Origin of the sequence: Peiella sedimenti (assembly GCF_030504955.1) — a bacterium.
Taxonomy (GTDB): domain Bacteria; phylum Pseudomonadota; class Alphaproteobacteria; order Caulobacterales; family Caulobacteraceae; genus Brevundimonas; species Brevundimonas sedimenti.
In genome coordinates this window covers 162,887-271,723 of sequence record NZ_JAUKTR010000004.1, presented here as the reverse complement: position 1 = coordinate 271,723, position 108,837 = coordinate 162,887, and the positions used below count along the sequence as shown (strand labels likewise).

Below are 108,837 nucleotides of genomic sequence, written 5' to 3'. Positions count from 1 at the left end.
CGTGGTCTCCACCACCGCCACCCCGTTCAGATAGGGCGGCTCATCCGGATCAGGCCAGGCGGCCGAGCGCCACCAGGACGAACAGGCGATCACATCCAGTCCCTCGGGCCGGAGACGCGCCATCGCCGCCGCCAGCAGGGCCTCCGTTGAGGCCCAGACCCCTTTCAAGTTCGAGCCGAGGGCGATAACCACGGCGCGGTCCAGGGCCTCCTGCCCTCCCTCCAGCGCGATCGGACACCGCCGCTCCATGACCTTCTATCCCAACGAGCGTCTGGCCCTCTTCATCGATGGGGCCAATCTTTATTCCGCCGCCAAGTCCCTGAACTTCGATCTCGACTTCAAGGCCCTGCTGGACGAGTTCCGCCGCAAGGGCGTGCTGGTCCGGGCGTACTACTATACCGCGGTCACCGAGAACGACGACTATTCGCCGCTCCGGCCGCTCGTGGACTGGCTGGACTACAACGGCTTCCACATGGTCACCAAGCCGGCCAAGCGGTTCACGGGCCACGACGGCGTCCAGCGAATCAAGGGCAACATGGATGTGGACCTAACGGTGGACATGCTCGAGATCGCCGACCGCATCGACCACGCCGTGCTGTTCTCCGGCGACGGCGACTTCCGCCGCCTGGTCGAAGCCGTGCAGCGAAGGGGCGTGCGCGTCACGGTCATTTCCTCGCTCAAGACCCAGCCGCCCCAGATCGCCGACGAGCTGCGCCGCCAGGCCGACAACTTCGTGGAACTGGCCGATCTGATGTCCGTCTTCGGCCGCCCCAAGGCGCCGCGCGGCGAATGAGCGCCGCCGCCTATCCGCCCGAGGCGCCGGCGGACTGTCCCCTGTGCCCGCGCCTGGTCGCCTATCGCGAAGAGAACCGGCGGAAGGAGCCCACCTGGTTCAACGGCGCCGTCGCCTCGTTCGGCGATGAGAACGCGCGCCTGCTGATCGTGGGCCTCGCCCCCGGCCGCACCGGCGCCAACCGCACCGCCCGGCCCTTCACCGGCGACGGGGCCGGCGTGATCCTCTACGAGACCCTGATCGCCCTGGGCCTGGCCGAGGGACGGTATCAGGCTCGCCCCGACGACGGCCTGACCTTGATCGACTGTATGATCACCAACGCCGTGCGCTGCGCCCCGCCGGGCAACAAGCCCCTGCCGGTGGAAGAGCGCACCTGCCGCCCCTTCCTCATGTCGCGCTTGGCCGCCCTGCCCCGTCTGCGCAGCATCGTCACCCTGGGCGATATTTCACGCAAGAACGTGCTGGCGGCCTTGGGCGCCAGGGCCTCGGCCATGGCGGCGGGTCATGGGGTAGAGGCTGACATCGGCCCCTACCGCCTGTTCAACAGCTATCACTGCTCCCGGCTGAACACGAACACGGGCCGCCTGACGCCTGAGATGTTCATGGACGTCCTGCGCCGCGCCCGGGATCACGCGCGCAGCTAGTCTCCGCTCTCCCAGGCTTCGGGAGGGCCGTACCAGCAGGGCCTGCATAGCGGCCGGTCTCGCTCGTCCACCCCAGTCCAGGTCGCCCTATTCTGGATCTGACGGCCGGTTCCGGCGGTCGTCCCGTCATCCGGACGGATCAGACGATTCAGACGGTATTTTTCGAGTCCGGATGGGTGGCGTTCCGGCGCCACACTTCATCGGCGGCCGCGCCGATCTCGGAACCCGACTCGCGCCGCCTCGTTCCAGCAGCGCAGGGGCTGCAGGAGTTCAGGATCATGCGTACACGAGAGCACGTCTTTTCACAGAAGGAGCGCCGCCTTTACAAGCGCGCGGTCGTCGGCGCCGTCATGCTGACGCTGACCATCACCCTGGCCAAGGCCTTCGTGCTGACGCCGCCGGTTTCGGTGGCGGAATGGGCCCCGATTGAAGGCGTGGCCGCGGCCCAGCCGCTCAACTAGCCGCGGTCTCGCAGCAGCCGGGCCTTGTCGCGCTTCCAGTCGCGCTCGGCCGTGGCCTCGCGCTTGTCGTGGACCTTTTTGCCTTTCGCCAGCGCGACTTCCAGCTTGGCCCTGCCTTTTTCGTTGAAGTAGAGCTTGACCGGAATCAGGGTGCGCCCTTCCCGCTCGACCGCGCCGATCAGCTTGTCGATCTGCTTGCGGTGCAGCAGCAGCTTTCGCGGCCGGCGCGGCTCGTGATTGAAGCGGTTGGCCTTGCCGTAGGGCGGGATGTCCGCATTGATCAGGACAATCTCGCGCCCCTCCACCGCCGCGTAGGATTCGGCGATGTTGGCCTTGCCTTCGCGCAGGGACTTCACCTCGGTGCCGGTCAGGGCCAAGCCCGCCTCGAGCGAGTCTTCGAGGAAGTAGTCGAAGCGAGCGCGCCGGTTCTCGGCGATCAACTTGCGGGCCGGCTCGGCCATGTCAGATCACGCCGGCGGCGCGCATGGCGGCGTCCACCTGCGGGCGCGCAGGCAGCGCACACTCCGCGATCGGCATGCGGCAGTCTTCAAGGCACAGGCCCAGCCTGGAGAGGGCGTACTTGGTCGGCGCGGGCGAGCTGTCGGCGAACAGGGCCTTATGCAGGCGGATCAGCCGGTCCTGCCACGCCAGGGCCGAGGGGTAATCCCCGTCGACCGCCGCCTGATAGAGCGCCGCCATGGCCTGGGGCGCAACGTTGGAGGTGACCGAGATCACGCCGTGGCCGCCATGCGCCAGATAGCCGAGGAAGGTGGGGTCGTCCCCCGACAGCAGGCTGAAGCCCTCAGGGACTTCGTTCCTCATCAGGCTGAGCCGAGCCAGGTCAGACGTGGCGTCCTTCAGGCCCGCGCAGTTGGGGTGCTTGGCCGCGCGCAGCACCGTCTCGTTGCTCAGGTCCACGCCGGTGCGCGAGGGCACGTTGTAGAGAACGATCGGCAGGTCGACCGCATCGCACACGGCCTCGAAGTGGCGCGCCATGCCCTCCTGACTGGGTCGGTTGTAATAGGGCGTCACGACCAGGGCGCCGTCCGCGCCCACCGTCTTGGCGTGGCGGGCCAGTTCAATGGCCTTGTCGGTGGACGAGCTGCCGGCGCCGGCGATGACGCGCACGCGTCCCGCCGCGACTTCGATGCACAGCTCGACCACCCGCTTGTGTTCGTCTGGAGTCAGGGTCGCGCTCTCGCCGGTGGTGCCCATCGGCACCAGACCTTGAACCCCGCCCTCGATCTGGCGTTCGACCAGGGCGCGGAATGCGGCCTCGTCCACTTTTCCGTCACGAAATGGTGTGACCAAGGCGGTGAAGACGCCCTTGAACAGGGGTTGGATCATGGGTGAAACGAAGCTCGTGTGATTTGTCGCGAACCTAGGCGTCAGGGCCTTCCGCCGCAACGGGCCCGGCGCTGACTTGCTGAAGGGAAGAAGGATATCTTTGTGCTGATTGGACCGCTGCTGATCCTCGCCCTGGCCGTGCAACTCCAGCCGGGCGTCGCCCCCGTGGCGACCACGGCGTCCGCCCAGGTCCCCTATCAGCCGCGCATCCTCTCCCAGCAGGACGCCTCGCTCTTCGCCCAGGGCCTGGCCCAGGCCCGCGCCGGCGACGTGATCGGCACCGAAGAGGTCATGTCCCGCATCGGCGATCCGACGGCGCGGCTGATCGTCAAATGGGCGCTGATCGACGTGGCGGGCGATCACATGAGCTTTTCCTCGCTTCAGGCGGACCGCGACGCCCTGCGCAACTGGCCCCGCGCCGAAAGCCGCATCCGCGCTCAGGAGCGCACGCTCGAAACCTCCGGCCTGCCGCCCCAGCAGATCATCGCCTGGTTCGGCGACGAAGAACCCCAGACCGTCTGGGGCGCCATCGCCCTGGCCCAGGCTCTGGACGCGGCCGGACGCGGCGATCAGGCGCGGGTCTTCGCCCGCCAGTGGTGGCGCGAACGGGTCTTCGACCTCAACGAACAGGAGCGGTTCCTGGCGCGCTTCGGCGGCTGGCTGACCCGCGACGACCACGAGCGGCGGCTCGACACCCTGCTCTATGACGCTCAGGGGCCCGCCATGCGGGCCATGCTGCCGCTGGTGTCCGACGAGTGGCGCGCCCTCGCCGAGGCGCGCGTCGCCCTGCGGAACGGCTCAGGTTCCGGCTATGTGGCGGGGTCGCTGGCGGATCATCCGGGCCTGGCGGTGGAGCGGGCCCGCCGCGCCCGCCTGAACGGCCGCGAGAGCGAGGGCTTCGCCGAGCTGGGACGCTTCCCGCCCGCGCCCCAGGACCGCGCGGGGCAAAACCTGCTGTGGACCGAGCGGCGCAACTATTTCATCGACGCGCTGCAAGCCGGCAACGGCCGCGCCGCCTATGAGGCCATGGCAGGTCACGGCTTCACCTCGGGCGAGCGCGCCGTGGACGCCGAGTTCTTCGCCGGCTGGGCGGCCCTTCGCAAGCTCAACGACCCCGTGCGCGCGGCCCAGCATTTCGACGCCCTGCGCCGGATGAGCTCGACCCCCATCACCCAGGGTCGCGCCTATTACTGGCTGGGCCGCGCCGCCGACGCCGCAGGTAATCGCGATCAGGCCCTCGCCTACTGGCGCGAGGGCGGTCAGCATATCCATTCCTTCTATGGTCAGCTGGCGGCCCAGGCCGCGGGCGTGCAGCAAATCCGCCTGCCATCCGAACCCGAGATCAGCGCCCAGGATCAGGCGCGCTTCGAAGCCTATCCACTGGTGCGCGCGGCGCGCCTCCTGGCCGAGGCGGACGAGCGGCCCCTGATGCGCGTGTTCGTCATGGAGCTGGACGGACAACTGGAGCGCCCGGCCGATCTGGCGCTCCTCGTTGATCTGTCTCGCGACTACGGCGATCAGGACCTGTCCCTGCATGTGGGCCGCACGGCGGGCCAGAAGGGCGTCGTCCTGCCCGAGCGCGCCTATCCGATCCGCAGCTACCCCACCCATCCCATGGACGCCGACGAGGCCTTCGTCCTGGCCATCACGCGCCAGGAAAGCGCCTTCGATCCGCGCGCCCGCTCCAGCGCCGATGCGCGCGGCATGATGCAGCTGCTGCCCTCGACGGCGCGGGGCGTGGCCGGTCGCATGGGAGTGCCCTGGTCCGAAAGCCGGCTTTGGGACGCCGACTACAACATGCAGCTGGGCGCCTATCACCTGGGTGAAATGCTCCAGGCGCAGAACGGCTCGTATCTGCTGACCGCCGTGGCCTACAACGCAGGCCCGGCCCGCCCGCCGCAATGGATCCCCTACTGCGGCGACCCGCGTGACCCGAACGTCGATGCGCTCGACTTCATCGAGTGCGTGCCCTTTACCGAGACCCGGAACTACATGATGCGGGTCATGGAGAACCGGCAGGTCTATCAGGCCCGACTGAATGGCGGGACCGCGCGCCTGTCGCTGCTGGAAGACATCGAACGCGGCTCGTTCGGACCCAGGCCCTACGACTCTTTGAGATAACACACCTTTTCGACGGCCCTCGGATTGTGCAGAGTGCGCAACCAGAGGGTTCATCAGGGGGTGTTGCGTGCTTGAGGTGCGGCTACTGGGGCCTGCGCCCGGACCGCCGGAGCGTCAGGGCGCGGCGATGCGCGCCTTCACCCTTGGCCAGGCGGCGACGGTCGCGCTTTTCGTCGGGGGCGCGATCACTCTCGGCGTCGCCGATTTCGACCTGCTGACCACCGTGATCCACCGCACGCTGTGGTGGGGATTTCTGATCGGCTGCCTGTGGCGTCTGGCCTGCCTGGCGCTCTCCGCCTCGTCCCGGCATCCCGAGCCGCCGCCCGCCTCTCGGCTTCCGTTCTATTCGCTGCTGGTGGCGGTTCGGCACGAGGCGGCCATGGCGGCCCAGCTGATCGATCACCTCAGGGCCATCGACTATCCCCCAGACCGAATTGAGGCGCTGATCCTGGTCGAGGCCGATGATCCCGAGACCATGGAGGCCATGCTTCGCGCCGGCCCGCCTCCCTGGATGCAGGTGCGGATCGTGCCGCCGGGCGCGCCGCGCACCAAGCCTCGCGCCCTGAACCACGGCCTGGGCTGGTGCCGGGGCGAGCTGGTCGTGGTCTACGACGCCGAAGATCGGCCCGACCCCTTACAGCTGAGGGAGGCTGCCGCCCGCTTCGCCGCCTCGGACCAGCGGCTCGCCTGCCTCCAGGCTCCCTTGCGAATCCGTCCCTCGGCCGGCCTCGTGGGGCGCCAGTTCCGGGCCGAGTACGCCGCCCTATTCGAGTCCGCCTTACCCGCTCTCGCCAGGCTGCGCATGCCGCTGCCGCTGGGCGGCACCAGCAACCACTTCCGGCGCGAGGCGCTTGAGGCGGTGCGGGGCTGGGATCCCTACAACGTCACGGAAGACGCGGACATGGCGTTCCGCCTCTACGCCCACGGCTACCGCATAGGGATGATCAGCCGCCCGACCTGGGAGTCGCCGCCCGAGGATCTGTCAGCCTGGCTGCCGCAGCGGGCGCGCTGGCTCAAGGGCTTCGTCCAGACCTTAGGAGTCCATACGCGTGAACCGTCGCGCCTGGGCGTCCGGGGCATGACCGCCCTCCTGCTGACGCTGGGCCAGACCACCGCCACGGCGCTGGCCTACGCGCTCGCCCTGGCCTGGGCTGCGGCGGCGCTTCTGACCTCGCTTCTTGCGGGCGTCGTCCCGATGATACCGCCCACGGACCTGGCGCTTCTTGTCTTCGGCTACGTCACCGCCATTACGATCAGCGTCACCGCCTGTCGCCGCATCGGCGTCGCCTATGACCTTCGAGACGCTCTGCTGGCGCCGGCCTATTGGTGCCTGATGACGGTGGCGATGGTCCACGCCCTGTGGCAGCTGGGGCGCAAGCCCTTTCATTGGGACAAGACCGAGCATCGGCCTGACCTGCCGCCTTCAGTGGACGGCGTAGGCCTCCGCCGGCTCGACGAAAGCGGAGCGGCCGCTTACCTCGGCGTAGACCATGCATAGGTCTTCGAAGACGCGGTTCCACGAGTAGTGGGTCGCCGCCCGCTCGCGCGCGGCTTCGCCCAGCCCCTTCAGGTCGCGTTCGAACAGGTCCGAGATCGCCCGGGCGTAGACCCTAGCCTCCGGAGCCGACGCCAGTTGCCCGACGCTCTCATCGACGGTTTCGGCCACCCCTCCGGCGTTCACCCCGACCACCGGCACGCCGCAGGCCATGGCCTCGAGCACCACAAGGCCGAAGGGTTCCTTTTCGTTGGCGTGGACGAAGGCGTCGCAGCTGGCGATCACTCGCGCCACCGCCGAAGCGTCCTGCTGGAAGGGCAGGCAGATCACGCGGTCCTCGTCCTCGAAGCCCTCGCCCGCGCCCACCAGGATCAGCCTATAGGGCGCGCCGAGGCGCTGCACCGCCTCGACCATCACATCGACGTTCTTTTCCTTCGCCGGACGGCCGGCGAAGACCAGCAGGCGCTCCTCGTCGCCGAGCCGAAGCTCGCGCCGCAGTCCCTCTGGATCCGCCTTTGCCGGATGGAAGGTGTCCACGTCCACGCCTAGCGGCCGATGAACGATCCGGCTCACCCCGGATTCGGACAGGCGCCCGGCGATGTAGCGGCTGGGGGCCACGACCATGTCAAAACGGTTGAAGATCTCGGCCCACTTCTTCTGGATGGGCTTCCTGGCCCATTCGCCCCAGTGCAGCGCCGCCAGCTGGGCCGGATCCGAGTGACAGAAGCCGACGACCGGCGCCCCCACCGTCTGACCCGCCTCGATCGCCGCGACGCCGGGGCCGTAAGGGTCGCCCGCCTCGATGACCGAGGGTTTCAGCGAGGCCAGCCAGGCGGCCCACTTGTCTCGGTTCATGGGCCAGCGATAGCCGGCGCAGAACGGCAGCTTGGCCGCCGCGACGGTCAACAGCCCCGCCTCGCGGGCCTGTGACTTCGGCCCAGGCACCACCAGGGTGTGGCGCACTCCGGGCCGGTGGGCGTCCAGCCATGCCCGTTTGGCGTGGAGGTAGCGCTTCACCCCGCCGCTGACCGGGGCGTACTGCATGGTGGTGTCGACCAGGCGCGGCCGCGGATCGTCGAAACTGCGATCCAGGTTCCGCAGCGTATCGGCGATCCGCGTCTCCAGACGCGGCGCCCAGCGGAACTCGCGGTCTTCCATCGCCATCGTCGGCCTCCAGCTGTTGTACTCAGGCCCGAGAACGCATGAGGCGGCCTTGAGGATGCGCCACGTCACTCAAAGCTTGGCCTTACGCCGAATTTCGGCGCGAATATGGCCAAGCCATCCGCGGGGTCAGTCTGTCCCCAGGTCCCTTCCCCGGCGCGCCAGAGCCTCGCGCAGAAGAATCTCGATTTGGGCGTTGACGCTGCGCAGATCAGCGGCGGCCGATTTCTCGACCGCCGCCAGGACAGCGGGATTGATCCGCAACAGGAAGGGCTTTTTCTCTGGCTTTGCGGCCATGGGATCAGCCGTACAGCGTGCCCGTGTTCACGACCGGCTGAGCTTCGCGGTCGGCGCACAGCACCACCAGCAGGTTGGAGACCATGGCCGCCTTGCGATCCTCGTCCAGGTCAACGACGCCACGCTCCCCCAAATCGGTCAGGGCGCTCTCGACCATCCCCACCGCGCCTTTCACGATCAGTCGGCGGGCGGCCAGCACGGCCTCGGCCTGCTGTCGCTTCAGCATGGCGCTGGCGATTTCCGAAGCATAGGCCAGGTGCGCCAGACGCGCTTCGTCGACGACGATACCCGCCACCGCGACCCGGGTGTTCAGCTCCTCGCGCAGGCGCTCGGCCACCAGTTCGGCGTCGGCTCGCAGGGTGGGCTCCTCATCCTCGCCGTGGTCGTAAGCGTAGTGCGAGGCGATGTCCCGCAGACCCGTATCGATCTGAATATTCACGAACTCCGCATAGTCATCCACGTCGAACAGGGCCTGGGCCGTGTCGCGCACCCGCCAGACGACGTTGGCGGCGATCTCGATCGGATTGCCGCGCTTGTCGTTCACCTTCAGCTTGTCGCTGGTGACGTTGCGAACCCGCACCGACACCTTCTTGCGCATGATCCACGGGGCCACCCAGCGCAGACCGGTGGTCCGGTCCGTGCCGCGATACTCGCCGAAGAAGGTCAGGGCCGCCGCCTGGTTCGGCTGCAGGGCGTACAGCCCCATCATCAGGAACGCACCCACAGACGCGCAGAGAATGCCGCCCAGGATGGAGAGGCCGGTTTCCTGAGCGAACAACGGAACTGACCCGATCAGCAGCGCCAGCGACAGAAGCAACATCAACAGGCCGCTTGCCGTGCGGGCGGCGCGTTCATTGGTAGCGGTGATCTCGGGCATGGCCCCCTCCAGGTGCGATTGCGCGACGATATCACCATGAAAGCAGGCGGCGCAATATGGAGGCCTTTGGGCCGCGGGCCGATCAGTGCTATGCCGCGACGGCGGGTTTGGCCTTGCATTCGCCTCAAATTCGCGAAAGTTGGGGCAGGCTCGGCGCGCTTCGCGTGCTTCCGAGCGCCGTCGTTTGACTGTGACTGAGATCGTAGGGGATTCCTGATGCGTAAACTGCTCGCGGCGGCTGTCGCCCTGGCTCCCCTTGCGATCGCTTCCGGCGCCGCCGCCGAGGTCGTCATCTCGAACGCCCGCACGACGCCCATCACGACAGGGAATGCGACGGGATCGGGCGCCGACAGCGTCCGTATCGCCAATGGCGGCTCCATCACCCTGACGTCCGGCACGGCCGTAACCGTGAACTCGAACAACAATTTCACCATCGACTCGGGCGGGACGATCACTTTCGAGAATTCAGGCGACGGCTCGACGGCGGTCCTGGTCAACGGCGGCGTCACGGCGGACATCACGTTGGGCGGCTCCATCCGCCTGACCGACACCCAGGGCTCGAACACCGATACGGACAACGATGGCGATCTGGACGGGGCCTTCGCCACCGGCACGGGACGCTTCGGCCTGCGCGTCACCGGACCGGATCCCCTGACCGGCGACATCTCCCTCGCCCGAAACAGTTCGATCATTCTCGAGGGCAACAGTTCCGCAGGCGTTTCCGTCGAGACGGGCCTGGTCGGCGACTTCAGCAGCCGGGCCACCATCTCGGTCCTGGGCAACGACAACTTCGGCATCCATCTGCTCGGACCCGTCAGCGGGAATGTGACCATCGGAGGCGCGGTCGCCGCGACCGGTCCGGGGTCCACCAGCGTCTCGATCGAGGGCGACATCGGCGGTTCGGCCGTTGTCGACGGCGTCCTGACCACGACCGGCTTCCGCTATTCGACGCGGCCTAGCCAGACCTTCATCGAGCGCCTCGACGGCGATGACCTCGGCCTCGGCGGCCCGGCCCTGCGCATCGCCGGCGATATCGCGGGCGGGCTTCTGCTCGACCGCGCCCAGCCCAACCTCGATCCCGACGAGGACGACGAGGACAACGACGGCATCACCGATAGCTCCGAGACCACCGCGGTCATCACCAGCTACGGGCCGGCCGCAGCCGTCCTGATCGGATCGGACAGCCGCGCCATCACCCTGGGTGAGGTTGGAACGGGCGATCGCGCCTACGCCTTCATCAACCGGGGCTCCATCGCCGGCCACGGCGTATTCGACGGCTTCACCGGCATAGGCGTGCAGATCGGCGACGGGCAGGCGGTCACCCTCATGGGCGGCCTGCGCAACGAGGGCGAAATCGTCGGCGACGGCTTCCGGGCTTCGACCACCGCTATCCTGATCAATAGCGGCGCGACCGTTCCGGCGATCGTCAACACCGGCACGATCCTCAGCGAATCGTATTTCGACGGCGCCGCCTTCTCCGCCACCGGCATCCACATCGCCGCCGGCGCGGGCGTCACCAGCTTCGCCAACACCGGCGTCCTCGACGCCAACCGCCTGGGCGAGGACGGCGACGCCCGCGCCTTCGTCGACGAGGCGGGGACGGTCACCTCCATCACCAACTCGGGCAAGATCCGCGCGACCATCTTCCCGACCGACGACAGCGACGACGACGACGACGCTGACATCGATCCCGGCAACGAGGAGATCACCGGTCAGGCGATCGCCCTGGACCTGCGCGCCAACACGACGGGCGTCTCCATCGTACAGACCGGCGTTAACGACGGCGACGACGGCGACGATGACGTGGCCGACCCCGACGGCGACAGCGACGGCGTCGATGACGCGGACGAGCCAGTCATTCAGGGCGACATCCTGTTCGGCTCAGGCGACGACACGCTGGACGTCCAGAACGGCTTCGTGACGGGAGCCATGGCCTTCGGAGACGGTCAGGACCAGCTGCTCATCTCGGGCGGCTCGGTCGTGCGCGGCGCCGTGACCGACACGGACGGCCTGCTCGACATCAATCTGACCTCGGGCACGCTCGAGGCGCGCCAGGCCACCACGACGACCATCTCCAGCCTCAACGTGGGCAGCGGCGGCTCGCTGCTGGTCAGCATCGACGCGGCCAACAACATCGTCGGCGGGTTCAACGTCACCGGGGCGGCCAACTTCGCCACGGGCGCCGCGGTCGGGGTGCGGTTCACCTCCCTGCTCCAGGACCCGACGCGTTTCGTCATCGTTCAGGCGGGAACACTGACGGCCGGCGCTCTGGACGACGACCTGATCAGCACCAATTCACCCTACCTGTTCGTCACCCAGGCGGGCACCGACGTCGGGGCCGGCCAGGTCTATGTGGACGTCCGCCGCCGCACGGCCGCGGAAGCAGGTTTGAACGGCGCCGAGACGTCCGCGCTTGATGCGGTCTACAACGCGCTCGGGTCTGACAGCGCGCTGCGCAACTATTTCCTGGACCAGACGACCCGCGAGAATTTCATCAACGCCTTCGAGCAGATGCTGCCTGACCATTCGGGCGGCCCGCTGATGTCGCTGGCCGCGGGCGTGGACTCGGTCACCCGGGCCCTGGCCGGTCGCGGCTATCCGGCTCAGCCGGGGCAGACCAGCGCCTGGCTGCAGGAGATCAACTTCTACGCCGACAAGGACAAGGACCAGGCCTACGGCTTCCGCTCCGAGGGCTTCGGCTTCGCCGGCGGCATCGAGCGCGGCACGGCCATGGGCGCGGTGGGCGTCTCGGTCGCCTTCACCTCCTCTGATCTGGAAGATCCCGAGGCCGAGGCTGAGGAACAGCTCAGCGCCAGCCTGCTGGAGCTGGGCCTCTACTGGCGCGCCCAGGGTCAGCGGTGGACCACCTGGGCCCGCGTGGCCGGCGGCTACGCCAGCTTCGACAGCACCCGCCAGTTCGTCGTCACCGGCATCAACCGCCGCACCGAATCCAGCTGGAACGGCTACACCCTGGCCGCGGCCGGCGGAGCGTCCTACGAGCACACCTTCGGTCGCTACTCGATCCGGCCCGAGCTCATGGTCGAGTACTTCATGCTCAGCGAGGACTCCCACGAAGAGTCCGGCGGCGGCGCGGGCTTCGACCTGGGCATCGACAGCCGTGACGGCCATGTGCTGTCGTCCACCGCGGCGGTCAGCTTCGGCGCGGCCTTCGGCCAGAACCGCTGGTTCCGCCCCGAGGTTCGCCTGGGCTGGAAGCAGAACATCTCGGTCGAGGCCGGCGAGACCACCGCCCGCTTCCTGTCGGGCGGCGCGCCCTTCCTCCTGACGCCCGACACCTTCGAAGGCGGCGGCCCGCTGATCGGTTTCCGCCTGAACGTCGGCAACGAGATGAGCTTCCTGTCGCTGGAAGGCGACGCCGAGATGATCGACGACTACATCCGGTACAACGTGCTGCTGCGCGCGACCTTCCGGTTCTAAGGCGCGGCCTTGACCACACAGTCAAAAGGCCGCTGGATCACTCCGGCGGCCTTTTTTCATTGGGCGTTCTCGCAGACCTCAAACGCCCAGCTTGGCCTTGAGGATGTCGTTGACCGCCGCCGGGTTGGCCTTGCCGCCCGTGGCCTTCATCACCTGACCCACGAACCAGCCGATCGCCTGGGGCTTGTCCTTGACCGCCTCGGCCTTATCGGGATTGGCGGCGATGATCTCGTCCACGGCCTTTTCGATGGCTCCGGTGTCGGTGACCTGCTTCAGGCCACGCGCCTCCACCACCTGGGCCGGTGAGCCCTCGCCGTTCCAGACGTGCTCGAAGACCTCCTTGGCGATCTTGGACGAGATGACGTTCGTCTCGATCAGCTCGACCAGCTCGGCCACGTAGGCCGCCGGCAGCGGATTGTCCGCGAACTCGGTGTCCGAAGCCGCCAGCCTGGCCGACACCTCGTTCGTGACCCAGTTGGCCGTCAGCTTGGCGTCACGTCCCCCATTTCCACTTCCCTGGGCCGCGGCTTCGAAATAGTCCGCCTTGGCCTGGTCCGAGATCAGCACGCCGGCATCGTACTGCGACAGGCCGTACTGGCTCATGAAGCGGCGGCGCTTGTCGTCCGGCAGCTCGGGCAGGCTCTGGCGGATCTCCTCGATCCAGGCCTCCTCCAGCTTCAGCGGCAACAGGTCCGGGTCCGGGAAATAGCGGTAGTCCTGCGCCTCTTCCTTGGAGCGCATTGACCGGGTCTCGCCCTTGGTCGGGTCGAACAGGCGCGTCTCCTGGTCGATCTTGCCGCCGTCCTCGAGAATCTCGATCTGGCGGCGCGCCTCATAGGCGATGGCCTGGCTGATGAAGCGGAACGAGTTGACGTTCTTGATCTCGCAGCGCGTGCCGAAGGGCTCGCCGGGCCGGCGCACCGAGACGTTCACGTCGGCGCGCAGGTTGCCCTTCTCCATGTCGCCGTCGCAGGTGCCCAGATAGATCAGGATGGTGCGCAGCTTCTTGAGGTACGCCACCGCCTCGTCGGCCGAACGCATGTCGGGCTTGGAGACGATCTCCATCAGCGCCGTGCCGGCCCGGTTCAGGTCGACATAGCTCTCGCTTGGCGACAGGTCGTGGATCAGCTTGCCGGCGTCCTGCTCCAGGTGCAGCCGCTCGATGCGCACGGTGAAGAACGAGCCGTCCTCGGCCTCAACCTCCACTTCGCCCTCACCCACGATGGGATGGTAGAGCTGGCTGATCTGGTAGCCGGTCGGCAGGTCCGGATAGAAATAGTTCTTCCGGTCAAAGCGGCTGTAGGCGTTGATCTGGGCGCGCAGACCCAGGCCCGTTCGCACCGCCTGCTCGACGCAATAGCGGTTCAAGACCGGCAGCATGCCGGGGAAGCCTGCATCCACCAGGCTGACCTGCTCGTTGGGTCCGGCGCCGAAGCCCACGGCCGCGCCTGAGAACAGCTTGGACTTCGACGCCACCTGGGCGTGGACCTCCAGGCCCAGCACGATTTCCCAGGGGCCGGTGCGGCCCTCAATGAACTTCTTCGGAGCGGCGGCGACGACATCTAGGCTCATGCGCTTCCCATAGCCTTTGCCCGCGCCTCAGCAAAGCCGGTGCTGGACGTCCGTCGCCAGTCTGCCAAGGTGCCCGCCATCGCCTGATCGGAGATTCACACCATGACGCGCACCGCCCTCGCCTCCGCCGCCCTGGCCGCTCTGTTGCTGGCGGCATCGCCCGGCGAGACCTGGGCGCAAGCGCGCGGTGGTCAGGGCGCGCCTCAGGCCCAGGCGGCCTCGATCCAGCCCCGGACCGTCACCTTCGCCGCCACCCTGCCGCAGCCCGGCGGCGTTCTGGTGCTGCCCCTGGGCGCGGCGGATCAGCTGGACGCACGGGCCGCCGGCCTCGACCCCGCCACCCGCGCCGGCATCGAGCGCGCCCTCGCCTCGGCCCGCTTCACCTATGCGGCCCGCCAGACGCTCAGCCTGCGTGGCCTGGGCGACTGGGATCGCATTCTCGTGGTGGGCACGGGTCCGGCGGCCAGCGGCTCCGCGCTCCAGTGGAGCGGCGCTGTGGCGGGCCGCGCCCTGGTGGACGAGACGGGGCCCCTCACCGTCCTGGCGGAGGGCCTCGCGCCCGACGCCGCCTCGGCCTTCGTCACCGGCATGGGGATCGGCCACTACCGGTCCGACCTCTACCGGACCAGCCGGGAACCCGTCCTCGCTAGCGGCGGCGTCACCGTGGTCGCCAGCGAACACGAGGCGGCCCGCTCTGCCTTCCAGGGCCGGGGCGAAAGCCTGATCCGCGCCATGACTTGGGTGCGCGACATCTCCAACGAGCCGGCCAACATCATCTATCCCGAGAGCTTCGTCGCCCGCGCGCGCCAGGCCTTCGCAGGCGTGTCGGGCGTCACGATCGAGGTGCTGGACGCCCCGACCATGGAGCGCCTGGGCATGGGCGCCCTGACCGCCGTGGGCCGCGGCTCGGCCCGTCCGCCGCGTCTCCTGGTCATCCGCTATCGCGGCGAGGGCGCGCCTGAAGGCGGGCCAGTGGTCCTGGCCGGCAAGGGCATCACCTTCGACAGCGGCGGCATCACCATCAAGCCGGGGGAGAACATGGGCAACATGAAGATGGACATGTCCGGCGCGGCCTCGGTCACCGGCGCGGTGCTGGCCCTGGCCACCTCGCGCGCGCCGGTGGATGTCGTCGCCGTCTCCGCCCTGGCCGAGAACATGCCCGACGGAAACGCCATGCGCCCCGGCGACGTGCTGACGGCCATGAACGGCAAGACCATCGAGGTCATCTCCACCGACGCCGAAGGACGCCTCGTGCTGGCCGACGCCCTGACCTGGGCCGAACGCAACCTGAACCCCGCCGCCGTCGTCGATGTGGCCACCCTCACCGGCTCGGTCCGCACGGCCCTTGGTGACGACTACGCCGGCCTTTTCACCCGCCACGACGCCCTGGCCGACCAGCTCACCGCCGCCGGCGACGTTACGGGCGAACGCCTGTGGCGCCTGCCGCTGGACCCCGGCTATGCGGAGGACACCCGCTCCAGCATCGCCGACCTGATGGCCTCGAACCCCGGGGTCGGGGGCGGCGCGGGCGTCGGCGCCCATTTCATCGGCGAATTCATCAGCCGCGACATTCCCTGGGCCCACCTGGACATCGCCAACATGGCCTATGGGGGCGCCAATGACTGGAAGCCGGCCGGCTCGGCGGGCTTCGCCGTGCGTCTGCTGGAGCAGTTCGTACGCGACTGGCGGCCGATCCCGCGTGGGGCTGGGAACTAGGCGGCGCGCCTCGCCTCCAGCACCTTCAGCACGGCCTCGGCCGCGGCTTCGGAAGGGTCCGGACCGCCGCGCCCCATCAGGTCCAGCGCCTGGACTTGCGCCTCGGCCTGCGCCTGGGCGGCGGCGGGATCGTCGAGCAGGCGGCCGACGGCCGCCGCCAGCTTCCCCGCCGTGGCCTCGTTCTGGATCAGCTCCGGCGCGATCATGCGGTCGGCGGCGATGTTGAACAGAGTGATGTACCTGGCCGTCACCAGCCGCTTCATCAGGGCGTAGCTCAGCCCCCCCAGCCGATAGGCGATGACCATGGGCGTCCCCGCCAGGGCCAGCTCGATCGACACCGTCCCGGAACAGGCCAGAGCCGCCGTCGCCGCCTTCATGGCCGCCATCTTGTCGGCCTCGTCGCGGATCAGGATCGGCTGGACCGGCCAGGACTTGAGCCCCTCGGCCACCGCCTCGGCCACGCTCTCAGCCACCGGCATCACGACCGCCAGGTCCGGCCGCTCGGCCTTCAGCCGCCCCACCGTCGCGCCGAACACGTCCATCAGGCGGCTGATCTCGGACGGCCGGCTGCCCGGCAGCACGATCAGCAGGCCCTGGTCCGCCCCCAGGCCATGGGCGCGCCGGAACGCCGCCGCATCCACATCCGAGAAATCCAGGTGCAGGGCCTGGGATCCCACCACCGTCGTCGGCAGGCCCGCCGCCTCGAACCAGGGCCGGTCCATGGCGTGCAGCGCCAGCAGGTGATCCACCGCCCCCGCCAGGGTCCTGGCCCGGCCGGGTCGCGAGGCCCAGACCTGCGGGCCCACATACTTGATCAGCGGAATGTCCGGCGCCTCGGCGCGGATCGCCTTGGCCACGCGAATGGTGAAGCCCCAGCTGTCGATCAGCACCACCGCGTCCGGCCGCTCGGCCCGGGCCAGGGCGGCGGCCTCCTTCACGCGGCGCTTCACCCGGCCATAGGCCATCAGTCCCTCGACCCAGCCCAGAATCGACAGCTCGGTGATGTCGAAGGGGCTGTTCACGCCCTCCTCGGCCATACGCGCCCCGCCGACGCCCACCAGGGTCAGTCGCGGGCCCAGCCGCGCCTTCAGCGCCCTGGCCAGCCCGGCGCCCAGCGCGTCGCCCGACGTCTCCGCCGCCACCAGCATGATCTTCAGCCCGGCGATGGCGCTTCTCCCCATACAAACAGGCCCAGCCTGTCGGCGGCCGCCCGCACGGCGTCCGCATCCACCACGATCAGCCCGCCGGCCTCTCCCGCGACCCCCGCCAGGCCCGCCTCTGCGGCCAGCTCGACCGTGCGCACCCCGATGACCGGCAGGTCCACTCGGCGCTCCTGGATGGGCTTGGGCGCCTTGGCCAGCGCGCCCTTCCGCGCCCCCGCCTGGCCGCGCAGAGCCTGGGGCAGGCCCGCCACCCGCCGCAGCATGGCGTCGGTGCCTTCCTGCGCCTCTACCGCCAGCACCAGGCCCTCCGCCACCACCGCGCCCTGCCCGATGTCCAGCGCCCCGGTCGCGCGCGCCACATCCAGCGCCTTCGTCACGTCCTCGAGCTGCGCCTTGTCGGGGATCACGCCCCCAAGGGCGCCGGGCTCAAGCACCCGACCCAGCAAGGCGTCCGGCCCGACCACCTCGAACCCTGCGTCCTCGAACACCTTCAGCATGGCCCGCAGCAGGGCGTCGTCGCCCTGACGCCCGGCCGCGATCAGGCCCGGCAGGACGCTCATGCCCTTGAGGTCAGGGACCAGGCTGGCGAAGTCCGGACGGCTGACATTGCCGCAGAAGCAGACCTGGCGACATCCGGCCTTCTGAAGCGCGGCGATGCACTTGCCGAACTCGGCCAGCCCCACCTCGACGCCGGCGTCCGCCCGCAAATCCGGCTCGGTGAACCCTTTCAGGGCCACGATGAACACCGGCCGTCCTGCGGCCTCGCAGGCGCGCAGCACCGCACCCGGCAGATCGCCGCCGCCGCTGACCAGTCCCAGCCGACCCGGCTCGCTCATGGGCGGCAAAGGGGTCGCGACCCGCCGTCGCGGATGAATGTGATGATCTCTCGGGCCTCATCGAGGTCGGCGTACTCCGCCTCGGCCCGGGCCAGCCGATCCTCGAACAGTCCCTCGCCGTGGAACAGCGCATCGAACAGCTTCAGCATGCGGCGGATCCTGGCCTTGTCAAAGCCGCGCCGCTTCAGCCCCACCATGTTCAGCCCTTCCAGCCGCGCATGGTTGCCCCAGGCCGAACCGAAGGGGATGACATCGCGTGTGGCGACGGCCCCGCCGCCCAGGATCGCGCCCTTGCCGACCCGGCACCACTGGTGGACCGCCGACTGGCCGCCCAGAAAGGCGCCGTCGCCCACCTGGACATGGCCGCCGATCACCGCGTTGTTGGCGAAGGTGACGCCGTCGCCCACCATGCAGTCATGGGCGATATGAGCGCCGACCATGAACAGGCAGCCCTCGCCAACCCTTGTCAGGCCGCCGCCCTGAACCGTGCCGCGGTGCAGGGTCGCGTGTTCGCGGATGATGTTGCGGGCGCCGATGACCAGCCGCGTCGGCTCACCCTTGTAACCGCCATGCTGCGGCGCGCCCCCCAGGACGGCGAAGGGGTGCACGACCGTGCCTTCGCCGATGTCCGTATGGCTGTGCACCACGACGCTGGACGCCAGCTCGACCCCGGCGGCCAGGCGGGCGCCGGCCTCGACGCGGCACCAGGGGCCGACGACGGCCCCATCCCCGATCTCCGCGCCCGGATCGACAAGGGCGGTGGGGTGGATGGTCACGGTCAGGCGCCTTCTTCGACCGTCACGGCCATGGCCATGAATTCGGCTTCGGCCGCCAGCTTTCCGTCGATGAAGGTTTCGCCCCGGAACTTGTAGGCGTCGCCCCGCGCGCGCGTGACCTCGACCTTCATGCGCAGCTGGTCGCCCGGCCTGGCGGGCCTGCGGAACCGCACCCCGTCGATCGACATGAACATGATCACCTTGTTCGACACGTCCACATCCAGCGACTTGGACATGAGCAGGGCGCCGGTCTGGGCCATGGCCTCGACGATCAGAACGCCGGGCATGACCGGATCAATCGGGAAGTGGCCCGGGAAGAACGGCTCGTTGAAGCTGACGTTCTTGATGCCCGTGATGGAGGTCCGGGCGATGAAGTCCTCGGCCCGGTCGACCAGCAGGAAAGGGTAACGGTGCGGAATGCGCCGCATCACCTCGGCGTAATCGATGGCCGTGCCCGCGCTTCCCTCGTCACTCGCCATGATCGTCGCCACCCTTCTTCTTTCCTGCGGCCTGTTTGGCCAACCAGGCCGTCTCACGCAAGAACTGGCGCACCGGACGGGCCGGATAGCCGGACCAGACCTCACCGGCCGGCACGCTTCTCAGCACCGCCGCCGCGGCCGCGATCTGGGCGCCGTCGCCGACGGTCATGTGATCCACGACGCCGGCGCGGCCGCCGAAGGCCGCCCTGTCCCCCACCACCACCGAACCCGACAGACCCGTATGCGCCGCGATCAGGCAGTGGCGGCCGATCCGCACGTTGTGGGCGATCTGGCACAGGTTATCGATCTTGGTCCCCTCGCCGACCACGGTGTCCTCAAAAGCGCCGCGGTCGATGCAGGTGTTGGCCCCCACGGACACGTCGTCCTGCAGGATGACCCGGCCCAGCTGTGGCATGGCGACGGTTCCGTTGCGCCCGGCGGCGACGCCGAAGCCCGCTTCGCCGATCACCGCCCCCGCGCCGATGGTGACCCGATCGCCGATCAGGGCGAAGCCCACCACGGCGCCCGCGCCGATGCGGCCATCGCGGCCGATGCAGACGCCCGGCCCCACCACGGCGTTGGGCTCCAGCACCGTGCCTCGGCCGATCCGCGCGCCGGGACCGACCACGGCGCCCGGGGACAGCACCACGCCGTCTTCCAGCTGGGCCGTTCCGTGCACGGGCTCGGTCCCGTCGAATAGACGCCCGGGATGCAGCGCCGCCGCCGTCAGGGCCCAGGCCACGGCGGGTTCAGGCGTGATCAGGGGGATCGCGCCTTCGCGGATCGCGCCCGCGTCGCCCTCGCGCACGAAGACATAGGACGCCTGGCTGCGGGCCAGCCGGTCGCGATACCGACGATCCGACAGAAAGGCGGCGTCGCCCGGTCCCGCACGGTCGAGCGTCGCGGCGCCAGAAACGGAAACGGCCGCCCCTTCCGGGACGGCCGCTCCTGTCAGCTTCGCCAGGGAGGGGCCATCCAGCGCCGCGCGCCTCTGGAAGAAGCGCGGATCCGGCGCCGCGTCTGGCCTGGCCCCCATCGTAGGCGGATTAGGACTGCGCCGGTTGCTGCTGCTGCGGCAGCGGCATGCGGTCGAAGGTCACGGTCGGCAGCGTGGTGTTCAGCTGCTGGATGACCTGGGGCGTCACGTCCATGGCCGGGTTGGCCGCCAGGATGCCGGACGCGTCCAGCAGAAGGCTGCAGCCGCGCGCCTGATAGACCTGGGTCAGGATCGGGTTGACGGTCTGGGCGATGCGCAGCCGCTGCGACTGCTCGGTGTACTGCAGTTCAGCCAGTCGGGTCTGGCGCAGGGTCTCGAAGGTCTGGGCGCGCTGGCCCAGGGCCTGGCGGCGCTGGTTGAACTGGTCGGCCGGCAGGCTGGCCTGCTGGCTCTGCAGGGTGCGCAGCTCGGTGTCGATGGCGTTGGCCTCGGGCTGCAGCTCGGCTTCCACCTGCTGCATCAGCTGCTGCAGGCGCGTATTGACCGCCTGGCCGGCGGTGGAGGTCTGCATCAGGGCCGGGCCGTTGTAGATGCACACGCCGGTGATGGCCGGGCCGTGGTTCAGCGGCGCTTGGGCGGGCTGCTGCTGAGCGGAGACCGTCCCAGCGGCGGCCAGGGCGGCCGCCGAGGCGGCGATCAGGAAAAGCTTGTTCATCTGGTGTTTCCTAGAAGGGCGTGGTGCTCGAGAACCGGAAGGTTTCCGTGCGGTCGTAGTCTTCCTTCGCCAGGATCTGGCTGAAGTCGAAGCGGATGGGACCCATGGGCGAACGCCAGGAGACGCTCAGGCCCGCGGCGGCCCGCAGGCCCAGATTGTCCACGATGTTCGGGTCGGGCATGCCGTTCGACAGCAGCTTGTAGCGGTCGTCCAGCAGGCCGGCGGTGCCGACGTCGAGGAACAGGGACGTTCTCACTCCATATTCTTCCGGCAGACCGTTGGGCACGGTCAGCTCGGTGGTCAGCTGAGAATAGAAGTTGGCGCCCAGGGAGTCTCGCGTCAGAAGGTCACGCGGTCCCATGCCCGCGGTCTCGAAGCCGCGGAAGTTGCTGCCGCCGCGGAAGAAGCGGTCGTTGATCCGCACGGGATCGCCGCTCCAGCCCGCCACATAGCCCAGCGAGCCTTCCACGCTGAGCACGAAGTTCTCGGTGAAGCCGTGATAGAAGTTGGCCTCGATCTCGGTGCGGATCGAATGGACGTCGCCGCCCAGGCCGGCGAAGTCCTGGCGCAGGGCGCCTGACCAGCCGCGCGTCGGCCGCACCGGGTTGTTCGTGGCGTTGAAGGCCAGCGTGTAGCCCGGCGCCGAGGTGATGACGCTGCCCAGCTGCTCGCACAGCGCCTGCGAGCCCAGGCCGCTGGCGTCGCAGTAGCCATCCGGAACCGTCACCTCGTCCTGCCGCAGCGAATAGCGCGTCGACAGGGTCGAGATGCCGTTCAGCGGCCAGCTGAGGCGGACCGCACCACCGGTGGACTGCCAGTTGAACGAAGAAAAGTCCGAATAATCATACCGGTAGTGGTACAAATCAAAGCCGGCCCTCAAGTCGCGGCCCAGGAACTTCGGCTCGGTGAAGCGGAAATCGATCTGCTGGCGCAGCGATCCGTAGGACACGCGCGCCACCAGGTTCTGACCCCGGCCGCGGAAGTTGCGCTCGGTCACGCTGACGTCGATGACGAACGATTCCAGCGAGCTGAAGCCGGCGCCGAAGGACAGTTCGCCCGTCGGCTGCTCCTGGACCTGGACCTGGACGACCGTGCGGTCCGGCGCCGAGCCCGGCACGTTCTCGATGCTCGACTCGGCGAAGAAGCCCAGTCCCTGAAGGTTCAGTTCGGAACGGTTGACCAGCACCTGGTTGAAGGCGTCGCCCTCGGCCAGCATGATTTCGCGCCGGATCACGGGGTCCAGGGTGCGGGTGTTGCCGACGATGTCGATCCGCTCGACATAGACGCGCTGGCCCTCGCTGACATGGAACACCACGTCGATCGTGTTGTTCTCGCGGTTCGGCGTGTACTCCGGCCGCACGTCCACGAAGGCGTAGCCCGCCGACCCGGCCGCGAAGGTCAGGGAGTCCACCGCCTCTTCGATGCGGTCGACCTGATAGAGGTCGCCTTCACGGATCGGCAGCAGCGCCTGAAGGAACTCGGGATTCAGGCGCTCGTTCGCGGTCTCGACCGTGACGCGGCCGAAGTTGAACTGAGCGCCCTCGTCCACCGTCATGGTGACGGCGAAGTCCTCACGGTCGGGGGACAGCTCGGCCACCGCCGAGACGATGCGGAAGTCGAAATAGCCGTTGTTGCGATAGTGCTTGGTGATCTGCTCGCGGTCGTATTCGAGGCGATCCGGGTCGTAGACGTCGTTGGACGAGAACAGCCGCCACAGCCGCGAGGTCTTGGTGACCATGATGTCGCGCAGGTCGCGGTCCGAGAAGGCTTCGTTGCCCAGGATGTTGATGCTGCGGATGCCGGTGGCGACGCCTTCATCGATCTCGAACACCAGGTCGACGCGGTTCTGCGACAGCTGCACGATCTTGGGCGTGATGGTCGCCGTGATGCGGCCCGAGCGGCGGTACAGCTCGACCAGGCGCTGCACGTCCTGGAGAACCCGGGCGCGCGTGTAGACGCCGCGAGGCCGAATCTGCACTTCCTCGCGCAGCTTCTCCTCGGTGATGGCCTCATTGCCCTCGAAGGTCACTTGGTTGATGACCGGATTCTCCACCACCTCGACGACCAGGTCGGCGCCCTCGGCGAAGATCTGCACGTCCGAGAACAGGTCCGTGCGGTAGAGCGTACGAAGCGCCACATCCAGGGTCGCCGGATCCACCGTGTCGCCCGGCTGGATCGGCAGGTACGAGGCGATCGTCTGGGTATCGATGCGCTGATTGCCCCGCACCACGACCCGAGCCACCGTCACCGTGGGGCTGGGCGGTGCCTGGGGCGCGGCTTCGGCCTGGGGCTGGGGTTCAGCCTCGGCCGCCGGGGCGGGGGCTTCCTGGGCCAGGGCGCCCGATGCCAGACCGGCGGCGATGACGAGCGCGCCCAGGCTGGCGCCCACGCGGCTCACGGCGGCGCGGTTCGACCCAAGGCGGGGAAAGGACAAAGGCATGGAGCGGACCATTGGGGCGTCAGACACCGATTCTTACGAGATGGACCCGCCCAGCGAGCGGAACAGGCTGAACTTCTGTACGTCGTTCCAGGTGGCGAACAATATCAAACCGACCAGCAACACAAGACCGACGCGGTATCCTAGCTCCTGAATCCGCGCGTCGAGGGGACGCCGGGCAACAGCTTCGTAGGCATAGAACACCAGTCTCCCCCCGTCGAGGATCGGCACAGGCAGCAGATTAAGGAAGCCAACTCCGACAGAAAGAAGGCCGGTCAGCAACAAAAGCGAAGCCGTGACGCGCCAGACCCCGTCCCCGAGGTTCTCGGCGCCGGTCGCCGCGCCGGACGCCACCGTGCCCGAGGCGCGGGCGATGCCCAGCGGGCCGCTCAGCTGGTCGCCCGACTCGCGGCCCGTCACCACTCGCCGAAGATAGGTCAGCGTGGTGTCCAGGACGGTCGCCGTCATGCGAACCCCCTCGCCCAAGGCCGTGACGGGATTCAGCGCGCGGCGCTCGATCGTCTCGGGCGTGGGGTTGAAGGCGATCCCCAGCACCCCTTGGGTCACGGGCTGGCCGTCGATCTCCAGGGTGCGCGCACGCGGCGTGGCCGTCAGCTCAAGCGTCTGGCCCGCGCGCTCCACGTCGAAGCGGATGGGCTCGCCGGCCCGGAACTGCACCATCTGGGCCACGTCGGACCAGTCGTCGATGGCGCGGCCGTTGGCGCGAGTGATCAGGTCGCCGGGCCGGAACCCGGCCTCCGCCGCCGCGCCGCCGGCGGAGACCTCTCCCACCACGGGCTTGATCCGCACGACCTCTCCGGCCGCCATGGCCAGGCTGGCGAAGATCAGCACCGCCAGCACGAAGTTCGCGAAGGGCCCTGCGAAAACGATCAGCGCCCTCTGCCAGACGGGTTTGAAGTCGAAATAGGCCCGCTCCGCGCCCGCCCCCTCGGCAGCGACGATCTGTTGGCGCGCAGCATCCAGGGTCTTGGCGTCGGGCGCCCCGTCCAGGTCGCCGGCAAACTTCACATAGCCGCCCAGCGGCAGCCAGCCGATGCGCCATTCCACGCCGCGCTTGTCGCGATGGCTGATGAGAGCCCGCCCGAAGCCCAGCGAAAAGCGCTCTGTCTTCACCCCGAACAGTCGGCCGGCCCAGTAGTGTCCCAGTTCGTGAAAGGTGATGACGATCGACAGCACCACGATGAACGAGGCGATCGCCAGGAGAGTGCTTGTCAGCGCGTCGAGCATGGTCTCATTCGTCTCCGCCCCGATCAGGCGGCGTTCGCCCGACGTTCAATTACATCCTGCGCGCCCCGCCGGGCCCGCCGGTCGGCGGCCATGACGCCTTCCAGAACGCCGTTCCCCGCTCCTTGATGGGACTGGCCGTGGCCCATCCCCTCAAGAACCTCCTCCACGACGGCGGCAATATCCGAAAAGCCGATGCGCCGGTCAAGAAAAGCCCGAACCGCCGCCTCATTGGCGCCGTTCAGCACCGCAGGCGCCTCGCCGCCCGCGGCCAGCGCCTCGCGCGCCAGCCGAAGGGCCGGAAAGCGCGTCAGGTCCGGCGCCTCGAAGGTCAGCGGCCCGCAGGTCGTCAGGTCGAGGGCGGGCGCCGGCCAGGCCGTCCGGTCCGGCCAGGCCAAGGCGACGGCGATGGGCGTGCGCATGTCGGGCGGGCCCAGCTGAGCCAGGCTGGAGCCGTCGGCGTAGCGGACCAGGCTGTGGATCACCGACTGAGGGTGGATGACCACGTCCAGCTGATCGGGCCTCAGTCCGAACAGATAGGCGGCCTCGATCGTCTCCAGCCCCTTGTTCATCAGGGTGGCGCTGTCCACCGAGATCTTGGCGCCCATGCTCCAGTTCGGGTGGGCGACCGCCTCTTGCGGCGTAGCCCGGGCGATCCGCGCGGCGCTCCAGTCGCGGAACGGCCCGCCCGAGGCCGTGAGGGTCACGCAGGCCACCTGGGCTGCATTCCGCACCTCGAAGACCTGCAGGATGGCCGAGTGTTCCGAATCCACCGGCAGCACCCTGCCGCCATGTTCCTCGGCCCGATGCATCAGGGCCGGTCCGCAGCAGACCAGGCTCTCCTTGTTGGCAAGGGCGATCACGGCCCCCGTCCCCGCCGCGGCCCAGGTCGGCGGCAGGCCGGCGGCGCCGACGATAGCCGACATGACCCAGTCCACGGGGCGCAGGGCGGCCTCGACGAGGGCCGCCTCGCCAGCCGCCGCCTCCACGCCTGTACCGGCCAGTCCCTCGCGCAGCCGAGGCAGGGTCCCCTCGTCCGCCGTCACCGCCAGCGCCGGGCGCCAGCGGCGCGCCTGCTCGATCAGCCGATCGACGTTGCGGCCGGCAGCCAGCACTTCGATAGCGCCGCCGAAGCCCGCCTTTTCAAGCAGGTCCAGCGTCGAACAGCCGATGGAGCCGGTCGAACCCAGAATGGAAATGCGCTCAGGCAGCCGCATCTAAAGCGCGCCTCCTGCCAGGACGCGCGCGCCCGCCACTACCACTGCAGCGAACAGCAGGCCGTCCACCCGGTCCAGAAGCCCCCCGTGCCCCGGAATGATGTCGCCGGAATCCTTCACGCCGTAACGGCGCTTCAGGGCGGATTCGAATAGGTCGCCGCTCATGGTGGCCAGCGCGCCCGCCAGGCCCACCAGCGCGGCCCAGAGCACCGGCAGGCCCGTGATCCGCCACTCGGGCCCCGCCATGGCGAAGCTCAGCGTGACCAGGGCGGCGACCGCCGACCCGGCGACCAGTCCCGCGATGAAGCCAGCCCAGGTCTTGTTGGGCGACAGGCGCGGCGCCAGTTTCGCGCCCCCGATGGCGCTGCCGGCCAGATAGGCTGCGATGTCCGCGCCCCAGGTGATCGCGAACAACAGGATCGTCCATCGGCCGCCCTCATCCTGAAGCCTCAGCCAGACCATCAGCACGATGGGGACGGCAAGGTAGAGCACGCCGAACCACGCGCGCCCGGCCCAGCCGCCGCCGGTCCGCGCCACGACGGCCAGGATAAGGGCGCCGATCGCGCACACGGCCCAGGCCAACGGCAGCTCGTCCGCATAGGCGCCGATGCAGCCCGCGACGATCGTCACGGTGAGCAGGAAGGTCAGCGGCCCCTTGCGCCTGGACTGGCTCATCTGGGTCCATTCGAAGGCCAGGAAAGCCGTCGAGACCGCGATCATAAGCATGAAGGGCAGACCGCCCAGATACAGGGCCGCGATGGCGGCGGGCGCCAGCACCGCCGTAGAGGCTGCTCTAAGACCGATACCCTGCAGCTTCACGCGCCCGACGCCTCCGCCAGCGGCCGGGCCAGGGCGCCGAACCGCCGGTCGCGCAGGCGATACTCCTCGATGGCCGCCGCCAGCGCCCGGGGGCCGTAATCGGGCCACAGGATGTCCTGGAACACCAACTCGGCGTAGGCCGCCTCCCACAACAGGAAGTTCGACAGCCGCCGCTCGCCCGAGGTGCGCACGACCATGTCCAGGGGCGGCGCCTCGCCGGTGGACAGCAGCGCGCCGAACCTCTCTTCGGTCAGGGCTTCGGGTTCCACCGTCCCGGCCTTGACCTGCTCGGCGAAGCGGCGCGCCGCCCGCACGATGTCGGACCGGCCGCCATAGTTGAACGCCACCTGCAGAAGGAAACGGTCGTTGTGGGCCGTGCGGCTCTCGGCGCGCTCGACGATGCCGCGGATGTCCGGGGACAGGTCCTCGCGGGCGCCAAGGATGCGCAGGCGCACCCCGCCCTTGCGCAGGCGCTCCAGATCCGCCTCCACATAGGCCTTCACCAGGCCCATCAGCTCCGAGACCTCCTCGGCGGGCCGGCGCCAGTTCTCGGTCGAGAAGCCGAACACGGTCAGGCACTCGACGCCCAGGTCGCCCGCGCCTTGCACCGTGCGTTTAAGGGCCTCGACGCCCGCCTTGTGACCGGCTGTGCGCGGCAGGCCGCGCGCCTTGGCCCAGCGGCCGTTGCCGTCCATGATCAGGGCGACGTGGCGCGGCCCGCCGTCGCGGGCGGTTAGGTCACTCTCAGCCGTGGGGGCCGACGCCATACTCAGGGATCCTCATGCAGGTCAGACCTGCATGATCTCCTGTTCCTTGACCTTCAAGGCCTCGTCGATGCGCTTGATAGCCGCGTCCGTCTCCTTCTGGACGTCGCCCTCCAGGCGCTTCTGCTCGTCCTGGCTGATCTCGCCGTCCTTTTCCGCCTTCTTCAGGTCGTCATTGGCGTCGCGCCGCACGTTGCGCACGGCGATGCGCTGCTGCTCGGCGTACTTGCCGGCCAGCTTGACCAGATCCTTGCGCCGCTCCTCGGTGAGGGGCGGGATCGGGATGCGCAGGGTCTGACCGTCGACGACAGGGTTCAGGCCCAGGCCCGCGGCGCGGATGGCCTTCTCGACCGAGACCACCATGCCCCGATCCCAGACGCTGACGCTGATCATGCGCGCCTCGGGCACGCTGATGGCCGCCACCGTGTTCAGCGGCGCGGTGGCGCCATAGGCCTCGACCATCACCGGTTCGAGCAGGCCTGCCGAGGCGCGGCCCGTCCGCAGGCCCGCGAACTCCTCCTTCAGCGCCGTGACCGCCTTGTCCATGCGGGCGGCGTAGGATTTGATGTCTGGCTTGGCCATGATCGTATCTCCGGACTTGGTTCTCTTTAGGCCAGTTCTTCTTAGACTTGCCCGCTGATGACCGTGAAGGGGCCTTCGCCGTTCAGAACGCGCCGCAGCGAGCCTTCGCCGCGGATCGAGAAGACCACGATGGGAATGCCCGCGTCCCGCATCATGGCGATGGCCGAGGCGTCCATGACCCGCAGGTCCTTGGCCAGCACGTCCTGATAGGTCAGCCGTTCATAGCGCGTGGCGCTGGCGTCCTTCTTCGGATCGGCGGTGTAAACCCCGTCCACGCTGGTGCCCTTCAGCAGGGCGTCGCAGCCCATCTCGGCGGCGCGCAGGGCGGCGCCGGAATCCGTCGTGAAGAAGGGCGCGCCCACCCCGGCGGCGAAAATCACCACACGGCCCTTCTCCAGGTGCCGCAGGGCGCGACGCCGGATGTAGGGCTCGGCCACGGCGTTCATGGTCAGGGCGCTCTGCACCCGCGTCTGTACGCCGATCTTCTCCAGCGCCGCCTGCATGGCCAGGGCGTTCATCACGGTCGCCAGCATGCCCATGTGGTCGGCTGTGGCCCGGTCCATGTCGCCGGCCGCCTTCGACAGCCCCCGGAAGATGTTGCCCCCGCCGATGACCAGGCACATCTGCACGCCGCTCTCGACGGCGCGCTTGATGGCCGCGGCCACGGTGTCCACCGTCTTCATGTCGATGCCGTAGCCCTGTTCGCCCATCAGCACTTCGCCGGACACCTTCAGCAGGATGCGGCGGTATTTCGTCGGGTCGGCGGGCGGTTCAGCGGGCATGGCTTGGGGCCTGTCTCGGGAAGGGTAATGACTGGCGCCGGAATCGGCGGGCCACCATAGACGAAGGGCGCGGCGGCCGTCCAAGCCGCCGCGCCCCTGATCGGCGCAATTTATCCGTAATCGGTTTAGCCGCCGGTCATCGAGGCGACTTCCGAAGCGAAGTCGGGCCCCTCGACCTTCTCGACACCCTCGCCCAGCGCCAGGCGGACAAAGCCGCCGATGTGCAGGTTCGGGTTGCCCATCGCCTTGCCCTCTTCAGCCACCAGCTGCTCGATGGTGCGGTCCGGGTCCATGACGAAGTTCTGCTTGGTCAGCACCACTTCCTTCTGGAACTTGGCGATCTGACCCGAGACGATCTTCTCGATCATGTTCTCGGGGCGGCCTTCCTCGCGCGCCTTCTCGGTCAGGACGGCGCGCTCCTTCTCGACGGCGGCGGGGTCCAGATCGTCGGTGTTCAGCGACAGGGGCGCGGTCGCCGCCACGTGCATGGCGATCTTGCGGCCCAGTTCACGCAGCTTGGCCTTGTCGCCGGCGCCGTGCAGGGCGACCAGCACGCCGATCCGGCCGAGGCCCGGCGACACCGCGTTGTGCACGTAAGAGGCGACGACGCCCTCGTCGACCGACAGGCGGGCGGCGCGGCGCAGCTGCATGTTCTCGCCGACCGTGGCGATCAGGTTGGTGACCTCGTCCTGAACCGTCTTGCCGGTTTCCAGCTCGGCGCCGTGCAGGCCCTCGACCGTGGCGTGCTCCAGGCCCAGCTCGGCGAAGCGCTTGGCCGCGTTCTGGAACAGCTCGTTGCGCGCGACGAAGTCCGTCTCGGCGTTGAACTCGATAGCCGCGCCGATCTCGCCGGCGCCGACTTCCTTCGAAGCCACGGCGACCAGGCCCTCGGCCGCCACGCGGTCAGCCTTCTTGGCGGCCTTGGACAGGCCCTTGGCGCGCAGCCAGTCGATGGCGGCCTCGATGTCGCCGTTCGTTTCCTGCAGGGCCTTCTTGCAGTCCATCATGCCGACGCCGGAGCGCTCGCGCAGGTCCTTCACCAATGCGGCCGTGATCTCCGCCATGGGTCTGTCTCCAATCCTTAGGGGTGCGGCCGCCCCCACGTGGGCGGGGCGGCCATCCAAATCAAGTACGGTTCAGTCTCGCCGCGAATTGCGACGGGCGTTCAAAGCTCGGCTCAGACGGCGCCCGGCTCTTCCGGCACGGCGTCCAGGGCCTCAGTGGTGGCTTCCTGGGCCTCAGCGGGGGCTTCAGCGGGGGCCTCAGCCGCAGCCTCGGGGGCGTCGGCAGGCTGTTCCGCCTTCTGGGCCATGGCCTCGTCCTCGGCGGCCAGCGGCGTGGCCTCGGCGGCCGGAGCGGCCTCACGCAGGGCCGGCTCCACCGGAGCGACCGAAGCGCCCAGGTCCACGCCCATGGCCGCCTGGCCCGAGGCCAGACCGTCCAGCACCGTGTCGGCCACCAGATCGCAGTACATCTGGATGGCGCGCGCCGCGTCGTCGTTGCCCGGCACCGGGAAGGTGATGCCGTCCGGATCGCTGTTGGTGTCCAGGATCGCCACGACCGGGATGCCCAGCTTGCGGGCTTCCTTGATGGCGATGGCTTCCTTGTTGGTGTCGATCACGAACATGATGTCGGGCAGGCCGCCCATGTCCTTGATCCCGCCCAGGCTCAGCTCCAGCTTGTCGCGCTCGCGCTGCAGGTTCAGCAGCTCCTTCTTCACGCGGCCGCCGCCTTCGCCCGACAGCACCTCTTCCAGCTCGCGCAGGCGCGCGATCGAGCCCGACACGGTGCGCCAGTTGGTCAGGGTGCCGCCCAGCCAGCGGTGGTTCACATAGTACTGGGCGCAGCGCTTGGCGGCGGTGGCCACCGGCTCGGAGGCCTGGCGCTTGGTGCCGACGAACAGCACGCGGCCGCCCTTGGCCGCCACGTTGCGGATCTCGTTCAGCGCCTGGTGCAGCAGCGGCACCGTCTGCGACAGGTCGAGGATGTGGATGTTCGAGCGCGAGCCGAAGATGTAGCGCTCCATCTTCGGGTTCCAGCGGTGGGTCTGGTGGCCGAAGTGGGCGCCGGCCTCAAGCAGGCCACGCATGGAGAATTCAGGCAGAGCCATGTGATCGTCGTCCTTCTTCCGATCGGTCCTGGCGCAGGCGGTAAACCTTCCCGTGAAGGAGGGCTCGGAACGGAGCGGGCGGGATGTCTCCCCGGCCGCGCCACGCCTTGCGCTGTGAAGTGGGCGGGCCTTTACGCGGGAACAGCTGGAAAGGCAAGGGCTGGGTCTTGTTGTCTCTTCCCCGCTCGGCGGGGAGACGGCACTCGCGGAGTGCAACGGAGGCGTGGTGCGGCAAGCCGTTCGGTAACCTACCCCTCCAACACTCCGTGGTCGCCCTCCCCGTCAAGGAGACTGGCGTCACACCCGACTCCTCACAACCCCGTGAACCAAATTTGAGATCGGGACGTTCTGCCCTCCACGAGCGGAGCGGTTTCCGCTCATCACCGGAGGGACTATCCATGATCCGTTACGCCCTGGCGGCCGTCGCCGCCCTGAGCCTCGCCGCCTGCGAAAGCCAGGCCGACCGCGCCGCCGAGCAGCAGGCCGACGCCATCGAGGACACCACCGAGGCCCGGGCCGACGCGCTGGAGTCCCAGGCCGCGGCCACCTCGAACGAGGCCCAGGAAACGGCCCTCAACAACCAGGCCGACCAGATCGAGCAACAAGGCGACGAAGCCGCCGACCAGGTCGAGCAGAACGCCGGCCAGCAGGGCTAAGCGCCCTCGCCTTTCCGCTGGGCGGCTTGCCAAAGGCCGCCCAGCACCGGCGGGATCAGGTCCGGCAAATCCTCGGCGATCAGGCCCGGTCCGAACCGCCCAGCCGCCTGGGCGTGGATCCAGACCGCCGCCCGAGCCGCGTCGAAGGCGTCCATTTTCTGCGCCAGCAGGCCGCCGATCATCCCCGCCAGCACATCGCCCGTCCCCGCCGTGGCCAGCCAGGCCGGCGCAGGCGCGCTGACCTCCACCCGCCCGTCGGGGGAGGCGATGACGGTCTGATTGCCCTTCAGCACCACCACACAGCCCGCCCTTTCAGCGGCCCGTCGCGCCAGGTCGGCCCGATGCCCGCCGCCCATCAGGTCGGGGAACAGGCGATCGAACTCGCCCAGGTGCGGCGTCAGCACGTCGTTCGGCGACAGTCTGTCGAACAGGGCCTCCGGCCATTGGCTGAACAGGCTCAGGGCGTCCGCGTCCAGCACCAGGGCCGCCGCTCCCGCCAATACAGTCTCCACCATGGCCAGATGCTCCGGCCGGCGGCCCAGGGCGGGACCTATGACCATGGCGTCCAGCCGTTCGGCGGGCTCCGCCAGCTCAGCCGCGTCGCCGAAGGGCCGCAGCAGCGCCGCCTCCAGCACCGGCGCCAGCACCGGGGCGGCCGCCTCGGGCGCCCAGACCTCGACCCATCCGGCGCCGATCCTCTGGCCGGCCCGCGACGCCAGGCGCGCGGCGCCCGTGGCCCACGGCCCTCCGCTCACCACGCCCAACCGCCCGCGGCTGTGCTTGTGCGTCTCAGCGCCCGGCCACGGGAACCGATCCAGCCAGTCCGGAGTCTGCTTGACGTCCATCACCGAGCCCTCCGCCGCCGGATCGCTTCAGCCCGAGATTTTTTGCGCCGGGGTCTTGCGATTTGCTGCAATGCACCGTCCCTTTGCGGCCCGGGTATCGCCCCCGGGAATCCGATGAAAAAGATCGAAGCCGTCATCAAGCCCTTCAAGCTCGACGAGGTGAAGGAAGCTCTCCAGGACGTGGGCGTCCAGGGCATGACGGTGCTGGAAGCCAAGGGCTACGGGCGCCAGAAGGGTCATTCCGAACTCTATCGCGGCGCCGAGTACGTCGTCGACTTCCTCCCCAAGATGAAGATCGAGGTGGTCGTGCCCGACGACCTGGTCGCCGCCTGCCTCGAGGCCATCCAGACCGCCGCCCGCACCGGCAAGATCGGCGATGGCAAGATCTTCGTCACCGACGTGCTCGACGTCATCCGCATCCGCACCGGCGAGTCCGGCCCCCACGCCATCTAGACCGCCCTCTTCTCTCCGCCTCCCCAAGCCGCCAAGGACCGACGATGAAAGCCTCCAAAATCCTCCAGGACATCAAGGAAAAGGATGTCCGCTTCGTCGACCTGCGCTTCACCGACACGCGGGGCAAGCTCCAGCACGTCACCCTCGACATCAACATGGTCGATGAGGAGCTGCTCGAGGAAGGGACCATGTTCGACGGCTCGTCCATCGCCGGATGGAAGGCCATCAACGAAAGCGACATGCTGCTGAAGCCGGACCTGAAGACGGCGATCATCGATCCCTTCTACCAGCAGACCACCCTTGCCCTGTTCTGCGACGTGCTGAACCCCGATACGGGCGAGCCCTACAACCGCGACAGCCGCTCCATGGCCAAGAAGGCCCTGACCTACGTGCAGTCGCTGGGCGTGGGCGACACCGTCTTCTTCGGGCCCGAGGCCGAGTTCTTCGTCTTTGACGATGTGCGCTGGTCCACCGCGTCGCACGACACCGGCTTCTCGTTCGACTCCATCGAGCTGCCCTCCAACACCAACCGCGCCTACCCCGAAGGCAACATGGGCCACCGGCCCGGCGCCAAGGGGGGCTACTTCCCGGTCAACCCGGTGGACTCGGCCCAGGACCTGCGCGGCGAGATGCTGGCCGTCATGGGCGAGCTGGGCATGGATCCCGAAAAGCACCACCACGAGGTGGCCCCAGCCCAGCACGAACTGGGGCTCAAGTTCTCCGATCTGCTCACCATGGCCGACCGGATGCAGCTCTATAAGTACGTCATCCACAACGTGGCGGCGGCCTACGGCAAGACGGCCACCTTCATGGCCAAGCCCATGTTCGGCGACAACGGCTCGGGCATGCACGTGCACCAGTCGATCTGGAAGGGCGGCAAGCCGCTGTTCGCGGGCGACAAGTACGCCGGCCTGTCGGAAATGGCCCTCTGGTACATCGGCGGCGTCATCAAGCACGCCAAGGCCATCAACGCCTTCTCGAACTCGACCACCAATTCCTACAAGCGCCTGGTGCCCGGCTATGAGGCCCCGGTGAAGCTGGCCTATTCCAGCCGCAACCGCTCCGCCTCGATCCGTATTCCGTGGGTGTCCTCGCCCAAGGCCAAGCGCCTGGAGGTCCGCTTCCCCGACCCCATGGGCAACCCCTACCTGACCTTCGTGGCCCTCTTGATGGCCGGGCTCGACGGCATCGAGAACCGCATCGATCCGGGGCAGGCCATGGACAAGAACCTCTACGACCTGCCCCCGCAGGAGCGCGCCAACGTGCCCGAGGTCTGCGGATCGCTGCGTGAAGCCCTCGAGAACCTCGATAAGGACCGCGCCTTCCTCAAGAAGGGCGGCGTCATGGATGACGACTTCATCGACAGCTACATCGAACTGAAGATGGAGGAGGTGATGCGCCTCCAGCTCCACCCGCACCCGGTGGAATTCGATATGTACTACAAGTGCTGATGGGCGCTTGCTGAGGTGAAATATGAGGGCCGGGCGAGCGATCGTCCGGCCCTTTCGCTATTCTGGCCGCCGCCGCACCACGCCCCCGAAGAAGGCCGGCATGGTCCAGCCGAAGCGCAGGGCCGAGGCGCGGATGCCCAGGCCCACGACGAAGCCCGCCGCGCCGGCGATCTCGCGATAGCCCAGCGCCTCGACGACCACGAACACCGCCGCCCCGGCCATGGCGGCGGTGATGTAGATTTCCCGGCGCAGCAGCACGGACGGCTCTCCGGCCATGACGTCGCGGATGATCCCCCCGGCGGTGGCCGTCATCACGCCCATGACCACGGCCACGAGGGCCGGCGCGCCCAGGGCCACGGCCTTGGCCGCCCCCAGCACCGCGAAGGCCGCCAGGCCTATGGCGTCCAGCCACAGCAGCAGCCGCCCCGAGAATGGCCTGACCCCGATCAGCCAGACCAGGGCGCCCACCGCCACGCACACGGCCAGCTGGGCGGGATCGGCGATCCAGAACACCGGCGTATCCAGCATCACGTCCCTCAGGGTGCCGCCGCCCACCCCGGTGATGGCCGCGAAAAAGGCGAAGGTGATGACGTCGTGCTTGCGCGCCGCCGCCGCCAGGGCGCCGCTGGCCGCGAACACCGCCACCCCGCCATAGGTCAGCAGCAGATAGATGACGCCAAGCTCATAGGTCATGGGGCTGGTCCTCCAGGCGCTTCGCGCCTCCATAGCAGGACTGCGCCGCATCGCCGCCTTGTGAAGCCCCGCCGTCGGGCCCATACCGCCCGCCCGGCCGCGAATCGCGCCAAACCGAGTGCAATGTCCAAGCCTGCGCCTTCCGACGATCTGTTCAGCCTGATGGCCTCGCCTCAGGAGCCCGCCAGGCCAGAGCCCGTGCCTGCGCCGGCGCCCGCGCCTGCGCCTGCCGCCAAGCCGGCGGCCGTGAAAGCCGAACCCGCCGCGCCCGCGCCCTCCTCCGGCGACTATTCGGCCGCCTCCATCGAGGTGCTTGAGGGGCTGGAGCCGGTGCGCAAGCGGCCGGGCATGTACATCGGCGGCACTGACGAGCGGGCCCTGCACCACCTCTTCGCCGAGGTGCTGGACAACTCGATGGACGAGGCCGTGGCCGGCTTCGCCAAGACCATCCGGGTCGAGCTGGACCAGGACGGCTTCCTGACCGTGTTCGACGACGGCCGGGGCATCCCGGTCGATCCGCACCCCCGCCACCCCGGCAAGAGCGCGCTGGAGGTGGTGATGACCGTCCTCCACTCGGGCGGCAAATTCTCCGGCAAGGTCTATGAGACCTCGGGCGGGCTGCACGGCGTGGGCGTCTCGGTCGTCAACGCGTTGTCCGATTGGCTGGACGTCACCGTCTGGCGCGAAGGCCAGGAATGGCGCCAGCAGTTCTCGCGCGGCCAGCCCCAGGGTCCGATCGAGCTGATCGGCCCGACGAAGAAGCGCGGCACGCAGATCCGCTTCCGCCCCGATCCCGAGATCTTCGGCGACGCCGCCGCCTTCAAGCCCTCGCGCCTGTACCGCATGGCGCGCTCCAAGGCCTATCTGTTCCGGGGCGTGCACATCCGCTGGAAGTGCGATCCGGCGCGCATCACCGACCCGAACACGCCCACCGAGGCGGACCTGCACTTTCCCAACGGACTGGCCGACTTCCTGGCCGAACGCGTGGGCTCGCAGGAGACCGTCACCCCCACCTTCTCCGGTCGCGTCGAGCGCAAGGGCGAGGCCGGCGCCGTCGAATGGGCCGTGACCTGGAGCCCGGCGGGCTTCGGCGACGCCGACGGCTTCATCCAGTCCTACTGCAACACCGTGCCGACGCCGGACGGCGGCACGCACGAGGCGGGGTTCCGCGCCACCCTCACCCGGGGCCTCAAGGCCTATGCGGAGTTGGTGGGCGAAAAGCGGGGCGGCCTCATCACCGCTGAGGACGTCATCGCCAATGCGGGCGCCCTCGTCTCGGTCTTCATCAAGAACCCCGAGTTCCAGGGCCAGACCAAGGACCGCCTGTCGTCGGCCTCGGCGACGCGCCTCGTCGAGGGCATCCTGCGCGACCCCTTCGATCACTGGCTCACCGAAAGCCCCAAGCAGGCCAACGCCCTGCTCGCCTTCGTCATCGAGCGCGCCGAAGAGCGCCTCAAGCGGCGCAAGGACAAGGAGGTCCAGCGCGCCTCGGCCACCCGCAAGCTGCGCCTGCCGGGCAAGCTGGCCGACTGTTCCCAGCAGTCCTCGGATGGGGCCGAGCTGTTCCTGGTGGAGGGCGACTCCGCCGGCGGCTCCGCCAAGCAGGCCCGCAACCGCGCCAACCAGGCCATCCTGCCCCTGCGCGGCAAGATCCTGAACGTGGCCTCGGCGGCCGCTGACAAGCTGCGCCAGAACCAGGAGCTGTCGGACCTTATGCTGGCCCTGGGCGCCCAGCCGCACCCACGCTTCCGCGTCGAGGACCTGCGCTACGAGCGCATCGTCATCATGACCGACGCCGACGTGGACGGGGCCCACATCGCCAGCCTGCTCATCACCTTCTTCTACCGCACCATGCCCGAGCTGATCCGTTCGGGCCGCCTCTATCTGGCCCAGCCGCCGCTTTACCGCATCACCTCGGGCAAGGAGAGCGCCTACGCCCGGGACGACGCCCATAAGGACGAGCTGCTGGCCGGGCCCTTCAAGGGCAAGAAGGTGGAGATCGGCCGCTTCAAGGGCTTGGGCGAAATGATGCCGGCCCAGCTGAAGGAAACCACCATGGACCCGTCCAAGCGCACCCTGGCGCGGGTCACGCTGCCCCAGAGCGAGGACGAGATCGAGGATCTGGTCGAACGCCTGATGGGCAAGAAGGCCGAGGCCCGCTTCCGCTTCATCCAGGACAACGCCGCCTTCATGACGGCCGAGGAACTGGACGTTTAGCGCGCCGCCGGCGCCAGCGGCTGGTAAAGGCCCATGGCGCGGGACTCGAACGCGGTCACCAGCTTGCCCACGGCCCGGTCCAGGTTCGCCCGGGCCATCATGTCGAGCAGGCGCGACTTGAACTCAAAGTCCACCTCCAGCCGCATGCGCGAGCCGGTCGGCGTCTCTTCAAACGTCCACTGGCCCTTCAGCCGGCGGAACGGACCGGAGATCAGGTCCATGTCCACGCGGCAGGCGTTGGCGTCGGTGCGCACCCGCGTCGAGAAGCGCTCCGACAGCATGGAAAAGCCCACCACCACCTCGGCGTCGCGCGTGGTCACGCCCGGTTCCAGCTCGCCCTCGTTCCAGACGCGCAAGGACGTGATCCAGGGGATGAACTCAGGATAGGCGCGGATGTCCGTCACCAGCGCCATCATCTGGGCCGTGGAATAGGGAACTGAACGCTCGACGACCTGACGGGGCAGGGCTCAGGCTCCAGCAAGCTGGGCGTCGCGCGCCGCGCGCAGCCGGGCGAAATCCTCGCCGGCGTGGTGCGAGCTGCGCGTCAGCGGGCTGCACGAGGCCATCAGGAAGCCCTTGGCCCGGGCGATGGCCTCATAGGCCTTGAACTCTTCCGGCGTCACGAACCGCTCCACCGCCGCGTGCTTGCGCGTCGGCTGCAGGTACTGGCCGATGGTGATGAAATCGACGCCGGCGGACCGCATGTCGTCCATCACCTGCATGACCTCTTCCTTGGTCTCGCCAAGACCGACCATCAGGCCCGACTTGGTGAACTGGGAGGGGTCGCGCTCCTTCACGCGCTCGAGCAGGCGCAGCGAGTGGTAGTACCGCGCGCCCGGCCGAATCTTCAGGTAGAGGCGCGGCGTCGTCTCCAGATTGTGGTTGAAGACGTCTGGCCTGGCGTCGATCACGGCCTCGGCCGCGCCCGGCTTTCTCAGGAAATCCGGCGTCAGGATCTCGATGGTGGTCTGCGGCGCCTGGCGGCGGATTTCGGCGATCGTCCGGGCGAAGTGTTCGGCCCCGCCGTCGGCCAAGTCGTCGCGATCGACCGAGGTGACCACCACGTGCTTAAGGCCCATGCGCGCGGTCGCCTCGCCGACCCGGCGCGGCTCGTCCAGGTCCAGGCTCTCGGGCAGGCCGGTGCGGACGTTGCAGAAGGCGCAGGCCCGCGTGCAGGTGTCGCCCATGATCATGAAGGTGGCGTGCTTGACGCTCCAGCACTCGCCGATGTTGGGACAGGCCGCCTCTTCGCAGACCGTCACCAGACCGCCCTCGCGCACGATGTCGCGCGTCTCGCGATAACCGGCCGAGCCGGGCGCGCGCACGCGCAGCCAGTCGGGCTTTCTCAGCACCTCGGTGTCGGGCCGGTGCGCCTTCTCGGGGTGCCTCAGCTGCCGCCGGTCCAGGGCCAGGGTGTCGATGACGGTCGCCATGGCGGGCTATGTCGTCCGGACGCCCCGGATAATCAAGCCTGAACGCGCCTCTGGACGATGCTCCGTATTCGGATCACCCTGCGAATGGGATCGAACTTCACCGATCATGTCCGATCTTTTCAAGAAACCGCCGCAGCGGTAACTTCGCCTGCAATCACAATAACGGAACAGGCCAAGTTCCGGGGTGGAGAGAACCGCTTGCCCAATGCCTTTGACCCGACCACGGCCGCCCGGCCGGTGTTCGACGCCCTCATCGAGGCTCGCGCCCGTTTCGGCGACAAGCCCATCATCGAGGACCAGGACCGCAAGCCCCTCACCTATACCGGGCTGATCCGCGCGGCCTTCGTGTTGGGCCGCAAGATCGCCGCCATGACCGAACCGGGAGAACGCGTCGGCGTGCTCCTGCCCTCCAGCATGGGCTCGGCCATCGTCTTCTTCGGGCTGCACGCCTACGGCCGCGTGCCGGTGATGCTCAACTTCACCTCGGGCGCCCGCAACGTGAAGGGCGCGTGCAAGGCCGCGGGCGTGAAGCGCGTGCTCAGCGCCAAGCGCTTCGTCAACCTGGCCAAGCTCGACGACCTCATGGACGAGGTGGCCAAGGCGGCCGAAATCGTCTGGCTCGACGACGTGCGCAAGACGATCAGCCTGGGCGACAAGCTGTTCGGCCTCGCCGCCGGCGCCGCGCCCAAGCGCTTCCGCACCGAGACGCGCGCTGAGGACCCCGGCGTCATCCTCTTCACCTCGGGCAGCTTCGGCACGCCCAAGGGGGTCATGCTGACCCAGGGCAACCTGACCGCCAACGTGGCCCAGGTGGCGGCCCACATCGACCTTGACCCCAATTGGGTGCTGTTCAATCCGCTGCCGACCTTCCACTGCTTCGGCCTGACCGGCGGCATCCTCCTGCCCCTGCTCACGGGCATGAAGGCGTTCGAGTACCCCTCGCCCCTGCACGCGCGTCAGATCACGCCCCTGCTGAAAGAGGTGAAGGCCTCGCTGCTGCTGGCGACGGACACCTTCATCAACCAGTACGCCCGCGTGGCCGAGCCCGGCGACTTCGACAGCCTGGAGTTCATCGTCTGCGGCGCCGAGAAGGTCCGGGACGAGACCCACAACCTGTTCGACGCCCAGTTCGGCGGCATCCCGGTGCTCGAGGGCTTCGGCGCCACCGAGGCGGCCCCCGTCGTCGCCGTGAACCAGCCCGGCGCCAACCGTCGCGGCACGGTGGGCAAGCTCCTGCCCGGCATGGAGGCCAAGCTCGAGCCCGTGCCCGGCATCGAGCGGGGCCAGCGCCTCTACCTGCGGGGCCCCAATGTCATGGCCGGCTATCTGGCTGAGGGCGATCCCACCCAGGTCGAGCCGCCGGTCGACGGCTGGCACGACACGGGCGACATCGTCGAGATCGACGACGACGGCTACGTCTCCATCCTCGGGCGCGTAAAGCGCTTCGCCAAGATCGGCGGGGAGATGGTCTCCCTGGCCGCCGTCGAGGGCTTGGCTGAGGCCGTCTGGCCCGACGGCCGCCACGCCGTGGTCTCGGTGCCCGACCCCAAGAAGGGCGAGCGCCTGGTCCTGGTCACCGACCGCCGCGACGCCGAGGTGGCCTCGCTCGCCGCCTTCGCCCGCACCAACGGCGCGCCCGAGCTGGCGGTGCCCAAGAAGATCCTCAAGGTCCCGGAAGTGCCGGTGCTCGGCACCGGCAAGACCGACTATGTGGCCATCCAGCGCCTGGCCGAGGCGGCCTAGCCCTCGATCTCGACCACCTCGACGCGGGTTCGGTTCAGCACCAGGGCGATCTCGCCGCGCTTCAGCTTCAGGGCGTCCTCGCCGAACAGCTCGCGGCGCCAGCCCTTCAGCGCGTCTACGTCGGCGTTGTCGTCCAGCGCGATCTGCTCGAGATCCGAAACGTTGGCCACCAGCTTGGCGGCCACGTCGCCCCGTTCGCACTTGGCCTTCAGCAGCACCTTCAGCAGCTCCACCACCGAAGGCGGCGCCGGCTGCTTGTGCGGCGGGCGCTCCAGCTTGGGCGCATGGGCCTCCGGGTCGGCCAGCACCGCCTTCAGCGCCTCGATCAGCTCCTGCCCCAGGCGGGACGACCCGAACCCCTTGGGCACGCTGCGCAGGCGGTTGAAGCCTTCCGGGTCCGTCGGGGCCTGGGTGGCCACCTCGTCGATGGCCTCGTCCTTGAGGATGCGTCCGCGCGGCTGGTCGCGTTCCTGCGCCGCCCGTTCGCGCCAGGCCGCCGTGGCCTGGAACGCCGCCAGATACTTCGCCGAGTAACGCTTGGGCTTCAGCCGCTTCCAGGCATTTTCGGGGCTCGTGTCGTAAAGCGCTGGATCGGTCAGCGCCTTCATTTCCTCGGACACCCAGCCCAGCCGGCCTTCCTTTTCCAGCTGCGCCCGCAGCTTGGGATAAAGGTCCGCCAAGTGCGTCACGTCGCCAAGGGCATAGTCATACTGCGCCTCGGACAGGGGCCGCCGCGCCCAGTCGGTGAATCGGCTGGCCTTGTCCACGTCGCGCTTCAGCATCTGGCGCACGAGCGAGTCGTAGGACACCTGGTCCCCCATCCCCGCCGCCATGCCCGCCACCTGGGTGTCGAACAGCGGCACGGGCATGGCTCCCAGACGCTGGAAAATCTCCACGTCCTGGCGCGCCGCGTGGAAGACCTTGACGATCTTCGGGTCGCGCAACAGGTCCAGGAACGGCTCCAGGTCCAGGTGGTCGGCCAGGGGGTCGATGCAGGCGGCCTCCTCAGGCGTCGCGGCCTGAATCAGGCACAGCTTGGGCCAGTAGGTGGTCTCGCGCATGAACTCGGTGTCCACGGCGATGAAGGGCGCGCCCTTCAGTTTGTCACAGAAAACTCGAAGGTCGGCGCTGTTGGTGATCGGCTTCATGGGCGCTAGCTATAGCCTCGCGCCGCGCCGCCGTGGCAAGAGCGCGCGCGAGATTCCCACCGGCTTTTCAGGCGCCCGATGACGAAAGATCACGATCCCACCGCCAACGGCCTGACCTACGCCGACGCCGGCGTGGACATCGACGCGGGCGAAGCCCTGGTCGAGGCCATCAAGCCGCTGGCCAAATCCACCCGCCGTCCGGGGGCCGAGGCCTCGCTGGGCGGGTTCGGCGCCCTCTTTGATCTCAAGGCCGCGGGCTATGACGATCCGCTGATCGTCACCACCACCGACGGGGTCGGCACCAAGCTGCGCATCGCCATCGAGACCGGCCGCCACGACGGCGTCGGCATCGACCTGGTGGCCATGTGCGTTAACGACCTCCTGGCCCAGGGGGCCGAGCCCCTGATGTTCCTGGACTACTACGCCACGGCAAAGCTCGAGGTGGACGTGGCGCGCCGCGTGGTGGCCGGCATCGCCGAGGGCTGCCGCCAGGCGGGCTGCGCTCTGGTGGGTGGTGAGACGGCCGAAATGCCCGGCATGTACGAGGGCGGCGACTACGACCTGGCGGGCTTTTCCGTGGGCGCGGTCAATCGCGACGGCGTCCTGCCGCGCCTCGACGCGCAGAGGGCCGGCGACCTGATCATCGGCGTGGGCTCCTCGGGGCCGCATTCCAACGGCTACTCCCTGATCCGCAAGATCGTGGAGCGTTCGGGCCTCGCCTGGGGCGCCGACGCCCCCTTCGCCAAGGACCAGAGCCTGGCGCAGGCGCTGATGACCCCCACCCGCATCTATGTGAAGAGCATCCTGCCCCTCATGCAGGCGGGCAAGGTGTCGGGCGGCGCCCACATCACCGGCGGCGGCCTGATCGAGAACCCGGGCCGCGCCATCGCGCCGGGGCTTGCGGCCCGCTTCGACTGGGACGCCCTGCCCCTGCCGCCGCTGTTCGACTGGCTGCAGCGCGAGGGCGGCGTTTCCGACCACGAGATGCGCCGCACCTTCAACTGCGGCGTCGGCTTCGTCCTCTACGCATCGCCTGACGAGGCCCCCGGCGTCGTCTCGGCCCTGATCGAGGCGGGCGAGGACGCGGTCATCTGCGGCGAGCTGGCCGCGGCATGAGCCGCGCGCGCGTCGCCGTCCTCATCTCCGGCGGCGGCTCGAACATGGCCGCCCTGATCCGCGCCGCTCAGGACCCCGCCTACCCGGCGGAAATCGCGCTGGTGCTGTCGAACAATGCCGAGGCGGGCGGCCTCGAAAAGGCGCGCGCCGCGGGCGTGCCGACCCTCGTCATCGACCACCGCCCCTTCGGCAAGGACCGCCAGGCCCACGAGGCGGCGATCCATCTGGCCCTGACCGACCACGGCATCGAGGTCGTGGCCCTGGCGGGCTACATGCGCCTTTTGACCCCCTGGCTGGTGGGGCGCTGGTCCGGCCGGATGCTGAACATCCACCCCAGCCTGCTTCCGAAATATCCCGGGCTGCACACCCACGCCCGCGCCCTTGAGGCCGGCGACCCTGAGGCCGGCTGCACCGTCCATCTGGTCATCGACGAGGTCGACGCCGGAGAAATCCTCGGCCAGGCCCGCGTGCCGGTGCTCGACGGCGACACGCCCGAGACCCTCGCCGCCCGCGTGCTGGAGCAGGAGCACAGGCTCTATCCTGCGGTGCTGGCGGACTTCGTGCGGACGCTTCCGGCATGAAAAAGACCCCCAGGATCGCTCCCGAGGGCCTCATTCATTTCACAATCGAAACCGGCGCTTAGCCGACGATCTGATCATCCGTGAAGAATTGGGCGATCTCGATCTTGGCGTTCTCGGCCGAGTCCGAACCGTGCACCGAGTTCTCGCCGACGTTCTTGGCGAACAGCTTGCGGATGGTGCCGTCGGCGGCCTGTTCCGGATTGGTGGCGCCCATGACTTCGCGGTAGCGGGCCACGGCGTTGTCGCCTTCCAGCACCTGAACCACGACGGGTCCGGAGGTCATGAATTCGACCAGCTCGCCGTAGAAGGGGCGCTCGGCGTGGACCTCATAGAACTTCTTGGCTTGGGCGTCCGTCATGCGGATGCGGCGCTGGGCGACGATGCGCAGGCCGGCGTCCTCGATGACGGCGTTGATCTTGCCGGTCAGGTTCCGCTCGGTGGCGTCGGGCTTGATGATGGAGAAGGTGCGTTCGGTCATGGAAAAGGATCACCAGCGGTTTGGCGGTTTCGGGGTCGCGGGCTTATAGCGGCGCCCTCTCCCGTTTCCAACACCCGTAACGATTGATGCTCCAGATCAGGGATCTCACCTTCGACGCCTGGGGCCGACGCTTCTTCGAAAAGGCGTCGGCGGCGATCCCGCCTGGCGCCAAGGTGGGCGTGGTCGGTCGCAATGGCGTCGGCAAGTCCACCCTGTTCAGCCTGATCCTGGGCAAGCTTCAGGCCGGGGGTGACGACGAGATCAGCCTGCCCAAGACCGCCCGCGTCGCCTCGGTGGATCAGGAGCATCCGGCCACGCCCGTCTGCCTGCTCGACACCGTGCTCGAGGCCGACGCCGAGCGCCACGGCCTGCTCACCCGGCTGGAGACCGCCGCGCCCGAGGAGATGGGCGAGATCTGGAGCCGCCTGATCGAGATCGACGCCGACGCCGCTCCCTCGCGCGCGGCCGAAATCCTCGTAGGCCTGGGCTTTTCCCAGGACGACCTGGCCCGCCCCATGGCCGAGTTCTCGGGCGGCTGGCGCATGCGCGTGGCCCTGGCGGCCGCCCTGTTCGCCGAGCCCGACCTGCTGCTGCTGGACGAGCCGACCAACTTTCTCGACCTCGAGGGCGCCCTGTGGCTCGAGGCGCGCCTTCGCAAGTACCCGCACACCGCCCTGATCATCAGCCACGACCGCGAGCTGCTGAACGCCTCGTGCACCCACATCCTGCACCTGGCGAACCGCAGGATGGAGCTCTACACCGGCGGCTACGACGCCTTCGAGAAGGCCCGCGCCGAGAAGCTGCGCCTGCTGGAGGCCACGCGCACTAAGCAGGAGGCCGAGCGGGCCCACCTGCAGTCCTTCATCGACCGCTTCAAGGCCAAGGCCTCCAAGGCCGCCCAGGCGCAGTCGCGCGTGAAACGTCTGGAGAAGATGCAGCGCATCGAGCTGCCGCCGGAGGAGCGCGTCGCCCCCTTCACCCTGCCCTCGCCCCAGCGCCCCCTGGCCCCGCCCCTGATCCGTCTGGAGCGAGCGTCCGTCGGCTATGGCGGTGCGCCGGTTCTGCGCCGCCTCAACCTGCGCATGGACGTGGACGACCGCATCGGCCTTCTGGGCGTCAACGGCGCGGGCAAGTCCACCTTCGCCAAGATGATCGCCGGCGCCCTCAAGGTGTCCGAGGGCGAGCTCCACCGCGACGGCAAGATGCGGGTGGGCTGGTTCCACCAGCACCAGATCGAGGCCATGGACCCGGACGACACGCCGCTGATCATCGTGCGGCGCGCCATGCCCGACGCCTCCGAGAGCAGCCGCCGCTCGCGTCTGGCCCAGTGGGGTTTGCCCTTCGAGAAGCAGGAGACCCGCGTCGAGGATCTGTCCGGCGGCGAACGCGCGCGCCTGCTGCTCAACCTCGTGGCCATGGAGGCGCCCCACGTCCTGATCCTGGACGAGCCCACCAACCACCTGGACATCGACAGCCGCCGGGCCCTGCTGGATGCGTTGAACGACTACACCGGCGCGGTCATCCTGATCACCCACGACCGCAGCCTGATGGAGCTGGTCGCCGACCGCCTGTGGCTGGCGGCGGACGGAACCGTGCAGCCCTTCGAGGGCGACATGGACGACTACGCCCGCTTCGTCATCGAACGCGCCCGCGCCGCCGGCAGCCGCCCTCGCCAGGTCGTGGAGGAGGCGCCGCCCCCTGCGGCCGCGGCGACCCCCGGCCCTTCGCCCAGTCGACCGGCCGGTCCGCAGAAATCCAAGTCCACCCTGCGCCACGCCGCCGAAAAGGCCGAAAGGCGGATGGCTCAGCTGGCGGCCGATCTTGCCCATCTCGATGCAGAGCTGGTCGAGGCGGCGCGGAAAGACGCCGGGCGCCTGCCCGACCTGACGCGCCGCCGCCAGGCCGCCGCGGACGCTCTCGCCGCCGCCGAGACCGACTGGATGGCCGCCGAGGAGGCCCTGGCGGAAATGGCCTAGGCCGCCGCGCCAACCTCGCGCATTGACAAACGTCCGCCGTAAAGGTTGGTCCAACCTTGTGCTGCCGCATCCGGCGACGGGGGAATCGCGGCATCTTTTCAGGTCAGCCGTCTGGAGACGTCCATGAACGCCCTTCTTCGCCGCACCTTCATCGCCGCCGCCGCCGTGACCGGCGCCCTGGCGCTGGCCGCCTGCAACGGCAACGGGGGCGCCGCCGCCTCGGCCGAGGGCGACATGACGCTCGGCAACGACAACGCCGCCGTCACCGTGGTGGAGTACGCCTCGGTCACCTGCGGCCACTGCGCCGCCTGGAATGAGACCGTCTGGCCCGAGTTCAAGCGCAAGTACGTGGACACCGGCAAGGTGAAGTACGTCTTCCGCGAGTTCCCCACCGCCCCGGCCCCCGTGGCCGCCGCCGGCTTCCTGCTGGCGCGCTGCGCGGGCGAGGAGCGTTACTTCGAGGTGGTGGACGCCATCTTCCGCAGCCAGGCCGACTGGCAGGCCGGGACCAACCCGCGCGACTCGCTGCTGAACATCGCCCGCTCGGTGGGTATGAACGAGCAGGAGTTCCAGCGCTGCGTCAGCGACGAGGACGCCATTGCGGCGTTCGAAGAGCGGACCCAGGCCGCCATCGCCGCCGGGGTCACCGGCACGCCCGCCTTCTACGTCAACGGCGAAGCGGTGCAGGACTCATCCATGGCGAACCTCGAGCGGGTCATTGATCCGCTTCTGGCTCAGCAGGGCTAAGGCGGGACATGCTGCGGCGCGCCCTTCTCAGTCTTGCGCTCGCCGCGGGGCTGACGCTGGGCCTGGGCGGCGACGCCCTGGCCCAGGCCTCGGCCATCCGAAGCGACGACCGCGTGCTGGGCCGCGCGGATGCGCCGGTGACCGTGATCGAGTACGCCTCGGTCACCTGCCCGCACTGCGCCAACTGGCACAACCAGGTCTTCCCGGCCTTCAAGGCCCGCTACATCGACACCGGCCGGGTTCGCTTCGTGTATCGCGAGTTCCTGACGGATCCCGGCGATATGTCCGCGGCGGGCGCCCTGGTGGCGCGCTGCGCTCCGGCCGAGCGCTATTTCGACGTCATCGGCAGTCTGTTCCGGGGCCAGGCGGCCTATTACGCCTCCGGCTCCGCCGGGCCGTGGCTGATCGGCGCGGGGGCCGCGGGCGGCTTGTCCGAGGCCCAGGTGCGCGCCTGCGTGGACGACCAGGCTCAGATCCGCGCCCTGGTGGGCCGGCTGGAAGCCGCCGAGGCGGCCGGAATTCTCAGCACTCCCACTTTCGTCATCAACGGGCGCACCCTGGAGGGTGAGCAGTCCCTCGCGCAGCTGGCCGCCGTGATCGACCCCCTGCTGCGGGGCCGCTGACGCCCAGATGGACTTCCTCCGGCTGCGTCTGTCGGGCTTCAAGTCCTTCGTCGATCCGACGGAGTTCCTGATCGAACCCGGTCTGACGGGCGTGGTGGGGCCGAACGGCTGCGGCAAGTCCAACGTGCTGGAAGGCCTGCGCTGGGTCATGGGGGCCAACAGCGCCAAGGCCCTGCGCGGCCAGGGCATGGACGACGTGATCTTCGCCGGCGCGTCGCAACGCCCCGCGCGCAGCCACGCCGAGGTCATCCTGACCATCGACAACGCCCGCCATCGGGCGCCCCAACCCTTCACTGACGCGCCGGTGCTTGAGGTCTCGCGCCGCATCGACCGGGGCCAGGGCTCCACCTACCGCGTCAACGGCAAGGAGGTGCGCTTACGCGACGTCCAGCTGCTGTTTGCCGACGCCTCCACCGGGGCCAACTCGCCCGCCCTGGTGCGTCAGGGCCAGATCAGCGAGCTGATCGCCGCCAAGCCTCAGAACCGGCGCCGCATCCTGGAAGAGGCCGGCGGCGTGTCCGGCCTGCACACCCGCAGGCACGAGGCCGAGCTGCGTCTGCGGGCCGCCGAGACCAACCTGTCGCGGCTGGACGACATCGCCGGCGAGCTGGAAAGCCAGCTGTCGCGCCTCAAGCGCGAGGGACGTCACGCTGAACGCTATCGGCGCATATCCGCCGAGATCAGGGGCCTGCAATCGGCGCTCGTCTACGCGCGCTGGGCCGACGCCGCACAGGCGCTGGAGACCGCTCGCGCCGAGCTGGATCAGGCCACGCGCGAGGTGGAGCAGACCGCCGCCGCCTCGGCCAAAGCCGCCGCGGCCGCCATCACGGCCTCCGAGGCGCTCAAGCCCGCGCGCGAGGAGGACGCCGTCGCCACCGCCCTGCTCAACCGCGCCATCATCGAGCGAGATCGCCTGGCCATGGACGAGGCCCAGGCCCAGGCCGAACTTGACCGGCTTGCCGCCGACAAGGCCCGCATCGCCTCGGACCTTGAGCGCGAGACCGCCGCCGACGAGGACGCCTCCTCCCAGGTGGAGCGCCTTGCCCGACTGATCGACCAGCTCGAGCAGGAGATCGCCGCCGCGCCCGACAACGCGCCGCGCCTCCAGACCGCCGCAGAGGACGCCGCCAGGGCTTCGACCGAAGCTGACCGGGCGCTGGAGGCCGCCACCGTCGCCTTGGCCGAGGCCCGCGCCACCCGTCAGGCGGCCCTGGCCCAGGCTGAGCAGATTCGCCGCCGCGCCGAGCAGGCCCGCGCCGCCGCCGACCGCGCCGCGGCCGAGCGCCGCAATCTGGGCGAGGCGGACGCCGAGGCCCTCACCCCGCATCAGCAGCGCGCCGAGGCCGCCGACCAGGCGCTGGCGGCCGCGCGCGCCGCCGCCGAAGCGGCCGAACAGGCCCTGATCTCCGCCCGACAGCACGAGGCTGAGGCCCGTCAGGCCGCCCGATCCGCCGAAGACCAGCTGAACGGCCTCCAGGCCGAGGCCCGCGGCCTGGCTCAGTTGCTGTCCCGCCCCGCTGGCGAGGCGGCGCCCGTGCTGGACCAGCTCAAGCCCGGCAAGGGGTATGAGGCCGCCCTCGCCGCCGCTCTGGGCGATGATGTGGACGCCGGGCTGGATTCTGCAGCGCCCCTGCACTGGGCCGGCGCCCAGGTTCAGCCCTGCCCCTTCCCCGCCGGCGTCGAACCCCTGTCGGCCCATGTGCAGGCCCCGACGCAGCTGGCGGCGCGCCTGGCCTGGGTCGGGGTGGCGGACGCGGCCCAGGCGCCTTCCCTCGCCCGGTCCCTGCCGGTCGGCGCCCGGCTGGTCACGATGCAGGGCGACCTCTTCCGCTGGGACGGCTTCGTCGCCCGCGCCGAGGCCCCGCGTCCCGCCGCCGTACGCCTGGCCCAGCGCACCCGGCTGGAGGAGCTGGAGACCCGTATTGATGCGCTGAAGCCCGCGCTCGACGACGCCCGCCGCACCCAGGCCGAAGCGGCCCAGGCCCTGCAAATCGCCGAAGCCGCCGTGCGCGACGCCCGCCGCGCCCTGCCCGACGCTGAACGCAGCGCCGCTCAGGCCCGCCGCGATCTCGACGCCGCCGCGGTCGCCCAGGATCGCCTGCTGGCCCGCATCCAGGCCGCCGACGACCTGCTGGCCCGCCTCGCAGCCGAGGCCGAGGAGGCAGGCGCCGCCGCCGACGCCCTGGGCGACATCGATGCGGGCGACGAGGCGCTGGAGCCGCTGATCCGCGCCCAGGACGAGGCCCGCGCCGCCGCGGCCGAGGCGCGGCAGGCCGCCCAGACCGCGCGAAACCAGCTGGAGGACGAACGCCGCGAAGCCGCCGCCCGCGAGCGCCGCCTGACCTCGCTGAAGCACGACCACGCCGACTGGACCCGCCGCCGCCAGACCGCCCGCGCCCGCATCGAGGGGCTGGAGCGCGATCTGGAGAAGGCCGCCGCGGCCCATCTGGAAGCCGCTTCGCGCCCCGACGCCTTCGAGGCGCGCCGCCAGGCCCTGCTGGATGGGCTCAGCCAGGCCGAGGCGCGCAAGCAGGCCGCCGCCGACGCCGTGTCCGTGGCTGAGACCGCCGCGGGCGACGCCGACCGATCGGCCCGCGCCGCCGAAGCCGCCGCCTCGGCCGCCCGTGAGAGCCGCGCGGGGATCGCCGCCCGCGCCGAGGCCGAGGAACAGCGCCTGGAACAGGTGGAGCGGGCCCTGCGCGACACTGTGCAGATGAGCCCCGACGCCCTCCGCCAGAAACTCGACGCCGAAGCCATCGCCGCCCCGCCCGACGCCGACGCCGCCGAGACCCTGCTGCGCTCGCTGGAGCGGGATCGCGAGGCGCTGGGGCCGGTGAACCTTCGCGCCGAGGAGGAGTCCGCCGAGTACCAGACCCGCCTTCAGGCCATGCGCGAGGAGCGGTCCGACCTGACCGGCGCCATCGCCAAGCTGCGCGACGCCATCGACGAGCTGAACGCCGAGGGCCGCCAGCGACTGGTGGCCGCCTTCGACGTGATCAACGCCAACTTCCAGAGCCTGTTCGGGGCCCTGTTCGGCGGCGGCCAGGCCGAGCTCAAGCTGGTCGAGAGCGACGATCCGCTGGAAGCCGGGCTCGAGATCTACGCCTGCCCGCCCGGCAAGCGTCTCGCGGTCATGAGCCTCATGTCCGGCGGCGAGCAGGCCCTGACCGCCACCGCCCTGATCTTCGCCGTCTTCCTGGCCAATCCGGCCCCCGTTTGCGTGCTGGACGAGGTGGACGCCCCGCTCGACGACGCCAACGTGGACCGTTTCTGCCGCATGCTGGAGGAGATGCGCGAGCGCACCGACACGCGCTTCATCGTCATAACCCACAACCCCGTGACCATGAGCCGGATGGACCGCCTCTACGGCGTCACCATGCCCGAGCGGGGCGTCTCACAACTGGTCAGCGTCGACCTGCGTCAGGCAGAGGCCCTGGCGGCCGAATGAGACTCCCGCCTCGTCGGTGTTAAGAGGGCCGCCCATGGCCGAGCCCTTCGATCCCGCCGCTGATCTGGCCGACGCGCCGCGCACCGCCGCCCGCCTCAGGCCCAAGGACGCCGCCACCCTGATCCTGGTGCGCCGGGGTAAGCATCCCGCGGTGCTGATGGGTCGACGCGCAGCCGGACACGTCTTCATGGCCTCCAAGTGGGTCTTCCCCGGCGGGCGTCTTGATCGCTCCGATTTTCGCTGCCCGCACGCCGGCGATCCCGACCCGGCCTCGCTCGCCCTGCTGTCGTCGGAGGTCCCGCCGCACCGAGCCCGCGCCCTCATGCTGGCCGCCGTGCGCGAGACGTGGGAGGAGACGGGCCTGCTCCTGGCCCGCAAGGCCCCGCCCGCCGTCGTCGCCGGGCCCTGGCGCGGCTTCCGCGCCCTGGGCGCCCTGCCCCACCTCCAACCTCTGCGGTACGTCGCCAGGGCCATCACCCCGCCGGGCCGCACCCGTCGCTTCGACGCCCGCTTCTTCATGGCCGACGCCGGGAGCCTGCTTGACGACGCGCCCACCCAGGGCGCCGGAGAGCTGGACGAGATCGCCTGGGTTCCTCTCGACCAGACCGGCGAGCTGGACCTGCCGGCCATCACCCGCTTCGTCATCGGCGAGGTGCGCGAGCGGCTGAGCCAGCCGGACCGCGCCGTTCCCTTCGTTCGCTTCGTGCGCGGCCGCCATCAGATGAGCTGGAGCGGCGATGCGCCCGTTTGACCGGCTGAGGGCCCGCCGATAACAGTCCTGTCTCATCCTCGGGGGAAGACACCGGCGTGAAGCTCAAGGCGCCCTTCATCAAGCTGCCCTTCCGGTTCGACGCCGCGCGTCTGGCCGAAGAGGCCGCGAGCGCGCCCGCCGACGCCTGGGCCGAGCACCCCAACCAGATTCCGGGCAACAGCGCCCTGCGCCTGATCACGGTTGACGGCCAGGAGAACGACGGCTTCGCCGGGCCCATGGCGCCCACCCCCCACCTGGCCCGGATGCCCTATGTGCGCCAGATCCTGGCGCAGTTCAGCGTCGTCTGGGGCCGCTCGCGCCTCATGCGGCTGGCGCCCGGCTCGACGGTGCCGCCGCACACGGACATCAATTACCACTGGTTCCAGCGCGTCCGCCTGCACGTCCCCATCGTCACCGACCCCGGCGTACGCTTCTTCATCGCCGACGAGGAGGCGCACATGGCGCCTGGCGAGGCCTGGCTGATCGACAACTGGAGCATGCACCGGGTGGAGAACCGCTCGGACGTGCTGCGGGTGCATCTGGTCGCCGACACCACCGGCGGCGCCGACTTCTGGGCCATGGCCGAGGCGGCCCGAACCGGACAGGCGCCCGAGCGCTTCATTCCCTTCGACCCGGCCAAGGACGCCCAGGTCCTGACCGAGCGCTTCAACATCGCCCGCGTCCTGTCGCCCGCCGACATGTTCGAGGTGCTGCACGATCTGGAGCAGGAGGCGGCGTCGAAGAAACTCGGCGACGCCGGCGCCCAGCAGGTCGCCCGCTTCAGCCAGGTGGTCGCCGGCTACTGTCAGGACTGGCGCCGGCTGTGGTCGCTCTACGGCGACACCGATGAGGGCGTCCCCCACTACCGCCAGCGCGTCCAGCGCCTGGTGTCCCAGGTGGAGGCTCTTGGCGACGGCCTTTACGTTCGGGCCAACGGCTCGCCCATGGCCCGCGTCGTCGCCCGCCGCGTGGCCGCCTCCGCCGTCAACATCGGCCCTGACGGGCCGTTCCAGCGCATCAACGCCTGATCCTTCCGTTTTCGCATGACCGACACCGCCCTCGCCGCCCCGCGCCTGCCCGTCTTTAGGCGGCCCATCTTCATCATGGCCGCCCCTCGCTCGGGCAGTACGGCCCTGTTCGAGACCCTAGCCGTGACGCCCCAGGTGGCCACCGTCGGCGGAGAGGCGCACTGGCTGGTCGAGGGCCTGCCGCCGCTTCGCCCCGGCGCGCCCGGCGTCGAGTCCAACCGCCTCACGCGCAAACAGGCCACGCCCGAGATTCAGGGCCTGATCCGCAAGGGGCTCGCTGAAAAACTGGTCCTGCCCGGCGGTCTTCCGCCCAAGCCGGGCGCCGAGGTGCGCCTGCTCGAAAAGACGCCCAAGAACGCCCTGCGCATCCCGTTTTTCAACGCCGTCTTCTCCGACGCCCTGTTCATCTATCTGTGGCGCCGGCCGGAGGAGAACATCTCCAGCATCATGGACGCCTGGCGGGCCGGCCGCTGGGTCACCTACCGCACCCTGCAAGGCTGGGACGGCCCGTGGTCGCTCCTGCTGCCCCCGGGGTGGAAGACGCTGCGCGGCCGCCCCCTGGCCGAGATCGCCGCCTTCCAGTGGGCCGCCACCAACACGGTCATCATGGACGACCTGGCCAAGATCGACGGCCGCCGCAAGCTGACGGTCGAGTACGACGCCTTCGTCGAGGACCCGGCCATGGTGGTGCAGAAGATCTGCGACTTCGCCGGCCTCGCCTACGATTCCGCCCTGTTCAACCGCACCACGGGGCCCCTGCCCAACTCGCGCTACACGCTGAGCGCCCCGGACAGGGACAAGTGGCTGAAGAACAAGGACGAGATCGACGGCGTCCTGCCCGCCATGCGGAGCGTTCTGGAGCGGGCCCAGGACTACGCCTGAGGCCGCCCCATGCCCCCGGCGCGCGAACGGGGGCGACAGCCGGGCGCTGATCGCGTTAACCTTCCCCATCATCAAACTTGGGGAGGGCTGCGCAGATGGTCAGCTGGTGGTGGGCGATCCCGATCGTCACGGGCCTGATCGGCGTATGGGTTCTGCTGGCCGGCCTGGGGCGTCTTTTCCGGGGCCGGGGGCTCAGCGGCCTCCTCGGCGTGGTCGGCGGCGGCGGTTTCCTGGCCGCGGCGGCCGTGGTCGCCCTCACGGGCATGAACGTCCAGACCTATCACCGCCTGACCTATGAACGGCCCGTGGCCACCATCCAGGTCGAGCAGCGTGGGCCGCGCCTCTACACCGTCACCCTGACCGAGCCGGCCACCCGCGCCTATCCCGAGGGCTACAGCCGGGACTACGAGGTCCAGGGCGACGAGTGGCGGCTCGAGGCCCGGGTCCTGAAATGGAAGCCCTGGGCCAACGTGCTGGGGCTGGACAGCCAGTATCGGCTGGACCGCCTGTCCGGCCGCTATGAGGATGTGGAGTCCGAACGCTCCGCCCCGCGCAGCGTCCATGATCTGGGCGGCGCGCCGGGACGCATCGATGTCTGGAAGCTCTCGCGCGAGGGCGGCCGCATGAGCCGCGCCGTCGACGCCCTCTACGGCGGCGGGGTGTTCATGCCCATGGCCGACGGCGCCCGCTATGAGGTCTGGATCACCCAGTCGGGCCTGGTGGCCCGGCCCGCCAACCCCATCGCCGAACAGGCGGGCGGCGAAGGCTGGCGCTGACGGCCTATTCCGCCACCGGCCGCGTCAGGTCGAACTCCACGCGGAAGAAGCGCCCGCCCGGCCGGCGCAGCTCATAGGCGAACACCTCCCCCGGCTCGACCTCCATGGCCCAGACATTGGTCGTCGAGACCTGGGCGTCCCAGGCGTTGAACAGCTCGATGGACCAGTCATCCACCGGGAACTCCTGGCGGCGGTCGGTCCCCGGGGTTTCCGTGTTCCCGCCGTACCAGTGCAGCCCCTCGGGCCGCCCCTCCGGGTTGCGGTGGTCGTGCTTCAGACGTAGCCCCGCGTCCGTTCGCGTGATCACCCAGGTGCGCGACCGGTCCTCGCCGACCCAGAAAGGAACGCGCACCTCCTCGGCCGAACAGTCGCGCACATGCATCAGCAGGCGCTGACTGGCGAAGCCCTCGTCGGCCGGATCATCTGAGACCACCCGCCCCTCAAACCTCTGGCCGCACAGGCTGTTCAGCCGCTCCATGAAGGCGTCCTGCGCCGGTTCGGTCGCCTGGGCCAGGCTCGGCGGGGTCAGGATCAGGGCGAGGCAAAGGGCGAGCTTTTTCATGCGGGGACCATAGCCGTTCACCGCCGCGACGGCCAAGACGGTCCAAAGCCCGCGCCGCCGTTGACTTCCGGGCTTTCCTGAGTATGTTCCGCCGCTCCTGATTTCGCGGCTTCACGGCCGCCGCCAAAGGTATGTGCGATGGCCAAGCCGGCTTCCATCAAGATCCGCCTGAACTCGACCGCGGACACGGGCTACTTCTACGTCACCAAGAAGAACGCCCGCACCAAGACCGAGAAGATGGTGCTGAAGAAGTACGATCCCGTCGTGCGCAAGCACGTCGAGTTCAAGGAAGGCAAGATCAAGTAAGGCGGCTTCCGCCTCACTGACGGTCTGAACGCGCCCGGCTCACCGCCGGGCGTTTTCGTTTGGGCCGTTATGCACGCCCTCCCGACTGGCCCTATCCTGACGTTCGCCCCCGCTTCGGATAAGGGGGTACCCAGGTCTTTGACATCCTTTATCGGACGCTTCGGACGCTTCGGACGCTTCGGACGCTTCGGACGATGTTTTGCAGTCCGGATCGGCCGGTCGAGGCCTTCCTGCTCCCCTTGTTGGAAGGATTCTCGGATGAATGGCGCGATCTGGCAGGGTTTGGCACGGTTTGGCGGTCCGGTTCCGGGCCGGCGCCCTGCCGACCTCGGGATCAGGCGGCCCGCGCCACCACCCGGTTGCGGCCCGTGGTCTTGGCTTCGTAGAGGGCCTGGTCCGCCCGCTTCATCAGGGCCTCGGGCGTGTCGCCCTCGCCCAGGGTCGCCGCCACGCCGATGGAGATGGTCACCGGGATCGAGCGGCCGTCCCTGACCGTGAAGGGCGCGGCCGAGACGTGCAGCCGGATGCGTTCGGCCACCCGCTCGGCGTCGGTCATGGAGGCGCCCGGCATGATGACCACGAACTCCTCCCCGCCGTACCGACAGGGCAGGTCAATGGCCCGCACATTGGTGGCCAGGCGCACGGCGAACTCCACCAGCACCTCATCGCCCACATCGTGGCCGAAGGTGTCGTTGATCGACTTGAAGTGATCGATGTCCAGCAACAGGGCCGAAACCGCGTCTCCGCCCCGGGCCGCCCGCGCCACCAGCGCCTCGGCCTGGCTGGTCATGTAGCGGCGATTGTGCAGGCCCGTCAGCGGATCGGTCACAGCCATTTCCAGGCTCTGGTCCAGCCGGTTGCGCAGGAAGTCCGTATAGCGCTTCCGCCGCACCTGGGTGCGCACCCGCGCCGCCAGCTCCTGCGGGTCCACGGGCCGCGGCAGCAGGTCGTTCACGCCGATCTCCAGCGCCTTGACCATGCGGGGCCGGTCGTCCGCATCCACCACGGCCAGTATGGGGACCGTGCGCCCCTGTTCGGTCGAGCGCACCTGGGCCGCGAAGCGCAGGCCGTCAAAGCTGCGCGAGGCGGCGTTGATGATCACCAGGTCCACCGGGCCCCGCGCCGTCAGCAGCGCCTTGTCCAGATCGTGCTCGACCACGGGGCGATGCTCGATGCGCAGCTCGGCGGCGATGCGTTCGGCCTGACGCTCGTGGTCGTCCACGATCAGCACCCGGCCGCCGCCGCCGTTCAAGCGCGCCCCGCCGTCCAGCAGCCCCAGCTTGCGGCCGGACTCTTCGCGCTGGCGCAGCTCGTCCATGACCGTCTTCAGCCGGGTCAGGGAGCGCACCCGGGCCATCAGTATGACGTCGTCCAGCGGCTTGGTCAGAAAGTCGTCGGCGCCCGCCTCCAGGCCCGTGACCCGGTCCTGCCGCCCGTCCAGCGCCGTCACCAGCACCACCGGGATGTGCCGGGTGTCCGAGGCCTCCTTCAGCCGCCGGCACACCTCGAACCCGTCCATGCCGGGCATCATCACGTCCAGCAGGATCAGATCGGGGCGCTCGACCGCCGCCAGCTCCAGCGCCGTCAGGCCGTCGTGGGCGGTCAGCACCTCGTAGTAGTCGGCCGTCAGCTTGGCTTCGAGCAGCCGGACGTTCGCGTCCACGTCATCGACAACCAGGATGCGTGCGCTCATCGCCCTGCCCTCATCCCGCCTCGGCGCCGACGCCGATATGCTTGCGCACGGTGTCGAGGAAGTGCGTCACCGAGATGGGCTTGGAGATATAGGCTTCACAGCCGCCCTGGCGGATGCGCTCCTCGTCGCCCTTCATGGCGAAGGCGGTCACGGCGACCACCGGAATGTGGGCCAGCTCCTCGTCTTCCTTCAGCCATTTGGTGACCTCCAGCCCCGAGATCTCGGGCAGCTGGATGTCCATCAGAATCAGGTCGGGGCGGTGCTCGCGGGCCAGGGTCAACGCCTGGAGACCCTCGCGCGTCTGCAGGGTCTCGTACCCTTGCGAGTCCAGCAGGTCGTGGAAGAGCTTCATGTTCAGCTCGTTATCCTCGACGATGAGGACTTTCTTGGGCATGGTCGCCGAACCGCTCCTGGCGCGGGGAACGGCTGTTCGTCCACCTCGCTTCTCAGCATGACTATGATCCGGCAACCTTAAGGCGGGGTAAGCGTCCCATGCGCATGGGCATCGACCTGGGCGGCACCAAGATCGAGGCGGCGGCGCTCGATGCGGAGGGCCGCGTGGTGGATCGCCAGCGGACCCCGACCCCGGGCGACTACGACAGCCTGCTTGAGGCCATCGGCGGCCTGGTTCGTGAGCTTGAGGCCCGCACCCAGCCCATGCCCCGGCTGGGCGTCTGCCATCCGGGCTCCATTTCTCCGCAGACCGGCCTGATCCGCAACGCCAACTCGGTCTGGCTGAACGGCCGCGATCTGCACGCGGATCTGGAACGGGCGCTTAAGCGTCCCGTCCGCATGGCCAACGACGCCAACTGCCTGGCTCTATCGGAAGCCACTGACGGGGCTGGAGCGGGCTTCGGGGTCGTGTTCGCCGCCATTTTGGGCACGGGCTGCGGCGGAGGCGTCGTGGTGGACGGCCGCCTCCTCGAGGGCCGCAACGGCATGGCCGCCGAGTGGGGCCACAATCCCCTGCCCTGGGCTCGCCCCGAAGAGTATCCCGGCCAGGCCTGCTGGTGCGGCCGCATCGGGTGTCTTGAGACCTGGATCAGCGGACCGGGGCTCGAGGGTGACTTCGCCCGCGCCACCGGCCGCAAGCTCCGCGCGCCCGAGATTCAGGCGCTGTCTGACAACGGCGACGCCCAGGCGGCCGCCGCGCTGGACCGCCACGCCGACCGCACGGCCCGCGCCCTGGCTCACCTGTGCCACATCATCGACCCTGATGTGATCGTGCTGGGTGGAGGCGCCTCGAACCTGCCGGGCCTGGCCGAGGGCCTGACCGACCGCATTCGCCCCTACGCCTTCTCCGACGTGTTCGACACGCCGGTCAGGCGCGCGGTCCACGGCGACAGCTCGGGCGTCCGGGGCGCCGCCTGGCTGTGGCCGCCGGACTGACCGTGACCCGGGCCCTCTGCCGCGACTGCGTCTCGCGCTTCGAACCCGTGGAGGGCCGCCCGCGCTGCCCTCAATGTGGTTCGCCGCGCGTCCTGCGCCATGCCGAGCTGGACCGCCTGTCCATCGCCCACATGGACTGCGACGCCTTCTACGCCTCGGTGGAGAAACGCGACCGGCCCGAGCTGCGCGACCGGCCTGTCATAGTCGGCGGCGGCAAGCGCGGGGTCGCCGCCACCTGCTGCTACATCGCGCGTCAGTACGGCGTGCGCTCGGCCATGCCCATGTTCAAGGCGCTGAAACTGTGCCCGGACGCCGTGGTCATCAAGCCGGACTTCGCCCGCTACAAGACCGCCAGCCGGGCCATCATGGGCATGGTCGAACAGATGACCCCCCTGGTGCAGACCCTGTCGCTGGACGAGGCCTGGATGGACCTGTCGGGGACCGAACGCCTGGCCGGCGCCCCGCCCGTGGTTCAGCTTGTGCGACTGCAACAGCGCATTGAGGCCGAGGTGGGACTGACCGTCTCCATCGGCCTGGCCCCCAACAAATTCCTGGCCAAGATCGCCTCGGACCTGGACAAGCCGCGCGGCTTTTCGGTCATCGGCGCGGAGGAGGCGCAAGCCTTCCTCGCCCCCCGCCCCGTCGAGATTCTGCCCGGCGTCGGGCCCGTCTTCGCCAAAACCCAGCGCCGCGACGGCATCTCGACCGTCGGCGACATCGCCCGCACGGACCTGAAACGCCTGGCGGACCGTTACGGCGAATGGGGCCTGCGCCTGCACGAACTGGCCCACGGGCGCGACACACGCCGCGTCAATCCCGAGGACGACCGCAGGGGCATGAGCGCCGAGACCACCTTCGATCAGGACCTCAGCGCGGCGGCCGATCTTGAGGATCGGCTCTGGCCGCTGTGCGACAAGCTGGCCGCCAAGGCCCGGCGCGAGGGCGTCGCCTCTCGCACGGTCATCCTCAAGCTGCGGCGCACCGACTTCCGCCTGGTCACGCGCAGGCGGACCTTGCCTGAGCCGACCCAGACCGCGCGCACCCTGTTCAATGTGGGGCGCGAGCTGCTTCAGCGCGAGCTGGGCCGCCCCTATCGCCTGATCGGCATCGGCCTGGCCGACGTCTTCGAGGCCGAGGACGCGCCCGCTGATCTGTTCGAAAGCCGTGAGAGCAAGACCCTCAAGGCCGAGCGGGCCCTCGACAGGCTTCGGGACAGGTTCGGCCGCGCCGCCGTCATTTCGGGCCGGGCGCTGAGGCGTACGGATTAGCCGTGCAGCTTCTTCGCCGTCTCGGCCACCCAGCGGCCCTGCCAGCGCGCGCCCTCCAGTTCGTTGTCGCTGGGGAAACGGCTGCCGTCGCCGCCGGTGATGGTCGTCGCGCCATAGGGGCTGCCGCCGGTGATTTCGTCCATGCGCGACTGGCCGGCCCAGGCGTAAGGCAGGCCCGCCACGACCATGCCGTGGTGCAGCAGGGTCTGGATCAGCCCTATCAGCGTCACCTCCTGACCGCCGTGCTGGGTGGCGGTCGAGGTGAAGGCCGAGCCCACCTTGCCGACCAGCGCGCCCTTGGCCCACAGCGGCCCGGTCTGGTCCAGGAAGTTCCGCATCTGCGAGGCCGCCGTGCCGTAACGGGTGCCCGCGCCGATGATGATGGCGTCATAGTCCGCCAGCTCTCCCACCGTGGCGATGGGCGCGGCCTGATCCATCTTGTAGCCCGACTTGCGCGCCACCTCTTCCGGAACCAGTTCGGGCACGCGCTTGATGACGGCCTCAGCGCCATCCACCTGGCGAACGCCATCTGCGACCGCCTCGGCCATCTTTTCGATGTGGCCATAGGTCGAGTGGTACAGGATCAGGATCTTGGTCATGAGGTGCGCTCCATCGCCGGCGGGACATCTGCAACTGTCTTGATTGCGGATATGGGGAGCGGGTGATGGGCCGCAAGCCCCGACCCTCAACCTTGCGGGCGCGGGGTTGTTTCCGTCATGCTGCGATCGGAGGCTCCGATGAAGCACGCCCTGATCCTGGCAAATCCCAAGCCGCGCTCGTTCAGCCGCATGATGGCGGACGCCTATGCCGACGCCGCGACCGCAGCCGGACACGAGGTCGTCCTGCGAGACCTCTACGCCCTAGGCTTCGATCCGCGCCTGATGGCTGACGAGGTTCCCACCGAGCCCAGCGCACAGCCTCGCCCCGATGCGCTTGCCGAGCGCGAGGCCTTGCAGGACGCGGACGTCTTCGTCTTCGTCTATCCGATCTGGTTCGGCGGCCCGCCGGCCATCCTCAAGGGCTATGTGGAGCGCGTCTTTGGCCAGGGCTTCGGCTACCGCTCCGTCAAGGCCGGAGGCATGGAGCCCCTCCTGCGGGGCAAGAAGCTGATCAGCTTCACCTCCACCGGCTCTGAGAACGCCTGGCTGGTGGACAGCGGCGGCTGGGACGCCGTGCGAAAGGTCTTCGACCAGCGCATCGCCCAGGCCTGTGGCCTTCAGGCCCTGGACCACGTCAACTTCGGCGGTGTCGACAACGATCTGCCCCCCGCCCGCGTGGACGAGGCCCGCGAGGGCGTGAAGCGCGTCTTCAACGAAGTCTTCGGCTAGATGTGCAGGACGCGCCCGTAGGCGTCCAGCGCCGCCTCGTGCATGGCCTCGGACATGGTCGGGTGCGGATAGACGATGCCGTGGATGTCCTCTTCGGTCGCTTCCATGGTGATGGCGGTGACGTAGCCCTGGATCATCTCGGTCACCTCGGCGCCGATCAGGTGCGCGCCGATGAGGGCCCCCGTCTTGGCGTCGAAGATGGTCTTGACGAAGCCCTCGGTCTCGCCCGCCGCGATGGCCTTGCCGTTCACGCGGAACGGGAAGCGGCCGATCTTCACCTCGCGCTTGGCCTCGCGGCACGCCTGTTCGGTCAAGCCCACCGAAGCCACCTGCGGCTGGGCGTAGGTGCAGCCGGCGATGGGCGAATGAACGTTGGGCGTCTTGAAGCCGGCGATGTGCTCAGCGGCGTGGATGCCCTCGTGCGAGGCCTTATGCGCCAGCCAGGGCGCGCCGGTGCAGTCGCCGATGGCGTACAGCCCCTTCACGTTCGTCTTGCCGTGGGCGTCCGTCTTGATGTGGCCCCGGTCCAGCTCCACGCCCAGCGCCTCGAGCCCAATGCCGTCGGTGTTGGCGGTGATGCCGACCGCCGAGATGCAGACCTCGGCCTCGAGCGTTTCGGCCTCGCCCCCCGCCTCGATGGCCACCTGAACGCCGGACTTTGACTTGCTGACCTTGGTCACCTTGGCGCCGGTGCGGAACTTCATGCCGCGCTTCTCGAACGCTTTCTGGGCGGCCTTGGAGACCTCCTCGTCCTCGACCGGCATGATGCGGTCCACGGCCTCCACGACCGTCACCTCGCAGCCGAGCGCGCGATAGAAGCTGCCGAACTCGATGCCGATGGCGCCTGAGCCGATCACCACCAGGGTCTTGGGCAGGAACTTGGGCGCCATGGCTTCGCGATAGGCCCAGATGCGCTCGCCATCGGCCTCCAGCCCGATCTGCGGCAGGGCGCGCGCACGGGCGCCCACCGCCAGCATCACCGACTTCGCCGACACGGCCCGCTCGCCGCCGGCGTTCAGCTTGACGACGACCTTGGGCGCGGGATCGCCCTTCTCCAGGCGCGCCGTCCCCTCGATGACCTCGATCTTGTGCTTCTTCATCAGGTAGCCGACGCCTTGATTCAGCTGCCTGGCCACGCCTCGCGAGCGCTGAATGATGGCGTTGAAGTCGAAGCCGACCTTGTCGGCCGACAGGCCGTAATCCTTCAGGTGCGACAGGGCCTCGTACTTCTCGCCCGACTTCAGCAGCGCCTTGGTGGGGATGCAGCCCCAGTTCAGGCAGATGCCGCCCAGGTTCTCGCGCTCGACGATGGCGGTCTTCAGGCCCAGCTGGCTGGCGCGGATGGCCGCCACATAGCCGCCGGGTCCGGAGCCGATGACGATGAGATCGAAGTCAGCCATTGGCGGAGCCTCCTGAAGCACTGGATGCGGCGGCGGCCTGGCGCGCGGACCAGCCGGGCGCGTGCACCTCGGCGCCGCCGTCGATGAAGCTGTAGTCGTCCCCCAGCCACAGGTCGATACTGATGCGGCCGTTGGCGTAGATGCCCGCGAAGATCATCAGCGCGACCAGGACGATGGTTCCGTAGAGCGTCAAATGGCCCAGCCCCTTCAGAAGGGCCGACCACCAGGGCGTCTGATAAAATCGGCTGGCGGCGAAGGTGAAGAGCCCAAGATAGACCGGGAACAGCAGCCACCCCGGCGCCCCCACCGGGCTCATGTTCAGGCCCGCCAAGGCCATGAAGATCACGAACACCGCGCTGTGCGCCCAGATGGTGACCAGGAAGTGCTCGGCCAGATGCCGCCGGGTGAAGAACACGCCCAGCAGCACGGCGTAGATGGGCATCAGGAGCCACAGGAGGCGTGGAATCCAGTCCGTCAGCCACTGGTTCAGGTCCACCCAGGCGGCGTTGTAGTCGCGATAGGCCTGAATGGCCTGACGCTGGCCCGGCGTCGCCCGCGCCTCGGCGGCCGCAAGCGCGCGCGTCTCCTCCGGCAGGGCCAGCGTAGCATCGATGGGGTGCAGGAAGATGTCGTTGTACTGCACGCCCAGGACGCGGACGCCCTCCTCGATCAGCTCGACCCGCACGGGGCCGTCGGTGCGCACCGGAAGGAACTGGTAGATGGCCACGTTGGTCCATTCCAGGAACAGGAACAGCGCCGCCGACATGACCAGGAACAGCTTGAACGGCGAGAAGTAGGCGTCGCCCACGCCCAGCTTGTACGAGTCGAGCAGCTTGCCCGGCCGGACGAACATGTCGCGCAGGGTGTGGAGGGTCTTGCCCTCCAGCGACAGCGCCTCGGCGAAGGCGTCCTTGGCCAGAAAGCCCATGCCGCGCTGCTCGGGCGCGTTGTTCTGGCCGCAGGCGTGGCAGTAGGGTCCGTGAAGAGGCTGAACGCCGCAGGCCATGCAGTCGTCACGCGGCGGCGCGGCCGCCTGGGCGGTGGGCTCGGGCCCGACTGCGCTCGCCGCGTCGTTCACGCCTGCGCGACGCTTAGGCCAGCATGGTCACGGGATCTTCCAGCAGGGTCTTGAACGCCTGCAGGAAGCGCGCGCCGACGGCCCCGTCCACCACGCGGTGGTCACAGGTCAGGGTCACGGTCATCACCGTGGCTACGGTCAGCTGACCGTTCTTCACGACCGGGCGCTGTTCCCCGGCGCCGACGCTCATGATCGCGCCCTGCGGCTCGTTGATGATCGAGGCGAAGGCCTTGATGCCGAACATGCCCAGGTTGGAGACGCTGAAGGTGCCGCCCTGGAATTCCTCCGGCTTGAGTTTCCGCTCGCGGGCGCGCTTGGCCAGGTCCTTGGCTTCGACCGCGATCTGACGCAGCGACTTGGTCTCGGCCTTGCGGATGATGGGCGTGATCAGCCCGCCCTCGATGGCCACGGCCATGGAGATGTCGGCGTGGTGATGCATGGCCAGCCCCTCGGGCGTGTAGCTGGCGTTGGCCTCGGGCTCCAGCTTCAGGGCCATGGCGGCGGCCTTGATGACGAAGTCGTTGACCGAGACCTTGACGCCATCCTTCTCCAGCAGGGCGTTGACCTTGGACCGCGCCGCCAGCAACCCGTCGATCTCGCAGTCGATGGTCAGCGGGAAGTGCGGCACGTCGCGGAAGCTGTCAGTGAGACGCCGCGCGATGGCCTTGCGCATGCCGTCCAGCGGCACGAGGTCGTAGGAGCCGGGCGCGATGCCCTGCTGCTCCAGCGACAGAACCTGACGCGGCTCGGCCCGCGCCGCCTGGGCGGCCGGAGCGGCTGGCGCCCCCGGCTTGCCGGACATGGCCTCGATGTCCGCCTTGACGATGCGGCCCTTGGGACCGGTGCCCTTGATGGCGTTCAGATCCAGCCCGGCCTGCGCGGCCATGCGGCGCGCCAGGGGCGAGGCGAAGACGCGGTCGCCGTCAGACTTCTGAGCGGGCGCCGGAGTCGCCGCCTTGGGCGGCTCAACCTTGACCGGCGCGGGCGTTTCCGATTTCGCCGGTTCAGGCTTCTCGGCGGACTTCGGCGACGGCGCGGCCGTTCCGCCCTCGCCCTTCAGGCGGGCGATCGGCGCATTGACCTTCACGCCCTCGGTCCCCTCGGCGACCAGGATTTCCAGCACCTCGCCCTCGTCGACCGCCTCGACCTCCATGGTGGCCTTGTCGGTCTCGATCTCGGCGATGACGTCGCCGGCCTTCACCACGTCGCCCGCCTTGACGTGCCACTTGGACAGCGTGCCCTCCTCCATGGTGGGCGACAGGGCGGGCATGAGGATGTCGGTCATGGCGTTATCAGTTTCCGCGCTGGGGCTTTTCCATGGCGGTCTTCATCTCGACCTTCTGGCCGTCTTCCCAGCCCTGGAGGATGGCCTCCATGGCGGCCTCGGGGGTCATGCCACGGGTCTCGGCGTAGACGTTCGACAGGTGGCGCGAGGCCTCAGCCAGCAGGAAGCCGAAGGCGCGCGGGTCGGAGAACACCGGCCGGAAGGTCATCTGGGCGCGCTCGCCCATCCACCAGGCGCGCATGACTTCGATCGCCTGCGGATTGTCCTGATAGTTCGGCGGCGGCGAGATTTCCTGATCGAAGGCGGGGTTTTCCTGTTCAGTCTTGGACATAGGTCACCTTCTTCACAGCCTGCACGATCTTCTCGACCGAAGGCAGGGACAGGGCTTCGAGGTTGGCCGCATAGGGCATGGGCACGTCTTCCTGGTGCACGCGCAGTGGCGGCGCATCCAGGTAGTCGAAGGCGTGCTCCACCACGCGGGCGCAGATTTCGGCGCCCACGCCCATGGGGCCCCAGCCCTCCTCGACCGAAACCAGACGGTTGGTCTTCTTCACGCTCTCGAGGATGGTCTCGTGGTCCAGCGGACGCAGGGTGCGCAGGTCCACCACCTCGGCTTCGATGCCTTGGGCGGCCAGTTCCTCGGCCGCCTTCAGCGCCAGTCCCACCATGCGGCTGTGCGCGGTGATGGTCACATCGCCGCCCTCGCGCCGGACCTTGGCCTTGCCGATGGGGACGATCCAGTCCTCCACGTCGGGCACGTCGAACTCGACGCCGTACATCATCTCGTGCTCGAGGAAGACCACGGGGTTCGGATCGCGGATGGCCGCCTTCAGCAGGCCCTTGGCGTCCGCCGCGTCATAGGGCGCGATCACCTTCAGGCCGGGGATCTGGGCATACCAGGCCGAGTAGTCCTGACTGTGCTGGGCCGCCACGCGGGCCGCCGCGCCGTTGGGCCCGCGGAACACGATCGGGCAACGGATCTGCCCGCCCGACATGTACAGCGTCTTGGCCGCCGAGTTGATGATGTGGTCGATCGCCTGCATGGCGAAGTTGAAGGTCATGAACTCGACGATGGGCTTCAGACCCGCCATCGAGGCGCCTACCCCCAGCCCCGCGAAGCCGTATTCAGTGATCGGGGTGTCCACCACGCGGCGGTCGCCGAACTCCTGCAGCAACTCGCGCGACACCTTGTAGGCGCCCTGATACTGGGCGACTTCCTCGCCCATCAGGAACACGCTCTCGTCGCGGCGCATCTCCTCGGCCATGGCGTCGCGCAGGGCGTCGCGCACGGTCGTCTTGACCAGCTTGGCTCCGGCCGGAACCTCGGGATCTTTCAGCTCGGCCTTTGGCGTGACCGGTGCAGGGCCTTCCCCCTCAGGCTCGGGAGCGGCCGCTTCGGGCGCCGTCTTCTCGGGATCTCCAGAGGCTTGCGGAGCCGCCTGCTGCGGAGCCGGAGCGGCCCCGCCGCCCTCACCCTTCAGGCGCGCGATCGGCGTGTTGACCTTCACGCCCTCGGAGCCCTCGGCCACCAGGATTTCGGCCACCTCGCCCTCGTCGACGGCCTCGACCTCCATGGTCGCCTTGTCGGTCTCGATCTCGGCGATGACGTCGCCGGCCTTGACCGTGTCGCCCGCCTTGATGTGCCACTTGGTAAGGGTCCCCTCCTCCATGGTCGGGGACAGGGCCGGCATCAGGATGTCGGTCAATGTCTTAGTCTCCGGCTAGTCTTGCCGAGGTCTGTCGGCGACTCGAGCTCCGCATCCCAACCAGCGCGTATGCGCCGCAGAGCATCATCACGTGTGCAGGAACCTTCGCTTTCAAAAGCGCGTGATAGATGCCTTGCGATGTCGACAAGCAGGAGCCCCCAGACGTCGGGCTTATCCCACACTGGTTTCAAGGCCACATGCAACCGACCGTTCTCCGCTATCACCGTGCGAAGAATCTCCACGCCATCTTCTACGGGTGGTTCTAGCTCGCTAAGCCTCACCCTCACGCCTCCTGATACACGTCGGTGTAGAGCTCGGACGGATCGGGCTCGGGGCTTTCCTGGGCGAACTGGACCGCCTCGGCGACGATGACCTTAACCTCGTCCTCGATGGGCTTGAGGTCCGCCTCCGTGGCGCCCGCACGGTCCAGCAGCATCTTCACATGCTCGATGGGATCGCGGGTCTTCTTGACCTCGTCCACCTCTTCCTTGGTGCGGTATTTGGCCGGGTCGCTCATGGAGTGGCCGCGATAGCGGTAGGTCTTCACCTCCAGGATGAAGGGGCCCTCGCCCGCCCGCGCCCGCGCCACGGCGCGCTCGGCCGCATCGCGCACCGCCAGCACGTCCATGCCGTCCACCTGCTCGCCCGGAATGCCGAAGCTGGCGCCGCGCTGGCTCAGATCGGTGGTCGCCGAGGACCGCTCGATCGAGGTGCCCATGGCGTACTGGTTGTTCTCGATGATGAAGATGACCGGCAGCTTCCACAGCTGGGCCATGTTGAAGGCTTCGTACACCTGGCCCTGATTGGCCGCGCCGTCGCCGAAATAGGTGAAGCTGACGTTGTCCGTGCCGCGATACTTGTTGGCGAAGGCCAGGCCCGCGCCCAGCGGCACCTGGGCGCCGACGATGCCGTGCCCGCCGTAGAAGCCGGTGGCCACGTCGAACATGTGCATCGAGCCGCCCTTGCCCTTGGACGAGCCGCCGATACGCCCGGTCAGCTCGGCCATGACCTCCTTCGGATCCATGCCGGCCGCCAGCATGTGGCCGTGATCGCGATAGCCGGTGATGACCTGGTCGCCCTGCTTGAAGGTCGCCTGCAGCCCCACGGCCACGGCCTCCTGGCCGATATAGAGGTGGCAGAAGCCGCCGATCAGGCCCATGCCGTACAGCTGACCGGCGCGCTCCTCGAAGCGGCGGATCAGCAGCATCTCGCGATAGAAGCGAAGCAGCTCTTCCTTGGATGCCTGGGGCGCGCCCTTGCCTGGCGCCGCCTTCTTGGCCGCGGCTTTCGCCATCCGGCTGTCCTCCCGAACTGGGGCCTGTCGTAACGGAAAGGGGCCTTTAGCAGCCTTCGCCGCGAAGCCAAAGCCGCAAGAGCCTGGTCGGCTGGGGCGAATTTCCGCCGATGCCGTGAATCAGGCTCTCACTCATAATCGGGACCGAAATCTGAGCCCCCGGACTGCGTCCAGGTGAACCGATTTCGGTCTAGAGGATCAAGATTCAGTGGGCTGTCGCTCGTCCGGCAAACGCACGATCACGTCGCGCGGATCGGCGAATCCGAGCAGCGCCCGGGCCCGCTCCTCCAGTAGGTCAGCCGACAGATTGTCGGTGCGCAGAAGCCGGACCCGGGCCCGCAGATCGTTGCGCTGCGCCTCCAGCCGGGTCAGCTCCAGGCGCCGCTCCGCCAGGGTCTCCGCCCGCGCCTTACTGGCCAGCAGGCCGCGCTCGCCGATCAGGCCCTGAACGCCGAAATAGACGATCAGAAGGCCCAGCACGATCGAGGGTATGAAGGGGCGGACCTGGGGGGGCAAAGGCGGCGGGCTCGTGCGAGGCGGAATCGCTCACACCTTCAATCGCCTGGACGTGCTTAATGAAGCGTAGCTTGACCTTAGGTGACGGTTGCGCCGCCCGCGGAACCAGCCAGTCTTAGAACGGGATGTCGTCGTCCATGTCGAAGGACTGCTTCGGCCCCGAGCCGCGCGCCTGGCCGCCGCCGGAGAAGCCGTAGTCGTCCGAGCCGCCGCCCCCGCCGGAGCCGCCGCCCTCATTGCGGCCGTCCAGCATGGTCAGCTCGCCGCGGAACTTCTGCAGCACGACCTCGGTGGAATACCTGTCCTGGCCCTGCTGGTCCTGCCACTTGCGGGTCTGCAGCGAGCCTTCGACGTAAACCTTCGAGCCCTTCTTCAGGTAGTTCTCGGCCACCTTGACGATGTTCTCGTTGAAGATGGTGACCGTGTGCCACTCGGTCTTTTCCTTGCGCTCGCCCGTGGCCTTGTCGCGCCAGGTTTCCGACGTGGCGATGCGCAGATTGGCGACGCGGTCGCCCGAGCCGAGGCTGCGGATTTCGGGATCCTTGCCCAGGTTGCCGATCAGAATGACCTTGTTGACGCTGCCCGCCATGACGTTTCCTTCCGCCGCTATACCGGCCTGATCCTAGCGGCGCCTAAGCGCGCCGCCAAGAGAATGTTCTAAGTTTGTTCCGCTCAATCCCCAGGCGGATCAGCCCGCCGGGGCCTGGGCCGCGTCCATGTCGCGCTGGATCGCGCCAGGAATCGCCAGCCGCCCGTCGCCGGTGCGGGCCAATGAGAAGTAGCGCACGCCCTCCCAGCCCTCGGACACCGAGACGCCGCGCGGGCTGACCCAGATGAAGCGACCTTGGTACGCGCCGGTGACCTCGCGCCGGTTGCCGCCCTGGCGCAGGAAACGCACGCGCATCTCCTCCAGGCGGGCGGCGCAATACTCTAGGGACTGCTGGTCGCGGGCGACCACGTGGAACCTGGCGGTCCCGTCCTCCTGCGGCACCACGTAGTAGCAGACCCCCCGGTCCATCGGGGCCACGATCTTGGGCTGCTCGCAGGCGCTCAGCGCCACGGCGGCGGCGGTCAATGCGAGGGCGGCGCTCAGACGCATCAGCGGATCTCCGGAATGCCGCAGTTGCGGGTCTGCTCAACCAGGGTGACGAAGCGGCGGTTGTCGAAGGACTGCTCCACCCGCCGCGGCACCAGACGCAGGGTGACCTCGCCCCATCGTCCGTAAGAGGCCCCGCCCGGCCGCTGGCACTCGCCGGCGAACAGGGCCTGGACGCAAGCGTTCAGGCTCATGTTCGGGGACAGCTGCGTCCAGCTGGAGCCGTTGAAGCGCAGGCAGGCCGAGCCGCTGGGCGCCGGCTGCGGCGCGGGTTCAGGCTGGCTGGTCTCCACGGGCTTGGGTTCCGGCTCTTCCACCAGAGGCGGCAGCTCGGGCGGCGGCGCCAGGGAGGCGGTCGGGGCCGCCACCAGCGCGCCGCTTTCATCGAGACCCACGTCCAGGGCCTGGGCGGCCACGCCGTTGCGCTCGGCGCAGACCGACAGGGTCGCCATGCCGACGAACTGACCGTCGACGAAGCAGCGCAGCTCGCGATCCGGGTCCAGGGTCGGGGCCTCGGCCACGTCCAGTTGCAGCCCCGAGGGCGGCAGAGGCTCGGCCTTCTTTTCCTCGCCGCCGCCGCGCGTCAGCAGCACGCCGGCCACCACCGCCACGGCCACCGCGGCCAGGGCGCCGCCGATCAGGACGGTCTTGCCGCCACGTCCGTCGTCAGGAGAACTCATCAGGGCCTCGCGAACCAGTCGGCGCAATAACGCGCGAGCCGGGGTTCAGGTCAACCGCCCTTAGAAGCCGCCCGTCAGACGCGAGAGGGCCGCCTGATAATTGGCCAGCTGATTGGTCAGATAGGCGGGCGCCTGGCCGGTGATCGCCCCCGGCCCCGTCGGCAGGTTCAACGAGCGGTATGCCGCCCGCACCTGGGTCATGGCGTCCTGGAGCGCCGCGCCGGCCCGCTTGGCCGCATCGGGCGTCGCGAGGCTGAGGTCCGAGGCCAGCATCAGGCCGAAGGTCTTGGGCCCGTCCGGATCGGCGTCCTTAATCAGGGCCTCGGACAGTCCCAGGGCGCGCAGCGCGTCCTTGCCCGCGGGGCCGGCCAGAATCTCGACCGCATCCCGGCCCTCGCGCGCCTCGACCTTCAGCCGCTCGCGCCCCTCTTCGCGATAGGTTCCGGCGCTCAGGCGTCCGTTCGAAGCGATCTGAATCTTGCGCGCCAGGCTGGCCAGGGTCTCATTCGCCTCAATGGTCACGGACCGACGCGAGACGCCGCTGCGGATGACGAACTGATCCCCCGCGCGCAGGGCGGTGGCGTCCACCAGCTTCTGCGACGGCGTGTAGTCGATGGTCCCCTGCGGCAGACCCAGTCGGTCCAGCACGCTGGCCCCGCCCGCCGAAAACGCCAGACCCAGGGGCGCCGAGACGCCCGTGCGGGTGGCGATCTCGCGTTCGTATTCGGCCGCGCCGGTCGCGGCGTCCAGACGCATCAGATAGCCCGCGCCAGACGCTGGAATCGAGCCGTCGCGCGACTGCTGCACCACATCGGTGCGGCCGGTCAGCCAGAGCTTGCCGCCGCGCACGGCCAGGCCCGTGACGGCGTCCTCTCCGGCGCCGCCATGGAAGAACAGCCGATCCGAGGCGTCGGCGCTGAGCGAGGCGTCCACCGACAGGACAAAGCCGTCCTGCCCGCCGCCATGCGTGCCTGCAGGCGTCACGCCGCCAAGGCTGGCGTTGCGGGTGCTTCCAGCGACGTAGAGGCGTCCGGCGTCCAGCGTCATGGCCGCCACGCCGCCGCCGATCTGACCGAGGTCGCGCACGCCGGCTTCTGCGCCGTTGTTGGCCAGGTCAAAGCCGCGCAGCACTGCGCTGTCCCCCCCGGCGCCCGCCACGATCAGGCGATCGCCCTCGACGGCGATGGCCTGCACCGCGTCGTCGCCCGACGTGCCGAACTGGCGCGTGAAGCCGGCCGCGCCCGTAGAGGTGAAGGCCTGGACATAGCCATCCCAGCCGCCCACAGGGGCCCCGCCCGTCATGGCCGATTTGGCCTTGCCGCCCACATAGACCGAGCCGTCGGCGCCGAAGGCCACCGCCGTGGCCTGGTCCTCCAGCCGCGCCGCGCGCCGCTTGGTCCAAAGCTCGCCGCCGTCAGCGTCGAAGACCGTGACGAAGCTGTCCAGATCACCCTGCGCGCCAGGCGCCGAGCCCGCGCCGGTCAGTCCGCCCCTGACCGAACCGGCGACCGCCACCTTGCCGTCGGCCGAGACGGCCAGCGCGAAGCCCTGGGCCGAGTCCGCCGCGCCCAGCGCCCTCACCTGCACCAGTCGGCCGGCGGAATCGTACTTCAGCAAGGCCACGTCGCGCTCGCCGCGCACGGCCTGCCCCTCCACTGTGCCGGCCACATCGGCGACGACATAGACCGAGCCGTCAGGTCCCGAGGCCATGGCGCGGCTGGCCTTGATCTGGCCGGGCAGGTCGACGGCGAAGGCGCGGTCCTCGACCCAGTGCGTCTCGCCCGCGCGGGCGATGGCCGCAGGCGCGCCGGCGCCCGTCTGAAACTTCAACAGCTGGGCCGCATCTCCGTCGTCAGGCCGCTGCAGCACGTAGACAGCGTCGGCCTGGGCGGCCTCGAATCTGAGCGTCTCCAACGAGCTGCCCGCGATCTTCAGGGCCCAGCCGTCCTGGCCGGTCGGCAGATTCACCGGCTTTCCGCCCACATCAATGGTGCGCGGCGGCGCCTTGATCCGCTCGGTGGCGAAGCGGGTCTGCACGCCCGCCGCCTCCAGCTGCTGATTTATGTAGCTGACCACGTTGGATATGGAGCGGGTCTGGCCGCCCATGCCGGCCAGGTCGATGACCACGCTCTTGTCGCCCGCCAGCCCCGAGACCTTGAGCGTAAAGGCCACATCGCCCTGGAAGGCGGCCACCGCTTCATCAGCGGCGCCGTAATGCAGCGGCGGGGTCCGGTACTCATTGGCCGGCCGCTGCACCCCGCCTGTGGAGCGGGCCGTCTCCAGCGCCTGCGCCCGCGCCAGGTCCACGCCCTTGAAGTCGGTTTTGGCGATGAAGTCGCCGATCTCGGCCAGCCCCTTGGCGAAGGTCGTGTTCAGCCGGTCGATCTCGAAGCTCGACACGCCCTTGGCCGCCGCCCGGTTGGCCAGAGCGTTCAGCAGGGTCAGCCCCTGATAGAGGGCGAAGAGATTGCGGTAGTCCTCCGAGGCCCCTGCCACGTCCAGCTGGGCGGCCTTGGGATTGACGAACTGGCGCGTCGACAGCGCGGTGCGCAACAGCTCCGAGGGCGGCGGCGCCGAGGCGCGGCTGTCCCACGGCGGCGTCGGCTGGCGTTTGGAAGCGCCCAGCCCCAGGCCTCCGCCGCCGAAGGCGGGCGTGTAGCTCTGGCCGAACAGGCCCAACAGATAGCTGCTGTCGATCACGCGGGACTCCCGGCCGTAGAGTGCGGCCGCCGCGGCTTAAGAGCTGTTAACGCCCGAGCGCTCCGCGCCGCGATCCGACCGCTTCTGGCGAAGCATCGCCCTAGCAGGGGAACCGTAGCCCGCCCTCGCCGGTTATCCGGGGTCGGCAACGATTGGGGAGACCCGTCATGCGCGCCCTGAAGCATCTGTGGGAGACGTTCCTGGCCATGTACGGCCTGGGCCGGCGGGCCCACCACTCGCGCCGCCGCTCGGGCGGGCGAATGATCCACGCCCGCTGAACCCGGCTTAGCCGCCGCGGAACAGCGACAGGATGATCTGCGGCGCCTGGTTGGCGATCGACAGCGCCTGCGCGCCCAGCTGCTGCTGCACCTGAAGGGCCTGAAGCCGCGCGCTTTCTCTGGCCAGGTCTGCGTCCACCAGATTGCCGATCCCCGCCTCCAGCGTGTCGGTCAGCAGGCTGACGAACTTGTTGTGCGTCTCGATCTGCTTGGCCTGGGAACCGATCTGGCCCAGCGCCGCATTGGTGTTGGCGATCGAGGCTTCGAGCTGGGTGAGGACCGAGGTGGCCAGCGTCACCGTCGAGATCGACGCCGTCGCCGCCATGGTGATGATCGAGCCGCCCAGGCTCAGGTTCTTGGCCTGAAGGGTGATGAAGGAGTCCGCGTCCGCGTTGGCGATGAAGCGGATGTCCGTGCCGTTGTTCAGGATGTTGCCGCCATCGAACTCGGCATTGTTCACCGTGTCGGTGATGGCCTTGAGGATGGCGCGGAAGTCCGAGTTCAGGGCCGCCCGCGACTGGGTGTTCAGCGAGTTGTCCTTGGCCGCGACCACCTTTTCCTTCAGCTGGTTCAGCAGGTCCGAGACGGTCGTGCCCGCCGCGAGCGCCACGTCAGCGATCGAGGTGGCGCGGTCCAGGCTCATCTTCACGGCGCCCAGGGCGCCCACATCAGCCCGCTGCCCCTGGGCGATGGCCCATACCGAGGCGTTGTCCTTGGCGCCCTGAACCCTCAGGCCCGTGTTGACGCGGTTCTGCACGTCGGCGAGGCGGTCGTTGGTGGCATTGAGGTTCTGCAGGGCCACCAGGGCCGAGGCGTTGGTATGGACGCTCGTGGTCATCGGATTTCTTCCCCTCCGAGGGCTCTCGGAAGGGAAGCTAGGCATGAGTCGTGTTCGTATGGTTAACGGATGTAAACGCCAAAAGCCGCGCCGGGGGGCTCCCCTGCGCGTCGTCTATCGATATTCAGCGCGGATCCGGCTGGATCAGGCGGAGGTGTCGATCACCGAGCCGCTTGAATAGTCCGGACTGTCTTGCAGCCTCAGCAGCTCCTCACGGGGAAACTGGCTGACCACCTCACCGGTGGTGCGGTCCAGCGTCTTGTAGACGTACCCGTGTCCGCCCGGTCCCTGCTCGATGATGAGCTTGTAACGGGCCAGCCGGTCCGCTTCGGCCTGAGCTTGGCCTCGGCGATCCGAGAGACTGGAACGCCCCGACGAGGTCGTGGGGCTGATGGCTGCGTCGAACTCTACCGCACTGATGCTCCCGACATTCGTTTTCATCTCCTCATCGCCGCCTTCGCGGCGCCTCTAGGTCCCCGGCCTTTTCGGCCGAAGGTGGGGACGGCCCCCGAGGGCCGCCCCCGTCGTCCGGTTAGCGGAACAGGCCCAGCAGGCTGCTGGTCGAGGAGTTGGCGATCGCCAACGCCTGGATGCCCAGCTGTTGCTTGGTCTGCAGCGCCTGCAGGCGGGCGCTTTCCTTGGCCAGGTCGGCGTCCACCAGGTTGCCCACGCCGGCTTCCAGCGTGTCCTGCAGCTTCGAGACGAAGCCCAGGTGGGTGTTCAGCGACTTGGAGCCCGTGCCGAGACGCGCCAGCGAGGCCGACACGTTGGCGATGGAGGCGTCCAGCTTGGTCAGCACCGCCGTAGCCGTGGTCACGGTGTTGATGACGTCCGAGGTCGTCACCGTCACGACCGCGCCCGACAGGGCCATGATCTCGGCGCGCACGGTCAGCACCGACGAACCGTCGGCATTGGCCAGGGCGGCGAAGTTCGTGGCGCCGGTCTTCAGCAGGTTGGTGCCGTTGAACGAAGCGTTCGACACGACCTTGGCGATCTGATCGCGGATGGACTTGAAGTCTTCGTTCAGCGCGTTGCGCGAGGCGGTGCTGAGCGAGGTGTCCTTGGCGGCCAGCGCCTTCTCCTTGAGGGAGATGAGCAGGTCAGACACGGATTCACCGGCCGCGATGGCGACGTCGGTGGCCGACTGACCGCGCTGCAGGGAGTCCTTCACGGCGTTCAGCGAAGCGATTTCGCTGCGCTGCGACTGAGCGATGGCCCAGATCGCGCCGTTGTCCTTGGCCGAGCCGATCTTCTTGCCGGTGTTGATGCGGCTTTGAACGGTGGCCAGTTCGGAGTTGGTGACGGAGAGGTTCTGCAGGGCGACCATCGCCCCGGCGTTCGTGTTAACGCTGTTCAGCGCCATGGCACGTGTTCCTTCTTTCAAGGTGTCCGACGCCGTTTTGGCTGTCGGGAGCATTTTGCTCGGAAGGACTTGCAGCAAGGGCCGGGCCAACGACAGGGCCGAAGATTTCCCCTTAGTGTGCTGATTTTATAGCGTTATAGGTCCGTTTACCGCGTTCCCGGCCCGGCAAGTACTGCCGGTCGCCGGCCGGGTCGGCAAAATCTGCCGGGTCGGACGCGCGTTTCTTGCCGCCGGGGGCCGCCCCCGCGGACAGGCGCCGCCGACCCGCATTGCTGTCCGCGCCGAGTCGTGGAAGCGTGGCTGTGATGGCTAGGGGCGCAACCGCATGACCAGGCTTAAACCCGCGCTGTGGACCGCGCTGACCTTCCTTCTGGTGGGGCCATTGTTCGGCCTGCTGGGGTTCGCCGTGCTGGCCTACGGATTCGCAGGCGCTTCGGCCGAGGACGGCCCGGTCGGGCTGGCCTTTCTGTGGATGACGCCCTTCGCCTATCTGTTCGGCGCGATCCCGGCGGTGCTGACGGGCCTCGTGACGGGCGCCCTGCTCTCGCCCCGCCGCGCGGTCGTCTATGTGATTGGCGCGGCGGTCATCGGGGCGGCCGTGACGGCGCTTGTCACCCTGCTCGACGGCCCCGGCGATGACGAGGGGCTGAGAAACCTGATCCTGATCGGCGCCCTGGCCGGCCTGGGCTCTGGCCTGGTCAGCCTGTTTCTGGCGCGCCGGCGGACGAGCACGGCCCCATAAGAAAAGGGCCGGCCCCCTTTCGAGAGCCGGCCCTTCCCGTCTTCATCCAACGGGGCTGTCGGAACGCTACCCCTGGAACAGGCTGAGGATGCTGCGCGGCGCCTGGTTGGCGATGCCCAGCGCCTGGATGCCCAGCTGCTGCTTCGTCTGCAGAGCCTGGAGCTTGGCGCTTTCCTTGGCCAGGTCCGCGTCCACCAGGTTGCCCACACCCGCCTCGAGCGTGTCCTGAAGCTTGGACACGAAGGTCTGGTGGGTGCCCAGGGCCTTGGACTTGGTGCCGAGGCGGGCCAGCGACGCCGACACGTTCGAGATCGAGGCGTCCACCTTGGTCAGGACAGCCGTGGCCGTCGTGACGGTGTTGATGACGTCCGTCGTCGTGATGGTGACGACGGCGCCGCTCAGCGCCAGGATCTCCGCGCCGACCGTCAGGACCGACGAGCCGTCCGCATTGGCCAGGGCCTGGAACGCCACGGCGCCCGTCTTCAACAGGTTGACCCCGTTGAAGGTGGCGTTCGAGACGGTCTTGGCGATCTGGTCGCGGATGGCCTTGAAGTCCTCGTTCAACGCGTTGCGCGAGGCCGTGCTGAGGGACGAGTCCTTGGCGGCCAGAGCCTTCTCTTTCAGCTGAATGAGGAGGTCCGACACGCTTTCGCCCGCAGCAATGGCCACATCCGTCGCGGCGATGCCGCGGTCCAGCGACTGGCGAACCGCGCCCAGCGCCATGATGTCCGAGCGCTGGGACTGTGCGATGGCCCAGATGGCCCCGTTGTCCTTGGCGCTCGCCACCTTCTTGCCGGTGTTGATGCGGTTTTGCGTCGTCGCGAGGTCCACGTTCGTCGCGTTCAGGTTCTGGAGCGCGATCATCGCGCCCACGTTGGTGTTTACCGAGTTGCCGAGCATTCGGTCGTTCCTTCCATTCTGGTCGGGGTTGGCGGCGCTTCTGGCCGCTGAGCGGTTTTTGCTCTGCCCTGCGCATGGCAAGCCGCGCGCCACGGCGCACTCCCGCGCGCGCGATCATTTACCTGCGATTTTCGGGAGATAGCGAAGAGACGGTCGGCCGATAGCGGACGGCGGGCAGGAACTGCCCGGCAAAAGCAGTGCGCGCGGTAAAGCTTACGCCGCCTGGGGCGCGCCCGAGGTCTGGGTCGGGGCCTGAGTCGGGGCCTGGGGCTGGGGGGCCAGGCCCTGCATCATGATGCGGTTGATCTCGACCAGGGGCTCGATCTCCTCCTCGCGCCGCATGACGGCCGAGGTGTGCTTGGAGACCCAGAGGCTGAGCGAGATGATCTGGGCGCGGGCGGCCTCGGGCAGAGCGTTGTCCGGATCGGCGCAGGCCGTGGCCAGGGCCGACCAGACGCGCCGGTTCCAGTCCAGGGCGTCGATGCGCTTGGCGAAGTCGGAGGGATCGGCCTTGTCGGCCTCGAGCAGGGCGTGCGTGACCTGGCCGAACAGACGGTATTCGGCCTCGCGCGGGCTCTCGGCCCGGGCGGCGGCGGTTCTATACGCCTGAACCGACATTCTTGCCCAACCTCTCGTCCTCGTAGTCGACGACCCGCCGCGTGGTCATCAGCGCCTTGTAGTACTCGCGGTCCATGACCTGCTTCGAGGCCCCGACGCAGTCCGCCAGGACCTGAGGGTTCTTCACCACCTGCATGAACTCGGTCAGGCGGCGCACGAACTCGTCGTAGTACCGGTCGGCGTTGGCCTCATCGAGGTACATCATCATGACCGGGAAATAGATGCGGCGGGCCGGGGTGTTGGCCTCGTCCGCCTGCATGATGTCCTTCTCGCGCAGGACCGAGGCCTTGTTCTGCAGCACCAGCGAGGCGCGCCGGTCGCCATTCTGCACGACCGCGCCGTTCAGCACGAAGCGTTCGCCAGGCTTGAGCGACAGTTTCAGCGGCATCGGGCCCATCTCCCTCCCCGCCACGCTAGGGAGCGGCGGGTTAACGCCCCCTTATGGCCGGGATCATGGTTAGCGTGGGCTTAATGGGGGGCCGACGGCTGAGGCTCTTCTGGAGGCGTCATGTCGATGCCGAGGTTTTCGCAAGCCTGCACACGAGCGCGGTGAAAAACCTCTGTACGGTCAGGCCGACCCATATCGGAAACACCTAGAAGCCAACGCTGACCGTCATCAGCCAAGTTGAAACCGTATGACGTCACCTCCCCTGTGGGCAGGCGCAGATAGCCGCACCAATAGGCATGGCCTCGCCGCTCCCGCCCCATTGTGAGAACTTCGGCGCCACGAATTCTTTCCGGCTTGGCGGCGATAGCCTGAACTAGCTGCTGGCGCGCCATGGCGTCGGTGATGTCAGTGCGAGGCTGAGGCGTATCGGTAGCGGCACGGCTGGGCGCCTGTCCGCAGCCGAGCAGAAGGCCGAGGCCGAAAATGATAGAAACCAGGTTTCTCATAGCAGCCATCCTGAGACCGAAGAGACGTTGCCGCTAAGATAAGCTTGGAAATCAGCCAGGCCATCCCCGTCCGTATCCAGACCCAGCGCCGTACGGTTGTTGACTGCGTCGTAGGTGAGCACAGCCTGCCCCGCCGCGCCTGTGAAAGATGAGACGAATGAAAAAGCTTGGCCAACCCAGCGTTCGCATCGATACGGCTGAGGTCGATCCGGTCGATCCCGGCCTGGAAATCCATGATGCGGTCCACACCGCCAGAGCTGTCGTCGCCGCAGCTGAAGTCCGTGGGCGCGCCGTTGATCGGAGTGTCGCGCGTCACGGTGGCGAGCGTGGCTTGCAGCGTCCGTTCGGCCGCCCGCCCGGCGCTCAGCTGGGCCGCGTCCTCGCCCGCGCGCCGCTGCAACCGCGCCCCCACATGCACTGCCTGTGACAGGCCCGCCAGAGCCAAACCAAGCATGGCCATGGACGCGATCAGATCGGCCAGGCCATAGCCGTTCGGCTTGCGAGGAAAGCGGTCAGGACGCGGAGCCGGCATCGGCACAGCGCAGCGTTTGGATCAGGGCGTGCTCGCGCCCGCCGGTCGAGCGCACCACACGGCGGCGCTCACACAGGCCGGCCCGGTCAGCCAGGGGCGTGAGGGTTTCAGTTAAGCGGACTTGGGAGCCGCCGGTCTCGCTCGTAATCAGCAGCCGCGCCTCGGCCATCATCTCGGCGCGGTGGGTCAGCCTCTGCGCCTGGGACAACGCCTGGAGCGCCAGCGCCACTCCAGCCGCCAAGATGGTCAGCCCGATCAGAGCGTCCACCGAAGCGAAGCCGGAGTCCATTAGCCTGCCGCGGTCCCGGACCTTGGCATTCCTCAACTCTGAGGATTCGGGGATGACAAGCACTGCGTTCTCAGCACATATTGATTTTTACAAAGGCCTCACAGTCCAAGAGCTTTTTGCGCAAAACGCGCTTCCTCTATATTTATCTCAATCGGGGATGAGACCAATATTCTCAGCCGGTCAACCGTAAGCGCTTCAAGCTTGTCGATGAACCGCTTCGAATTTGATACAACCTCTCCAGAATGGAATAATATTCCAAGGGCATCTATCGCAGCATTGTAAATCATGGGAATATTACTTTCTTCAAACTGCTGAGAAACCTCATCTGCAAGATCGAACATATCGTGCGACTCACCGCGGGACGCCAAAATCCATCTTTCTAAGACTTCTTGCACTATCTCAGTAAGAGTTTGCATCTTTTAATCACCGCGAGGGCGTCCGTCCGGCCAGTATGATCTATATGATCTACCGTTTTCCCAAGCAGATCTAGAATCCCATCGTTTCCATTGTACTCCGCCGTGACCGCGTTCGCCAGCTCGGTCTCGCTGCCACAAGGAACCATCCTGACGGTTCAGATACCCTTGTCGGCCTGGAAGTCGGATGAAAGCGTCAGGGTTTTGAGAGGGTGTTGTTCGTACTAACGCCTCAAGCCGTGCAGCTTCCGCATTAAGCCGCGCTGATTGCTCAGGGGGCGGAGGCCGATTGGGATCCGTCACGGTTTGGTAGTTCGGATTCACCCGCAACATGCGCTCAAGGGCACGCTGATACATCTGCCAGTGCAGTTCCTGTTGAGGCGACCATGCGCGGCCTGCTCTTCCCCGATTTCCCCTTTGTGAGGCAGTTACAATGACTGGCTCCACCTCCGTTACGTCGCTCGGCTTCGCATCCGGAGCTTCGTCAGGCTTTTGCTCCGGCTCCGGTTTATGAGTGGCCAAACCGCTGGAGTCGACACCATTCGTCGGCCCGTTGCCGACGTAGGCATAGAGGTTCGGCCCATCGACCCAGAGGGCGGGGTCGGGCTGGAGGAACCGGCCAAGGGTCGGTGAATAGACGCGGGCCTTGTAGTCGTAGAGGCCGGTCCAGGGATCGAGCCTCTGGCCGGTGTAGCGGAAGGCGTAGCCGGTGGGGCCCTGGCCGCCCTCGCCGAAGGGGCTGTAGCTGAACCGCTCGGTGGCCGCGCCGTTTCGGCTGAGCGCGATGGTCGAGCCGCGCTTGTCCGTGTGCGGGTAAAAGGCCTGGTTCTGGTGATCGATATAGATCAGCCGCTCGTCGGGGTTCGGGCCCAGCACGTAGAAGTGCGTGCCGTCATGGGCCCACGCCCCGCCTTCGGGCCGCGAGTGGCGGTTCTCGGCGATGATCTCCGGCCTCAGGCCGTCGATGGCCCGGAAGCTGAAGGCGCACGCTCGCCGCAGCGACACGGAGCGCGACGTCCTAGGCTGCGTCGTCGGCAGCCGCGAGGCGCAGCGGCCTGGCCGGATTGTTCTGTCTCGAGCTGCGAGGGCCATTCACAACTCCCGACGTTCAAGCCTGACAGTAGGGCAGCCGCCGCCCCGCATGGCAAGGTCTGGACGGGCGCGGCCTCACCAGCCATCATGGTTAGCGACGCCTTAACGGTCGGCGCGCGACGGTGGATCATCCCGTCTGACCCTTGGGTGATTCCATGACCGCTCGTCCGGCCGCCGCTGATGACCTCGCCCCGCTCGCCGCCCAGGCTGGACTGGCCAAGGGCCCCATGGGCGACGCCGGTTCGGGCGATGCGGTGGCCCGACTCAAGGCGGCCATCCAGGATCTGAAGGCCCACGCCGTCACGCCCCTGCTGCATCAGGCCGTGGCGGCCATGCGTGAGGCGCGCTGGGCCGACGGAACCGCCGCCATCCTGAAGGCGCTGGAGGCCGACGAGACGAATGGTCTGGCCTGGCACCTCCTGGCCATCTGCCTGGAGAAGTCCGGCGACGTCGCCTCCGCGCTCGACGCCTATGAGACCGCGCTCAAGCTGCGCCCCGAGGAGCACGGCATCGCCAACGACCTGGGCCGGCTGGCCCACCGGCTGGGCCACAATGAGCTGGCCGAAAAGCTGTTTCACCACTTCCTGCTGCGCGAGCCGGGCCATGTGGAGGCGGTCAACAATCTCGCCTGCGCGCTCAGGGACATGGACCGTCAGGGCGAGGCGATCGAGCTTCTGCGCACGGTCATTCAGGCCAGGCCCGAGCATCCGGTGCTGTGGAACACCCTGGCCACGGTGCTGTCGGAAAAGGGCGACATGGAGGGCTCACTGCCCTTCTTCGACGAGGCGTTGCGGCTGGACCCCGGCTTCGCCAAGGCCCGCTACAACCGCGCCAACGCCATCCTGGCCCTGGGCCGTTCCGAGGAGGCGCTGGCCGAGCTGGAGGCCGCCCTGCCCGGCGCGCAACCCGGCTATGAGACCGACATGATGCGCCTGGCGCGCGCCTTCGCGCTGCTGCGCGTCGGCCGCCTCAAGGAGGGCTTCGACGAGTACGAGGTGCGCTTCTCGAAGGAGGCCTTGGACACGGTCCACTTCGCCACCGACCTGCCGCGCTGGTCCCCGGACGACGACCTGACGGGCAAGTCCCTGCTGGTCAGCGCCGAACAGGGCCTGGGCGACGAGGTGCTGTTCATGAACGTCATTCCCGATCTGCTGGAGGCGCTGGGCCCGGAGGGCCGTCTGCACCTGGCGGTCGAGCGGCGGCTGGTCCCGCTGGTGCAGCGCAGCTTCCCTGGCGTGACCGTGGCCGCGCACAAGACCCTGAACGTCAGCGGCAAGGTCGTCCGGTTCCTGCCCTGGCCGGACGACCAGGGCTTCGACCTGTTCACGCCGATCGCCTCGCTGTGGCGGCGCTTCCGCTCGCGGCCCGAGGCATTCCCGCAGCGGCCCGCCTTCCTGACCGCCGAGCCGGCGCGCGTCGCCCACTGGAAGGCCCAGCTCGACGCCCTCGGCCCCGGCTACAAGGTCGGCCTCCTGTGGAAGAGCCTCAAGACCGCCGGCGCCCGCTCGCGCCACTACTCCGCCTTCGAGCAGTGGCGCCCGGTGCTGGAGACGCCCGGCGCGGTGATGGTCAATCTGCAGTACGGCGACTGCTCGGACGAGCTGGCCCAGGCCCGCAAGCTGGGCGTCGACGTCTGGAGCCCGCCCGGGATCGACCTCAAGGACGACCTGGACGAGGTGGCCGCCCTGTCCTGCGCGCTCGACCTGGTCATGGGACCGGCCAACGCCACCCAGAACATCGCGGCGGCCTCCGGCGCCAATGTCTGGATGATGGCCTCGCCCGAGGCCTGGACGGTGTTCGGCGCCGAAAACTGCCCCGCCTATCCGGTAATGCGCGTCTTCCACGCGCCCACCTTCCGCGAGTGGGATGTGGTCATCGGAGAAATGGCCGCGGCCCTGCGGGCGGAGATCGGCTAGGCTTCCTCCGGCTCCGGTCCCAGGAAGCGCCGGATCCCCGGCCAGATCTTGGCCCAGGCCGACAGGAAGCCCACGACCGTCGAGACCCACTGGAACAGACTCCACAGCCAGTCCAGCCACCCGCCCGAACCCAGCCATTCCGCCAGCGGGTACAGCAGGTTCGAAACCGCGATGCGAAAGGCGGCGTACGCCTGGGAGTATTCGATCGACCGGTCGGCGACATAGGCCGCCACCACCGCCGACAACACCGGCGCCCAGAGCAGCGGCAGCAGCATCAGCAGCGCCAGGGCCACGACGAGCAGCTTGGTCCCCAGCGTCTCCTTCGAGATCAGGGTGATTACGACACCGCCGCCGTACGCCGCTCCCGTGAGCAGCAGCAGGGGCGGCAGAACCCAGTCGACGGCCTCGATCAGGTCGCCCAGCACCCAGCTGAGCACGGCTATGGCGATCAGACCCAGCAGGAAGCCGCCCAGCCACAGGGCCGCGTACTGCCCCAGCCGCCGCTTCAGGTGCGCCGCGCTGATGATTGATGAGCCTTTCATGTTGAGCCCCATGCAGAACCACGTTCGCCCGCTTGGCAACTGACAAGAGCGCGAGCCGTCGACGGGTTGCATCGTCCTTGGTAGAGCAGGGCCGATCACGCCTAGGAGAGCTTCGCCATGCGCCTCATCGCCGCCGCCGTTCTGATCTTGGGGCTGGCCGCCTGTGGAGCGGGTGAGGACTCTGGGTCCGACACCGGGTCCAACACCGACATTCCGGCCGCGCCGCCCGCTCCGGCCCCGACGGTCCAGCCGCTCGACCCTGCCGCGGTCCAGACGGCGCTGGCGACGCTGCCGGTCGCCTATGCCGAGGCCGACCTGGAGAACGGCCAGCGCGTCTTCGCCCGCTGCCGGTCCTGCCACACCCTGCCCGAGGGCGGACCCGACGCGGTGGGCCCCAACCTTTACGGCCTGTTCGGCCGGCCTGCCGCGACCCACGGCGCCTACCGCTATTCCGATGCACTCAAGGCTTCAGGATGGATCTGGACCGCCGAAACGCTCGACCCCTGGATCGAGAATCCGCGCCAGGCCCTGCCCGGCAACAAGATGACCTTCGCAGGCATCCGCGACGCCGAGGACCGCCGCGACCTCATCGCCTACCTGCGCGTGGCCGCTGGGGCGACAGCCTAGAAGCGCCGCCACAGCGCGATCACCGGACCGGAAGAGGCCGGCGTTTCACGCCCTGACAGCGCCGTGCGCCACCCCGCCTGCAGGCGCCAGGCCCCGGCGCGCCGCAGCACGGATATCTCGTGGTTCACTCAGCGGGGACCGAACTCGCCATCGCCCTGACCGGCGAAGACCTGGCTCATCAGGCTCCAGTTTTCAGAGATGTCGACGCCCACGGTGGCGTCCAGCCTCGTCTCGTCCGGCAGCCCGGCCCTGAAACGACGCGCGGCCTGCAGTTCGGCGAAGACCGGCGCCCCCCGCCACAGGCGTTTCATCTGGCCTGAGCGGCCGGCCAGAAGCCGTATCTCCCAGTCGCCCTCGCCCTCCCCTGGCGCGGCGTAGCCGGCGTTGCGCCCCTCACCCGGCGCCGCATAGACGCCCTGGACCGCCACGCTCGTCCTTTCATCGCGCCAGGCCGTGTAGCGCAGGCCGATCTCGCTCGGTCCCCGCCCGGAATAGTCGGCGAACTGGTCCTCGCCGCTCTGCCACTCGGTGCGGCCCACCAGGGTCAGCCGGTCCGTCAGGCCGTACTCGCCATACAGCGACAGCGCCTCGTCCTCGCGCGGAACCGCCAGGTCCACCAGCAGGCCGTCGGGATCGAAGGCCTGGTCGGCCTGCATCCGCTCCCACTTCATGATGACCTGGGCGTCGCCGCGCGGCTGCGGCCAGGCGCCGGCCAGGGCGGGGGCGCACGCGGCGCCCCAGGCCGCCAGGGCGAAAGCAGCCGACCTCAAACGTCGTAGCCGGGGTTCTGCCGGTCCAGCTGGCGCAGCACGCCGGGCCAGGCCAGTCCGGCGACCATGCCCAGCGCCCCGCCCTGTCCGTGGTTGCGGGCCACCGCCTCGTCCGGCGCCGTCAGCACGTTGTCCCGCCCGGCGGACAGGGCCGCCACCTGCTGGCGGCAGGCGCGCTCCAGGAAGAACATGCCGATCCAGGCCTCGCCCGCCGACCGGCCCACCGCCAGCGTTCCGTGGTTGCGCAGGATCATCAGGTTCTTCTGACCCAGATTGGCCACCAGCCGCTCGCGCTCCTCGTGCTCCAGCGCCAGGCCCTCATAGCCGTGATAGGCCACCTGATCGGCGATTAGCGTGGCGTTCTGGCTGATCGGCAGCAAACCCTCTTTCTGCGCCGCCACGCCCACGCCGGCGTCGGTGTGCAGGTGCATGACGAAATGGGCGTCGGGCCTGGCCGCATGCACGGCCGAGTGGATGGTGAAGCCCGCCGGATTGATGAAGTAGGGGGTCTCGCTGACGATGTTCGCGTCCAGGTCCACCTTGACCAGCATGGACGCCGTCATCTCCTCGAAGAAAAAGCCGTAGGGGTTGATGAGAAAGTGCGTCTCGGACCCCGGCACGCGCGCCGAGATGTGGGTGAAGATCATGTCGTCCCACCCGTGCAGCGCCACCAGCCGGTAGAGGGCGGCCAGTTCGACCCGCGTCTTCCACTCCTCGGGTGAGACCTGGTCCTTGATCGACGCCGCAGCCATGACCGCTTCCCTGACGTTGCCTTGCTCCTCGCGAAACTGTCCCGGGCGGGGCGCGGGCGTCAATGATTAGCGCGCGCGATTCTTCGACCTCACGATTTCAACTGCATAGGCTGTGTCTTCTCCAGAAGGATGCAGCCGTCCACGGGCGGCTCGCCGTTGTTCGGCGGCCAGCTGGTGCGCACGCTGGACAGGGCGTGCAGGCCCGCCCGCCCGGCGAAGTGCAGCATCATCGGTTCGGAGAAGAAACTGCGCCAGCGGGGATGGTCGCGGTAGGAGCCCACGGGGCGGCTGTCGTCCGTCGAGTAGTGCAGCAGCGCCCGGCCGCCCGGCCGAAGCACGCGCGCGATCTCGCCCAGATAGCGGATCGTGTCCGTGGCCTCGAAATGCACCATGGCGTCATAGCTGAACACGGCGGTGAATTCGCCGTCGCGGCAGCCTGACAGGTCGCGCCCGTTGTTGCGCCGGACGCTGACGTTGCGGCGGCGGGCGTGACGGCGGCGGCAGGCTTCGACGTTGGCCTTGAGCGGGTCGATCAGAACCACCTTGCCCGCCCGGTCGGCGAACTGTTCGGCGTGGCGGCCGCGCCCGCAGGCCAGCTCCATGACGCTGGACAGATCCAGCTGTCGGAACCCGTCGAGGAAGATCGACGGCTCGGACCAGAAGATGCCGACCCAGACCGGGTCCTCGGCCTGGTCGTAATAGGGGGTGTCCTGGTGGTCGGCGATGAGGCCGGCGCGGACGGCGTCCACGCGGGAGGATGAGCGCATGAGCATGGACACAGCCTAGCACGGGCGCTGCGCGTCAGAGACCGCGTGCTGGGCATAGGCTCGGACGGCCCCGTCAATGATTAGCGCGCGGTTAACCGTGCCTTTACGCGACGCCCTGTAGCAGGAAACGGCTAAGTTCCCTGTCCCGAGGATCGCCCGTGAGCCTGGCTTTCGCCGATGACGGCGCCCCAAACGGCCCAGAGCCGGCCGCGGACAATCTGGTCAGCCTCGCGCGCAGTCGCGCGGTCAGCGACCGCGAGCGCCTGCTGCTGGGCATTGTCGACCTCTGCGAAGCCGCCCCGGCCGAAGCCCGGGCCCAGGCCGACACCGTCGCCACCGACGTCTTCCTGACCCTCGTCGCCCAGGCCGAAAAGCGGATTCGCGCCGCCCTGGCCCAGCGTCTCGCCGACGCCGACTGGGCGCCCCGCGCGCTCGTCAACATGCTCGCCCTGGACGACATCGAGATCGCCCGGCCGATCATCGCTCGCAGCCCCGTTCTCCAGGACCGTGACCTTCTGCGCGTGCTGGTGGACGCGACCATCGACCATCACATCGAGGTGGCCCGCAGGCCCAACCTGGGCGGCGCGGTGGTGGACGCGGTGCTGGACCGGGCCGAGCCTGCCGTCCTGATCGCCCTGGCCGGCAACACCACCGCCCAGATCGACGACGTCGGAATGAAGCGTCTGGTCGACCAGTCCAAACGCCTGGCCGCCCTGCGCGCGCCCCTGACCCGCCATCCGCGCCTGACGCCGGTCATGGCCGAACAGCTCTACCTCCTCGTCGGCGAGGCCCTGAAGCAGGCCATCTGCGAACGTTTCGTCATCGACGAGGCGATCCTGGCGGCCGCCGTGGATCAGGCGGTCGCCGACGCGCGCCCGTCAACGCAACCCCGCAAGGGCCCGCCCCCGGTCGAGCCCGAGCGCGACGAGATGGAGCGCCGTCTTGTGGCCAAGCTGCGCGCCGCAGGCCAGCTGAAGCACGGTTACCTGGTCCGCGTGGCCATGGAGGGCCGGCTGGGCCTGTTCGAGAACGGTCTGGCCATGCTCGGCGATTTCCCCGTCGAAGCGGTGCGCCTGGCCGTTCGCTCCACGTCTCTGCGGCCCCTGGCCCTGGCCTGCGCCGCCGTCGGCATCGACCGGGCCGTCTTCCCCCGCCTGATCGAAGACCTGCGCAAGTGCACCGGCGGCCTGCCAGGCGACGGCGATCTGCTGCCGTCCGACCTGACGCCCTTCCGCGAAGCGGCTGTGCTGGCCGGACGCGCCTTCCGGGCGGAAATCGCCGAAATCGCTCAGAGCTGACGCAAAGCCTTTGACAGGGCGCTCCGCTGGGCTGGAATAGGGCCATGCCCGGCGCCCATCGCCCCCTGCCCCGCCTGATGTTTGCGGCTTCGGATCGCCCCGAGGCGCAGGAGGCCATGGCCGAGCTCGTGACGCGCTACGGCCAATCCTCGCCCGACGAGGCCGATGTGGTGGTGGCCCTGGGCGGCGACGGCTTCATGCTCGAGCGCCTGCACGAGGGGCTGAAGACCCGCCCCCTGCCTATCTTCGGCATGAACCGGGGCTCGGTCGGCTTTCTGATGAACGACTTCGGCCTGGACAGCCTGCCCCAGCGCGTCGCCCACGCCGAGCAGGCGGTCATCCACCCGCTGGAGATGACGGCGACCACCGTCAACGGCGAGACGGCGCAAGGCCTGGCCATCAACGAGGTCTCGCTGCTGCGCCAGACCCGCCAGAGCGCCAAGATCCGCATCACCGTCGACGGCAAGGTGCGCCTGGACGAACTGATCTGCGACGGCGTCATGGTGGCCACCCCGGCTGGGTCAACCGCCTATAACCTGTCGGCGCACGGGCCGATCATTCCGTTGGAGGCGCGCATCCTGGCCCTGACGCCCATCAGCGCCTTTCGCCCCCGGCGCTGGCGCGGCGCGCTCCTGCCGCACACGGCCCGCGTCGGCTTCGAGGTGCTCGAGGCGGACAAGCGTCCGGTCAGCGCGGTGGCCGACAGCCTGGAGGTGCGCCGCGTCCACCGGGTCGAGGCGCGTGAGCGGCGCGACATCTCCCTGACCATGCTCTTCGACGCCGGCCGCTCCTTTGAGGAGCGCGTCCTGGCCGAACAGTTCGCGTCCTGAGGGCCGGTCACGGGATATTAAACCGCCTGCCTCATGCTCCCGGGGATCAGACGCGGAGCTATGACGTGACCAAGCCCAGCCCGGCCCAGGTGATCCAGCCCCCCAACACCTTGAAGCTCAAGGTGGGCGCCGGCGGCTTCGGCGGCATCGACCTGGCCGCCGTGGCCAAGGCCGAAGAGGCCCTGCGCGGCCTGTCGGCCCAGTTCGGCGAGTGGCTGCAGGACGAGCTCAACAAGATGGACGCCGCCCGCGACGCCATCCGCACGGCGGGGTACACGCCCGCCACGTCCGAACAGCTCTACATGCGCGCCCACGACCTCAAGGGTCTTGGGGGCACCTACCAGTATCCGCTGGTGACCCGCATGGCGGCTTCGCTCTGCCGCATCACCGACACGGCCGAGCGCCGGGCCGACGCGCCCCTGTTCCTGATCGACGCCCATATCGACGCCATCAAGGCGGTGGTGCGCGACGGCATCCAGACCGACGACCATCCGGTGGGCCGCGCCCTGGCTGAGGAGCTGGAGCGCCAGGTGGCCCAGCACATGGGCGGCTAGGCCGCCCGACAGCCTGCCAACGCCGGGCGCCCGCCCGGCTTCACCGCATCGGGACGCTCATAGGGCGGCCCGCCTCTTGCGCCGGACGGGGTCATGGACCCCCGTCTGTTCCATCCTGAGACAAACCGGATGATCCGGGCCTGGCTCGACGCTAGGGGCGCCGACGCCGCGCCGACCCTGCGCGACTTCCCCCTCCCCGCCCTGTCCCAGGCCGCCGACCGGCTGATGGTGCTGGGGCGCGAGATCGGCGGAGGCTGGCGCCTGCGTCTGGCCGGCGAGTTCGTGCTTGAGCGGCATGGGCGCGGCCACGCCCGTTTCAGCGATCTGTTTCACGACGGCGACTGGGCCCGCCGCGCCGCGCTAGAGGCGGTGCGCGCCGGCGCGCCCGTTGTGCTCGACCTGCTGGCGGCCCGCCCCGGCCGCCGGGTCGCCGTCGAGATGACCCTGGCGCCGTGTCGGGGTCCGTCCGGCGCCCTCGACAGGCTGGTCGCGCTTCACCGTCCTCTGGCCGAAATGCTGGACGACGGCTGGGCGCTGCAGGGCCAGGGACTACACGCCGTACTCAGGGCCGCGCCGCCCACCCCTCGTCTGGCCGCCGTCGATGGTCGCCTGACGGCCTAGACGGAAATCGGCGTCAGCTCGCGCGCGTGTCGCTTCCAGTTCTCCACATAGTGGGCCGCCGACAGCTTCAGAAACTCGATCTCCACGTCGCTGAGGGCGCGGGCGACCTTGCCCGGCGCGCCGATGACCAGGCTGCCATCGGGTATCTCCTTGCCCTCAGGGATCAGGGCGTGCGCGCCGATGATGCAGTTCTTCCCGATCTTGGTGCGCCCCAGCACCGTGGCGCCGATGCCGATCAGCGTGTTGTCGCCTATCTCGCAGCTGTGCAGCATGGCCATGTGCCCGACGGTCACGCCCGCGCCGATGGTCAGGGGCAGGCCCTCGTCCGAATGCAGCACCGATCCGTCCTGGATGTTGGTGTCCTCGCCGATGGTGATGGGGTCGTTGTCGCCGCGCAGAACCGCGCCGTACCAGACGCTGGCGCCGGGCTTCAGAATCACGTCTCCTACGATCATTGCCGTCGGCGCCACCCAGTATTCGCCCTGGGGAGGCAGCTGCGGTTTCTTTGCGCCCAGCGCATAAATATTCATCCGAACACCTCGTAACGCTGCGTTTTTCTTGGGTTTAACGATCCGGAAACCACGCTAGCATCATTCTCAGTTCAACGATTCGAGGCGGCGTTCCGCCCCGATTCCTCGCCGGAGCTCAGGCTCCGGTCAACGCGGAGACGGCCCTGTGTCGCGTTCGGTTCCCCGGCGGGAGGCCCCGCCCATCGAACCTCTCCCCGAGCCGGGCTCGGGCGGCGTGCAACCGCTTCGCTATTCCAGCTTTCCCCAGGGCGGGCCCATCCGGGTTCGCCTTTTTTCATGCCCTGGAGGCTGTCTATGACCAAGCGTGCGCTGAAGCGTCAGGCCCGTGAAGGCGTCTTTGACACGGACCACTACGCCCAGGAATCCAAGGTGCGCCGGCTGCCCGACCGCGGCGGCTGGTCCCCCATCAGCGCCAACGACGGTCGTGACCAGAGCTACCTGAAAACCCTCAAACCGAAATCCGAGGGCCAGGCGCGCCTGCTCGAGGCCATTGACGAGCATAATCTCGTCCTGGCCCTCGGGCCCGCGGGGACCGGCAAGACCTATCTGGCCGTGGCCAAGGCGGTTGAGGCGCTGGAGGCCGGCAAGGTGGGGCGCATCGTCCTGTCCCGCCCCGCCGTCGAGGCCGGCGAGTCCATCGGCTACCTGCCGGGCGACATGGAGGACAAGCTGGCCCCCTATCTGAGGCCGCTCTACGACGCCCTGTCCGACCGCCTCAGCATGAAGCGGGTCAAGGCGCTCATGTCCGAAGGCCTGATCGAGATCGCGCCGGTGGGCTACATGCGCGGACGCACCCTCAACAACGCCTTCATCGTGGTCGACGAGGCCCAGAACTGCACCTACGTCCAGCTCAAGATGCTGCTGACCCGCCTGGGCTGGCACTCCACCATGGTGGTGACGGGCGACCCGAACCAGTCGGACCTGCTGCCTGAGCTGTCCGGCCTCGCGCCGGTGGCCCAGCGGCTAGAGCAGGTGCCCGACATCGGCGTCGTGCGCCTGGCCGAGCAGGACATCGTGCGCCACCCGCTGGTGGCCTCGATGATCGGCGTGCTTTAGCGCAGCTTCCCCGCCAGGGCCTTCGCCATCTCCATGAAGGCCTTGGCGGCCTCGCCGTCCGGCTGATCCGCGACCACCGGCCGGCCGCTATCGCCGCCCTGACGCAGGGACGCGTCCAGGCTGACCTCGCCCAGGAACGCCGCGCCCAGCCTCTCGGCTTCCGCCCTCGTGCCGCCGCGGCCGAAGATCTCGCCGCTCATGTTCTCCACCAGCCCCCAGACAGGCGTGCCGGTTTTCTGGAACAGGGCGTGGGCGCGTCGCGCATCCGCCAGCGCCGCCTCCTGCGGGGTCGATACGATCACCGCCCCGTCGATGGGGGTCTTCTGCACCAGGGTCAGTTGAACGTCCCCCGTGCCGGGCGGCAGGTCGACCACCAGCACGTCCAGCGGCTCGTCCGCCGTGCCCCAGGCGCCCTGGGTCAGCATCTGGGTCAGGGCCTGGGAAGCCATCGGTCCGCGCCAGATCAGCGCCTGATCGGCGTCTACCAGCAGTCCCACCGACAGCGCCTTCACGCCCCAGGCCTCCAGCGGGATCAGCTTGCCGTCGCGATGCTCGGGCGCCTCCGTCAGCCCCAGCATCAGCGGGATCGAGGGGCCATAGACGTCCGCATCCAGCAGCCCGGCGCGCAGACCCAGCCGCGCGAAGGCGCAGGCCAGGTTCACCGCTACCGTCGACTTGCCGACGCCGCCCTTGCCGCTGGCCACCGCCAGCACGGCCCTGACGTGCTCGGGCCGCGCCGCGGGGACCGGCGCCGCACGTCGCGTCTGCTCCGTCGCCGCCTCCGACAGCCGCGCCCTTTTGGGCGGACGGGTTCTGGCCGCGGCGGTCAGCACCACCCGCGCCTCCTTCACCCCCGGCGCCGCCTCCAGGGCCGCCTTGATGGCCGGAACCAGCGCGGAGAAGGCCGCCGCGCCCTCCGCCGGGGCCTCGACGACGCAGTCGATCCGCCCCCGTTTCTCCGTCAGGCCGACGATACGGCCGTTGGCCACCAGGCCGCCCGCGCCTGCGGGATCCGGGATGGCGTCGAGCCTCTGGCCCAGTTCGTTGAGAAGCGCCTCGTCCATGCGGGGGGCGATAGGCGCATGCGGCGATCCGTGCAAGGAAGCGCCGCATGGGCGAACCCCTTATCACCCTGCTGGCCGGGCCGACCGCCTCGGGCAAGTCCGCCCTGGCGTTGGAATGGGCCGAGCGTTCGGGCGCGGTTATTCTCAACGCCGATTCCCAACAGCTGTACGCCGACCTGCGCGTGCTGACGGCTCGCCCATCTCCCGAGGACGAGGCGCGAGCCGAGCATCGTCTCTACGGCGTCGCCGATGCCGCCGAGGCCTGGTCGGTCGGCCGCTGGGCGCGGGCCGTGACGCCTGAGCTGGCGGCGCTTCGAACCGAGGGCCGACCCGCCATCGTGGTCGGCGGCACAGGCCTTTACTTCACCGCGCTGACGAGAGGCCTTGCGGAGGTGCCGCCCGTTCCCGACGCCGTGCGCGATGCGATCTCCGACCGCTTCGCCGCCGAGGGAGAGGCCGCCTTCCGCGCCCGGCTGAGCCAGGTCGATCCAGAGGCCGAAGCCCGCATCCTGCCGGGCGATCGTCAGCGCCTGCTGCGCGCCCTTTCCGTTTTCGAGGCCAGCGGGCGATCGCTCAGCGCCTGGCAGGGGGACACCCGCCCGCTGCTGCCCCAGGACAGCTATGACGCCCGCCTGCTGCTGCCGGACCGCGCCGATCTCTACGCCCGGTGCGATGCGCGCGCCGCGGTCATGCTGGAGCGCGGCGCTCCGGAGGAGGTGGAGGCGCTGCTAACGCGCCGCCTTGATCCGGCGCTGCCGTGCATGAAGGCCGTCGGCGTCCGTGAAATCGGCGATTTCCTGGGCGGCCGGGCCACCCGCGTCGAGGCGCTGGATCGGCTCGCGCAAGCGACGCGAAACTACGCCAAACGCCAGTATACGTGGTTCAGGAACGTGCAGTCCGGCCTCTGGCGCCCTGCGGCCTGACGCCGCCGCGACAACCGTTTCATCCTACATTACGGTAAGTTCACCGCAGAACGCATTGCCACCTATGGCGCCTGTGGCATGCTTTCCCCTCCCCCTTCGCCGGAGTTCCTTCATGTTGCTGATTTCCATGCTCGCGGCCACGGTCGCCTTCGCCCAGGCGGCGCCCGCCCCCGCCCCGGCCACGACCCCCGCCGATCAGGTCGCCACCGCCTCGTCGGAGCGCGCCGCGCTGGAGGAGCGTGACGAGCGCGATCCCGACCGCGTCATCTGCCGCCGCGAGCATGTGGTCGGCTCCAACCGTCCCCAGCGGATCTGCCGCACCGTGCGTCAGATGGAAATCGACCGCGACCTGTCCGAACAGGCGCTTCGCGAGCGTGGCGCGGTTGAGCAACAGTCCGGCGGCGCTGCGGTGGGCGGCTGACGCCTTTAAATCCGACGCCTTTCGTCCTATATTTCCTGTGTCGGGCTTCGGCCCGACTATGGAGATAAACGCGCGCATAATAAGCGAACTGGACCCGGGTGCGATTCCCGGCGGCTCCACCAATCTTTTCCGCGCTATCGGCGGGACTGCATGGGGCCGATCAGCATCGACAGGCGTGTAAAGGCGTTGCTTTCTCTCGGCATGGCTCCACCGTCATCGGGCCATTGACTAACTGCGAACGATAACTTCGCTGGAGAAGTTCGTCTGGCTGCGTAAGCGGTCAGCCGTTTCTCATCTAAGCCCTGGGGGTTCAGATCCTCAGGCGGGGCCCCGGGGGCGCCTGGCAACAGAAGCCCCCGACTTTTCCCGACTGGCTGAGGCGCCCCCTCAATCATCCTTGCGAGCGCCTGGCGCCAGAAGCCCCCGACTTTCTCCACATTTCCAGCGCCGCCCGCTTCCCAGCCTTCGTGCGCCGCGATAGGTTCGCGCGCCCTTTAGCCAGGGCCTCCAGGGACGGAGAACGGACGATGGCGGAAGACGGCGCGCCCAGCGATCTGATCGACTATCAGGCCATGGCGCAGGAGGCCCTGCGGGGCGTGGTGCGAATGGCCCTGCGCCGCGCCGGCGAGCCCGACGGCCTGCCGGGCGAGCACAGCCTCTACATCACCTTCGACACCCGGGCCGCGGGCGTCAGCCTGCCTGAGGATCTGGCCGCCCAGTATCCTGAGGAGATGACCATCGTCCTGCAGCACCAATTCTGGGATCTGGCGCCGGGCGAGACCTTCTTTTCGGTGGTGCTCAGGTTCAAGGGCGTGCCGCGCAAGCTGTCCATTCCCTACGCCGCCATCACCCGCTTCCTCGACCCGGCGGCCCAGTTCGGCCTCCAGTTCGATCCCCCCGCCCTGCCCGAGGCGCCCGAGCCGCCGGCCGCGTCCGAGACCCCGCCCGAGCCAGACGACGACGGCCCCAAGGTGGTCTCGCTGGAGCAGTTCCGGAAGAAGTAGCCCCCTTCACAGCCGGGCATTCGCCGCGATAGCCTGCCCCACGGGGAGGTCATCGCATGCCGCACCGGTTGTTGCCGCTTCTCGCATCGCTGCTGATCCTGTTCGCCGGCCCGGCGGCCGCGCGCACCGAGGCGCCGACCGACTTTTCCGACTGGGCGGTGGCCATCGTGGCCGGCGACTGGCGCTCCAGCCGCGGCCAGCCCATTCAAGCCTTCGACAACGCCGTGCGCGATCTGAAGTCGGGCTTCATCGCCGCCGGCTTCCGCCCCGCCAACATCGACGCCTTCACCCTGCGCCCGGATGTGCCGACGCCGGTCACGCCCCAGCAGGCCGCCCAGCGCCTCCAGTCCGTGGCCGCCCGCGCCACGGGGGGGTGCCTACTCTACTTCACCTCCCACGGCTCGCCCCAGGGCATCGTCTTCGGCACGGGCGGGGTCGACCCGCGCACCATGGCCGCCGTGGTCCAGTCCCTGTGCGGCCAGCGCCCCACGGTGGTGGTGGTCTCGGCCTGCTTCTCGGGGGTGTTCATCGACTCGCTGGCCGCGCCCAACCGCATGGTGATGACCGCCGCGCGTCGGGACCGCTCCTCCTTCGGCTGCAGCGAGGACGCCACCCATCCCTATTTCGACGGCTGCATCATCCAGTCCCTGCCCCAGTCGGGAGACTTCCTCGACCTGGCCGCGCGCGCCCGGCGCTGCGTGGCCGAACGCGAAACCGCCGAGGGCCTGTCGCCGCCGTCCGAGCCGCAGCTGCGCGTCGGCGCCGAAGCCCAGCTGCTGCTGCCCTTCCTCCGCTTCAGCCGGGCCGCCGCCTAAGGTCGGCCCAGCAGCGGCGAGGCCGGATCAACCCAGCCGCCGCGCCGTGATCAGGATTCGCTCACGCTCGCCTTCGCGCCGCTCCACCAGCAGCCGCGCCACCTGCCGGTCGTCGTGGAAGGCGTAGCCCTTGATGGCGTCCAGAAGGGCCTTGGCCAGGTTGTCCAGGTCGATCCACGGCGGCTCGCCCACGTGCTCCATGACGATCTCGACCGCGAAGTCGCCCCAGGCGGGCCGCGCGCCGCGCCACTCCTTGCGGAAGAACTCGTAGCAGAGCGGCTTGTAGTACTTGGCCTGGGTGGTCAGGCCGTCGATGACGATCTCCACCTGGCCGTCCGCCTCCCGAGCGCGAACCTTGCCGACGCCGGTCCAGCCGCTCACCCCCGGCACCGGGCCGGAATGTCGGTCAGCAAGGCCACCGTCTCGATCCGCACCGGCTGGTCCAGCTGCTCGTCCGTCGCGGGCATGGCGTGGATGGCGCGCACCACATCCATGCCGTCGAGCACGCGGCCGAAGGCGGCGAAGCCCTGGCCGTCGGGGTGGCGGTCGCCGCCGAAATCCAGATTGCCGGTGTCCTCCACCACGATGAAGAAGCTGGAGGTGGCCGTGTCCGGCTCGCCCCGCGCCATGGAGATCGCGCCTGAAACGTGCCTGAGGCCGGTGTCCCGCGTGCGCTCCAGCGGGATCGGCCCGAACCCGGGGTCATCGCTTCCCGCCGGCGTGGCGGCCTGAACCACATCGATCTGCGAGGGGTTTGCGTCGGTCTCGAACACCACCGTGCGGAAAAAGGCGCCGCCGTCATAGGCGCCCGCCGCCGCATAGCGCAGGAAGTTGCAGGTCGTGCCCGGGGCCCGCTCCACATCCAGCCCGACGACGATTTCGCCCGCACTGGTGCGGATCACCGCCGCCGGTGCGTCGGACGGCGGCGTCAGCAAAAGGCCGAGGACCAGAGCGATCATGGCGGCCGAGCCTCGCGGCCCTTAGCCGCCCGCGGCCGTTCCCGCCGCCGTCTGGGCGCTCTGCTCGGCCTGAGCCGCGGCGCCCTCGTTGGACGCCAGCGAAACCGCCGGCGGACCGAACTCGACGGGCAGCACCGCGCCCGCCGCGTTCATCACGCACTGGCCGGTGTCCATCAGACCATGTTGGGCCAGACAGAAGACGTCCTCGAAGTTCGGGCGCGAGACCGCCAGGCACTGGAACAGGTTCAGCTTGGCCATGTTCATGCAGAACGGGCTGTCCGTATCCACCAGCAGGGCGTCGACGAGGGCCTGGTTGCTCTCGCCCGCCTCGCCCAGCGCCGCCAGCGCCGCCAGGGCCAGGCCCCGCGCCACGACCGGCGTATAGGGCGCGCCGGTGCGGCCCGGAACGACAGACAGGCCCAGGCCCGAATGCGCCGCCTGATAGAGCCGCGCCGACTCCTGGGCGTCCGGAGCCATGGACCGGGCGGACAGGGCCTTGGTGCGATCCAGCCGCTCCTGCAGGCCCTCGACCGGGCGACGCGCCCAGCGGTGGCGCGGGTCCGAGTTGCGCTGGATGTCATAGGCGTCCTGCTTGACCGCCTGGCCAGCGCGCAGCACGGCCTGGCCATCGGCGTTCAGCTGAGCCACCACCAGCCCCGCGGCCGAGGCGGCGCCTGGCAGCTGCGCCGCATAGGCCGGGTCGGCCGCCAGCTGGCGCACCATCTCGGCGCGCACGGTGGGGTCGCGGCCCAACTCGCGCACGGCCTGGACGAACTCGCGGTCCTGCAGGGCCAGCACGGCGGCGTAGGCGATGACGCCGCGCGACATCTGGCCCGGCTCGTACGACGCCGAGACCTGCAGGGTGTTCTGGATGGCTTGGGCGTCCTGGAAGCCGGGGGCCTGGGCCGCCGCCTGGCGCATATAGGTCAGATAGGCCGAGGCCGCGTCGGTCACCGACGAGCTCAGCGCCACGGTCGGAAGCGGCGGCGGGGGCGGGGGCGGCGGGGGCGCCTCGGGGGCGGGGGTCTCACATGCGGCGAGCGCCAACAGGGACACACAGGCTCCGGCCAAGGCCAGACGGCGCAGGACTACCGAGGTCATTTCGCTTCTTCGCTCCCCAGGTGCGAACACGGCCGGGTCCCTCACGGACCATGACCGGAAAGCATCATAACGCCGCTGCTTTCCTTATTCGACGCTTAATCCCCACAGGCGAGTGCGACGATTCGACAGTGCCGATTCTCGCTCGGCCCTTGAACACAGCTCGAAAAAGCGAACGACCCAGGCCGAACGGCGTTGCTTTCTCTGTTAAGCTTATCGCGCCCCGACGGGAGGATGACGCGCCATGCCCGAGTTCGACTGGCCCCAATGGATGCAGTTCATGGACTGGACCGCCGCCGCTAACCAGGCCGGAGAGGCCGCCGGCCCGCTCCAGGTCTGGATCCTGCCGATTCTGCTGGGCCTGGGCCTGGCCAGCGCCACGGGCTTTCGCACCTTCCTGCCCATGCTGCTGCTGGGCGTGGCGGCCAGGTTCGAGCTGTTCGGCATCCGGTTGAACGAACAGGCCGAATGGCTGGTGTCGGACATCGCCCTGTTTGGCTTGGGTGCGGCGGCGGTGCTCGAGTTCGCCGCGGACAAGATCCCGGTTCTGGATCACGGCCTGAACGCCGTCGGCCTGGTCGCCCGGCCCATCGCGGCCGCCATCGCCGTGGGCGGGGTTTTCTGGGCGCTGGACCCGGGGGCCGCGGCTCTGGCGGGCGTCATTGTCGGGGCCCCCACCGCCCTCGCCTTCGCCGGGGTCCAGGGCGGCGCCCGCATGGCCTCCTCCGGCGCCAGCGCCGGCCTGGCCAACCCGCTCGTCAGCGTCCTGGAGGACGTCCTGACCGTCATGGTCGTGCTGCTGGCCTTCCTGGCGCCGGTGCTGATCCCGGTGGTCCTGATCGCCCTGGCCGTGGTGGTGTTCCGCATCTCCCGCGCCCTGCGCCGCCGGGCCCGCCGCAAACGCGAAGAAGCCGGCCGGTCGGCCCCGGCCGGAAGCGCGGCGTAAACGACCCGCTGCCCCTGCCCCCCTGGAGAGAAGCAGATTTGCGCCCGCATCGCCGCCCGCCAACCTCCTGAATTGCAGCGCGTCGCGCCGCGCTTGGCCTCAACTTGCGCACGCCGCTGCGGGCGCCTCCATGCTGTGCGTGTCCCCCGCCGCATGGGGAGGCGCCTTAGGATCCAGGGCCTGACGCGGCGGCGGGGGCCGGTCGTGCGGGGTAAGCGGACCGGGCGATGGGGTGACCCTTGGGCGGCTGCATGACGGCTGCGCCTTGCGGCGGCGAACCCAGGTCCCTGTCCGTGGACCAGGAGCGAAACTCCTGGCTCCGGGTCTTCTGGAAGGCCCGGCCCGCCGTGGGCTGAGATGTCCGGGAAAGGCTGAACCGGGTTGAGCAAACCGGGGCGCGCAAGTGATCGGCGCCCCCGGTCCCGGCGGAAGAAGCCGACACACGGATCGCTCGCGTCCAAACGGCCGGGGCGGCGCCGATCCGGCGGCCGAAAACACATCCGGAGCCTGCACCGAAAGGATGGCTCCACCCCACGGTTCCGGGCCTCCGGCCCAGCGCCGCCCATCCTCCCCATACCTCCAGGCCCAAAGGCCGTGGAGCGGTTGCGCGCGCCCGCATTGCCCCTGGGCCCACCCGGCGCTAGACCCGGCGCCATGACCAAGACGCCTCAAAAGACCCGCACCGAAACCGACACCTTCGGCCCCATCGAAGTGGCCGCCGACCGCTATTGGGGCGCCCAGGCCCAGCGCAGCCTCGGCAACTTCAAGATCGGCTGGGAGACCCAGCCCCTGCCGGTGGTCCGGGCCCTGGGGATCGTCAAGCGCGCCGCGGCCGAGACCAATATGGCGCTGGGCAAGCTGGACCCCACGATCGGTCAGGCCATCGTCAGGGCCGCCGATGAGGTCATCGAGGGCAAGCTCAACGACCACTTCCCGCTGGTGGTCTGGCAGACCGGCTCGGGCACCCAGTCCAACATGAACGCCAACGAGGTGATCTCGAACCGCGCCATCGAGATGCTGGGCGGCCAGATGGGCTCCAAGTCGCCGGTCCACCCGAACGACCACGTGAACATGAGCCAGTCGTCCAACGACACCTATCCCACGGCCATGCACATCGCCTGCGCCGAGGAGGTGACCCACCGCCTGCTGCCGGCCCTGCAAAAGCTCGGCAATGCGCTGAATGACAAGGCCGAGGCCTGGAAGGACATTATCAAGATCGGCCGGACCCACACCCAGGACGCGACCCCCCTGACCCTCGGCCAGGAGTTCTCCGGCTACGTCCAGCAGGTGCGCAAAGGGATCGAGCGGATCGAAAGCACCCTGCCCGACCTGATGCAGCTGGCCCAGGGCGGCACCGCCGTGGGCACGGGCCTCAACGCTCCCAAGGGCTTCGCCGAGGGGGTCGCCGACCGCATCGCGGCCATCACCGGCCTGAAGTTCACCACCGCCCCCAACAAGTTCGAGGCCCTGGCCGCCCACGACGCCATGGTCATGAGCCACGGCGCCATCAACACCGTGGCCGCCTCGCTCTTCAAGATCGCCAACGACATCCGGTTCCTGGGCTCGGGCCCCCGCTCGGGCCTGGGCGAGCTGGCCCTGCCGGAAAACGAGCCCGGCTCCTCCATCATGCCCGGCAAGGTCAACCCGACCCAGTGCGAGGCGCTGACCCAGGTCTGCGTGCAGGTGTTCGGCAACCACGCCGCCCTGACCTTCGCCGGCAGCCAGGGCCACTTCGAGCTGAACGTCTTCAACCCGGTCATGGCCTACAACTTCCTGCAGTCGGTGCGCCTGATGGCCGACGCAGCGGTCAGCTTCACCGACAACTGCGTGGTGGGCATCGAGCCGCGCCGCGACAACATCCAGCGCGGCCTCGAGAACAGCCTGATGCTGGTCACGGCCCTGAACGGAAAGCTCGGCTACGACGCCTGCGCCAAGATCGCCAAGACCGCCCACAAGAACGGCACGACCCTGCGCGAAGAGGCCGTCGGCGGCGGCTATCTGACCAACGAAGAGTTCGACGAGTGGGTGCGCCCCGAGCGCATGATCGGGCCGGAGTAGTCGTCCTTCAGCCTCGCGCCAGCACCATCAGGTCGGCGTCGATGAACAGGGGCGTCGGGCTCGTCTCGGCGGCGGCGTACGCCTCCAGCGCCGCCTGACCGGCCAGGATTTCGGCCTCGTCCAGGTGCTCGAAGGTCGAGATCGGCCGCAGCTTCATGCGCGCCGCCGTTTCGGCCCAGCTTTCGGAGATCTGCTCGCGGTGGCGCTCCAGCGCCATAGGTCGCAGACCCGCCTGGGCGAAGGCGGTCTCCACCTGGTCCGTCGTGGGGAACATGGCCCGTTCAACAGCGTCCGCGCTGGGGAAGAAGCGGTGCCAGTCGATCACCGGCATGCGGTCGCTGAACACGCTACGGATGCACAGCCGGCCGTCCGGCTTGAGCACACGGGCGATCTCCTGGGCGGCCGCCGCCCTGTCGCGTACGTGGTGGTAGGACAGCATCATCAGAACAAGATCGACGGAAGCGTCGGCCAGCGGGATGGCCTCGGCCCGGCCAGCCAGATAATGCACGCGAGGGTGGAAGTTCTCACGACCAGCCGCCTCTCGCATTCGCTCAGAGGGTTCGATGCCCGTGACGCTGCCGAACACTTCGGCCAGCATCGGACTGAACCTGCCCGTGCCGCATCCGAGATCAAGCACGTGCAGCGGGCGGCGGTCCGGCGCGTGGGCGGCCAAGGCGTGCATCCACATGTCGGCGGCAGTGGCGTGCAAGGGTCTGCCGCGTGCATAGTTGCGATGCTGGCTGTCGTCGTAGTCGATGGGCTTCAGGGTCATGCCGCAGTCTAGCGCGCCCCTCTGCAAAGGTCAGTCCCCGCCGCTCAGCCCCGCTCCAACGTCTCCACGAACCGGCAGGGCCGGCCGTGGGCGGCCTCGGCCAGCTCCCCGTCGCGCATGACCACCTTGCCGCGCACGATCGTGGCCATGGGCCAGCCGGTGACCTCCATGCCGTCGAACGGCGTCCAGCCTGCCTTGTTGGCCTGATCGGCATGGCGGATGGTCCGCTTGGCCTTCAGGTCGACGATGGTCAGGTCGGCGTCATAACCCCGCGCCATCCGGCCCTTTCCGGCCAGACCGAACACACGCTGGGCGCCGGCGGAGGTAAGATCGACGAAGCGCTCCAGCGTCAGGCGGCCTTCGGCGACATGGTTGAGCAGGATCGGAACCAGAGTCTGCACCCCAGGCATGCCCGACGGCGAGGCCGGATAAGGCTTGGCCTTTTCCTCCAGCGTGTGGGGCGCGTGGTCCGATCCGATCACGTCCACCACGCCCTGCTGAACCCCCGCCCACAGGCCGTCGCGGTGGCGCGCCTCGCGGATCGGCGGGTTCATCTGGGCCAGGCCCTTCAGCCGCTCGTAGCAGTCCGGGCTCGTCAGGGTCAGGTGCTGGGGCGTGGTCTCGACCGTGGCGATGTCCTTGTGTTGGGCCAGCAGGTCGATCTCCTCGGCCGTGGTGATGTGCAGCACGTGGATGCGTTTGCCCGCCGCCCGCGCCAGCCGCAGCAGCCGCTGGGTGCACAGGATGGCCGCCTCGGCGTCGCGAACCTCCGGGTGGCTGGTCCAGTCGCCCTCGCGCGCCAGGCCTTTCAGCGACTTCAGGCGGTTCTCGTCCTCGGAGTGGACAGCCACGCGCCGATTGATGTGGCGCAGCACCTCGGCCAAGCCGGCGTCCTCCGAGACCAGCAGGCTGCCCGTGGACGCCCCCATGAAGATCTTGACCCCGCAGCAGCCGGGCATGCGCTCCATTTCGGCCAGCACCTTGGGATTGGCCTCGGTGGCGCCGGCATAGAAGGCGTGGTCGCACCACATGCGGTTCAGCGCCCGGTCCAGCTTGTCCTGCAGGGCGTCGGGATCGGTGGTGCCGGGATTGGTGTTGGGCATCTCGAAGACGGCGGTGACGCCGCCCAGAACCGCGCCGCGGCTGCCGCTCTCCAGGTCTTCCTTCCACTCGAGCCCTGGCTCCCGGAAATGGACCTGGGTGTCGATGACGCCCGGCAGCACCGTCAGGCCTGTCGCGTCGAACACTTCCCCGGCGCTGGCCTGAGACAGGTCGCCGACGAAGACGATCTTGCCATCGCGCACGCCCACATCGGCTCGTCCGCGGCCCTGGTGGTTCACCACCTCGCCGCCGCGCACGATCAGGTCATAGGTCTCAGCCATGGGGCGGCTCCATAACGGGCTCGGTGCGAGCGTGAAGGTCGAGGGCGGCGTCCAGCACCGGCTCCATCGGCACGTCCATCATGTGGTTGATGGCCTGGTTCAGACCAGGGTCGATGCGGCGATAGTCGGCCAGCCCCCGCGGCCCCCTCACGGCCCTCCCGAGCCATGGGCCGACGACGGCCTCGTCCGAGGGGCCGTAGACGCCGACCGAAGGAACGCCCGCCGCCACGGCCAGCTGGGTCCAGACCGAGTCCGCGCCCAGGAACAGCCGGGCCCGCCTCAAGGCTGCGCAGGTCTGCAGCAGGTCCAGCTTGCCCTGCAGCTCGATGACCCGCTCGCGCGCCACGGCGAAGCGGATCGTGTAGGCCGCATCGCGCTCGGCTTCGCCGCCCACGATCATCAGCCGTCCGCCGCACATGGGGCCGTCCCCGCCCAGCAGGTGCGTCGCCACCTTGGTGAAGCGCTCAAAGGGCCATTGCCGCCCGATCCACTGGACGCCTGGCCCCACCGCCATGATCGGGTCGCCGGCTTCGCCGATCAGCTCGTCGACAAGGTTTTGCGTCTCCTCCGAAACGAACAGATGCGGCGCCGGGGGATCGTCCTCCAACCCCAGGGCCCGCGCCGCTCGGATAACCGCGTGCTCGGATTCGGCGCCCTGGACCGTCGGCTTCTTGACCGCGCGCTTCTCGCGCTGAAGCGTCGAGGAGATCTTCGAGCCGCGCAGATCGACCACCAGGAACCAGCGGCGGTCCTTCACCTGGCCCCACAGCTTCAGCCATTCGGCCTTGGTCTCCCGCGGCAGCACCAGCAGGCGCTCCAAGCGAGGCACATCACGGAACAGGGGCGCGCTCTCGGGCGAGCCCACCACGGTGAAGCTGGCCTTGGGCATCTCGTCATGCAGGCGCTTAAGCAGCCCCGATGAGAGGATGGCCTCGGCGGGATCTGCCTCGGCGATGTAGAGAATCGGATAGGCGGCCGCCATGGCCTGCTTATACATCAGCCTGTCCCGACCCATATGGACCGCATGAGCCGCAAGATCGCCCATTTGCCGGACCGCGCCCTGGTCCGTGTCGCCGGCCCGGATCGTGAGGCCTTTCTCCACGGTCTGCTCAGCCAGTCGACCCTCGGCATGGCCCCTGGAGAGCTGCGTTTCGGCGCCCTGCTGCAGCCCCAGGGGCGACTGCTGTTCGACCTTTTCATCCTGGCGGAGCCGGAGGCGCTCGTTCTCGACGTGGCGGCCGACCGGCGCGAGGCCCTGATCCAGCGCCTGTCCTTGTATCGCCTGCGCTCGCGGGTGGAGATCGCGCCCGATCCGCGGCCTGTTTTCGCCACCTGGGGTGAAGGGGCGGAAGGCGTCCTCGATCCGCGCCTGCCGGGTCTGGGTGGACGCATCTATGGCGACGCCGCGAACAACGCCGGTCCAGAGGACTACGCCCGCCATCGCCTGAGCCTGGGAGTCCCCGATCCGGGGCGCGACGCCGACGACAAGACCTATCCCATCGAGGCGAACTTCGACCTCCTGAACGGCATCGACTTCCAGAAGGGCTGCTTCATCGGTCAGGAGACCACGTCCCGCATGAAGCGGCGCGGCCAGGTGAAGTCGCGCATGCTGCCGATCACCTTCGAAGGGCCGCCTCCGCCTTTCGGCAGTGAAGTTCTATCAGGAGAGCTGCGCGCCGGTCAGGTGTTGAACGGCGTGGACGGGTCGGCCATGGCCCTGCTTCGCCTGGATCGGCTGGAGGACCTTTGCGCCTGTGAGCAACCCGTTCGCGCCCTGATTCCGCAAGGGATGGCGAGCCTCCTTGCCCTCGCCGCGCCCTAGCCGAAAATCATTCGCCTGACCGAACGGCGGTTTTGCCGACCGAGCCTCGCGTTCATCGCCGGCCTCTCGGCTCTCGAGGCATGGGCGTGGACAGACGGTCATTTCAACGGTGAAATCAATTCATCATCTGACCACCGCGCCGCATGGAGATTTCCCAATGACGCGCTGCCTCTCTGTCTTCGCTATCCTGGCGGCCTTGGCCCCTGCTGGCGGCGTCGCGGCCCAACAGCTTCCGACCTATGACCAGGTTGGGCTTCAATGGCAGCGCATGCCCTCCCTGCGCCACATGCAGCGCCTGTACGGGCGCAACGTCGCCGGGCGGGTGGCCGCCAGCGCCAGCCTGAACCGCTATTCCGTCGAGCTGGCCTGTACGCCAGACGCTCGTGGCGAACTGGACTGCACCGTGCTGAACGCTGCCGAGCTCGAGCCCCGGTGGGTTTCTGCAGGGGAGCAGCTGATGGAGCGCGCCAGTGTTCGCGCTGTCGACGGCGGCTCACCCGCGGGCCGAACCTTTGGTTACACGGTTCGGTTCGGGAACTGGACCTCGAGAGCCTTGCCTGACCGTTTCCATCCAGTCGAAGCCGGTCTGCGCTGGACGCGTCGTCCGGAGATGTCCGAACGCTGGGGCATGCTCGGCCAGCCCGCCGGAGCCACCTACGCCGCCAACTTCACCTGCGCGACGAATGCCGACGGTGGACTGCAATGCCAGCTTCGAGGCCTCGAAGGCGGAGCCACAGCCGAGTTCGGTGAGGCCGCGGCCGAAGCCATGGCCGAGGCCCGCGTGACCAGCGCCGACCGTCGTCCGGTCGAAGGACGACAGTTCGACTGGACCGTCGCCATCATGCGTCAGGGCAACTGCGGCGCGGGCGCCGCCAGCGGCTACGGCCGGTTCGTGTCAGGCGACGATCAGAACCGCGGCAACGTCTTCACCGATGGGGGGGCAGGCCCAGTGCAGGCCGTGGGGGCGAGCGGCAGCCTGCCGGACTATCGTGTGGGCGGCGATCCGCGCTGCCAGCCGGTCATGCTGACGGTGAACCAGCCCGCAGCGGGCCCGCGATCGGACGACTAGCAGTCAAAGCCTGGCAGAAAAACGGAGGGCTCTCATGCTGATCGTATCCGCCGCCGTCATGAGCCTGATCGGAGCCGCCGCCCAGCCGGCCGCCGCCGAACTTCCGACCTACGATCGGGTCGGGCTTGAGTGGCGGCGCATGCCATCTCTTCGGCACATGCAGCGCCTCTTCGGGCGCAACGTGGCTGGGCGCGTGGCTCTGAACGCTCCATTGGGCCGGGAAAGCGTCGACCTTGCCTGCACGCCGGACGAGCGGGGCGCTCTCGACTGTACGGCGCTGAACGCCGCTGATCTCGAGGCCCGCTGGGTTACGGCCGGCGAGCAGCTGTTGGAGCGGGCCAGCGTCCGCGCGGTGGACGGCGGCTCGCCCGCCGGCCGGACGTTCCGCTACACCGTTCGCTTCGGCAACTGGGCGGGGCGGGTTCTGCCCGACCGCTACCAGCCGAGCGAGGCCGGCCTGCGGTGGGTGCGTCGCCCGGAGATGTCCGAGCGTTGGGACATGTCCGGCCAGCCGCAGGGTGCGACCTTCGCCGCCAGCTTCAGCTGCATGGCTCAGGCCGACGGCGACCTGGACTGCCAGCTGCGCAACCTCGACGGCGGCGCTACCGAACGCTTCGCCGAAGCGGCGAACGAGGCCATGGCTGAGGCTCGCGTCGCCAGCGCGAACGGTCAGCCCCTGGAGGGTCGCCGCTTCGACTGGACGGTCGCAATCCTCAGGCAGAGCGGTTGCGGCCGCCGAGGCAGCGGCACTGGCGGCGTTGGAACCGTTCCCGACCTCGGCGCGGTCGGCGCCATCCCCGCAACCCAGGGGCAAGGTAACGGAGCGGCCCAGCCGAGTGGGAAGTACTATGGCGCTGATCCGCGCTGCCAACCGGTCATGCTGACGGTGAACCGCGCCGCCGCGGGCCCCCAGTCGGACGACTAGGCGCCGAGCAGCGCCTTCGCCGCCGCACGAGCTGCATCGGTGACTTCCGCGCCGGAGAGCATCCGCGCCAACTCCTCAAGGCGCGCCTCGCCCTCGAGCGACTGGACGTCGGTGCGCACCTGGTCGCTGGCCAGGCGTTTCACGACCTTCAGGTGGCTTGCTCCCCGGGCCGCAACCTGGGGCGAATGGGTCACCACCAGCACCTGGCCGCCCTCGGCCAGCCGGTCGAGACGGCGGCCCACCGCGTCGGCGACGGCGCCGCCCACCCCCTGATCGACCTCGTCGAAAATCATCACCGGCGATGCGGCCGTCCGGCCCGCCATGGCCGCCTTGAGCGCCAGCGCCACACGCGCCAGTTCTCCCCCGGACGCCACGGCGTTCAGGGGACCGAACGGAGCGCCGGGGTTCGCCGCGATCTCGAACAGCACCTGATCCGCGCCGAACGCGCCGCGCCGCTCCTCAGGCAGGGGGCTGACGACCGCCCTGAAGCGCGCCTTGTCGAGCTTCAGGGGGCCCAGTTCGGCGGCTACGGCCTCGTGGAGGCGGGCGGCCGCGGCACGTCGGCCCATCGTCAATGCGGCCGCCGCCGCGTCGTAGGCGACAGTAGCCCTTTCGAGGGCCTCCTCGGCGGCCTTCATAGCCTGTGCGCTGTCTTCGACCAGATTGAGCAAATGGGCAATCCTGGCGCGCTCGTCAGGCAGGGCCTCGACGCCGACCCCCAGTCGCCGGGCCATGGCCCGCAGGGCGAAAAGGCGCTCCTCGGCTGTCTCAAGCCGCGCCGGATCAATGTCGAAGGCCGCCGCGGCCTCGTCCACGAGCGCTGAAGCCTCCTGGGCTTCGATGAGCGTCCGATCCACCGCCTCGGCCGCCGAGGCCAAAGCCTTCAGCGCGCGATGATCCTCTCCGGCGCCGGCCTGTAACGCCCTCTCCCGCCCCCGCTCCAGGGCCCTAAGCGCCTGGGCCAGGCTGTGCGCAAGCCGATCGCCGCCCAGCAGATCTCGCGCCTGGCTGACCTCAGCCAGAGCCTTTTCGCCGGCCGCCAGCAAGGCGCGCTCCTCCGCCAGGGCCTGTTCTTCGCCCGCACGCGGCGCCAGCCGATCCAGTTCGGCCAGTTGCTCGGCCAGGGTCTCACGCTGAGCCTCGGCGTTGGTGGCCTCGCGCGATAGGCGCTCCAGCTCGCCCCGCGCGGCCTTCAGCGCCGAATGCGCCTCGCCGACTGCCGCCACCTGCCGTTCCAGGCCGCCGAAGTCGTCGAGCAATCCACGATGGGTGCGAGCGTCCAGGAGGCCCACGGTTTCATGCTGGCCGTGCACCTCGACCAGATGTTCTCCGACGCTCTTCAGCACACCGACGCCGACCGGCTGATCGTTGACGAAGGCGCGGCTGCGGCCGTCGGCGCCTACGGTTCGGCGTAGCAGAAGCGTCCCATCTTCCGGAGCTTCAATGCCTGCCTCGTCCAGAGCGCTCAGCACCTGATGGCCGGCGGGCGGTGCGAACACTGCGGTGACGCTGGCCTGCTTCGCGCCGGGCCGCACGAGACCGGGATCGCCCCTGGCGCCCAACGCAAGACCCAAGGCGTCGAGGATGATTGACTTGCCCGCGCCGGTCTCGCCGGTCAGCACTGTCAGGCCCGGCCGTATCTCCAGGTCCAGCGCTTCGACAAGAACGATGTCCCTTATGGACAGGGCCGTCAGCATTATCCCGCCTTAGCGGGATTCGTCTGCGCCCTCTTGGGCCGAATCACGGGCGTCGTTCTCCTGCTCGGAGCCGCCCTGCATGATGCCGCGCACGAGCTCCTGGCGCTGTTGCTCACGCGACGCTTGCCCAAAGTTGCGGTCCTGCTCGCGCTCACGCACGCCCGGGATGAAGCGCCGCCAGCCGCGCGCGGGGGCCTGGGGCTCCACATCCGGTCGGGCGCCTTCGCGCGCCAGTAGGCGGTAGGCGTCCGCGTACCAGACGCTGCCCGGGTAGTTGAAGCCCAGCACCGAGCCGTTGCGGATCGCTTCCTCGCGCAGGCCCATGGTCAGATAGACCTCCACCAGGCGATACAGCGCTTCGGGCGTATGCGACGTGGTCTGGTACTGATCGATCACGTGCTTGTAGCGGCCCGCGGCGGCCAGCAACTGGTTCTGGCTCTGGTACCAGCGGCCCACGGCCATTTCCTTGCCGGCCAGCTGGTCGGCGACCATGTCCAGCTTCAAGCGAGCGTCGGCGGCATACGCCGTATTGGGATAGCGGCGCACCACATCCTGCAACGCCGTGCGCGCCTGCACCGTGACGCCCTGGTCCCGGCCCACGTCGACGATCTGCTCGAAGTAGCAGATGGCCTTCATATAGAAGGCGTATGGGGCCGAGCTGCTGCCGGGATAGAGCCGGATGAACCGGTCCGCCGCGGCGATGGCTTCCTCGTAGTTATTGCCCTGATAGTGGGCATAAACCTGCATCAGAATGGCCCGGCGCGACCACTCCGAATAGGGATGCTGGCGCTCCACCTCTTCGAAGAAGGTCGTCGCTTCATCCCACCGGCGGCTCTCCAGTCGGCTCACGCCCGTGCCGTACAGCAGCTCTACGGCCCGCTCCTGATACTGGAGCCGTGGACGGCGGCGCTCGCCTGCGCAAGCGCTGACCAGCAGAGCGGCCGCCAAAGCTACAACGACGCTCGTGACGCCCGCCTTATGCCAATTGGAACGCACCGATCAGACCTCGACTTTGATGGACCGGACGCGACGCCTTTTACGTCCGGGCGGAAACCGGCTTCTACACGACCGCCGGGACAGCGCCAATCCAGCTTTGCGAAAGGGCGGGAGCCCCTTGTTCCCCCGCCTCCCTTTGCTAGAAGGGCGCGCACCTGCGGCGAAAGGATGGCGGACCGATGAAGCTCCTGGCGGGCAATGCGAACCCCACTTTGGCCCAGGCCATCGCGGATCATCTCGGTCAGCCCCTGACCCTGGCCCAGGTCCGGCGCTTCGCCGACAACGAGGTCTTCGTCACCATCGACGAGAATGTGCGCGGCGAGGACGTGTTCGTCCTGCAGCCCACCAGCTATCCCGCCAACGACAACCTGATGGAGTTGTTGATCTGCATCGACGCCCTGGTCAGGGCCTCGGCGCGGCGCGTCACCGCGGTCATGCCCTATTTCGGCTACGCCCGGCAGGACCGGAAGACCGAGGGCCGCACGCCCATCTCGGCCAAGCTGGTGGCCAACATGATCACCCGCGCCGGCGCTG

The 108,837-nt window shown here is 68.9% G+C and carries 114 protein-coding genes and 1 other RNA gene (2 of these 115 only partly in view); 46 read left to right on the top strand and 69 right to left on the bottom strand.

Annotated elements, in window-relative coordinates:
* Positions 1-249, bottom strand: the start of a protein-coding gene (folK, locus tag Q0812_RS11110) for a 2-amino-4-hydroxy-6-hydroxymethyldihydropteridine diphosphokinase (RefSeq protein WP_302110405.1). It extends 291 nt beyond the left edge of the window; only the first 249 of its 540 coding nucleotides appear in the window; its start codon is at positions 247-249; its stop codon lies beyond the left edge, outside the window.
* On the opposite strand from folK, the gene Q0812_RS11105 reads away from it, so the two are divergent.
* From Q0812_RS11105 to Q0812_RS11095, 3 genes are all read left to right on the top strand, one after another.
* Positions 248-793 (top strand): LabA-like NYN domain-containing protein, encoded by a 546-nt coding sequence (locus tag Q0812_RS11105; protein WP_302110404.1) that lies wholly within the window; start codon positions 248-250, stop codon positions 791-793. The genes folK and Q0812_RS11105 overlap by 2 nt on opposite strands.
* Positions 790-1,437, top strand: a complete 648-nt coding sequence (locus Q0812_RS11100) for a uracil-DNA glycosylase (RefSeq protein ID WP_302110403.1) — start codon at positions 790-792, stop codon at positions 1,435-1,437. Before Q0812_RS11105 ends, Q0812_RS11100 begins: the two co-directional genes overlap by 4 nt.
* Before the next feature lie 278 nt (positions 1,438-1,715).
* Positions 1,716-1,898, top strand: a complete 183-nt coding sequence (locus Q0812_RS11095; RefSeq protein WP_302110402.1) for a hypothetical protein — start codon at positions 1,716-1,718, stop codon at positions 1,896-1,898.
* Here the strand turns inward: Q0812_RS11095 and smpB are convergent.
* Both smpB and dapA read right to left on the bottom strand, forming a co-directional pair.
* The gene (gene smpB, locus Q0812_RS11090) at positions 1,895-2,359 is read right to left on the bottom strand and encodes an SsrA-binding protein SmpB (protein WP_302110401.1); all 465 of its coding nucleotides are present in this window, start codon (positions 2,357-2,359) and stop codon (positions 1,895-1,897) included. The genes Q0812_RS11095 and smpB overlap by 4 nt on opposite strands.
* Position 2,360: 1 nt before the next feature.
* A complete protein-coding gene (dapA, locus tag Q0812_RS11085) occupies positions 2,361-3,245 on the bottom strand; it encodes a 4-hydroxy-tetrahydrodipicolinate synthase (protein ID WP_302110400.1) in 885 nt (294 codons plus the stop codon).
* Between the two features lie 102 nt (positions 3,246-3,347).
* On the opposite strand from dapA, the gene Q0812_RS11080 reads away from it, so the two are divergent.
* Positions 3,348-5,366, top strand: a complete 2,019-nt coding sequence (locus tag Q0812_RS11080) for a lytic transglycosylase domain-containing protein (protein WP_302110399.1) — start codon at positions 3,348-3,350, stop codon at positions 5,364-5,366.
* A 67-nt stretch (positions 5,367-5,433) separates the two neighbouring features.
* Entirely contained in the window at positions 5,434-6,864 is a 1,431-nt protein-coding gene (locus tag Q0812_RS11075) for a glycosyltransferase family 2 protein (protein WP_302110398.1), read from the top strand.
* Here Q0812_RS11075 and Q0812_RS11070 read toward each other — a convergent pair.
* From Q0812_RS11070 to Q0812_RS11060, 3 genes are all read right to left on the bottom strand, one after another.
* Positions 6,790-8,025: a glycosyltransferase gene (locus tag Q0812_RS11070; protein WP_302110397.1), complete on the bottom strand. Its 1,236-nt coding sequence runs from the start codon at positions 8,023-8,025 to the stop codon at positions 6,790-6,792. The two genes, Q0812_RS11075 and Q0812_RS11070, sit on opposite strands and share 75 nt — an antisense overlap.
* A gap of 126 nt (positions 8,026-8,151) precedes the next feature.
* Positions 8,152-8,319 (bottom strand): type II toxin-antitoxin system antitoxin, encoded by a 168-nt coding sequence (locus Q0812_RS11065; RefSeq protein ID WP_302110396.1) that lies wholly within the window; start codon positions 8,317-8,319, stop codon positions 8,152-8,154.
* A gap of 4 nt (positions 8,320-8,323) precedes the next feature.
* Positions 8,324-9,196, bottom strand: a complete 873-nt coding sequence (locus Q0812_RS11060; protein ID WP_302110395.1) for an SPFH domain-containing protein — start codon at positions 9,194-9,196, stop codon at positions 8,324-8,326.
* Positions 9,197-9,412: 216 nt separating this feature from the next.
* On the opposite strand from Q0812_RS11060, the gene Q0812_RS11055 reads away from it, so the two are divergent.
* Complete coding sequence (locus tag Q0812_RS11055) at positions 9,413-12,634, top strand: autotransporter outer membrane beta-barrel domain-containing protein (RefSeq protein WP_302110394.1); 3,222 nt, start codon at positions 9,413-9,415, stop codon at positions 12,632-12,634.
* A 78-nt stretch (positions 12,635-12,712) separates the two neighbouring features.
* Here the strand turns inward: Q0812_RS11055 and gatB are convergent, their stop codons facing one another.
* The gene (gene gatB, locus Q0812_RS11050; RefSeq protein WP_302110393.1) at positions 12,713-14,206 is read right to left on the bottom strand and encodes an Asp-tRNA(Asn)/Glu-tRNA(Gln) amidotransferase subunit GatB; all 1,494 of its coding nucleotides are present in this window, start codon (positions 14,204-14,206) and stop codon (positions 12,713-12,715) included.
* Between the two features lie 102 nt (positions 14,207-14,308).
* Here gatB and Q0812_RS11045 point away from each other — a divergent pair, with 102 nt between their 5' ends.
* Positions 14,309-15,922, top strand: a complete 1,614-nt coding sequence (locus tag Q0812_RS11045; protein WP_302110392.1) for a leucyl aminopeptidase family protein — start codon at positions 14,309-14,311, stop codon at positions 15,920-15,922.
* Here the strand turns inward: Q0812_RS11045 and lpxB are convergent.
* From lpxB to rpsB, 15 genes are all read right to left on the bottom strand, one after another.
* Entirely contained in the window at positions 15,919-17,103 is a 1,185-nt protein-coding gene (lpxB, locus tag Q0812_RS11040; protein WP_302110391.1) for a lipid-A-disaccharide synthase, read from the bottom strand. The two genes, Q0812_RS11045 and lpxB, sit on opposite strands and share 4 nt — an antisense overlap.
* Positions 17,076-17,921, bottom strand: coding sequence for a UDP-2,3-diacylglucosamine diphosphatase (gene lpxI, locus Q0812_RS11035; RefSeq protein WP_302110390.1), 846 nt, complete (start codon positions 17,919-17,921; stop codon positions 17,076-17,078). Before lpxI ends, lpxB begins: the two co-directional genes overlap by 28 nt.
* Positions 17,918-18,697, bottom strand: a complete 780-nt coding sequence (gene lpxA, locus Q0812_RS11030) for an acyl-ACP--UDP-N-acetylglucosamine O-acyltransferase (RefSeq protein WP_302110389.1) — start codon at positions 18,695-18,697, stop codon at positions 17,918-17,920. Before lpxA ends, lpxI begins: the two co-directional genes overlap by 4 nt.
* Positions 18,698-18,699: 2 nt before the next feature.
* Positions 18,700-19,176, bottom strand: a complete 477-nt coding sequence (gene fabZ, locus Q0812_RS11025; RefSeq protein ID WP_302110388.1) for a 3-hydroxyacyl-ACP dehydratase FabZ — start codon at positions 19,174-19,176, stop codon at positions 18,700-18,702.
* Positions 19,166-20,212, bottom strand: a complete 1,047-nt coding sequence (lpxD, locus tag Q0812_RS11020) for a UDP-3-O-(3-hydroxymyristoyl)glucosamine N-acyltransferase (protein ID WP_302110387.1) — start codon at positions 20,210-20,212, stop codon at positions 19,166-19,168. The genes fabZ and lpxD overlap by 11 nt, the downstream gene beginning before the upstream one ends.
* A gap of 10 nt (positions 20,213-20,222) precedes the next feature.
* Entirely contained in the window at positions 20,223-20,828 is a 606-nt protein-coding gene (locus Q0812_RS11015; protein ID WP_302110386.1) for an OmpH/Skp family outer membrane protein, read from the bottom strand.
* Positions 20,829-20,838: 10 nt separating this feature from the next.
* Positions 20,839-23,268, bottom strand: a complete 2,430-nt coding sequence (gene bamA / locus Q0812_RS11010) for an outer membrane protein assembly factor BamA (protein WP_302110385.1) — start codon at positions 23,266-23,268, stop codon at positions 20,839-20,841.
* A 33-nt stretch (positions 23,269-23,301) separates the two neighbouring features.
* Positions 23,302-24,513 carry a M50 family metallopeptidase gene (locus Q0812_RS11005; protein WP_302110384.1) on the bottom strand — a complete coding sequence of 404 codons (1,212 nt, stop codon included), beginning with the start codon at positions 24,511-24,513 and terminating at the stop codon, positions 23,302-23,304.
* A gap of 23 nt (positions 24,514-24,536) precedes the next feature.
* Positions 24,537-25,727, bottom strand: a complete 1,191-nt coding sequence (gene dxr / locus Q0812_RS11000) for a 1-deoxy-D-xylulose-5-phosphate reductoisomerase (RefSeq protein WP_302110383.1) — start codon at positions 25,725-25,727, stop codon at positions 24,537-24,539.
* The gene (locus Q0812_RS10995; protein WP_302110382.1) at positions 25,728-26,546 is read right to left on the bottom strand and encodes a phosphatidate cytidylyltransferase; all 819 of its coding nucleotides are present in this window, start codon (positions 26,544-26,546) and stop codon (positions 25,728-25,730) included.
* Positions 26,543-27,313, bottom strand: a complete 771-nt coding sequence (uppS, locus tag Q0812_RS10990) for a polyprenyl diphosphate synthase (RefSeq protein WP_302110381.1) — start codon at positions 27,311-27,313, stop codon at positions 26,543-26,545. The genes Q0812_RS10995 and uppS overlap by 4 nt, the downstream gene beginning before the upstream one ends.
* A 21-nt stretch (positions 27,314-27,334) precedes the next feature.
* Positions 27,335-27,892, bottom strand: a complete 558-nt coding sequence (frr, locus tag Q0812_RS10985; protein WP_302110380.1) for a ribosome recycling factor — start codon at positions 27,890-27,892, stop codon at positions 27,335-27,337.
* 41 nt (positions 27,893-27,933) lie between these two features.
* On the bottom strand, positions 27,934-28,674 hold the full coding sequence (gene pyrH, locus Q0812_RS10980; protein WP_302110379.1) for a UMP kinase: 741 nt from the start codon (positions 28,672-28,674) through the stop codon (positions 27,934-27,936).
* Between the two features lie 125 nt (positions 28,675-28,799).
* Positions 28,800-29,738, bottom strand: coding sequence for a translation elongation factor Ts (gene tsf, locus Q0812_RS10975; protein ID WP_302110378.1), 939 nt, complete (start codon positions 29,736-29,738; stop codon positions 28,800-28,802).
* A 113-nt stretch (positions 29,739-29,851) separates the two neighbouring features.
* Positions 29,852-30,784, bottom strand: coding sequence for a 30S ribosomal protein S2 (gene rpsB, locus Q0812_RS10970; protein ID WP_302110377.1), 933 nt, complete (start codon positions 30,782-30,784; stop codon positions 29,852-29,854).
* A gap of 398 nt (positions 30,785-31,182) precedes the next feature.
* On the opposite strand from rpsB, the gene Q0812_RS10965 reads away from it, so the two are divergent.
* Entirely contained in the window at positions 31,183-31,440 is a 258-nt protein-coding gene (locus tag Q0812_RS10965; RefSeq protein WP_302110376.1) for a hypothetical protein, read from the top strand.
* Here the strand turns inward: Q0812_RS10965 and Q0812_RS10960 are convergent.
* On the bottom strand, positions 31,437-32,285 hold the full coding sequence (locus tag Q0812_RS10960) for an NAD(P)H-hydrate dehydratase (protein ID WP_302110375.1): 849 nt from the start codon (positions 32,283-32,285) through the stop codon (positions 31,437-31,439). The genes Q0812_RS10965 and Q0812_RS10960 overlap by 4 nt on opposite strands.
* Before the next feature lie 114 nt (positions 32,286-32,399).
* Here Q0812_RS10960 and Q0812_RS10955 point away from each other — a divergent pair, with 114 nt between their 5' ends.
* The gene (locus tag Q0812_RS10955; RefSeq protein ID WP_302110374.1) at positions 32,400-32,738 is read left to right on the top strand and encodes a P-II family nitrogen regulator; all 339 of its coding nucleotides are present in this window, start codon (positions 32,400-32,402) and stop codon (positions 32,736-32,738) included.
* A gap of 44 nt (positions 32,739-32,782) precedes the next feature.
* Positions 32,783-34,189 carry a type I glutamate--ammonia ligase gene (glnA, locus tag Q0812_RS10950; RefSeq protein WP_302110373.1) on the top strand — a complete coding sequence of 469 codons (1,407 nt, stop codon included), beginning with the start codon at positions 32,783-32,785 and terminating at the stop codon, positions 34,187-34,189.
* Between the two features lie 57 nt (positions 34,190-34,246).
* Here glnA and Q0812_RS10945 read toward each other — a convergent pair whose 3' ends face one another.
* The gene (locus tag Q0812_RS10945; RefSeq protein WP_302110372.1) at positions 34,247-34,882 is read right to left on the bottom strand and encodes a trimeric intracellular cation channel family protein; all 636 of its coding nucleotides are present in this window, start codon (positions 34,880-34,882) and stop codon (positions 34,247-34,249) included.
* Between the two features lie 123 nt (positions 34,883-35,005).
* On the opposite strand from Q0812_RS10945, the gene parE reads away from it, so the two are divergent.
* Positions 35,006-37,099, top strand: coding sequence for a DNA topoisomerase IV subunit B (parE, locus tag Q0812_RS10940; RefSeq protein WP_302110371.1), 2,094 nt, complete (start codon positions 35,006-35,008; stop codon positions 37,097-37,099).
* Here the strand turns inward: parE and Q0812_RS10935 are convergent.
* Together Q0812_RS10935 and lipA are read right to left on the bottom strand one after the other, a co-directional pair.
* On the bottom strand, positions 37,096-37,563 hold the full coding sequence (locus tag Q0812_RS10935) for a type II toxin-antitoxin system RatA family toxin (RefSeq protein WP_302110437.1): 468 nt from the start codon (positions 37,561-37,563) through the stop codon (positions 37,096-37,098). The genes parE and Q0812_RS10935 overlap by 4 nt on opposite strands.
* Before the next feature lie 3 nt (positions 37,564-37,566).
* Positions 37,567-38,532, bottom strand: coding sequence for a lipoyl synthase (gene lipA / locus Q0812_RS10930; protein WP_302110370.1), 966 nt, complete (start codon positions 38,530-38,532; stop codon positions 37,567-37,569).
* A 198-nt stretch (positions 38,533-38,730) separates the two neighbouring features.
* Between lipA and Q0812_RS10925 the strand changes: the two genes are divergently transcribed.
* Positions 38,731-40,275 (top strand): AMP-binding protein, encoded by a 1,545-nt coding sequence (locus Q0812_RS10925; protein WP_302110369.1) that lies wholly within the window; start codon positions 38,731-38,733, stop codon positions 40,273-40,275.
* On the opposite strand, the gene rnd is transcribed toward Q0812_RS10925, so the two are convergent.
* Positions 40,272-41,423, bottom strand: a complete 1,152-nt coding sequence (gene rnd / locus Q0812_RS10920) for a ribonuclease D (protein WP_302110368.1) — start codon at positions 41,421-41,423, stop codon at positions 40,272-40,274. The genes Q0812_RS10925 and rnd overlap by 4 nt on opposite strands.
* Before the next feature lie 78 nt (positions 41,424-41,501).
* Here rnd and purM point away from each other — a divergent pair, with 78 nt between their 5' ends.
* The gene (gene purM / locus Q0812_RS10915; protein WP_302110367.1) at positions 41,502-42,539 is read left to right on the top strand and encodes a phosphoribosylformylglycinamidine cyclo-ligase; all 1,038 of its coding nucleotides are present in this window, start codon (positions 41,502-41,504) and stop codon (positions 42,537-42,539) included.
* Positions 42,536-43,120 (top strand): phosphoribosylglycinamide formyltransferase, encoded by a 585-nt coding sequence (gene purN / locus Q0812_RS10910; protein WP_302110366.1) that lies wholly within the window; start codon positions 42,536-42,538, stop codon positions 43,118-43,120. The genes purM and purN overlap by 4 nt, the downstream gene beginning before the upstream one ends.
* 58 nt (positions 43,121-43,178) lie before the next feature.
* Here purN and ndk read toward each other — a convergent pair whose 3' ends face one another.
* Positions 43,179-43,598 (bottom strand): nucleoside-diphosphate kinase, encoded by a 420-nt coding sequence (ndk, locus tag Q0812_RS10905; RefSeq protein WP_302110365.1) that lies wholly within the window; start codon positions 43,596-43,598, stop codon positions 43,179-43,181.
* A gap of 86 nt (positions 43,599-43,684) precedes the next feature.
* Here ndk and Q0812_RS10900 point away from each other — a divergent pair, with 86 nt between their 5' ends.
* The 8 genes from Q0812_RS10900 (at position 43,685) to Q0812_RS10865 (ending at position 53,829) form a co-directional block, all read left to right on the top strand.
* On the top strand, positions 43,685-45,574 hold the full coding sequence (locus tag Q0812_RS10900; protein ID WP_302110364.1) for an ABC-F family ATP-binding cassette domain-containing protein: 1,890 nt from the start codon (positions 43,685-43,687) through the stop codon (positions 45,572-45,574).
* Positions 45,575-45,697: 123 nt separating this feature from the next.
* A complete protein-coding gene (locus Q0812_RS10895; protein WP_302110363.1) occupies positions 45,698-46,321 on the top strand; it encodes a DsbA family protein in 624 nt (207 codons plus the stop codon).
* Positions 46,322-46,329: 8 nt separating this feature from the next.
* On the top strand, positions 46,330-46,944 hold the full coding sequence (locus tag Q0812_RS10890) for a DsbA family protein (RefSeq protein WP_302110362.1): 615 nt from the start codon (positions 46,330-46,332) through the stop codon (positions 46,942-46,944).
* 7 nt (positions 46,945-46,951) lie between these two features.
* Positions 46,952-50,392: a chromosome segregation protein SMC gene (smc, locus tag Q0812_RS10885; RefSeq protein WP_302110361.1), complete on the top strand. Its 3,441-nt coding sequence runs from the start codon at positions 46,952-46,954 to the stop codon at positions 50,390-50,392.
* 34 nt (positions 50,393-50,426) lie between these two features.
* Positions 50,427-51,143 (top strand): NUDIX hydrolase, encoded by a 717-nt coding sequence (locus tag Q0812_RS10880; protein WP_302110360.1) that lies wholly within the window; start codon positions 50,427-50,429, stop codon positions 51,141-51,143.
* A 56-nt stretch (positions 51,144-51,199) separates the two neighbouring features.
* Positions 51,200-52,171: an aspartyl/asparaginyl beta-hydroxylase domain-containing protein gene (locus Q0812_RS10875; RefSeq protein ID WP_302110359.1), complete on the top strand. Its 972-nt coding sequence runs from the start codon at positions 51,200-51,202 to the stop codon at positions 52,169-52,171.
* Positions 52,172-52,186: 15 nt separating this feature from the next.
* The gene (locus tag Q0812_RS10870; protein WP_302110358.1) at positions 52,187-53,053 is read left to right on the top strand and encodes a sulfotransferase family protein; all 867 of its coding nucleotides are present in this window, start codon (positions 52,187-52,189) and stop codon (positions 53,051-53,053) included.
* A 95-nt stretch (positions 53,054-53,148) separates the two neighbouring features.
* The gene (locus Q0812_RS10865; RefSeq protein WP_302110357.1) at positions 53,149-53,829 is read left to right on the top strand and encodes a hypothetical protein; all 681 of its coding nucleotides are present in this window, start codon (positions 53,149-53,151) and stop codon (positions 53,827-53,829) included.
* Between the two features lie 4 nt (positions 53,830-53,833).
* Here the strand turns inward: Q0812_RS10865 and Q0812_RS10860 are convergent, their stop codons facing one another.
* Positions 53,834-54,391, bottom strand: a complete 558-nt coding sequence (locus Q0812_RS10860) for a hypothetical protein (RefSeq protein WP_302110356.1) — start codon at positions 54,389-54,391, stop codon at positions 53,834-53,836.
* Positions 54,392-54,529: 138 nt separating this feature from the next.
* Here Q0812_RS10860 and rpmG point away from each other — a divergent pair, with 138 nt between their 5' ends.
* Positions 54,530-54,697, top strand: coding sequence for a 50S ribosomal protein L33 (gene rpmG / locus Q0812_RS10855; RefSeq protein ID WP_302110355.1), 168 nt, complete (start codon positions 54,530-54,532; stop codon positions 54,695-54,697).
* A gap of 334 nt (positions 54,698-55,031) precedes the next feature.
* Here the strand turns inward: rpmG and Q0812_RS10850 are convergent, their stop codons facing one another.
* Positions 55,032-56,390: a PleD family two-component system response regulator gene (locus Q0812_RS10850; RefSeq protein ID WP_302110354.1), complete on the bottom strand. Its 1,359-nt coding sequence runs from the start codon at positions 56,388-56,390 to the stop codon at positions 55,032-55,034.
* A 10-nt stretch (positions 56,391-56,400) separates the two neighbouring features.
* Positions 56,401-56,784 carry a response regulator gene (locus Q0812_RS10845; RefSeq protein WP_302110353.1) on the bottom strand — a complete coding sequence of 128 codons (384 nt, stop codon included), beginning with the start codon at positions 56,782-56,784 and terminating at the stop codon, positions 56,401-56,403.
* Positions 56,785-56,882: 98 nt separating this feature from the next.
* Between Q0812_RS10845 and Q0812_RS10840 the strand changes: the two genes are divergently transcribed.
* Together Q0812_RS10840 and Q0812_RS10835 are read left to right on the top strand one after the other, a co-directional pair.
* Complete coding sequence (locus tag Q0812_RS10840) at positions 56,883-57,779, top strand: ROK family protein (RefSeq protein ID WP_302110352.1); 897 nt, start codon at positions 56,883-56,885, stop codon at positions 57,777-57,779.
* A gap of 2 nt (positions 57,780-57,781) precedes the next feature.
* Positions 57,782-59,047, top strand: a complete 1,266-nt coding sequence (locus tag Q0812_RS10835; RefSeq protein ID WP_302110351.1) for a DNA polymerase IV — start codon at positions 57,782-57,784, stop codon at positions 59,045-59,047.
* Here the strand turns inward: Q0812_RS10835 and wrbA are convergent.
* Positions 59,044-59,646 carry an NAD(P)H:quinone oxidoreductase gene (gene wrbA, locus Q0812_RS10830; RefSeq protein ID WP_302110350.1) on the bottom strand — a complete coding sequence of 201 codons (603 nt, stop codon included), beginning with the start codon at positions 59,644-59,646 and terminating at the stop codon, positions 59,044-59,046. The genes Q0812_RS10835 and wrbA overlap by 4 nt on opposite strands.
* A 138-nt stretch (positions 59,647-59,784) precedes the next feature.
* On the opposite strand from wrbA, the gene Q0812_RS10825 reads away from it, so the two are divergent.
* Entirely contained in the window at positions 59,785-60,375 is a 591-nt protein-coding gene (locus tag Q0812_RS10825) for an NAD(P)H-dependent oxidoreductase (RefSeq protein ID WP_302110349.1), read from the top strand.
* Here the strand turns inward: Q0812_RS10825 and lpdA are convergent.
* The 15 genes from lpdA to Q0812_RS10755 form a co-directional block, all read right to left on the bottom strand.
* Positions 60,372-61,775, bottom strand: a complete 1,404-nt coding sequence (gene lpdA, locus Q0812_RS10820; protein WP_302110348.1) for a dihydrolipoyl dehydrogenase — start codon at positions 61,773-61,775, stop codon at positions 60,372-60,374. The two genes, Q0812_RS10825 and lpdA, sit on opposite strands and share 4 nt — an antisense overlap.
* Positions 61,768-62,853 (bottom strand): DUF3667 domain-containing protein, encoded by a 1,086-nt coding sequence (locus Q0812_RS10815; protein WP_302110347.1) that lies wholly within the window; start codon positions 62,851-62,853, stop codon positions 61,768-61,770. Before Q0812_RS10815 ends, lpdA begins: the two co-directional genes overlap by 8 nt.
* A gap of 13 nt (positions 62,854-62,866) precedes the next feature.
* Positions 62,867-64,138: a pyruvate dehydrogenase complex dihydrolipoamide acetyltransferase gene (locus Q0812_RS10810; protein WP_302110346.1), complete on the bottom strand. Its 1,272-nt coding sequence runs from the start codon at positions 64,136-64,138 to the stop codon at positions 62,867-62,869.
* Positions 64,139-64,145: 7 nt separating this feature from the next.
* Positions 64,146-64,469, bottom strand: coding sequence for a DUF5076 domain-containing protein (locus Q0812_RS10805; protein ID WP_302110345.1), 324 nt, complete (start codon positions 64,467-64,469; stop codon positions 64,146-64,148).
* Complete coding sequence (locus Q0812_RS10800; RefSeq protein WP_302110344.1) at positions 64,456-65,844, bottom strand: pyruvate dehydrogenase complex E1 component subunit beta; 1,389 nt, start codon at positions 65,842-65,844, stop codon at positions 64,456-64,458. The genes Q0812_RS10805 and Q0812_RS10800 overlap by 14 nt, the downstream gene beginning before the upstream one ends.
* Positions 65,841-66,086 carry a DUF5076 domain-containing protein gene (locus tag Q0812_RS13770; protein ID WP_425281567.1) on the bottom strand — a complete coding sequence of 82 codons (246 nt, stop codon included), beginning with the start codon at positions 66,084-66,086 and terminating at the stop codon, positions 65,841-65,843. The genes Q0812_RS10800 and Q0812_RS13770 overlap by 4 nt, the downstream gene beginning before the upstream one ends.
* Positions 66,087-66,127: 41 nt before the next feature.
* Positions 66,128-67,138 (bottom strand): pyruvate dehydrogenase (acetyl-transferring) E1 component subunit alpha, encoded by a 1,011-nt coding sequence (gene pdhA, locus Q0812_RS10795; RefSeq protein WP_302110343.1) that lies wholly within the window; start codon positions 67,136-67,138, stop codon positions 66,128-66,130.
* Positions 67,139-67,336: 198 nt separating this feature from the next.
* Positions 67,337-67,654 carry an FtsB family cell division protein gene (locus Q0812_RS10790; protein ID WP_302110342.1) on the bottom strand — a complete coding sequence of 106 codons (318 nt, stop codon included), beginning with the start codon at positions 67,652-67,654 and terminating at the stop codon, positions 67,337-67,339.
* 115 nt (positions 67,655-67,769) lie between these two features.
* Positions 67,770-68,243 carry a single-stranded DNA-binding protein gene (ssb, locus tag Q0812_RS10785; RefSeq protein WP_302110341.1) on the bottom strand — a complete coding sequence of 158 codons (474 nt, stop codon included), beginning with the start codon at positions 68,241-68,243 and terminating at the stop codon, positions 67,770-67,772.
* A gap of 99 nt (positions 68,244-68,342) precedes the next feature.
* Positions 68,343-68,753 carry a hypothetical protein gene (locus Q0812_RS10780; protein WP_302110340.1) on the bottom strand — a complete coding sequence of 137 codons (411 nt, stop codon included), beginning with the start codon at positions 68,751-68,753 and terminating at the stop codon, positions 68,343-68,345.
* A complete protein-coding gene (locus Q0812_RS10775; RefSeq protein WP_302110339.1) occupies positions 68,753-69,430 on the bottom strand; it encodes a hypothetical protein in 678 nt (225 codons plus the stop codon). The genes Q0812_RS10780 and Q0812_RS10775 overlap by 1 nt, the downstream gene beginning before the upstream one ends.
* Positions 69,431-69,490: 60 nt before the next feature.
* A complete protein-coding gene (locus Q0812_RS10770; protein WP_302110338.1) occupies positions 69,491-72,130 on the bottom strand; it encodes a transcriptional regulator in 2,640 nt (879 codons plus the stop codon).
* A 285-nt stretch (positions 72,131-72,415) separates the two neighbouring features.
* The gene (locus Q0812_RS10765) at positions 72,416-73,246 is read right to left on the bottom strand and encodes a flagellin (protein WP_302110337.1); all 831 of its coding nucleotides are present in this window, start codon (positions 73,244-73,246) and stop codon (positions 72,416-72,418) included.
* A 144-nt stretch (positions 73,247-73,390) separates the two neighbouring features.
* Positions 73,391-73,687 carry a hypothetical protein gene (locus Q0812_RS10760; RefSeq protein WP_302110336.1) on the bottom strand — a complete coding sequence of 99 codons (297 nt, stop codon included), beginning with the start codon at positions 73,685-73,687 and terminating at the stop codon, positions 73,391-73,393.
* Positions 73,688-73,778: 91 nt separating this feature from the next.
* The gene (locus tag Q0812_RS10755; protein WP_302110335.1) at positions 73,779-74,609 is read right to left on the bottom strand and encodes a flagellin; all 831 of its coding nucleotides are present in this window, start codon (positions 74,607-74,609) and stop codon (positions 73,779-73,781) included.
* 325 nt (positions 74,610-74,934) lie between these two features.
* Here Q0812_RS10755 and Q0812_RS10750 point away from each other — a divergent pair, with 325 nt between their 5' ends.
* Positions 74,935-75,351 carry a hypothetical protein gene (locus Q0812_RS10750; RefSeq protein WP_302110334.1) on the top strand — a complete coding sequence of 139 codons (417 nt, stop codon included), beginning with the start codon at positions 74,935-74,937 and terminating at the stop codon, positions 75,349-75,351.
* Positions 75,352-75,417: 66 nt separating this feature from the next.
* On the opposite strand, the gene Q0812_RS10745 is transcribed toward Q0812_RS10750, so the two are convergent.
* The 5 genes from Q0812_RS10745 to Q0812_RS13765 form a co-directional block, all read right to left on the bottom strand.
* Positions 75,418-76,251, bottom strand: a complete 834-nt coding sequence (locus tag Q0812_RS10745) for a flagellin (RefSeq protein ID WP_302110333.1) — start codon at positions 76,249-76,251, stop codon at positions 75,418-75,420.
* Between the two features lie 213 nt (positions 76,252-76,464).
* The gene (gene flaF / locus Q0812_RS10740) at positions 76,465-76,869 is read right to left on the bottom strand and encodes a flagellar biosynthesis regulator FlaF (RefSeq protein ID WP_302110332.1); all 405 of its coding nucleotides are present in this window, start codon (positions 76,867-76,869) and stop codon (positions 76,465-76,467) included.
* A complete protein-coding gene (gene flbT / locus Q0812_RS10735; RefSeq protein ID WP_302110331.1) occupies positions 76,850-77,257 on the bottom strand; it encodes a flagellar biosynthesis repressor FlbT in 408 nt (135 codons plus the stop codon). Before flbT ends, flaF begins: the two co-directional genes overlap by 20 nt.
* A gap of 80 nt (positions 77,258-77,337) precedes the next feature.
* Positions 77,338-77,763 carry a hypothetical protein gene (locus tag Q0812_RS10730; protein ID WP_302110330.1) on the bottom strand — a complete coding sequence of 142 codons (426 nt, stop codon included), beginning with the start codon at positions 77,761-77,763 and terminating at the stop codon, positions 77,338-77,340.
* Positions 77,760-77,885, bottom strand: coding sequence for a hypothetical protein (locus Q0812_RS13765; RefSeq protein WP_425281566.1), 126 nt, complete (start codon positions 77,883-77,885; stop codon positions 77,760-77,762). Before Q0812_RS13765 ends, Q0812_RS10730 begins: the two co-directional genes overlap by 4 nt.
* Before the next feature lie 35 nt (positions 77,886-77,920).
* On the opposite strand from Q0812_RS13765, the gene Q0812_RS10725 reads away from it, so the two are divergent.
* Positions 77,921-78,190 carry a hypothetical protein gene (locus Q0812_RS10725; RefSeq protein WP_302110329.1) on the top strand — a complete coding sequence of 90 codons (270 nt, stop codon included), beginning with the start codon at positions 77,921-77,923 and terminating at the stop codon, positions 78,188-78,190.
* An 85-nt stretch (positions 78,191-78,275) separates the two neighbouring features.
* Here the strand turns inward: Q0812_RS10725 and Q0812_RS10720 are convergent, their stop codons facing one another.
* The 3 genes from Q0812_RS10720 to Q0812_RS10710 all read right to left on the bottom strand — a co-directional run bounded on the left by Q0812_RS10720 (position 78,276) and on the right by Q0812_RS10710 (position 80,002).
* Positions 78,276-78,584 (bottom strand): hypothetical protein, encoded by a 309-nt coding sequence (locus tag Q0812_RS10720; protein WP_302110328.1) that lies wholly within the window; start codon positions 78,582-78,584, stop codon positions 78,276-78,278.
* Positions 78,585-78,682: 98 nt separating this feature from the next.
* Positions 78,683-79,000 carry a hypothetical protein gene (locus Q0812_RS10715; RefSeq protein WP_302110327.1) on the bottom strand — a complete coding sequence of 106 codons (318 nt, stop codon included), beginning with the start codon at positions 78,998-79,000 and terminating at the stop codon, positions 78,683-78,685.
* Positions 79,001-79,003: 3 nt separating this feature from the next.
* The gene (locus Q0812_RS10710) at positions 79,004-80,002 is read right to left on the bottom strand and encodes an RHS repeat-associated core domain-containing protein (protein ID WP_302110326.1); all 999 of its coding nucleotides are present in this window, start codon (positions 80,000-80,002) and stop codon (positions 79,004-79,006) included.
* 242 nt (positions 80,003-80,244) lie between these two features.
* On the opposite strand from Q0812_RS10710, the gene Q0812_RS10705 reads away from it, so the two are divergent.
* Positions 80,245-82,005, top strand: a complete 1,761-nt coding sequence (locus Q0812_RS10705; protein ID WP_302110325.1) for a tetratricopeptide repeat protein — start codon at positions 80,245-80,247, stop codon at positions 82,003-82,005.
* Here Q0812_RS10705 and Q0812_RS10700 read toward each other — a convergent pair.
* The gene (locus Q0812_RS10700) at positions 82,002-82,547 is read right to left on the bottom strand and encodes a hypothetical protein (protein WP_302110324.1); all 546 of its coding nucleotides are present in this window, start codon (positions 82,545-82,547) and stop codon (positions 82,002-82,004) included. The genes Q0812_RS10705 and Q0812_RS10700 overlap by 4 nt on opposite strands.
* A 117-nt stretch (positions 82,548-82,664) precedes the next feature.
* On the opposite strand from Q0812_RS10700, the gene Q0812_RS10695 reads away from it, so the two are divergent.
* Entirely contained in the window at positions 82,665-83,174 is a 510-nt protein-coding gene (locus Q0812_RS10695) for a c-type cytochrome (protein ID WP_302110323.1), read from the top strand.
* Between the two features lie 128 nt (positions 83,175-83,302).
* On the opposite strand, the gene Q0812_RS10690 is transcribed toward Q0812_RS10695, so the two are convergent.
* The 3 genes from Q0812_RS10690 to Q0812_RS10680 form a co-directional block, all read right to left on the bottom strand.
* Positions 83,303-83,944, bottom strand: coding sequence for a hypothetical protein (locus Q0812_RS10690; protein ID WP_341923607.1), 642 nt, complete (start codon positions 83,942-83,944; stop codon positions 83,303-83,305).
* Positions 83,941-84,696, bottom strand: a complete 756-nt coding sequence (locus Q0812_RS10685; RefSeq protein ID WP_302110322.1) for a class II aldolase/adducin family protein — start codon at positions 84,694-84,696, stop codon at positions 83,941-83,943. The genes Q0812_RS10690 and Q0812_RS10685 overlap by 4 nt, the downstream gene beginning before the upstream one ends.
* 89 nt (positions 84,697-84,785) lie before the next feature.
* A complete protein-coding gene (locus Q0812_RS10680) occupies positions 84,786-85,469 on the bottom strand; it encodes a class I SAM-dependent methyltransferase (protein WP_302110321.1) in 684 nt (227 codons plus the stop codon).
* A gap of 152 nt (positions 85,470-85,621) precedes the next feature.
* Between Q0812_RS10680 and Q0812_RS10675 the strand changes: the two genes are divergently transcribed.
* The 4 genes from Q0812_RS10675 to Q0812_RS10660 all read left to right on the top strand — a co-directional run bounded on the left by Q0812_RS10675 (position 85,622) and on the right by Q0812_RS10660 (position 88,766).
* The gene (locus tag Q0812_RS10675; RefSeq protein WP_302110320.1) at positions 85,622-86,761 is read left to right on the top strand and encodes a DUF2336 domain-containing protein; all 1,140 of its coding nucleotides are present in this window, start codon (positions 85,622-85,624) and stop codon (positions 86,759-86,761) included.
* 44 nt (positions 86,762-86,805) lie between these two features.
* Positions 86,806-87,591 (top strand): NAD kinase, encoded by a 786-nt coding sequence (locus tag Q0812_RS10670; protein ID WP_302110319.1) that lies wholly within the window; start codon positions 86,806-86,808, stop codon positions 87,589-87,591.
* A gap of 65 nt (positions 87,592-87,656) precedes the next feature.
* Positions 87,657-88,145 (top strand): Hpt domain-containing protein, encoded by a 489-nt coding sequence (locus tag Q0812_RS10665; protein WP_302110318.1) that lies wholly within the window; start codon positions 87,657-87,659, stop codon positions 88,143-88,145.
* Between the two features lie 93 nt (positions 88,146-88,238).
* Positions 88,239-88,766, top strand: coding sequence for a PAS domain-containing protein (locus tag Q0812_RS10660; protein ID WP_302110317.1), 528 nt, complete (start codon positions 88,239-88,241; stop codon positions 88,764-88,766).
* Here the strand turns inward: Q0812_RS10660 and Q0812_RS10655 are convergent.
* Positions 88,763-89,296 carry a gamma carbonic anhydrase family protein gene (locus Q0812_RS10655; RefSeq protein ID WP_302110316.1) on the bottom strand — a complete coding sequence of 178 codons (534 nt, stop codon included), beginning with the start codon at positions 89,294-89,296 and terminating at the stop codon, positions 88,763-88,765. The two genes, Q0812_RS10660 and Q0812_RS10655, sit on opposite strands and share 4 nt — an antisense overlap.
* A 294-nt stretch (positions 89,297-89,590) precedes the next feature.
* On the opposite strand from Q0812_RS10655, the gene Q0812_RS10650 reads away from it, so the two are divergent.
* Positions 89,591-90,352: a PhoH family protein gene (locus Q0812_RS10650; protein WP_302110315.1), complete on the top strand. Its 762-nt coding sequence runs from the start codon at positions 89,591-89,593 to the stop codon at positions 90,350-90,352.
* Here Q0812_RS10650 and Q0812_RS10645 read toward each other — a convergent pair.
* Positions 90,349-91,416 (bottom strand): Mrp/NBP35 family ATP-binding protein, encoded by a 1,068-nt coding sequence (locus Q0812_RS10645; protein ID WP_302110314.1) that lies wholly within the window; start codon positions 91,414-91,416, stop codon positions 90,349-90,351. The two genes, Q0812_RS10650 and Q0812_RS10645, sit on opposite strands and share 4 nt — an antisense overlap.
* A 47-nt stretch (positions 91,417-91,463) precedes the next feature.
* On the opposite strand from Q0812_RS10645, the gene miaA reads away from it, so the two are divergent.
* The 5 genes from miaA to Q0812_RS10620 all read left to right on the top strand — a co-directional run bounded on the left by miaA (position 91,464) and on the right by Q0812_RS10620 (position 94,579).
* Entirely contained in the window at positions 91,464-92,339 is an 876-nt protein-coding gene (miaA, locus tag Q0812_RS10640; protein WP_302110313.1) for a tRNA (adenosine(37)-N6)-dimethylallyltransferase MiaA, read from the top strand.
* A gap of 112 nt (positions 92,340-92,451) precedes the next feature.
* Positions 92,452-92,760, top strand: a complete 309-nt coding sequence (locus tag Q0812_RS10635; RefSeq protein ID WP_302110312.1) for a hypothetical protein — start codon at positions 92,452-92,454, stop codon at positions 92,758-92,760.
* Positions 92,761-93,122: a transfer-messenger RNA gene (ssrA, locus tag Q0812_RS10630) on the top strand.
* Between the two features lie 165 nt (positions 93,123-93,287).
* Complete coding sequence (locus Q0812_RS10625; protein ID WP_302110311.1) at positions 93,288-93,764, top strand: SspB family protein; 477 nt, start codon at positions 93,288-93,290, stop codon at positions 93,762-93,764.
* A 56-nt stretch (positions 93,765-93,820) separates the two neighbouring features.
* Positions 93,821-94,579: a C13 family peptidase gene (locus Q0812_RS10620; protein ID WP_302110310.1), complete on the top strand. Its 759-nt coding sequence runs from the start codon at positions 93,821-93,823 to the stop codon at positions 94,577-94,579.
* A gap of 27 nt (positions 94,580-94,606) precedes the next feature.
* On the opposite strand, the gene Q0812_RS10615 is transcribed toward Q0812_RS10620, so the two are convergent.
* Genes Q0812_RS10615 through Q0812_RS10605 form a run of 3 tightly spaced genes read right to left on the bottom strand, consistent with a single transcriptional unit; the run spans position 94,607 to position 96,639 of the window.
* Positions 94,607-94,969 (bottom strand): RusA family crossover junction endodeoxyribonuclease, encoded by a 363-nt coding sequence (locus Q0812_RS10615; RefSeq protein ID WP_302110309.1) that lies wholly within the window; start codon positions 94,967-94,969, stop codon positions 94,607-94,609.
* A complete protein-coding gene (locus Q0812_RS10610; RefSeq protein WP_302110308.1) occupies positions 94,957-95,538 on the bottom strand; it encodes a peptidylprolyl isomerase in 582 nt (193 codons plus the stop codon). Before Q0812_RS10610 ends, Q0812_RS10615 begins: the two co-directional genes overlap by 13 nt.
* Before the next feature lie 21 nt (positions 95,539-95,559).
* Positions 95,560-96,639, bottom strand: coding sequence for a hypothetical protein (locus tag Q0812_RS10605; protein WP_302110307.1), 1,080 nt, complete (start codon positions 96,637-96,639; stop codon positions 95,560-95,562).
* Positions 96,640-96,880: 241 nt separating this feature from the next.
* Between Q0812_RS10605 and Q0812_RS10600 the strand changes: the two genes are divergently transcribed.
* Complete coding sequence (locus Q0812_RS10600; protein WP_302110306.1) at positions 96,881-97,582, top strand: DUF4126 domain-containing protein; 702 nt, start codon at positions 96,881-96,883, stop codon at positions 97,580-97,582.
* A 654-nt stretch (positions 97,583-98,236) separates the two neighbouring features.
* Positions 98,237-99,640, top strand: a complete 1,404-nt coding sequence (fumC, locus tag Q0812_RS10595) for a class II fumarate hydratase (protein ID WP_302110305.1) — start codon at positions 98,237-98,239, stop codon at positions 99,638-99,640.
* Between the two features lie 7 nt (positions 99,641-99,647).
* On the opposite strand, the gene Q0812_RS10590 is transcribed toward fumC, so the two are convergent.
* Genes Q0812_RS10590 through Q0812_RS10580 form a run of 3 tightly spaced genes read right to left on the bottom strand, consistent with a single transcriptional unit; the run spans position 99,648 to position 102,791 of the window.
* Positions 99,648-100,412, bottom strand: coding sequence for a class I SAM-dependent methyltransferase (locus Q0812_RS10590; RefSeq protein ID WP_302110304.1), 765 nt, complete (start codon positions 100,410-100,412; stop codon positions 99,648-99,650).
* Positions 100,413-100,456: 44 nt separating this feature from the next.
* Positions 100,457-101,794, bottom strand: coding sequence for a dihydroorotase (locus Q0812_RS10585; RefSeq protein ID WP_302110303.1), 1,338 nt, complete (start codon positions 101,792-101,794; stop codon positions 100,457-100,459).
* Complete coding sequence (locus Q0812_RS10580; protein ID WP_302110302.1) at positions 101,787-102,791, bottom strand: glycosyltransferase family 9 protein; 1,005 nt, start codon at positions 102,789-102,791, stop codon at positions 101,787-101,789. The genes Q0812_RS10585 and Q0812_RS10580 overlap by 8 nt, the downstream gene beginning before the upstream one ends.
* A gap of 27 nt (positions 102,792-102,818) precedes the next feature.
* Between Q0812_RS10580 and ygfZ the strand changes: the two genes are divergently transcribed.
* The 3 genes from ygfZ (at position 102,819) to Q0812_RS10565 (ending at position 105,610) form a co-directional block, all read left to right on the top strand.
* Entirely contained in the window at positions 102,819-103,616 is a 798-nt protein-coding gene (gene ygfZ / locus Q0812_RS10575) for a CAF17-like 4Fe-4S cluster assembly/insertion protein YgfZ (protein WP_302110301.1), read from the top strand.
* A 157-nt stretch (positions 103,617-103,773) separates the two neighbouring features.
* On the top strand, positions 103,774-104,685 hold the full coding sequence (locus tag Q0812_RS10570; RefSeq protein ID WP_302110300.1) for a hypothetical protein: 912 nt from the start codon (positions 103,774-103,776) through the stop codon (positions 104,683-104,685).
* A gap of 34 nt (positions 104,686-104,719) precedes the next feature.
* Positions 104,720-105,610, top strand: a complete 891-nt coding sequence (locus tag Q0812_RS10565; protein ID WP_302110299.1) for a hypothetical protein — start codon at positions 104,720-104,722, stop codon at positions 105,608-105,610.
* On the opposite strand, the gene recN is transcribed toward Q0812_RS10565, so the two are convergent.
* Positions 105,607-107,307, bottom strand: coding sequence for a DNA repair protein RecN (gene recN / locus Q0812_RS10560; RefSeq protein WP_302110298.1), 1,701 nt, complete (start codon positions 107,305-107,307; stop codon positions 105,607-105,609). The genes Q0812_RS10565 and recN overlap by 4 nt on opposite strands.
* 9 nt (positions 107,308-107,316) lie before the next feature.
* Complete coding sequence (locus Q0812_RS10555) at positions 107,317-108,255, bottom strand: outer membrane protein assembly factor BamD (protein ID WP_425281565.1); 939 nt, start codon at positions 108,253-108,255, stop codon at positions 107,317-107,319.
* 227 nt (positions 108,256-108,482) lie between these two features.
* On the opposite strand from Q0812_RS10555, the gene Q0812_RS10550 reads away from it, so the two are divergent.
* Positions 108,483-108,837, top strand: partial view of a ribose-phosphate pyrophosphokinase gene (locus tag Q0812_RS10550; RefSeq protein WP_302110296.1) — the start only. The gene runs 581 nt beyond the window's last position; the window shows 355 of its 936 coding nt (coding positions 1-355); it begins with the start codon at positions 108,483-108,485; its stop codon lies off the right edge, out of view.

What these genes read in the sequence shown, in the direction of transcription:
- Q0812_RS11105 (WP_302110404.1), top strand. Translation starts at nt 248, where the DNA reads ATGACCTTCTATCCCAACGAGCGTCTGGCCCTCTTCATCGATGGGGCC.
- Q0812_RS11100 (WP_302110403.1), top strand. Translation starts at nt 790, where the DNA reads ATGAGCGCCGCCGCCTATCCGCCCGAGGCGCCGGCGGACTGTCCCCTG.
- Q0812_RS11095 (WP_302110402.1), top strand. Translation starts at nt 1,716, where the DNA reads ATGCGTACACGAGAGCACGTCTTTTCACAGAAGGAGCGCCGCCTTTAC.
- smpB (WP_302110401.1), bottom strand. Translation starts at nt 2,359, where the DNA reads ATGGCCGAGCCGGCCCGCAAGTTGATCGCCGAGAACCGGCGCGCTCGC.
- dapA (WP_302110400.1), bottom strand. Translation starts at nt 3,245, where the DNA reads ATGATCCAACCCCTGTTCAAGGGCGTCTTCACCGCCTTGGTCACACCA.
- Q0812_RS11070 (WP_302110397.1), bottom strand. Translation starts at nt 8,025, where the DNA reads ATGGCGATGGAAGACCGCGAGTTCCGCTGGGCGCCGCGTCTGGAGACG.
- Q0812_RS11065 (WP_302110396.1), bottom strand. Translation starts at nt 8,319, where the DNA reads ATGGCCGCAAAGCCAGAGAAAAAGCCCTTCCTGTTGCGGATCAATCCC.
- Q0812_RS11060 (WP_302110395.1), bottom strand. Translation starts at nt 9,196, where the DNA reads ATGCCCGAGATCACCGCTACCAATGAACGCGCCGCCCGCACGGCAAGC.
- Q0812_RS11055 (WP_302110394.1), top strand. Translation starts at nt 9,413, where the DNA reads ATGCGTAAACTGCTCGCGGCGGCTGTCGCCCTGGCTCCCCTTGCGATC.
- gatB (WP_302110393.1), bottom strand. Translation starts at nt 14,206, where the DNA reads ATGAGCCTAGATGTCGTCGCCGCCGCTCCGAAGAAGTTCATTGAGGGC.
- Q0812_RS11045 (WP_302110392.1), top strand. Translation starts at nt 14,309, where the DNA reads ATGACGCGCACCGCCCTCGCCTCCGCCGCCCTGGCCGCTCTGTTGCTG.
- lpxB (WP_302110391.1), bottom strand. Translation starts at nt 17,103, where the DNA reads ATGGGGAGAAGCGCCATCGCCGGGCTGAAGATCATGCTGGTGGCGGCG.
- lpxI (WP_302110390.1), bottom strand. Translation starts at nt 17,921, where the DNA reads ATGAGCGAGCCGGGTCGGCTGGGACTGGTCAGCGGCGGCGGCGATCTG.
- fabZ (WP_302110388.1), bottom strand. Translation starts at nt 19,176, where the DNA reads ATGGCGAGTGACGAGGGAAGCGCGGGCACGGCCATCGATTACGCCGAG.
- lpxD (WP_302110387.1), bottom strand. Translation starts at nt 20,212, where the DNA reads ATGGGGGCCAGGCCAGACGCGGCGCCGGATCCGCGCTTCTTCCAGAGG.
- Q0812_RS11015 (WP_302110386.1), bottom strand. Translation starts at nt 20,828, where the DNA reads ATGAACAAGCTTTTCCTGATCGCCGCCTCGGCGGCCGCCCTGGCCGCC.
- bamA (WP_302110385.1), bottom strand. Translation starts at nt 23,268, where the DNA reads ATGCCTTTGTCCTTTCCCCGCCTTGGGTCGAACCGCGCCGCCGTGAGC.
- Q0812_RS11005 (WP_302110384.1), bottom strand. Translation starts at nt 24,513, where the DNA reads ATGCTCGACGCGCTGACAAGCACTCTCCTGGCGATCGCCTCGTTCATC.
- dxr (WP_302110383.1), bottom strand. Translation starts at nt 25,727, where the DNA reads ATGCGGCTGCCTGAGCGCATTTCCATTCTGGGTTCGACCGGCTCCATC.
- uppS (WP_302110381.1), bottom strand. Translation starts at nt 27,313, where the DNA reads ATGGCGTCGGCCCCCACGGCTGAGAGTGACCTAACCGCCCGCGACGGC.
- frr (WP_302110380.1), bottom strand. Translation starts at nt 27,892, where the DNA reads ATGGCCAAGCCAGACATCAAATCCTACGCCGCCCGCATGGACAAGGCG.
- pyrH (WP_302110379.1), bottom strand. Translation starts at nt 28,674, where the DNA reads ATGCCCGCTGAACCGCCCGCCGACCCGACGAAATACCGCCGCATCCTG.
- tsf (WP_302110378.1), bottom strand. Translation starts at nt 29,738, where the DNA reads ATGGCGGAGATCACGGCCGCATTGGTGAAGGACCTGCGCGAGCGCTCC.
- rpsB (WP_302110377.1), bottom strand. Translation starts at nt 30,784, where the DNA reads ATGGCTCTGCCTGAATTCTCCATGCGTGGCCTGCTTGAGGCCGGCGCC.
- Q0812_RS10965 (WP_302110376.1), top strand. Translation starts at nt 31,183, where the DNA reads ATGATCCGTTACGCCCTGGCGGCCGTCGCCGCCCTGAGCCTCGCCGCC.
- Q0812_RS10960 (WP_302110375.1), bottom strand. Translation starts at nt 32,285, where the DNA reads ATGGACGTCAAGCAGACTCCGGACTGGCTGGATCGGTTCCCGTGGCCG.
- Q0812_RS10955 (WP_302110374.1), top strand. Translation starts at nt 32,400, where the DNA reads ATGAAAAAGATCGAAGCCGTCATCAAGCCCTTCAAGCTCGACGAGGTG.
- glnA (WP_302110373.1), top strand. Translation starts at nt 32,783, where the DNA reads ATGAAAGCCTCCAAAATCCTCCAGGACATCAAGGAAAAGGATGTCCGC.
- Q0812_RS10945 (WP_302110372.1), bottom strand. Translation starts at nt 34,882, where the DNA reads ATGACCTATGAGCTTGGCGTCATCTATCTGCTGCTGACCTATGGCGGG.
- parE (WP_302110371.1), top strand. Translation starts at nt 35,006, where the DNA reads ATGTCCAAGCCTGCGCCTTCCGACGATCTGTTCAGCCTGATGGCCTCG.
- lipA (WP_302110370.1), bottom strand. Translation starts at nt 38,532, where the DNA reads ATGGCGACCGTCATCGACACCCTGGCCCTGGACCGGCGGCAGCTGAGG.
- rnd (WP_302110368.1), bottom strand. Translation starts at nt 41,423, where the DNA reads ATGAAGCCGATCACCAACAGCGCCGACCTTCGAGTTTTCTGTGACAAA.
- purM (WP_302110367.1), top strand. Translation starts at nt 41,502, where the DNA reads ATGACGAAAGATCACGATCCCACCGCCAACGGCCTGACCTACGCCGAC.
- purN (WP_302110366.1), top strand. Translation starts at nt 42,536, where the DNA reads ATGAGCCGCGCGCGCGTCGCCGTCCTCATCTCCGGCGGCGGCTCGAAC.
- ndk (WP_302110365.1), bottom strand. Translation starts at nt 43,598, where the DNA reads ATGACCGAACGCACCTTCTCCATCATCAAGCCCGACGCCACCGAGCGG.
- Q0812_RS10900 (WP_302110364.1), top strand. Translation starts at nt 43,685, where the DNA reads ATGCTCCAGATCAGGGATCTCACCTTCGACGCCTGGGGCCGACGCTTC.
- Q0812_RS10895 (WP_302110363.1), top strand. Translation starts at nt 45,698, where the DNA reads ATGAACGCCCTTCTTCGCCGCACCTTCATCGCCGCCGCCGCCGTGACC.
- Q0812_RS10890 (WP_302110362.1), top strand. Translation starts at nt 46,330, where the DNA reads ATGCTGCGGCGCGCCCTTCTCAGTCTTGCGCTCGCCGCGGGGCTGACG.
- smc (WP_302110361.1), top strand. Translation starts at nt 46,952, where the DNA reads ATGGACTTCCTCCGGCTGCGTCTGTCGGGCTTCAAGTCCTTCGTCGAT.
- Q0812_RS10880 (WP_302110360.1), top strand. Translation starts at nt 50,427, where the DNA reads ATGGCCGAGCCCTTCGATCCCGCCGCTGATCTGGCCGACGCGCCGCGC.
- Q0812_RS10870 (WP_302110358.1), top strand. Translation starts at nt 52,187, where the DNA reads ATGACCGACACCGCCCTCGCCGCCCCGCGCCTGCCCGTCTTTAGGCGG.
- Q0812_RS10865 (WP_302110357.1), top strand. Translation starts at nt 53,149, where the DNA reads ATGGTCAGCTGGTGGTGGGCGATCCCGATCGTCACGGGCCTGATCGGC.
- Q0812_RS10860 (WP_302110356.1), bottom strand. Translation starts at nt 54,391, where the DNA reads ATGAAAAAGCTCGCCCTTTGCCTCGCCCTGATCCTGACCCCGCCGAGC.
- rpmG (WP_302110355.1), top strand. Translation starts at nt 54,530, where the DNA reads ATGGCCAAGCCGGCTTCCATCAAGATCCGCCTGAACTCGACCGCGGAC.
- Q0812_RS10850 (WP_302110354.1), bottom strand. Translation starts at nt 56,390, where the DNA reads ATGAGCGCACGCATCCTGGTTGTCGATGACGTGGACGCGAACGTCCGG.
- Q0812_RS10845 (WP_302110353.1), bottom strand. Translation starts at nt 56,784, where the DNA reads ATGCCCAAGAAAGTCCTCATCGTCGAGGATAACGAGCTGAACATGAAG.
- Q0812_RS10840 (WP_302110352.1), top strand. Translation starts at nt 56,883, where the DNA reads ATGCGCATGGGCATCGACCTGGGCGGCACCAAGATCGAGGCGGCGGCG.
- wrbA (WP_302110350.1), bottom strand. Translation starts at nt 59,646, where the DNA reads ATGACCAAGATCCTGATCCTGTACCACTCGACCTATGGCCACATCGAA.
- Q0812_RS10825 (WP_302110349.1), top strand. Translation starts at nt 59,785, where the DNA reads ATGAAGCACGCCCTGATCCTGGCAAATCCCAAGCCGCGCTCGTTCAGC.
- lpdA (WP_302110348.1), bottom strand. Translation starts at nt 61,775, where the DNA reads ATGGCTGACTTCGATCTCATCGTCATCGGCTCCGGACCCGGCGGCTAT.
- Q0812_RS10810 (WP_302110346.1), bottom strand. Translation starts at nt 64,138, where the DNA reads ATGACCGACATCCTCATGCCCGCCCTGTCGCCCACCATGGAGGAGGGC.
- Q0812_RS10805 (WP_302110345.1), bottom strand. Translation starts at nt 64,469, where the DNA reads ATGTCCAAGACTGAACAGGAAAACCCCGCCTTCGATCAGGAAATCTCG.
- pdhA (WP_302110343.1), bottom strand. Translation starts at nt 67,138, where the DNA reads ATGGCGAAAGCCGCGGCCAAGAAGGCGGCGCCAGGCAAGGGCGCGCCC.
- ssb (WP_302110341.1), bottom strand. Translation starts at nt 68,243, where the DNA reads ATGGCGGGCAGCGTCAACAAGGTCATTCTGATCGGCAACCTGGGCAAG.
- Q0812_RS10780 (WP_302110340.1), bottom strand. Translation starts at nt 68,753, where the DNA reads ATGCGTCTGAGCGCCGCCCTCGCATTGACCGCCGCCGCCGTGGCGCTG.
- Q0812_RS10775 (WP_302110339.1), bottom strand. Translation starts at nt 69,430, where the DNA reads ATGAGTTCTCCTGACGACGGACGTGGCGGCAAGACCGTCCTGATCGGC.
- Q0812_RS10765 (WP_302110337.1), bottom strand. Translation starts at nt 73,246, where the DNA reads ATGACCACGAGCGTCCATACCAACGCCTCGGCCCTGGTGGCCCTGCAG.
- Q0812_RS10760 (WP_302110336.1), bottom strand. Translation starts at nt 73,687, where the DNA reads ATGAAAACGAATGTCGGGAGCATCAGTGCGGTAGAGTTCGACGCAGCC.
- Q0812_RS10755 (WP_302110335.1), bottom strand. Translation starts at nt 74,609, where the DNA reads ATGGCGCTGAACAGCGTTAACACGAACGCCGGGGCGATGGTCGCCCTG.
- Q0812_RS10750 (WP_302110334.1), top strand. Translation starts at nt 74,935, where the DNA reads ATGACCAGGCTTAAACCCGCGCTGTGGACCGCGCTGACCTTCCTTCTG.
- Q0812_RS10745 (WP_302110333.1), bottom strand. Translation starts at nt 76,251, where the DNA reads ATGCTCGGCAACTCGGTAAACACCAACGTGGGCGCGATGATCGCGCTC.
- flaF (WP_302110332.1), bottom strand. Translation starts at nt 76,869, where the DNA reads ATGTCGGTTCAGGCGTATAGAACCGCCGCCGCCCGGGCCGAGAGCCCG.
- flbT (WP_302110331.1), bottom strand. Translation starts at nt 77,257, where the DNA reads ATGCCGCTGAAACTGTCGCTCAAGCCTGGCGAACGCTTCGTGCTGAAC.
- Q0812_RS10730 (WP_302110330.1), bottom strand. Translation starts at nt 77,763, where the DNA reads ATGAGAAACCTGGTTTCTATCATTTTCGGCCTCGGCCTTCTGCTCGGC.
- Q0812_RS10725 (WP_302110329.1), top strand. Translation starts at nt 77,921, where the DNA reads ATGAAAAAGCTTGGCCAACCCAGCGTTCGCATCGATACGGCTGAGGTC.
- Q0812_RS10720 (WP_302110328.1), bottom strand. Translation starts at nt 78,584, where the DNA reads ATGGACTCCGGCTTCGCTTCGGTGGACGCTCTGATCGGGCTGACCATC.
- Q0812_RS10715 (WP_302110327.1), bottom strand. Translation starts at nt 79,000, where the DNA reads ATGCAAACTCTTACTGAGATAGTGCAAGAAGTCTTAGAAAGATGGATT.
- Q0812_RS10705 (WP_302110325.1), top strand. Translation starts at nt 80,245, where the DNA reads ATGACCGCTCGTCCGGCCGCCGCTGATGACCTCGCCCCGCTCGCCGCC.
- Q0812_RS10700 (WP_302110324.1), bottom strand. Translation starts at nt 82,547, where the DNA reads ATGAAAGGCTCATCAATCATCAGCGCGGCGCACCTGAAGCGGCGGCTG.
- Q0812_RS10695 (WP_302110323.1), top strand. Translation starts at nt 82,665, where the DNA reads ATGCGCCTCATCGCCGCCGCCGTTCTGATCTTGGGGCTGGCCGCCTGT.
- Q0812_RS10685 (WP_302110322.1), bottom strand. Translation starts at nt 84,696, where the DNA reads ATGGCTGCGGCGTCGATCAAGGACCAGGTCTCACCCGAGGAGTGGAAG.
- Q0812_RS10680 (WP_302110321.1), bottom strand. Translation starts at nt 85,469, where the DNA reads ATGCTCATGCGCTCATCCTCCCGCGTGGACGCCGTCCGCGCCGGCCTC.
- Q0812_RS10670 (WP_302110319.1), top strand. Translation starts at nt 86,806, where the DNA reads ATGCCCGGCGCCCATCGCCCCCTGCCCCGCCTGATGTTTGCGGCTTCG.
- Q0812_RS10660 (WP_302110317.1), top strand. Translation starts at nt 88,239, where the DNA reads ATGGACCCCCGTCTGTTCCATCCTGAGACAAACCGGATGATCCGGGCC.
- Q0812_RS10655 (WP_302110316.1), bottom strand. Translation starts at nt 89,296, where the DNA reads ATGAATATTTATGCGCTGGGCGCAAAGAAACCGCAGCTGCCTCCCCAG.
- Q0812_RS10650 (WP_302110315.1), top strand. Translation starts at nt 89,591, where the DNA reads ATGACCAAGCGTGCGCTGAAGCGTCAGGCCCGTGAAGGCGTCTTTGAC.
- Q0812_RS10645 (WP_302110314.1), bottom strand. Translation starts at nt 91,416, where the DNA reads ATGGACGAGGCGCTTCTCAACGAACTGGGCCAGAGGCTCGACGCCATC.
- miaA (WP_302110313.1), top strand. Translation starts at nt 91,464, where the DNA reads ATGGGCGAACCCCTTATCACCCTGCTGGCCGGGCCGACCGCCTCGGGC.
- Q0812_RS10635 (WP_302110312.1), top strand. Translation starts at nt 92,452, where the DNA reads ATGTTGCTGATTTCCATGCTCGCGGCCACGGTCGCCTTCGCCCAGGCG.
- Q0812_RS10625 (WP_302110311.1), top strand. Translation starts at nt 93,288, where the DNA reads ATGGCGGAAGACGGCGCGCCCAGCGATCTGATCGACTATCAGGCCATG.
- Q0812_RS10620 (WP_302110310.1), top strand. Translation starts at nt 93,821, where the DNA reads ATGCCGCACCGGTTGTTGCCGCTTCTCGCATCGCTGCTGATCCTGTTC.
- Q0812_RS10610 (WP_302110308.1), bottom strand. Translation starts at nt 95,538, where the DNA reads ATGATCGCTCTGGTCCTCGGCCTTTTGCTGACGCCGCCGTCCGACGCA.
- Q0812_RS10605 (WP_302110307.1), bottom strand. Translation starts at nt 96,639, where the DNA reads ATGACCTCGGTAGTCCTGCGCCGTCTGGCCTTGGCCGGAGCCTGTGTG.
- Q0812_RS10600 (WP_302110306.1), top strand. Translation starts at nt 96,881, where the DNA reads ATGCCCGAGTTCGACTGGCCCCAATGGATGCAGTTCATGGACTGGACC.
- fumC (WP_302110305.1), top strand. Translation starts at nt 98,237, where the DNA reads ATGACCAAGACGCCTCAAAAGACCCGCACCGAAACCGACACCTTCGGC.
- Q0812_RS10590 (WP_302110304.1), bottom strand. Translation starts at nt 100,412, where the DNA reads ATGACCCTGAAGCCCATCGACTACGACGACAGCCAGCATCGCAACTAT.
- Q0812_RS10585 (WP_302110303.1), bottom strand. Translation starts at nt 101,794, where the DNA reads ATGGCTGAGACCTATGACCTGATCGTGCGCGGCGGCGAGGTGGTGAAC.
- Q0812_RS10580 (WP_302110302.1), bottom strand. Translation starts at nt 102,791, where the DNA reads ATGTATAAGCAGGCCATGGCGGCCGCCTATCCGATTCTCTACATCGCC.
- ygfZ (WP_302110301.1), top strand. Translation starts at nt 102,819, where the DNA reads ATGAGCCGCAAGATCGCCCATTTGCCGGACCGCGCCCTGGTCCGTGTC.
- Q0812_RS10570 (WP_302110300.1), top strand. Translation starts at nt 103,774, where the DNA reads ATGACGCGCTGCCTCTCTGTCTTCGCTATCCTGGCGGCCTTGGCCCCT.
- Q0812_RS10565 (WP_302110299.1), top strand. Translation starts at nt 104,720, where the DNA reads ATGCTGATCGTATCCGCCGCCGTCATGAGCCTGATCGGAGCCGCCGCC.
- recN (WP_302110298.1), bottom strand. Translation starts at nt 107,307, where the DNA reads ATGCTGACGGCCCTGTCCATAAGGGACATCGTTCTTGTCGAAGCGCTG.